Raw genomic sequence first — 112236 nt, forward strand, 5'->3', positions numbered from 1 at the left:
GAAGTCGCTGAGGTGGCGGACGCAGTGCTGGCCTACATCAATGAGCGAAAGCTGAACACCCTCTATTTCTATGGCCACAGTTTCGGCGGGATGTTGGCCACCGAAGTGGCAGCGCTCCTGCGTGAACGGAACGGCATCGGCGTCAAGCTGATCCTGTTGGATTCTTCGCCGTTCAGTAAATACGACATCCTCGACCAAAGCTGGTTCGACGGCGTGGTGTTCTTGTACGAGAGCGGCTTCCAGGTTCCATCGGTGCTCCGCGGTGGCTATGAGCTGGGCGAGCGCGTGGTGAACAAGCACGAACGCACTTGGGGGCAGATCTGGGACCAGACCCTGGAGCAGCTCTCGCCGATCGCGCCGTCGAGCGTCCTGATCCAGAGCGAATCGGACTACATCTACCATTTCGACGGCACGCGGTTTGTCGACAGGCTGGGGGATACCCGCATGGCGTTCATTGGAAACCCGAATGATGACACGGTGAACTACGCGACGGCCCGGGCAGCGTGGGCCAAGACCTTCCCCCTGAACATCGCGTCCACGGGCCGCAGGACCGACGGCGCCCGACCCGCCCATGCGAGCCCCCAGTGGAATCCCTTTATCTACAATCCGATCATCGAGGACCTGGAAAGCGATCTCTTTCCGCTGCCCCGGGCCGGCTCGCGGGTGGTGTTCTACTGACCGGCGCTCGCTAAAGACGCCGCTACCTGGGCCGCAGTCCATCCAGCTCGGAACCGCTGAGTCCAGCGTCGCGGAGGTAGTCCGCGGCGCTGCCGAACTCGTGCCCGAAACGGTCCAGGAAGTATTCCATCGCAGCTTCCGGGGATTGCAGCAGCATGAGCGAGGGACTGAATGCTTCCTCCGGAACCTCCGGGACTGCCAGCCGCCACGCCGCCGCCATGGTCTCCAACATCGTGGGGAGGGCAGCGGTGCTTGCGGCGTAGTCGGCCACAACGGCCGCGTGGTGAGCGCCCGTCGCGAGGAGTGCCAAAGCGGATACGACGCCGGTGCGGTCCTTGCCGAGCGAGCAATGGATGAGCGTCCTCTTGCCTTGGGCCGCGGGACGCAGCGATTCGGCCACCCAATCCGGGCGGGTGCGCACCCAGCCAAGGTAGAGCTCGCCAAGGTCTTCGGCCGTGTGGATCGATTGGAGCCCAGCAGAAGCGGTCCGTGGATCGAGGGGGTTCTCCACGAGCTCCACCGCGCCGTTGGCCAGTTGCCACGGCACGATGGCGCGCTCGTACTCGCTCCGGAGATCCACAACCGTCTGGATGCCATGAAGTTCCAGGAAGTCGGACGTCGCCGCGGTGTCCATGCCAAACGGCTGGCTGCCCCTCAGGATACGGCCACCGGCCAGGGACCGGAGGTTCAGCACAGCCATGGCACCAGCCCCTTTTCCTTAAATTTGGTTCTTGAGGTCCGCTACCGAGTTCAGGACCTGGTTAGGCCGGAACGGGAAGGCCGCGATGTCCTCGCGCTGGGTGATGCCGCTGAGCACCAGGACGGTGTGCAGCCCGGCTTCCATGCCCGCGATGATATCGGTGTCCATGCGGTCACCGATCATTGCCGTTGTCTCCGAGTGGGCGTCGATCTGGTTCATCGCGGAACGGAACATCATGGGGTTCGGCTTGCCCACAATGTATGGCTCGCGGCCGGTCGCCTTGGAGATGAGCGCGGCGATGGCGCCGGTGGCGGGCATCGGTCCGTCCTTCGAGGGGCCGGTGGCATCCGGGTTGGTGGCGATGAAACGCGCCCCGGCGAGGATCAGCCGGATGGCCATGGTGATCGCTTCGAACGAGTAGGTACGGGTTTCGCCGAGCACCACGAAGTCCGGGTTCTGGTCGGTGAGGATGAAGCCGGCCTCGTGCAGCGCCGTCGTGAGCCCTGCCTCTCCGATCGTGTAGGCGCGGTTCCCGGACTCCGAGCCCTGCACTTGGTCCTTGAGGAATTGTGCCGTGGCCAAGGCCGACGTCCAGATGTTCTCCTCCGGGATTTCCAAGCCGGAAGAGCTCAGCCGGGCCGCCAGGTCCCGCGGCGTGAAGATGGAGTTGTTCGTGAGGACGAGGAATCGCTTGGAGGTGTCCACCCAGCGCTGGATCAGTTCAGCCGCTCCGGGGACCGCCTGGTTTTCGTGGACGAGGACACCGTCCATATCCGTCAGCCAGCATTCGATTTCATGTCCGTTGCGGTAAAGGGTTGAGCTCTTGGGGGCCTCGGTTGCGTTCTCCATGCTTTTCCTCCGCGTAGTGGCTGTTTCTCGTCCCAAGTCTTTCATCTTTCGGTCTCCGAGACACCCGGGTGTCCTGCGTTACAGCACTGGGTTTCGGCGCCGCGGGCAGTGCTGCCCGGGCTAGGGTTGAGTAGTGACTGACCGGCCCCAGAACCCTGCCCCCACCGACTCCACTCCCGTCGCGTCTGCCGAGGGTGAGTCCGAAGCGAAACCCGAGGTCGGCGTCGGGCCCTGGGAAGGCGACTGGCCGGAAGGCGAGCATTGGGACCCGGACCTCCTGGCGGACGGCGACCGCCGGAACGTGGTGGACAAGTACCGGTATTGGAAGCACGAAGCGATTGTCGCGGACCTGGACGCCCACCGGCACGATTTCCACATTGCCATTGAGAACTGGCAGCACGACCTGAACATCGGCACCGTGGTGCGTACCGCCAATGCGTTCCTCGCCAAGGAGGTCCACATCATCGGACGACGCCGGTGGAACCGTCGCGGGGCCATGGTCACCGACCGCTACCAGCACGTACGCCACCACCCCACCGTGGAGGACTTCGTGGAGTGGGCGCAGGGGGAGGGGCTGGCTATCATCGGCATCGACATCTTCCCGGATTCAGTACCGCTGGAAACCTACGACCTTCCGCGCAACTGCGTGCTCGTGTTCGGGCAGGAAGGCCCCGGCCTGACCCCCGAGGTGCACGACGCCGCCGTCGCCACCCTTTCGATCGAGCAGTACGGCTCCACGCGGTCCATGAACGCGGCCTCGGCCGCGGCCATTGCGATGCACGCCTGGATCCGGCGGCACAACTTCGGCCAGCGGGTTTCCTAAAGGAGCACCTCTTAGGGGGGCACCGCAACAGTCCGCAAGTGTTACCCGTCTCCGTGACCGGAAACACGATGTCGGATTCTTCAGTCGCTAGGATGGTGCCTAGCCGTATAGGTCTACTCCAGGGTCAACAAAACCCACAGACGAAAATCAGCATAGGAGTCAGCATGCCCATCGCAACCCCAGAGATTTACTCCGAGATGATCGACCGCGCGAAGGCCGGTGGATACGCGTTCCCGGCAGTGAACGTCACCTCGTCGCAGACCCTGAACGCCGCCATCCGCGGCTTTGCCGAGGCCGAGTCGGACGGCATCATCCAGGTCTCCACCGGTGGTGCGGCTTACTGGTCCGGCGCCTCCGTCAAGGACATGGTTGCCGGCTCCCTGGGCTTCGCGGCTTTCGCCCGCGAGGTCGCCAAGAACTACAACGTGAACATCGCCCTGCACACGGACCACTGCCCGCAGGACAAGCTGGCTGATTTCGTACTGCCGCTGCTGGCTGCTTCCGAGGAAGCCGTCAAGGCCGGCAAGGACCCGATCTTCAACTCGCACATGTGGGATGGCTCGCACGAGACCCTGGAAGACAACCTGCGGATCGGCCGTGAACTCCTGGAGCGTGCGGCTGCGGCCAAGATCATCCTCGAGGTTGAAATCGGCACGGTCGGCGGCGAGGAAGACGGCGTCGAGAACGAGATCAACGAGAAGCTCTACACCACCACCGCAGACGCCCTCGCCACCATCGAGGCACTCGGAGCGGGCGAGAACGGCCGCTACCTGACCGCCCTGACCTTCGGCAACGTCCACGGCGTGTACAAGCCGGGCAACGTCAAGCTCCGCCCGGAACTGCTCAAGCAGATCCAGGCCGAGGTCGGTGCCAAGATCGGCAAGGAAAACCCGTTCGACCTCGTCTTCCACGGCGGCTCCGGTTCCACCGAGCAGGAAATCGCGGATGCTGTTTCCTACGGTGTCATCAAGATGAACATCGACACCGACACCCAGTACGCGTTCACCCGCCCGGTTGCCGGACACATGTTCTCGAACTACGACGGCGTCCTCAAGGTCGACGGCGAAATGGGCAACAAGAAGACCTATGACCCCCGCGTCTGGGGCGCCTCCGCCGAGGCCGGCATGGCCGCCCGCATCGTGGAAGCCGCGAAGCAGCTCGGTTCGGTCGGCAAGACCTTCTAATGTCCGACGAATTCCGCAAGAACCTGATGGGCCCGGAGCCCACGCTTCTTCCTGCCGAGACCGAGGTGTACCAGCACCTTGCGTTGGGGCAGGAGGCCCTGGACCTCGTAGCCAAGTACCCTACATCTTCGTTGCTGTGGGCAATCCTGGCCGAGGAAGCCTGGGCTGAAGGCAGGACCATCGATTCCTACGCATATTCCCGCGTGGGTTACCACCGCGGACTGGATTCGCTGCGCCGTAACGGTTGGCGCGGCGTCGGGCCCATCCCGTGGGAGCACGAGCCCAACAGGGGATTCCTGCGCGCTCTGTACTCCCTCGGCCGGGCATCTGCTGCCATCGGCGAAGCTGAGGAACCGGAGCGGATCCAGAAGTTCCTGAACGACTCCGATCCCGCCGCGAAAGCAGCGATCGAAGGCTAGGACAAACTGAGTTAAACGCCGACGGCGGCCGCCCCCCGGCGGGGGGGGGGGGCCCGGGGGGCGTTAACCCCCCCCCAAGCTGTGCGTTAAACGGCTGATGGGGGGTGCGCAACCCCGACCCAGGTGGGGAGGTTTGGAATGTCCTTTACCCGCCCCGGGCGCCCCCCCCCGGCCGGGGGGGCCCCCGCCGTCGCGCTTTCCCCACCCAACTAGCTCGCAGTTAACGTCGTTATGAGGCGTCAAAACGACAACAAATGCTAGGTAGTTGGGTCGGGCTTTACAGGTCCTAGGAGACCGGGGTGAGGCCTGTCCGGGCCATGGCCTCGGCGTAGGCGCCATGGATGATGTCGAGGTATTCCTGCTGGCGCGCGGGGGAGCCGGCGAAGGAGCGTCCGCCCAGCGAGCGGACCTTGAATGTCTTGAAACCACGGCGGTGGATGCTCTGCGGCGCGGCCTTCATGAGCTGGTCTGCCAAACGATGGGCTTCATTGCCGTGGGCCACCAGGGCGGAGGTGCGCGGCGCGATCGCGAGCAGGCGGAGGAGCGGCTTGAGGCCTTCGGTGATGTTGGCGGGAGTCAGCTTGCCCGGTTCGCCGTCGGGCTCGATCCACGGGTAAACGTTCCACGGCATCATGAGTTCCGGACGCAGGCCCAACTGCCACTGCATTCCCAGCATGCGGGCCGTGGCATCCGCGTCACCCGGGACGATGAAACCCGAGCCCTCCGTGGTGCGGGTGTTGGAGAAAAGGCTGATGATGCGGCATTCGTCAACGCTGTGGGCGGGGTCCACGTAGAGGACTTCGCTGCCCGGCTTCTGTTCTTTGAGGGAATCGCAAAGCCCGGTGACCTCGGCAATGTGGGGTTCGAAACGTCGGTTCCAGAGCTGCTCTTCGGGTAATTCAGTCGCCAGGTCTTGCATATGGGCTTGGGTCTCCTACGTGTAGCAAGGCGCACTTATCCGGCCGGGAGCGGTTGGCCACGACCGGTCAGATTGGGTGCAGTGTTGGGGGCTGGTTAACTCTACCGGAACGGCGATGACCTGTGGGGTGAATCGGGAGATCTGTGGTGGGTCTCTCGACGGCGGGAGCCGGCTTCCGGCATGATGCGGCACCGCATTAACTGAAACGGCACCGTCCCGATGGATTCGGGACGGTGCCGTTCCGGAAGCGCTTGCTACTGCTTGTTCTCGTTCTGGTCGTCGTTTTCCTTGGTCCGGGAAACGACGGTGCCGTTCGATTCGTTGAGGATGAGCTTCACGTCCCGCCCGTTGTCAAAGTTGAACATCGCGTTGATGGATCCGGCCTTGGCGTCTGCCGAGGAGTCGCCGATCTGGCCGGTGTGCCAGTTGTCCTCGATGAAGCGAAGGATGGATGACTGGTCCGTCTGGGTGTGGTCCACGAAGTTCTTCTTCGCGAAGGGCGAGATCACCACGAGCGGCTGGCGGGGGCCGGGGCCGCAACGGTCGGCATAGCCTCCGGCCATCGGGACACCTTTGTTGTAGGCGTTGAGGCACCATGCGACGTCGTCGGTGGTGTTGGAGGAGTTCTTCACGCCGGCCGCGACGTGGTCGTACCAGCCGTCAGAGTCATCGTAGGCCAGGACGATGGCAGTGTTTTCCCAGTTCTTCGAGTTCTGGATGGCGTTCACCTGCTGCGTGATGAACTTCTGCTCATCCAGGGGATCGGAGTAGCCGGCGTGGCCGTCCTGGTAGTTTCCCGCCTTCAGGAAGGAGACGGCAGGCATGTTGTCCGAGTTGACCACTTTGGCGAAGTCCGTGGTGTCGTACTGGTGGTTGGCCTGGCCGTTGTGTCCGATCTCGTCCACGCTGGCCGGAGCAAGGTGGTGCGGGTTGGACGTTGACTTGTAGTACTGGAACGGCTGGTGGTGCGGGTTGTAGTCCGTCACGGTGGCACCGGCAATGTTGGTGTGGGTGGTCATGCAGGCTGCAGGGGTGATGTCCGTGGCCGGCGTCGTCGGGGCGAAGCCGCCCTGGAACCAGCCCCAGCTGACGCCCTTGTCGTTGAGCAGGTCGCCGATGTTCTTGCCCTGCATGCCGGCAAGGTTGTTCTTGCTCGCGTGGCTCTTGTTGGAGCAGTCGTCATAGACCGGATCCGGGTCTTCCGTCATGGTGCCGACGCCGTTGGCGTCAGGGAACTTGACTGTGTAGTCGCTGCTCGCGGGTGTGACCGGCTGTCCGGCGGCGGTGAATTCGGTGACGCCGTGGGTCTGGCCGGACACGAGGTTGAGCGCGCCAGGGCTGGACGGGCCGAAAACGGTGCTGAAGTGGGAGTCGCTCATGGCGAAGTTCTGGGCATAGTTCCAGATCCCGGTCACAGTGTTGCCGTCGTAATAGTCCATGGTGAGGCCCGGACGGCCGAACTGGCCACCAGAACAGGTATCCATGCTGGTGTTCTCGACGAACTTGTTCATCAGGCCACCGTTGTAGGCCTTCTGCTCCGCAGTGTATTCGTGGTCCTGGTCGCAGGTGATTGCCTGGCCGGGCGTCAGACGTTGGGGCTGGACCGAGTTGGGATTGTTGGGTGCCAACAGCTTGTCGTTGGCGAGGGTGGCGATGTTCTTCGGCGTGTTCTTGGCCGCCGTGAACGCCGGAGCCGCTGCGCCGGTGCCTTGCTGGGTTTCGCCCGGGGTGTTGGCCGCTTGCGGATATGTCGCGAAGTAGTGGTCGAAGGAGACGTTCTCGCCGAAGATTACGACGACGTGCTTGATGGGAGTCGCGGTTCCCTTTTGGTCGCTATTGGCAGAGGCCGGCATCAGGCCGAACCCGATCATGCCGGCAGCGATCGTGGATGCTGCGAGTGCTGTCGCCCCGCTGGCCAGCAAAAAGCGCTTGTTTCGAGTTTTCAAGGGGTTCCCTTCGGATTCACGAGCAGTGCCCGCCCAACTGACTCGCATTTGTTGTCGTTTAGAGGGCTCATAACGACAACAAATGCGAGTCAGTTGGGAGTGTTGGGGGTAAGGATTCACAAAGAATGTAGCCGCTCGCCTGGGGCCCGAAGGCCGATTTGGGAGCTCAAAGCGGACTGTTTGGGAAGAGTTCATATTCTGCTAACAGGGAACTTCGAGTGCGCCATCACTGTGTTCATGTCGCCCTCCGGTCGTGTGACAACGGGTCCCAGAGCCACATCGGCTAAACTTGGCTGGTAAGAGCCCCGGAACTCTTGCTGATCCCGCCGGTGAACTTTTGCGAAAGTCTGCGGGCAGGGCCGAAAGATTCGGGGCGTTCTCATGTACGGCGCTGAGCCTTGGTGATCCCGCCAGGACCGGCCCGAAAGAATGGGGGAGGATCCCATGCCAGCTATCGTGATCGTCGGAGCCCAGTGGGGCGACGAAGGCAAAGGCAAAGCAACCGACCTGCTCGGTGGCCGCGTTGACTACGTGGTCAAGCCCAATGGCGGCAACAACGCCGGGCACACCGTTGTGGTGGGCGGTGAGAAGTATGAGCTCAAGCTCCTTCCTGCCGGCATTCTGAGCCCGAACGCGATTCCGATCATCGGCAACGGCTGTGTGGTGAACCTTGAGGCGCTGTTCCAGGAGATCGACGGCCTGGAAGCCCGCGGCGCCGACACGTCCCGTTTGCGCGTCTCGGCCAACGCCCACCTCGTAGCGCCGTACCACCAGGTGTTGGACAAGGTCACGGAGCGCTTCCTCGGCAGCCGCGCCATTGGCACCACCGGCCGGGGCATTGGCCCGGCCTACATGGACAAGGTGGCCCGCCTGGGTATCCGCGTCCAGGATGTCTTCGATGAGTCGATCCTCCGCCAGAAGGTGGAAGGCTCCCTGCGCCAAAAGAACGAGCTCCTGGTCAAGGTCTACAACCGCCGCAATGTGGTGGTGGACGAGATCGTGGAGTATTTCCTGTCCTACGCCGAGCGCCTGCGGCCGCTGGTCATTGACAGCACCTTGGTCCTCAACAACGCACTGGATGAGGGCAAGGTGGTCCTCATGGAAGGCGGCCAGGCCACGTTCCTGGACGTCGACCACGGCACCTACCCGTTCGTGACGTCATCCAACCCGACCGCCGGCGGCGCGTCTGTTGGCTCGGGTATCGGACCTACCCGCATCTCGCGCTCCATCGGCATCATCAAGGCCTACACCACCCGCGTCGGCGCAGGTCCGTTCCCCACGGAACTCTTCGACGAGATGGGCATGTACCTGCAGAAGACCGGCGGCGAGTTCGGCGTCAACACCGGCCGCCCGCGCCGCTGCGGTTGGTACGACGCCGTCCTGGCCCGCCACGCCTCCCGCGTCAACGGCTTCACGGATTACTTCGTCACTAAGCTGGACGTTCTCACGGGCATCGAGCAGATTCCGGTCTGCGTGGCCTACGACGTCGACGGCGTCCGCCACGACGAAATGCCCATGACCCAGACCGAGTTCCACCACGCGGTGCCGATTTTCGAGTACTTCGACGGCTGGACCGAGGACATCACCGGCGCTAAGACGCTGGAAGACCTGCCCGAGAACGCCCGCAGATATGTGCTGGCCCTCGAGAAGCTCTCCGGCACGCGCTTCTCCGCGATCGGCGTCGGCCCGGACCGGGACCAGACGATCGTGGTGCACGACCTCATCGAGGACTAGTCACCAAAGCCGAATCACGACGACGGCGGGTCGCCCTTTCAGGGGCGGCCCGCCGTCGTCGTTTCCGCGCCAAACGAGCCAAAAAACAGGCGTGAAAAAAACTTTTGGAATCCGCGTAACCCTTTGGGGTGCCCCGACGATTACCTCTTTGAAAGGCCGAGCTGAAATTTGTCCCCCATCATGTTTCAGCTCGGCCCTTTTTCATGTCTGAGGGGGTTTCGTGGATGTGCAGAATGTCTTGGAGAGGCAGGCCTCCGCAACCGAAGGCTGGCCCTTGGGCATAGCGGGAGCAGCGGTTAAGCTAGGTGGGGTTGCCCGGCCCTGCGGCGTTTGGGCGGCACCGAGGATCTCGCTTGGATCCGGACGATCGCTCCTCAACGAAAGCCACGCTTCAGTGACCGACGCCTTGACCGATGCAGCATTGCTGGCCCTTCGAGGCCGGGAAGTTGAACTGTTCAGCGCCGTCTATCAGGCCTTCGCGGGCCAGGTGCTCGGCTACCTGACAGCAAAAGGTGTTTCGGATCCCGAAGCTGTCACACAGGACGTTTTTCTTGCCGTCCTGCCGCGCGTTGACACGATCACGGGCGGCGTCAGCGGTCTGCGCACCTTCGTATTCTCGGTGGCCCACGCCCGGATGGTGGATGACCACCGCCGGCAAAGCAGGGCGCCTGAGCACCACGAGTTTGAACCTGAGCGTGACACGCGCCAGTCGAGTTCGGCGGAATCCGAAGCGATGGACCGTGTGGCGCCCGGCGAAGTCCTGGCGCTACTGGATCTCCTTCGAGAAGATCAGCGGGAAGTCCTGACGCTTCGTATCGTTGCCGGTCTGACCGTGGACCAGGCAGCCGAAATCATGGGGAAAAGCCAAGGCGCAGTCAAGCAATTGCAGCGCCGGGCGTTGAATGCACTCCGCGAGCACTCGGTAGTAAAGGAATACGTGGCCCCATGATGCGTTGGGATTGCAAGGATATTGACCGCGACGCGGTCATCCTCGAGCTCATGCTTGAGGCTGGCCTCACGGACACCCCCGAACTCACGGACTCGTTGAAAGCGCTGGGATCGTTTGCGTCCATGCCCGCGCCGGTCCCAGGGCCCGCACTCGCGGCGATGCTGGCTGGCCCGGCAGCGGGTGACAACCCTCCCCTCGACGAGCTCGGCAAACGGCGTCAGTTGCGCAAGCATCGCCCCGTCGTCATTGGTGCAGCCGTCCTGACCGCCATGGGCTTGGGTGTTGGTGGCGTTGCGGCCGCGAGTGGCGGATTCAGCAAGGGAACCCCGGAATTCATGCAGACGCTGATCTCCGGCTGGGCGCCTGGTTGGACTAGTGCTCCGCCGTCGCTGGTTCCTCCAGCCCCCGCCCAGGACTCCCCGAAGGTCACGACGCACCCGGCTCCCGTCGATGTGCCGCCGGCGGCACCCCTGGCGGCAGGCCCTTCGGCCGACCCAGGGGCGTCCGCTCCGGCCAGCGCCGGCGAGGCGGTGCACGAGCCAGCAGCGCCAGAAGCCGTTCCCGCTCCCGGACGCCAGCAGGCCGAGGGGCAGTCCGAAGCCCCGAAGGCAGCAGCACACACGGAGCCTAAGAACGACCCCCAGGGAATCCTCCCGCCGTCCAACATCCCCTCCACCGCGACTGCGAAGGATCTCCAAAACGGGGTGCAACAAGCCGTGCAGGGCACCCAGGACGACGTGTCCCTGAGGCCTGCCGGGGCTTCGCTGCGTTGGCTCCTGGGACTGCTATCCCGCTAGTAGGCTTGAGCTATGACACATGTCAACGATCCGGCAGTCATTGACCGGCTTATGCGAACAAAGGGCCGCTGGGCAATCGTGGGACTCAGCACGAATGAGTGGCGCTCGGCGTTCGAAGTAGCCCTCTACGTTCGCGACACCATGGGCATGGAGATCATCCCGATCAACCAAAAGGGCGAAGACGTCCACGGCGAAACCGGCTACAAATTCCTTGCCGACGTGCCGTTCGAGAAGCAGCCCATCGACGTCGTCGACTGCTTTGTGAACTCCTCGCGCGTCGGTGCGGTAGTGGACGAAGCGATCGCCGTGGGAGCGAAAGCCGTATGGCTCCAGCTCGGAGTAATTGACGAGGACGCAGCGGAACGGGCCAAAGCTGCTGGCCTGGACGTTGTGATGAACGCTTGTCCAGCACAGATGGGCTGGCGGAGCGGCATCTAGTGGCAGCCGACGGCGGCGCCAGCACCGCAGGTCCAGTTAGCATCGCTTTCTGTTAACCGGCCGCTGGTATGTTTCGGGTGCAATCACCCTTCGAGACCAGGAATCCCCATGTGTGACGACCACCCCTCCACCGCCAGCCGACGCACCGCGCTCGGGCTCCTCGGGGCTTCCCTCGTAGCCGGGCTGGGAGCATGCGCCGCCCCCGGAACCCCGTCGGCAGAAGGCCCGACGGCGGCCCCCGGCGCGGCGGGCCCGTCGCCGTCGTCGTCCGCAAGCACCGCAATGAGCCCCACGCCGAGCCCCGCAGGCCCCGGGCGGCTACGGAACCCCTTCGACCCGGACTTCACGTTGCCGCCGATCCAAGGCGGACTGGCGCCCGTGATTACCAAGATCCCCACCAAACATCCCGTGGTGTTCCTCACGATCGACGACGGACTGGTCAAATCGCCGGAGAGCGTCCGGCTCCTCAAGGAGAACGACTACCCGGCCACCCTGTTCCTGACGAGCAACACGGTCCGCGACAACCCTGCATTCTTCAAGGCGTTCATGGCGCAGGGGAGCCTGGTTGAAAACCATACGGTCAGCCACAACGTCAACATGACCACGCAATGGGGTTACCAACGGCAGCTTGATGACATCGCAGGCATGCAGGATTTCGCCGTCCAGCAATACGGCCGCAAGCCCACCCTGTTCAGGCCTCCCGGAGGTGCCTATTCGACGGCTATGCGGCAAGCCGTGGCCGCCGCCGGCCTGAAGGCGATCATCACGTGGGAGGCAAAGGCCAATGCCGGGCGCATGGACTACCAGTACGGAAATTCCCTCCGTCCCGGCGACATCGTCCTGATGCACTTCCGCCCCGAATTCGCCGCGGACTTCGAGGCGTTCCGCTCGGCACAAGTGGCTGCCGGCCTGGAAGTGGTGCTTCTCGAGGACTTCCTGGGCGTTGCGTGACCTGGGCGTTGCGTAAGGCGGTCGGTCCGCTAATCGTCCTACTCCGCTAGTCTCGCTACATGGACGCTGCCACACTCCGCCAAATCTGCCTTGGCTTCCCAGGGAGTTATGAAGACTTCCCGTTCGGCCCGGAAACGTCGGTTTTCAAGGTCCGATCAGCCGTGTCCGGCGGATCCAAGCAGGAAGGCAAGATGTTCGCCGCGTCTGCTTTGGATGACCAGAACTTGGCAGTAAGCCTCAAATGCGATCCCGCCCTGGCCGCGCAGCTTCGCTCGGCCCATCCTGAAATCACCGGGGCCTGGCACATGAACAAGACGCACTGGAACGGGGTGCGCTTGGACGGTGACCTCCCCGACGCCATGATCCGGGACATGGTGGAGGACTCGTACGACCTGGTGGTTTCTTCGTTGACCCGCAAGCAGCAGGCGCAACTGGGCTGGGCCCGGCTGGCCAAGGACTGACACGCGGACCCTGTCTGCTGCTTCGGCTAGATTGTGAGTGGACCGCGCCTTCCATCCCTCGAAGCAATCAGGAGGAGCCAGATGCTGGAACAAAAGACCCTCGATGAGCTGTGGAATTTTGAGGACCCCGCGTTGTCGGAAGCCCGCTTCCGCGAAGCCATGACTGGTCCGGCCTACGACGCCTTTGAACGGGCCGAGCTCGCCACCCAATTGGGCCGGGCCATCGGACTCCAGGGCCGCTTCGAGGAGGCGGATGCCCTCCTGGACGCCCTCGACGCCGAAGAGGAGCCAACCATTGCGGTGCGGATCCTCCTGGAGCGCGGCCGCCTGCTCAACTCGGCGGGCCACCCGGCCATGGCCGTTCCGCTCTTTGAACAGGCCGCCGAGATGGGAGACCTTCTGGGTGAAGATTTCCTCGCTGTGGACGCACTTCACATGCTGGCCATCGCGGACTCCGGGCACCAGGAATCATGGACGCGCAGCGCGCTTGAGTACGCCTCCGCCGTCGACGATTCCCGCACCAAACGGTGGATGGTTTCACTGCACAACAACCTCGGTTGGGCGATGTACGACGACGGGCGGCGCACCGAGGCGATGGTGGAGTTCCAGCTCGCTGAGCAGTGGGCCGAGCGGGTAGGAACCGAGCAACAGCAGCAATGGGCGCGCGAGGCCATCGCCCAGTGCGCAAAATCCTTGAATTTACGGGGCTAAACGGCCCAAATGACCCCTCTGGAACGGAAGGATTGTCAGATCACATTTTGACAAAAGTTGATTGAAACTGCCCCAAAATATTGCTTTTCAATCACTCGTGGTGAAGTATGTCACACGAAGGGCGCGTCGCAGCGGCGGTGCCCGGACCGATCGACTGCCGGCCGAGGCGCCGTCAGAGTTCGGTACTACGAGTCTCTGGAGGGTTTTAGGATGAACGTTCAGCAGCAGTCCTTTGCACGGCGCGGTTTCCTCCGCGGCGCGCTTGCCGCGGCCGTGCTTGTGCCGTTGGCCGGCTCGATGGCCTCCTGCGCAGCCGGTGGCGGCGGAGGATCCACCGGTCCTACGGGGACCGTTTCAGATACCAATCCGTTCGGCATGGCAGACAAGTCCACCGTTGACGCCGTGATTTTCAAGGGCGGCTACGGAATCGACTATGTTGACTTCGCGGGCAAGGCCTTCGAAAACGCACATTCAGGTTCCACCGCCAAGATTTCCCCCTCCACCGATATCGCGCAGGAGCTCCAGCCGCGATTCGTCGGTGGCAACCCCCCGGACCTGATCGACAACTCCGGAGCCAAGGCAATCGGCTTCAGCACCATCCTGGCCCAGCTCGAAGACCTCACCAGCGTGGTCGAGGCCAAGAACCTCGAAGGCAAGGTCATCAAGGACACCCTCTACGCTGGAGTGCTCGCCCCGGGTACTTTCAATGGCAAGCTGGCCGCCCTGAACTACGTGCTGACTGTTTACGCCATGTGGTACTCGGATTCATTCCTCAAGGACAACGGCTGGACCGTGCCGAAGACCTGGGATGAGATGTACGCACTCGGCGAACAGGCCAAGGCCAAAGGCAAGTACCTGTTCGTCTGGGGCAAGGAAGCAGCCACCTACTACCAGGAAATGGCTATCGCCTCCGCCATCAAGGAAGGAGGCAACGACGTTCGCCTTGGCCTCGAAAACCTCAAGGCGGACGCTTGGTCCCACCCGGCGATCCAGAGCGTCTTCACCGCCTTGGGCAAGATCGTCAAAGCGGGCCACTTCAAGCCAGGTGGCTCGGGTACGCAGTTCACCGCAGCGCAGGCGCAGTGGAGCAACGCCCAGGAAGCCGTGTTCTACCCGTCCGGATCGTGGATCGAAAACGAGATGAAGGACCAGACCAAGTCCGGATTCAAGATGACCGGCGTTCCTGTTCCTACCGTGACCTCGGGATCCAAACTTCCGTACGAGGCCATGCACAGCGCTTCCGGCGAGCCCTTCGTTGTTCCCTCCCAGGGCAAAAACGTTGCTGGCGGCAAGGAATTGCTGCGTGTCATGCTGTCCAAGGATGCTGCCACCAACTTCGCCAAGACCAAGCTGGCCCCCACCATCGTCAAGGACACCGTTCCCGCCGATGGCTTCGGTTCCACCGCCCTGGTTTCCCAGACCAAGCTGCTCAGCGATGCTGGATCGAACATCTTCACGTGGAACTTTGTTGACCTCTATGGGATGAACAAGGACCAGTTGGTTGTGTGGAACACGTTCCTCGATGGAAAGTCCGATGTCGCCACGCTGACGTCGGACCTGCAGAAGATTACCGACAAGGTCCGCAACGACAGCTCGGTCACGAAGATTGAAGTGAAGTGACTTTAGTGAAAGCGAAAACACTCCGGGTCGGCGACGGTGCGTCCGCCGTCGTCGTTCCGGATACCGCACCACCCGCCTACAAGAGGCGGCGCAAGCCCCTGACGTTCGACAAGATCAGCTTCTTTGTGGTCTTCCTTGGCGTACCCCTGGCCATCTACCTCCTGTTTGTGATCTGGCCATTCATCCAGGCCTTCGGCTACTCCCTGACCGACTGGTCGGGCTTCTCACCCAAGCAAAACTTCATCGGACTTCAGAACTACCAGAAGCTCTTCACGGACGACATCTTCATGAAGGCCATGGGGAACAACATCCTGTTGGTCATCTTCTTGCCCATCATTACCATCGTCCTCAGCCTGGTGCTGGCCACCTTGGTGACCGTGGGGGGCAGCAGCAAGGGCCAGATCAAGGGCCTGCGCAACTCCAGTTTCTACCGGGTTGTCTCCTTCTTCCCTTACACGATTCCCGCAATTGCCATCGGCATCATGTGGGGCCAGATCTACGATCCTTCCGGGGGCCTGCTGAACGGCATCCTCACGTCCCTGGGCATGGACCAGTTCAAGTCCTACGCATGGCTTGGGGATAAGAACACCGCCATGATCGCCACGATGTTCGTGATCGTGTGGGGCTTCATCGGCTTCTACATGGTGCTGTTCGTCGCGGGCATCAAGGGGATACCTGCCGAGCTGTTCGAGGCCGCCAGGATTGACGGGGCAGGGCGTTTCCGCACTGCAGTGTCCATCACTATCCCGCTGATCCGGGACAACATCCAGACCGCCTACATCTACATGGGAATCCTGGCGCTGGACGCCTTCGTCTACATGGCGGCCCTGAACTCCGGCGGTGGACCGGACAACTCCACCTTGGTGATGTCCCAGCAGCTCTTCTTCACCGCCTTCACCAAGGGCCAGTTCGGCCTGGCCAGCGCCATGGGCGTTGTGCTCGCCGTAGCCACCCTGATCTTCTCCGGCCTCGTGTTCCTGGTCAACAGGCTCACTGGTGGCGACAAGGATGTGTCCCTCTGATGACTACAAAAATTGCCAGCCAGGAAATGAAGTCCTTGCACTTCAACCCCCGCAAGCCAGCCATGACCAAGGGAGACAGAGTGGTGGGCGCCGTTTCGCATACGGCCCTCAGTATCTGGTCGCTCATCGTGATCCTGCCACTGCTGTGGACTTTCATGTCCTCCTTCAAGACATCGAGCGAGATCTTCGCCTCGCCGTTTGCCTTGCCCTCGCAGTGGCGTTTCGACAACTACGTCCGGGCGTGGACCGAGGCTGGAATCGGGAGCTACTTCCTCAACTCTGTGATCGTCGTCGGGTCCGCTTTGGTGATTGTCATGGTGCTCGGCGCCATGTGTGCCTATGTCCTGGGGCGTTATGTCTTCTTCGGCAGCAAAGCGATCTACTACCTCATGCTTGCCGGGCTCACCTTCCCGATCTTCCTAGCCATGGTGCCGTTGTTCTTCGTCATGCGGAACATCGGCTTGTTGAACACTTTGCCGGGCCTCATCCTGGTGTACGTCGGGTTCGCGCTTCCGTTCACGGTGTTCTTCCTTTTCTCCTTCTTCAAGTCGCTCCCTCACGAAATCACGGAGGCGGCCGCTTTGGACGGAGCAGGCGAGTGGCGGACGTTCTTCCAGGTCATGTTGCCGATGGCCAAGCCGGGACTCGCCTCCGTGGCCATCTTCAACTTCCTGGGCCTGTGGAACCAGTTCCTGATTCCGGTGGCCATCAACGCGGCCGGACCGCGCGTGCTGTCCCAGGGCCTCGCGGCCTTCGCTGGCCAGATGGGTTACGCGGTGGACTTCGGCGCCCTGTTCGCGGCCGTCACCGTCACGGTTGTTCCGGTGCTGATCGTCTACATCATCTTCCAGCGCCAGCTTCAGGGATCCGTGTCTCAAGGCACATCCAAGTAGCACAACCTAGCTAAATAAGCGCCCGACGGCGGTTCCCACCTTTGGTGCGGGCCGCCGTCGGGCGTTTCTGCCAGCTGCCGACAGGCGCAGCGCCCGCCTTCAGATCCGCTGGTAGCGGGAACGGAACAGGGAGTAGAGACCGTAGGCCATGAGTCCGAGGCTCACGAACACCAGGACCCATCCGCCAAAGGGCTGTTTGAGGAAGGCCTTGAGGGCCGAGTCGAGGCCGCCTTGTTGGGAAGGGTCGTGCGCCGCTGTGGCGATCAGGATGAGCAAGCCGACGGCGCCGAGCGCCACTCCTTTTGCGCAATAGCCCACGACGCCCAGCACCGTGAACGCATCTCCCAGGAGTCCGGACGGTTTTCCCCTCAGGTTCTTTTCGTACTTGCGAGTGATCCCCAGGAAAATGTACGTGCCGGCGGCTGCCAGCAGCGCCACCCCGATGATCACCAGGAGGACGGTGCCGGGAGTGCTGGACATGAGGTCCGCACTGGTAGAGCGGGATTTCTCGCTGCTGCTGCTCGGACGGCTGAGCGCAAAGCTGCCGAAGGTCGCCGCCGCCACAGCGAAGACGATCGCCTGTCCGGCAGCCTTGAGCCGATTCATCCAAGGCTTCGAGCTGCCGCCCCCGCTCCACCCCATCACGGCGTCGCTCGCCATGTAGAGCGCGAGGACACCGCAGGCCACCAGTCCTGCCCACAGAAGGACGACGCCGCCAGGCGTGGCAGCCAACTGGCCGACCGCACCGCTTTGGTCGGCTTGGCCGGATGCGCCCAGCGCGATCCCCAAGGCGATGGCCCCGATCAGGAGATGTATCAGCCCTAAGGCGACGAAGCCGGCCCGCGCCACTACCCGGACGGTCCGTGAATCCTTGGCGTCGTCTACCGCGTCTTCTACCGAGTCGGCGCCCCGGGAAACTGCGTTGCGGGCCTTGTTCGTATGATCGTCTGCGCCCATGGGAACTCCTTTGGTCTGCCCTCATCTTGCCACCGCGGGCTCCGGTGCGGGAGGTCGCGCGACTAGTGGATACGATGGGCGCATGTGGATCGCCTGGATCGAGTTCGACATCCTCCTCGGCGAGGTGCACAGCCTGAAGGAGAAACGCTCGCTCGTGCGTCTGCTGATCGCCGAGTTGAAACGGCGTTTCGAGGTCTCTGCCGCCGAGACCGGGCACTTGGACCAGCACCGCCGTGCGCTCATCGGCGCAGGCGCCGTGGCAGCAGACCGCGCGCATCTCGTGGAGGTGCTCGACGCCGTCGAACGCTTCGTTGCCGCGCGCCCCGAACTGGAGCTCCTGAGCGCCCGACGCCGGGACCTCCACAGCGAAGACTGAAAACACAACGCGGGGTCACTTACGGCCCATCCCGAGGGGATTCTTGGGCCGTAAGTGACCCCGCGTTGGGGGTTGCCAGGTGCTAGCCGAAGTACTTCGGCAGCGTGGCCTCGTGGGCTTCGTTGAGAGCGTCCACGGACAGTTCGTCCACGCCGTTGATCTCCAGCTTGCCGCCGGCAGCGTCGACGACGCCGATCCGGAGGTGGGCGAAGCCGCGGGCGGTGCACATGTCCTTGAAGCGTACTTCCTCGGAGCGCGGAACGGACACAATGGCCCGGCCCTGGGACTCGGAGAACAGCGCCGTGAACAGGTCCACGCCATCGCGCTCCAGGAGTTCCTCCAGCGCAATCCGGGCGCCGACGCCGTAGCGCAGTGCGGATTCCACCAGCGCAGCGGCAAGGCCGCCCTCGGAGAGGTCGTGCGCGGCGTCGATCATGCCGTCGCGCGAAGCGTTGATGAGGATTTCGCCTAGCTGGCGCTCGATGGACAGGTCAACCTTCGGCGGCAAGCCACCGAGGTGTCCGCGCAGGTTGGACCATTCCGAACCGTCCAGTTCCGCGGCCGTGGTGCCCAGCAGGTAGATGGCCTGGCCATCTTCCTTCCAGCCGGACGGGGTGTGGCGCGCGACGTCGTCGAGCTTGCCCAGCACGGCGACCACGGGGGAGGGGTGGATCGGCACGGTACCGGTCTGGTTGTACAGCGAGACGTTGCCGCCGGTGACCGGGACGCCCAGTTCCATGCACGCGTCCGACAGGCCACGAATGGACTCGGCCAGCTGCCACATGACGTCCGGATCCTCGGGGGAGCCGAAGTTGAGGCAGTCGCTGACGGCCATCGGGACCGCGCCGGAGGTGGCGACGTTGCGGTACGCCTCGGCCAGTGCCAGCTGCGCACCGTGGTACGGGTCGAGGTAGGTGTAGCGGCCGTTGGCATCGGTAGCGAGAGCCACGCCCAGGCCGGTTTCCTCGTCCACGCGGACCACGCCGGCGTCGTCCGGGAACGCCATGGCGGTGTTGCCGCCGACGTAGCGGTCGTACTGCTTGGTGATCCAGGCCTTGCTGCACATGTTCGGCGAAGCAATGAGCTCTGTGATGGCAGCGGCCAGTTCTCCCGAGGTGGAGGGACGGCCGGCGTCCTGCACCGAGCCCGTGAAGGTATCGGCCTGGACGGAATCCTGCCACGAGGGGCGGGCAAACGGGCGGTCGTAGACCGGACCGTCGTGGGCAACGGTGCGCGGGTCGACGTCGACAATGACTTCGCCTTCCCACGTGATGATCAGGCGGCCGGTGTCGGTCACTTCGCCCAGCCAGGAGTACTCCACGGCCCACTTGTCCATGACAGCTTCGAACGCGGCGATGTTCTCAGGGGTGACAACAGCCATCATGCGTTCCTGCGACTCGGACATCAGGATTTCGCCCGGGGTCAGGGTGGGGTCACGCAGCAGGACGGAGGTCAGCTCAACCTGCATGCCGCCGTCGCCGTTGGAAGCGAGTTCGGACGTGGCGCAGGAGATGCCCGCAGCGCCGAGGTCCTGGATACCCTCAACGAGCGAACCCTTGAACAGTTCCAGGCAGCACTCGATGAGCACCTTCTCGGCGAAGGGGTCGCCCACCTGGACGGCGGGGCGCTTGGAGGGCTTGGTGTCGTCGAAGGACTCGGAGGCCAGCACCGAGGCGCCGCCAATACCGTCGCCGCCGGTGCGCGCACCGAACAGGACCACTTTGTTGCCCTTGCCGGAGGCGTTGGCCAGGCGGATGTCTTCGTGGCGCATGACGCCGACGGCCAGAGCGTTGACCAGCGGGTTGCCCTGGTACACGGAATCGAACACCATTTCGCCGCCGATGTTCGGCAGGCCTAGCGAGTTGCCGTAGCCACCGATGCCAGCCACTGCACCGTGCATCACACGGGCGGTGTCCGGGTGGTCGATGGCGCCGAAACGCAGCGGATCCATCACGGCCACCGGGCGGGCGCCCATGGAGATGATGTCGCGGACAATGCCGCCGATGCCGGTCGCAGCACCCTGGTAGGGCTCCACGAACGACGGCGAGTTGTGGGACTCGATCTTGAACGTCACGGCCCAGCCGTCGCCAAGGTTGGTGACGCCGGCGTTTTCGCCGATGCCCACGAGCATGTCCTTCTTCATTTCCTCGGTCACCTTTTCGCCGAACTGGCGCAGGTGGTTCTTCGAAGACTTGTAGGAGCAGTGCTCGCTCCACATGACGGAGTACATGGCGAGCTCGGCGCCGGTGGGGCGGCGGCCCAGGACCTTGACGACCTCGTCGAACTCGTTCTGCTTGAGGCCGAGTTCGGCCCAGGGGAGCTCGGTGTCCGGGGTCTTCGCGGCGTTCTCGACGGTGTCGATGTTGAACTTCTTGCCAACGGTTTCAGCTGAGGTGGTCACTGTGCGCCTCCCACGATCTTGTTCAGGACGGAAGTGAAGAAGCCCAAGCCATCCGTGCCGGCGTTGGACTCCGGACCGAACCCGGGCTCCACCGCGTGCTCCGGGTGCGGCATGAGGCCCACTACGTTGCCGGCGGCGTTGCTGATGCCGGCAATGTCGCGGCGTGAACCGTTCGGGTTCCAGCCGACATAGCGGAACACGACGCGGCCCTCTGCCTCAAGGGCGTCCAGGGTCTTGTCGTCCGCGATGTACTGGCCATCCTGGTTCTTCAGCGGAACCGTGATCTCCTGACCGGCCTCGTAGTCCGAGGTCCACAAGGTGTTGTTGTTCTCCACCCGCAGGACCTGGTCGCGGCACAAGAACTTCAAGTGGTCGTTCTTGATCATGGAGCCCGGGAGCAGGTGCGACTCGGTCAGGATCTGGAAGCCGTTGCAAATACCCAACACGGGCAGCTTGGCGTCGCTGTTGGCGGCATCAATGATGCGGGACATCAGCGGAGCGAAGCGCGAAATGGCGCCGGCGCGCAGGTAGTCGCCGTAGGAGAAACCGCCCGGGATGACGACGGCGTCCACGTCGGCAAGGTGGGTGTCCGCATGCCAGAGCGCGACGGCGGTGCCGCCTGCGAGGCGGACCGCACGGGCGGCGTCGCGGTCGTCAAGGGTGCCGGGGAAGGTGACGACGCCGATTTTGGCCCCGCCCAAATGGGGTTCGACGGCCACGGGGGCTCCGCCGATCAAAGGAAGTTCAGTCATGTCAGGCCTCGACGACCTCGACGTTGACGACGTCTTCGATCACCGGGTTGGACAGCAGGGTCTCGGCGGCCTCACGGGCCTGGGCGAGGATGGCGTCGGTCACCTCGCCGTCGACGGTCAGTTCGAAGCGCTTGCCCTGGCGGACTGCGCTAAAGCTGGTGAAGCCGAGGCGGGGCAGTGCGCCCACGATGGCCTTCCCCTGAGGGTCCAGAATCTCGGGCTTGGGCATGACGTCGACGACGATCCGGGGCATCCGGTAACTCCTGTGCGTGAGCGTTGGTTAAACCTTGGTTAAAGGCTGCCGCGGAGTGGTGCCGTCTCACGCCGGAACTGCCTCTAAACAGCGTTCAGCAACAGTGTTTACCGGCAGGGTCTTACGGAATAAGGGGGGCGCTCCGCGAGCTTGCATGCCCATTCTACCGGCCAAATCGCTACATACCCTATTTGCGGGAGATCGGTGAAGAGGTGGCTACCAAGCAAAAGGTACGCGCCAATTCGCGGCGACCACCCGCCGTCGTCGGGGGTTTTCAATGCCCGACGGCGGCCCGGGGCACTGCACGACGGCGGCCCGGGGCACTGCACGACGGCGGCTCTGGCCGGGGGTGGTTTGCGTCACTAGGATTGCGGCATGGCCGAGAACGCTAAGTCGATGGTTTTGCCCGTGGTCCTTGCCGCTGTTTTTGCCGGCCTTGGGAGGATGGTTTTCCAAAGGATCATGGCAGACAGGGCGGCCCGGGAAAACCGCATTTCCGTCCCGCCTGACGCTTCGACAAGGGCCAAAATCAGCGATGCGTTGCGAGGGATCCATTCTTAGTGCGGACTGTCCGCTGACAGCAACTAGAGCGCAATAGGGTACGCGCAAATGCGCTAATCCTCCGGGTTAAAGGTGCGTATTCGGGAGTAGTTTGGAATTGCTGTCAAGGAAATTCCCCGTCCAACTGGAGGAGCAATGACCGAACACGTCGCCGAAGTGTCCGCATGCAGCGTTGGCAGCTGCGGATTCAACCATCATGGCTGCACCGCCTTCGGAATCACGATTGGCGGAACCGCGGATCACGCATCCTGTGCCACCTTCATTGACACGACGCTCATGGGAGGCCTCCCCAAGGTCCTGGCGCATGTCGGTGCCTGCCAGCGCTCGGAATGCACCCACAACAACAACCTCATGTGCGAGGCCCACGATGTCCGGATCGGCCCTGGTGCCGAGGCGGCTGATTGCTTGACGTACCAACACGCCTGAGGCTCCTCTCAGCCCGCCTTCGCCTAAATATCTGAATATCCGCACAGCGGGCACGTCCCCTCCCGACGGGGGCGTGCCCGCTGCTGCGCGCGGATGTATTCTGATGCCAAATGACATGACAAAAAACGTGAAATGTGTCCTATGTAATATTCAGCTATCGCTCTGTACTCTATGAATCGGCTGGGCTTTACCTGATTACAAGAACTGTCAATCGGTGTCCATCCTTAGTTGATTGATCTTGACATGACCGCCACGATCGCCCGGAAAGGTGCAATCACTCGTGAATTCACAAGGAAAGAGCTTCATTGGAAGCGGGGGGCTTCGAAAAGCTGCGGCGCTAGCCGTCGGACTACCGGTTCTGCTCTCCTCAGTGGCGTTGACACCCGCTCAAGCTGCGCCCGCTTCCGGCTCATCGGTCTTCGGATCAACGGTCGCGGGGGTTGCCCGGAATGTCGACCCCAATTCTTATCAGGATGGCCGCTACGTTGTGGTGCTGGCAGAGAAGCCAGCGGCCACTTACGACGGCGGAACGCCCGGCTACGTGCCTACCAAGCCGCAGGCGGGCAAGAAACTGGACGTCGGCAAGGCCGAAGTGAAGCAGTACCAGGCCCACCTGCAGCAGAAGCAGCAGGACGTGGCCAAGCAGCAGAGCGTGAGCATCAATCGCGACTACACCACGGCGATCAACGGCTTCAGCGCCACCCTTTCCGCGAACCAGGCCGTCAATCTCGCGAAGAATCCCGATGTCCTCCTCGTGGCCCCTGACACCCAGTCCGCTCCTGACTACTCCACCACCGATTTCCTCAACCTCAGTGGACCGAACGGGATCTGGAATACCCAGTTCGGTGGCCAGGACCAGGCCGGCAAGGGCACCGTGGTGGGCGTCATCGACACCGGCTACACGCCCACAAGCAAGTTCTTCGCAGGCGATCCCGTCCAGCCGCTGGTCGGGGACCCCCAGGTAGGCGTCCCGTATCGCACCAGTGACGGCAAGATCGCCATGCTGAAGGCCAACGGAGATACGTTCGTGGGCGAGTGCCAGAAAGGTACCGACACGGGGGCGGCCTTTGACGGCACCGCTTGCAATTCCAAGGTCCTCAGCGCCCACTACTTCGCAGATGCCTTCCTGCAAACGGTTCCGCCCGCCCAACGGGCACCCCAGGAACAGATCTCGCCCATCGACATCGTGAGCCACGGCACGCACACTGCCAGCACCGCCGCAGGCAACCCGGGTGTGGAAACGTTCGTCGATGGCCGCAGCTTCGGCAAGACGAGCGGCGTGGCACCGGCTGCCAAGCTCTCCATCTACAAGGTCTGCTGGGAAGACACCGACCCCAATTCGGGCGGTTGCTACAGTTCCGCGGCCATCGCCGCCATTGACCAGGCCATTGCCGACGGCGTGGACGTCCTGAATTACTCCATTTCGGGCGCTACGGACACCACCACCGACCCGGTCTCGCTCGCATTTCTCTCTGCTGCGTCGGCCGGCATCTTTGTGGCCGCGTCCGCCGGTAACTCGGGTCCGCAGGCCAGCACCGTCAACCATGGCGCACCCTGGATGACCACGGTTGCGGCTAGTTCCTTCTCCCAGGAACTCCAGGGAACCGTCGAATTCTCCGACGGCACCAAGTTCCGCGGAGCCAGCATCATGAACCACCAGGTGAGCGGGGCCGGCGTCGTGCTTTCCGCAAACGCTGCCTCGGGTACCGGTAACGCAGCGCTCTGCGCGCCAGGCTCACTCGACCCGGCGAAAATCGCCGGCAAAGTAGTGGTGTGTGACCGCGGGGTGGTTGACCGCGTCGCCAAGAGCGCCGAGGTGCTCCGCGGCGGCGGTGTGGGCATGATCCTCGTGAACCTCACCAACTCCTCCTTGGACACGGACAAGCACGCAGTGCCCACAGTCCACGTCAATCCTCCGGCCTCGCAAGCCATCAAGGACAAGGTAGCGGCCAACCCTGGAATTACGGTTTCCCTGGTTGACCACGACACCACCGGGCTTCCGCTCGAGGCCCAGCCGCAGATCGCCGGATTCTCCTCCCGGGGCCCGCTCCTGGCCACCGATTCGGATCTGCTCAAGCCGGACATTTCGGCTCCGGGCGTTGCCGTGCTGGCAGGGGTTTCGCCTATCGGCAGCAAAGGCGATGAGTACGGATTCATGTCCGGTACCTCCATGGCGTCCCCGCACATCGCAGGTTTCGGAGCGTTGATCCTGGCGAAGAATCCCGATTGGTCACCTGCAACGGTCAAGTCGGCCATGATGACGACGGCGAGTGACGTCAAGCTGGCCGATGGAAGCAAGAACCAGGACGTCTTCGCCACGGGTGCGGGAGAAATGAATCCTGCCAGCGTGCTGGAACCGGGCCTGGTCTACGATGCCGGAACCGAGGACTACCTGAAGTTCATCCAGGGTACCGGCGTCGATCTCGGGAAGCCGGGACTTGGCTCGACACTGCCACGCGACATGAACCTTCCGTCGTTCGCCCTGGGTAACCTCGCGGGCAAGATCGAGGTCACCCGGACCGTCACGGCCCTGACTCCGGGACAATACCGGGCCACAGCCGATGTCCCGGGCGTTGACGTCAAGGTCACCCCGTCCGTGCTGAACTTCAACGAAGTCGGCCAGAAGAAGACCTTCAAGGTGACCTTCGAAAACAGGAGCGCGGCACTCGGGGCGTTCGCTATGGGATCGCTGAAATGGGAAGGCGCCAACAAATCGGTGGTCTCTCCGATTGCGGTCCGTCCGCAGTCGGTACTGGCTTCCAAGAGCGTCGCCTTCACGTCCCAGCAGGCAAGCGGTTCGGCGGACATCAACATCGTCTCCGGTTCCGACTCTCCCACGGCGGTGACCATTGACGGCCTCTCCAAGGCAGACTCCTCGGCCGCGGAGCTTGTCCCAGGTCCGGTGGCTGTGGCGAACAATACCTCGAACTTCGTCAAGACAGCCACGGTTGCCCCCGGAACAGCCTTCGCGAAGTTCTCGGTGATTTCCTCCGATCCCACGGCGGATTTCGATCTGTATGCGATATCGCCGTCAGGTCAGTTGCTCACGGCAGCCACACCGAGTGCCAGTGAGTCCCTCTCGCTCGGCAACCCGGAGCCGGGGACTTACACCATCATCGCGAACCTGTATGCCAGCCCCAACAACCGGCCCACCAAGGCCAGCATTGACGTAGCGATCCTGGGCGCAAACCAAGGCAACGCCACGGTCACGCCCAACCCGATCAAGATCAAGAACGGCAAATCCGGGAAGCTCACCTTCGCGTGGAACAACCTGACGCCAGGCTCCTACATCGGTCGACTCACTTTTGCGGGCACCAGCTCGCCGACGTTCGTGTCGGTCCTGGTCGCGGCAAACGGCAGCGTGTCCGTGGTGCCGAACGATGACCAGGAAGGCGAGCACGGCAAGGGCAAACTGCAGAACGTGGGGGAGGACCAGCCAAACAACGCGCCGTAGCGCGGCAGTGATGGTCTGACAGATATGCGAGGCGGCGGCCGGCGGGACATCCCACCGGCCGCTTTCTTGTTCCCCCTCCCCGGACGCTCGCTCACATATATGTCCCTTTTGGCGGACGCTCGCTCACCTATGAGCCCAAACGGTGGAACCCTCGCTCAGATGATCTGAGCGAGGGGCGGGCATGGGGCGGTTGTTTGTGAGCGAGCGTTGGGCCGGGGGCGGTTGTTTGTGAGCGAGCGTCGGGTTAGATGTTTCCCGTGGAACCTGCCACGCCGCCGAGGAGGGCTGACATGGTTCGCCAACGGGCGATCTCGCAGCCGTCTGTCCGGCTGAAGCGGCTGCTGACCTCGCGCCCGCGGAACCGGCCCGTGACCATGGCCACCTGCGGGCCGCCGTATTGCTGGGTGCAAATCCGGTCCGGCCGGGGAACCGGGAAGAAAATCTCTTCGCCGAATTGCTCGACGGCGGCAAGCGCCGCGCGGGGGTCCGGAAGGGTCGAGCCTTCGGAGACTTCGCCGCCCGAGCCGAGCAGGACGAACTCATATTCCACGGCGCCTGGCGCCTCCGTCAGCGTGATGGTGAGTTCGACGTCGTACATTCCTGTGCTTGAAGTCATCTCTGTCCTTCGTGGGCCGGTGTTTGTCCTAGGAGTTCCAGAAGCGGCTGCAGCTCCTCGAGGACCCGCGCACGGAGCGCTTGGGCCTCGGCGGCGAATGCCCGCTGATACTCAACGTACTCGGCCTTGCCTTGCGGTGTCTCGATCCTGATGGCCGGGTATCCCCACTCCTCAAGATCGTAGGGCGAGGCCTGCATGTCCATGGCCCGGATCCGCCAGGACAGTTCGAAGCAGTCCATCACCAGGTCGCTCGGCAGGGCGGGGGTCAGTTTGTACGCCCATTTGTAGAGGTCCATGTTGGCGTGCAGGCAGCCGGGTTGCTCCATGGTGCGCTGGTTGTCCCGCGTCGGAGTGAGTTCGTTGAGCGGGGTGGCGTCGGGCGTGTAGAAGCGGAAGGCGTCGAAATGCGAGCAACGGATCCGGTTGTCTTCCACAACGGTGTCTGTGCCTTCGGAACCGAGACGCAGCTTGAGGTACTCATGGCGAAGATCGAACTTGTCCTGTCGGTAGACCATGGCCCACTCGTGCAGTCCGAAGCAACCAAACTGGGCGGGCCGGGCAACGGTTCCCGCGAGGATGATGCCGGCGAAGCGGATGGCCTCAGTGCGGTCGGCCACAAACCGGCTGCGATCGAAGGCGACCGCAACGGTACCGGCGGGCAACCCGGCGGCAGCCAGCGCGCCGTCGTCGAGCACTCGGTAATACTTCCACCCGGCCCGCTCTGCGGCTTTCGGACCGGAGAGGACGACGCCGTCGCCCGGGTGCCAGCGCAACAGCTGGCCGGGCTTCTGGGTGTAGTAGGTGAAGAGGAAGTCTTCCACGGGATGCTTCTGGCCTGCGGAGCGCCGGGCCAAGTACGGCTTGGCGTAGCGCTCGACCCGGGCGTGGTGGGCAGCCTCCATCGCAAGCCATTTCTCTTGCGGGAGGTTCTTGTACTTAAGCTCCGGCACCGCTTGAACCAAGGATGTCGGCGACGGCGGCCCATGCGGAAATCTCGCAGCCGTCAGTGAGTTTGTAGGAGGACTCGACTCCCACGCCATCGACGGCCCCAGTGACTATTGCCGTCTGGGGTCCGCCGTAACGCTGCTCGCAGACTTGGTCGCTGGGGCGCGGCGTGCGTGTGAGGAGGGCGGGGTTCTTTTTCAGGGCGGCGCACGCTGCGGCCGCGGTGGGGTGATGGCTTTCCGCGGAGGGGACGCCGCCGGTGCAGACGAGGGTGTAGCTTTCAGGGGTTGCCGTGGGGGAGAGCTTGACGATGATGGAAAGCTCGGCTTCTCCGAGGCCGGGGGAGCTGGGCGCGGGGGAGAACGAAGGAGCCGGTTTGCCGCTGGGAGATTCCGTCTCGTCCGGCAGGAGTCCGCTGGGGCTGGACGACGCGCTGCTGCCCGGGGACGAGCTGCTGGGCGTGCCGCCTCCAGTGCCCGGCGTGCAGGCGGCGAGCCCGGCGACGGCGAGGACAGCCAGAACGTACCGGACTATTCGCAAACGCATGGGGATCTCCTTGATTCCTGCCAGTTTATCGTCCGGCGGCCGCCCCCGGGAGTTGGGTGGCCGCGATGAGCCCGGTCATTGCCCGGTGCAGTTCCGCTACTTCGGCCCGCGTGAGGTGGAGTCGCTCCATGATGGTTCCCGGCACAGCCGTTGCCTGCTGCCTGAGGGCGGCGCCGGCTTCGGTCAGGGTGATGGCGAGGGCCCGTTCGTTTCCGTGTATGCGGTTGCGAGTAACGAATCCTGCTTCTTCGAGCCGGCGCAGGATGGGTGAAAGGGTGGCAGGCTCGTGCAGGAGAGCTTCGCTGATGTCCTTGAGCGTGCGCGGGCTGCGTTCCCAAAGGGCGAGCATTACGAGGTACTGGGGATGGGTCAGCCCCATCTTTTCAAGCACGGGCTTGTAGACGCCCACCACGCTCCGCGACGCCACGGTCAGGGCGAAGCACAATTGGCGCTCAAGTAGGAGGTCGTCTTCAGGAGGCGCGGTGGTTTTGGAGGCAACGGGTGTGCTTGCGGCAGCCATGGCTTGCTCCGTTCCGTGTCGGTGACCGGAATGTCCCGGTCGATAGTTAGTACACTAATTGTTAGTGTACTCTTAAACCACAACATCCTTTTGAGAGAGGGTAGACCCGGTGGCCAAAGAGACCATGACCCAGAGATTCATGCGTGCAACTGGCAAGCTTCGGATCATTTTCGGGCCGGCACACAGCAGTTCCCTGGATCATGAAATGACCGAGGAGAACAAGCGCCTCCTCGTGCGGCGCCAGGCCGAAGCACAGCAATGGGAAACGATCCGCAGGCCGGACGGCAGTACCTACGTGGTCCCCAAGAACCCGGATGACAAGTCCCTTCGCTAATCCCCACCGGCTCCCGGCCTTCGCAAGTCCCCACCGGCTCCCAGCCTTCGCAAGCCCAGGCAGGGGCCCTCGCCGGTGTGGGCCCGGCTCCCAGCCTTCGTCGATGGACGCCAACCCGGGCCTTTTACGGCTTCTGGGCGTAAAATTGGCCTCACTGGAACCACTCAGCTCCAACCGCACGGCTGGACCTCGCAGCGGGGAAGGAGGTGGGAATTGTGGGACATGCACTCGATAGCTTCATGAGGGTAACCGATCGACTGCGTTTCTGGTTCGGCCCGGCGACACGGGGCGACATTGATGCGCCCGTAGTCCACAAGCATGACGACTTCGAGACGGCGTCGGAAGAAGACCTGGGGCATTTCGTCGTCGAAACAGACGACCAGGGGCACCACTACGGAGTCCGCAAGGAAAGCGCCTGAAGCCGCTTGCGGCTCCAAAAGCCGCAGGAAAGCAAAAGAACCGGAGCTTGAGCTCCGGTTCTTTCACGTTCAAGTACTTCAGATCCCGACGGCGGGTGCCCGACGGCGGCGTCCGACAACGGGTGCCGACGGCGAGGTTCGGCTGGGGGTCCGCTAGCGGCCGGTGCCGCCATAGACGGTTGCTTCGGATTCGCCGTCGAGCTCGAACGCCTTGTGGATGGCGCGCACGGCGTCATCCAGGAGATCGGCGTGCGTGACCACGGAGATGCGGATCTCCGAGGTGGAAATCATGTTGATGTTGATGCCCGCGTCGGAGAGCGCCTTGAAGAAGGTGGCGGAGACGCCCGGGTGCGAACGCATGCCGGCGCCGATCAGCGAAAGCTTGCCGACGTTCTCGTTGTATTCGATGCTTTCGAAGCCGATTTCGGGCTGTGCGGCACGGAGGGCGGTGAGGGCATCGGCACCTTCAACGATGGGCAGGGTGAAGGAAATGTCCGTGCGGCCGGTTCCGTGGGTGGACACGTTCTGAACGATCATGTCGATGTTCGAGTGTGCCTTGGCGATGACCTGGAAAATCGCGGCGGCCTTGCCGGGGATGTCCGGGACGCCGACCACGGTGACCTTGGCTTCTGAACGGTCGTGTGCAACACCGGAGATGATTGGCTGCTCCAAGGCAACTCCCTCTTGAATCGTGATCTTGTCATCGGCGCTGGGCAGGACCCAGGTGCCTTCGTTCTGGCTGAATGAGGACCGGACGTGCAGTGGCACGCCGAATCGGCGAGCGTATTCCACGCAACGCAAGTGCAGGATCTTGGCGCCGGAAGCTGCCAGTTCCAACATTTCCTCACTGGAGATACGGTCGATCTTCGTGGCCGTGGAGACCACGCGCGGGTCCGCCGTGTAGATGCCGTCGACGTCCGTGTAGATTTCGCAGACGTCCGCTTCGAGCGCGGCGGCGAGTGCCACCGCAGTGGTGTCCGATCCGCCGCGGCCAAGGGTAGTGATCTCCCGGGTGCTCCGGGTCATGCCCTGGAAACCGGCGACGATAGCGATGTGTCCCTTGTCCAATGCCGTGCGGATGCGGTGGGGGTCGACGTCGATGATGCGCGCCTTGCCGTGAATGCCGTCCGTGATCATGCCGGCCTGCGAGCCGGTGAACGACTGGGCGGAGGCGCCGAACTTGTTGATGGCCATGGCGAGCAGGGCCATGGAGATGCGCTCGCCTGCGGAGAGGAGCATGTCCATCTCACGCGCGGGAGCAGAATCGGTGACTTGAGCGGCGAGATCCAGGAGTTCGTCCGTGGTGTCTCCCATGGCGGATACCACCACGACAACCTCATTGCCCGCCTCTTGTGCGTCAACCACGCGGCGGGCAACACGCTTGATGCCTTCTGCATCGGACACCGAGGAGCCACCGAACTTCTGCACGATCAGCTGCTTGGTCTTGGCAGTCTGCGCGCTCAGGTCTTCGGTTTTCACATCGGTAGTGGGCAAACTCATGCGCGCACCCTCACTGCATCAAATTGGGGATCATACGTTGCGTGGCCAGGTAACGGCACGGCTACGTGGCTTATGTGGCCAGTTTATCGCCGGGCGCGGCAGCCGGGGGAATTGTGACCAAATCTCGGCCATTGGGTGCACGCTTGGTGGTTTCGGCTAGGCGTACGATCAAGAAATACGCAGCCTGGGGGCATGTGGGCTCACGGGATTGAAGCGTACTTGTTCTGTTTGGGGGAAACAGGTGAGTAGAGCATGTCCATAGCTGAAAGTTCAAGCGTGCCGGGCAGTGGCGCCCTCGGCGTATCCGCGGAAGGCGTCTCACGCCGCTTCGGCACGGTCCACGCAGTCGAGCACATCGATTTCCACGCGCCGGCAGGGAAGGTCACCGCGCTCATTGGGCCCAACGGTGCGGGCAAAACGACGCTCCTCCTCATGCTTGCCTCGCTTCTGCGGCCGGACTCCGGAACCATCAGGATCAACGGCTTGGACCCCGTCCATGACAGCGCCGCCGCGCGGCTTCGGATCGGCTGGATGCCGGACACCCTGGGAGTGTGGGAGTCCTTGACCGCGCGCGAAATCCTGGTCCAGATGGCACGCTTCTACCGCCTGCCCAAGGACGGCATTGCCCATCGTGTTGCCGGCTTGCTCGAACTTGTCCGCCTGGACACCCTTGCCGACCAGCCGGCCCGGGTCCTCTCCAGGGGCCAGCAACAGAGGCTCAGCCTGGCCCGTTCCCTCATCCACGACCCTTCCGTGCTCCTGCTCGACGAGCCTGCATCCGGCCTCGACCCGGGATCCCGGGTGGAGCTCCGGAACCTGCTGAGACGCCTGGCCGGGGAGGGGAAAGCCGTGGTGGTTTCCTCGCACGTGCTCAGTGAACTCGATGAAATCGCGGACGGAGCGGTGTTCGTCAGTCAAGGCCGGACCGTGAAGCAGCAGACCCTCGAGGAGGCGGCCCTGCAGGGCCGGCGCTACGCGATCACAGCCCTCGACAACGAGGCCCTCACAGCAAAGCTCAGCGAACTAGGCCTGGAATACCGTGTGGAAGCCGGCCGCCGCCCGTCGGTCACCTTGCTGTTGACGCACGACGACGGCGCTGCCGCCCTCTTGGGCGAACTCGTCCGGTCCGGCATCGGCGTGGTTTCCTTCGCCCCCGCAGCCGGTGCCTTGGAAGAGACGTACATGAACCTGGATACGGAGAAACGATGAGCGACGTGACTGGAACCGTTCCTGTTTCAGCGGGACCTCCAGCGGGATCGCAGGGAGCTACGGGAGGCGGGAACGCCGTCGTCGGCTATCTTGGCGGGATACGCGACGTCGTGGTCCTTGAGATGAAACAACGGCTGCGCTCCCGCGGCTGGTACATCATGTTGGGCATCTGGTTCTTTGTGATCGCCGTAGTGACGTGGCTGACCTGGCTCGCCTGGAATGCCAGCATGGAAGCACGGCGGTCCACGATGCCGCCGTCGGCGCTCTCGCCGCAGGACGGGGCGGGGTCCATGATCTTCGAGGTCGTGCTGGCCTTTGTGCTCCTCTTTGCGCTGCTTGTTGCGCCCGCGCTGTCCGCCAATGCAATCAACGGGGACCGGGCCGGAGGCACACTCGCCATCCTGCAAATCACCTTGCTGACCCCGGGCCAGATTCTCTGGGGCAAGTTCTGCGCGGGATGGCTCGCGGCGCTCGCCTTCCTGGCGACAAGTGCCCCCTTCCTTGTCTTCGGAATGTTCCAAGGCGGGCTGACCCCGGGGCACGTCGTGGTTTCCTTGCTGATGTTGGCGGTGGAACTGGCCGTTGTTTGCGGGATCGGAGTGGGGATTTCGGCGCTTGCTGGGCGGCCCTTGTTCTCGATCGTGGTGACCTACTTGGCAGTCGCCGCGCTGGTGGTCGGATCGCTGATTTCCTTCGGACTGGGATCGCAATTGGCCCAAGGGACGGTGTTGGCCAACTCTCCCGTTGGCCGTGGCGTTTTGTATGCGCCGGTGCAGCCGAATCAGCAGGGGCAGCCGCTTGAACCGGCGCAGCCGGCATACACCTGCGAGGGCCCCTTGGTGGAGCACCAGGCCATCCGGACCGACCGCGTGGCGTGGATGCTCGCGTTGAATCCCTACGTGGTGGTGGCTGACGCCATTCCGTATCCGGACCGGAACGGGACAGGGTTCTACTCGGTCGGCATGATCGAGGGCATCAGCCAGGGAGCCAGGTCCGCGCTCGCTGGCCCGGAACGCACCTACCTTTGCGCCAACGGCGTGCCGCAGCCGCAATACCTCAAGCAGACGACGCCCTTGTGGCCGCTGGGACTAGGCCTGCAACTGGTCCTGACAGCTCTGCTCATGTGGCTTGGCTGGCGTTCGCTGCGGACGCCCGCGAGCCGGCTGGCCAGCGGGACGCGGATCGCGTAAGCCGGGTGGCTCGCCGGTAGGCTTTCAGCGCGCCGCCTACATGAGGGCGTTGCGGCGACCCTCGAAGGCCCGTCCCAGGGTAACTTCGTCCGCGTACTCCAGATCTCCACCCACGGGGAGGCCGGAAGCAAGCCTGGTGACGGTGATGCCGATCGACTTCAGCATGCGGGCCAGGTAGGTGGCCGTCGCTTCGCCTTCAAGGTTGGGGTCGGTTGCAATGATGATTTCCTGGATGGCGCCGTCGTTGAGCCGGGTCAGGAGCTCGCGGATACGGAGCTGGTCGGGCCCGATGCCAGCGATCGGATTGATGGCCCCACCCAGGACGTGGTAACGGCCGCGGAAGGACCGTGTGCGTTCCACAGCCAGGACATCCTTGGATTCTTCGACCACACAGATCACGGAGGGGTCGCGTCGCGGATCGCGGCAGATGTTGCACAGCTCCTGCTCGGTGACATTGCCGCAGACAGTGCAGAACTTCACCCGTTCCTTGACTGTGGTGATGGCCGCGACGAGCCGCTTCATGTCCTCGGGATCGGCCTCAAGGATGTGGAAGGCCAGGCGCTGCGCCGACTTCGGCCCGACGCCGGGCAGCCGGCCGAGCTCGTCGATCAGCTCTTGTACTGCGCCTTCGTACACAATGTCCTCGTTCGTTCGGTGTGGACGCCGTCGCTGTTCGGCACGCGTCGCGGTTTGGTGGCACCTTTTTGTGCGCCGGCGGGCTCTCGCAGGGTTCCATGGGGTTCCCCGGCCGACACCGTGCGGGCCCGCGCAGGGTGTGGTTACGTCGTCCGCTTGTTAGCGGCGCATGCTGTCCAGCGACCGTTCTTCCAGTAGCTTTCCGCCCAGAATACGCTCGACGGCGGCCCGTCCAAAGACTCCCGACTCCTCGATGGTTTCGTCGTCGGCACTCGGGATGTCTTCCACCACGGTGCCGGGAGCGACGGCGGCCCGTGCCGGTGCTTTCTCGCGCCCAGCCATGGCTTCGGGGCTGTTCGAAAGCCGCTGGTACAGGCTCTGTTTCCCGGTCCCCGGAGGCGCCGACTCTGAGGCAGAGGCTGAGGCAGGGGCAGACGGAGTGGCTTGCGCGAGTGCAACGGCCGGACGCGCGGTTTCGCCTCCGGGCGGCGTCGTTGTGGCCGGCGGCGTGCCGGCTGGCGGTGCGGCTGCTGGGGTTGCGCCCGCTGGCGGTGCGGGACTGGAGGCAGTGGGCTGGGGCGCCGACCACGTCGTTGACCAATCGGCGGCGGGCGCGGTGGCCGCTGCCTGCGCAGGTGCTGAAGCCTGCGGTTGGTTTGGAATCTGCGCGGCGGCAGGTTCATAGACGGGACTCGGCGTCGCCGGCCCGGATGAAGTGGCCTGACCGCCGGGGTCGGCGGACGTGCCCGAAGCCGCGGAACCAACGTTGGACTCCGTGCCGACAACCCACGAGCCCGGCGCGTGCTCGACAGCCCTGGACCACGGATCTTCCGAGGCTTTTTCCGAAGATGCTTTCTCCGGAGATGCTTGGGTGGGGCGCTTGCTCGCGGGGGCGGAGGCGGCCGAGACTGAGCTGTTCGGCGCGGAAGCACCGCGTGGCGAAGCGGCGGCCGATGGGCCGACTGCCGGGGCTGCCTGGGCTACGGCTGCGGGGCCGGCCGTGGGAATGGCAGTGAAGCCCGAAGGAGCCGACGGCTCCCAATCCATGGGCGGTTCTTCGTCCAGCGGGGGAGCGTCCTCGTCCCGCGGGGGACCCCAATCATCGTCCGAATACGAGTAGTCCGCGGCCGGGTCTGTCGGTGCCGTTGCGGACGACGCAGCTGCTGCGGCGGACGTCGCCGGGGCAGCTGCCGAGGCCGGGGCCTTTGGAACCTCCGAGGCCTGGGCCCCTTGGTACCCGAGTGTCCGTTCGGACGCCTCGCCAGGCACGGAGGGAGCCTGCCCTGACGCTGCCGGCACCACAGGTGTCGCGGACGCCTTGTCTGCTTCCGGGGCGGCAGGGCTTTGTGCTGCAGGGGCAAGTCCCCATGCGCTATCCACGGCGGACGACACAGTCGGGGAGGCGCCACCCCCTACAGGGGGCGCCGGGTCAGCCGGTGCTTTTGGGTTTGGTTCAGAGCTACCTGAGCTGTTGCCGCCAACGACCGAAGTGATCTGGCAGTCGATGCCGATTGTCTTGTGGATGGCCTGGCGAAGGTTCTCGGCATGGTCTGCGCGGCTGAAGGCGCTCGCAAGCCCATCAGTGCTGAATGCAAGAGTCAGAAGTTGGCCGTCGAACTGTGCAACCTGCGCGTTCGCTCCGACCAAGGCCCAACTGCTGCGCTTGATCTTGGTCAGCGTCTGGAGGATATCGGGCCAAGCTCTCCGGATGACCTCGACATCGGCCCCACCCGTAGCGGGCCGCGGGGCCTGTGCGGGGGCTGGCTGTTGTGCGGGCGCCGACGGTTCTGCAGGCGCTGACGCCGAAGCTGGGGCTGGGGCGGGCGTTTGGGTCGGCGCGGGCGCTTGAGCTGGTGCCACACCCGGCTGGGGTCGGTCATGTTCTGCCGCTGGATGAGCCGGAGCTTGGGCAGCTGGTTCGTGGGCGGGGCGGCTTGCCTGTTGCCTGGATTCGTCCACGGGCCAGTCGGTAGTGGATACCCGGGGCGGCGTCAGTTGTTCCCTGGGCGATCCCCCGGAAACAGGCGGATGGACAGGAGCCGGAGCCTCAGCAACCTCCGCTGGACCAGACGCAGTTGCTCTGGACACAGGTGAGTCGAGCACTGGTGAGGTGGGAACGGGGCTGGCTGCCGCCGTCGGGCGTTCCACTGGTTGATCCGCTGGGCGGGCAGTTGGCCCGGCGGCAGTGGCAGGAGCCGCAATAGCTCCCGGCGCCGTGTGGGCTTCCGCGGGAGGAAGCGCTCCGCCGTAGTTGAGGCGGCGTTCGACGCGGTCGATTCGGGCCGCGATGCCCCGTTCGGTCTGCTCGGAACTGGGCAGCAGGATCCGGGCGCAGAGCAGTTCGAGATGCAGCCGGGGCGATGTGGCGCCGGTCATTTCAGTGAGTGCGGTGTTGGTGACATCGGCGGCGCGGGAAAGCTCGGCGGCACCGAGGTTGTTGGCCTGGCTACGCATGCGGGCGATCTGGTCCGCCGGCATGCCGCGGAGGATGGCTTGCGCGCTTTCCGGCATGGCCTGGACGATGATGAGGTCGCGGAACCGCTCCAGTAGATCCTCGACGAAGCGGCGGGGATCGTGCCCGGTTTGGATGACACGGTCCACGGCACGGAAAACGGTGGCGGAATCGGACGCGGCGATTGCCTCGACGACGTCGTCGAGCAGTGAAGCGTGGGTGTATCCAAGCAGCGCGACGGCGAGTTCATAGTCCAGGCCGTTGGGTCCGGCGCCGGCCATGAGCTGGTCCAGTACGGAGAGGGAATCCCGCACCGAGCCGCCGCCGGCCCGGATGACGAGGGAGAGCACGCCGGGAGCTACGGGCACGTTCTCCTGTTGGCAGAGAAGCTCGAGGTACTGCATCAGGGGCTCGGGCGGCACCAGCCGGAAGGGGTAGTGGTGCGTGCGGGAACGGATGGTGCCGATGACCTTGTCCGGCTCCGTGGTGGCGAAGATGAATTTGATGTGTTCCGGCGGCTCTTCGACGATCTTCAGCAGCGCGTTGAAGCCTGCAGAGGTGACCATGTGGGCTTCGTCAATGATGAAGATCTTGTAGCGGTCCCGCACAGGGGCGAAGGTGGCGCGTTCGCGGAGATCCCGGGCGTCGTCCACACCACCGTGGCTGGCGGCGTCGATCTCGATGACATCGAGGGATCCGGAGCCGCCGCGGGCCAGTTCGACGCAGCTGTTGCATTTGCCGCAGGGAGTGTCCGTGGGGCCTTCGGCGCAATTGAGGCAGCGGGCGAGGATGCGGGCGGACGTGGTTTTTCCGCAGCCGCGGGGGCCGGAGAAGAGGTAGGCATGGTTGACCCGGTTTTTGCGCAGGGCCGTCATGAGCGGCTCGGTGACGTGTTCCTGCCCGATAACGTCCGCGAAAGAATCGGGGCGATATCTGCGGTAAAGAGCAGTAGTAACAGTCACAGGGGAAACCTACCTATAGGGACTGACATTTAAATAAGAGACCCCTCATGCACCCGCCAGAGCCCATCTACCCTTGCTACCTTCCGGTCCTGGGGGAGTTCAACAGGATGACGCCACATGAGGGGCCGTCGACAAGCTTACCCGAAGTTATCGAGCCCTCCGAATTCGCGGACATGTCCCCTGTAAGAGCCAGAAAATGGACATGTCCAGTGGGTTAGCGCCAGCCGTTCACGGGCCACGTCATGAACGCTGGCTCTTCGTACGGGTGGGCCGAGCGCAGGGCTTGCACTACGGCGTCGAGCATGTCCGCTTCAACTACGCACTCGACCCGGATTTCCGGCACTGCTTCGCCTTGCCCCACGGCTCCGATGAACGGCTGTGCTCCGGGCATTGGAGTGAAGCGTCCAGTGCCCGGAGTGGTGAAGGAGCAATGCGAATAGTCCCCGATTCTGCCGGCCCCGGCATCGCCGATCGCTGCCAGCACGTTCTCAATGTGGGATGCCGGGACGTAGACAACGAGGGCGTGCAGTTGGCTCATTGCACCATCCTCCCAGTGGCCGCCCAAAAACAGGTCAAAGGATGGTTTCTAATCTCCATTGCCAAACCGTTGAACGCGGCGGACTATGGGTATGTACACCGATTGGGGCAATCTCAAGATTGTGAGCTGCAGGGCCTGGTTTCAGGGGCTGGACCCAGCAGCTCAACGGAGTGCCGGAGGAATGGACGCATTGGGGGCGTCCATTTTTACGTTTAAGCGCACGGAGGGCCCACTCGACACCATGAATGTCCCGATTGGGCGATGCCGAAATTCTCGGGTACAGTGGAGTCTGCTTTTGATTCAGAAGCATGGAGAATTCGCCTAGCGGCCTATGGCGCACGCCTGGAACGCGTGTTGGGTTAACGCCCTCGGGGGTTCAAATCCCCCATTCTCCGCGTTTGGCCCCGGTCTTTGGACCGGGGCCTTTTTGCGTTCCCCGGGCCCCTAAAACCGGGCTCGCTGGCAGGCCTCGGATTCCTCTCAAGCTGCGTTGCTGAAACCGGCGATTGCTTCCAGGACCGGCTCCTGTTCCCTGTCGGATGAGAAACAAGCGCCGGATTGGCTGCGACGGCGCGAGCCAATCCCCACCCAAAGCCCTACATCCGTTCCGCAGCCACCCGTTCCAGCACCTCCCGGCACGCCAGGATTGCAGGGTGGATCCGGCCGGCGGTGCGGGTCGACGTGAAGACTGTCCGCTTGGGGAGCCCGGGGAGGTCCAGCAGTTGGACCGGCGTGGTCCGCCCTGTCCAGACGAGGTCCGGCATGAGGGCCACGGCATTGCCGGACTCGATAAGCCGGATTTGCGCTTGGAGATCGGCAGTTTCGTAGCGGACGTCGGGCTCGAAGCCGGCGGAGCGGCATGCTTGCTCCGCCCAGTGCCGGGACGCTGCGCCATGCGGTTCCATGACCCATGGCAGCGCAGCCGTGTCCGCGAGCGAGGAAATCGATTCGCCGCCAAGGCCAATCGGGGGAGTGGCGAGCCTGATGGCGTCGCTGGTCAGGGTGGCCCGGTCCAGGCCGGGATGATGCGGTGCCGCGTGCCCTGGGTACTGCTCGGCTACCACGATGTCGAAGTCGCGGGCCCACGTTTCGTAGAGCGCAGTCTCCGGCTCGCGTTGGATCATTTCGACGCGTACTTCGGGATACTCGCTCTTCATGATGGTGAGGAAGTCCGGCATGAGGGCCAGGGCGGCGGTTTGGAACACGGCCAGCCGGACCGTGCCGGTCACCGTGGAGAGAGACGCCGCGAGGTCCGTCTCTGCCCGCTCGAGGGTGGCCAGCACCGCTGCCGCGTGCTCCACGAGGATCTCGGCCTGCGGCGTCAGTTGCACTCGTCGGCCGGATTTTCTCAGCAGTTTCACGCCGGCTTCCTTCTCCAGCAAAGTCAATTGCTGGGACACAGAGGACGGGCTGTACTTCATCGCGTCCGCCACTTCTGCGAGGGTTCCGCGGATTTTCAATTCGTGCAGCAAGCGCAGCCTGCGGACGTCCAGCATTGGCCCTCCAGAAGGGTCGAGAAATCTAATGAATATTCTTCAGAAAAGATCGCTTTTCCTAATCTGATTGTAGATCCATACTGATGGAAACAAAGGACTCTCCGCACCAAAGGAACGAAGCGCATGAGCACACCAACCCGGGATTCGAGCATCGACGCCAGGACACAATCAACCCCGGAATCCGGACACCTCCAGGAGTTGGCCCACGAAGCCATCCAACTGGTTCGACACTGGCTCACCGAAGCCTCGAAGGTGCCCGTTGACCTTTCCGCACAGCGCCTCGCCGGCGTACTCAAGGACCCGAACGGCCTGGACTTCACCGTGGGATTCGTCGACGGCGTCATCCGCCCCGAGGACCTGTCCGTCGCCGGCCGCAACCTGGCCAAGCTGGCCCCCAAGGTCCCGGCCTTCCTGCCCTGGTACATGCGCGCTGCTGTGCGCACCGGCGGCGTGATGGCTCCGGTCCTGCCGCAGGTGGTCATCCCGATCGCCCGCAAAGTCCTCCGTGACATGGTGGGCCACCTGATCGTGGACGCCACGGATGCCAAGCTCGGCCCGGCCATCGCCAAGATCAAGCAGAACGGCGTCCACCTGAACGTGAACCTGCTGGGCGAGGCCGTCCTGGGCGAACGCGAAGCCAGCCGCAGGCTCGAGGGGACCCTCAAGCTCCTGGCCCGTGACGACGTCGACTACGTCTCCATCAAGGAGTCCTCCACGGTGGCCCCGCACTCGCTGTGGGCCTTCGACGAAGCCGTGGCCCACGTGGTGGAGAAGCTCACCCCGCTCTACGAGCTGGCCGTATCTTTCCCCAAGCCCAAGTTCATCAACCTGGACATGGAGGAATACAAGGACCTCAGCCTGACCATGGCCGTGTTCACCCGGATCCTGGACAAGCCCGAATTCAAGAACCTCGAGGCCGGCATCGTGCTGCAGGCCTATCTCCCGGACGCGCTCTCGGCCATGCAGGAACTGCAGGAATGGGCTGCGGCCCGCCGGGCAAACGGCGGCGCTCCCATCAAGGTGCGCGTCGTCAAGGGCGCCAACCTGCCTATGGAACAGGTCCAGGCGTCCATCCAGGGCTGGCCGCTCGCTACGTGGGGCACCAAGCAGGATTCGGACACCAACTACAAGCGCGTCCTGAACTACGCGCTCACCCCCGAACACATCGATGCGGTCCGGATCGGCGTCGCCGGCCACAACCTCTTCGACGTGGCCTTCGCGTGGCTGCTGGCCAAGGAGCGCGGCGTTACGGCGGGCATTGAGTTCGAGATGCTGCTCGGCATGGCGACGGGCCAGGCCACGGCCGTCCGCAAGGACGTCGGCAGCCTCCTGTTGTACACACCGGTAGTGCACCCAGGCGAGTTCGACGTCGCCATCGCTTACCTGATCCGCCGCCTCGAAGAAGGCGCCAGCCAGGACAACTTCATGTCCGCGGTGTTCGAGCTTGGGGGGAACTCCCCAGAAAGCAGAACCCTGTTCGAACGCGAGAAGCAGCGTTTCCTCGCCTCCCTCGCTGAGCTGGACGACACTATTCCGGCCCCCAACCGGACCCAGGACCGCAATAAGCCCGCGGTCTCGGCGGGCAAAGAGGGCTTTGCCAACACTCCGGACACCGATCCTGCCTTGCCCGCCAACCGTGCCTGGGGCCGCGCCATCCTGGACCGTATTCCCGGCTCCACCGCCGGAAACGCGATTGTTGAAGCCAGCAAGGTCAGCGATTCCCAGGAACTGGACCGCATTATTGCCACCGCCGTGGATCACGGCAAAGCCTGGGGAGTCATGCCGGCTGCCGAGCGCGCAGCCATCCTGCACCGCGCAGGCGACATCCTGGAATCCCGCCGCGCCGAGCTCCTCGAGGTCATGGCCTCCGAGACCGGCAAGACGATCGAACAGGGCGACCCCGAAGTCAGCGAAGCAATCGACTTCGCGCACTACTACGCCGAGCGGGCCAAGGACCTGGAAACGGTCGACGGCGCCACGTTCGTCCCAGCGAAGCTCACCGTCGTGACCCCGCCGTGGAACTTCCCTGTGGCGATTCCCGCCGGCTCCACGCTGGCGGCACTCGCGGCGGGATCCGCCGTCGTGATCAAACCCGCAAAGCAGGCGCGCCGCTCCGGTTCCGTCATGGTGGACGCGCTGTGGGAGGCCGGTGTGCCGCGCGAAGTGCTGGCGCTCGTGCAACTCGAAGAACGCGAGCTCGGCACCCAGCTGGTCTCGCACCCCAGCGTTGACCGCGTGATCCTCACCGGCGGCTACGAGACCGCTGAGCTCTTCCGCTCCTTCCGGCAGGACCTCCCGCTGCTCGCGGAGACCTCGGGCAAGAACGCCATCATCGTCACCCCGCACGCGGACCTCGATCTCGCCGCCAAGGACGTCGTGTACTCGGCATTCGGGCACGCGGGACAGAAGTGCTCCGCCGCTTCGCTGGTGATCCTGGTGGGTTCCGTTGCCACGTCCGAGCGCTTCCACAACCAGCTGATTGACGCCGCCCGCTCGCTCAAGGTGGGCTACCCGGAGCAGGCCACAACCCAGATGGGTCCGATCATCGAGCCGGCTAACGGAAAGCTCCTCAACGCGCTGACAACCCTCGGCGACGGCGAGACCTGGGCCGTGAAGCCCGAGAAGCTCGACGACACCGGCCGCTTGTGGTCCCCGGGCATCCGCTTCGGCGTCAAGCGTGGCTCCTACTTCCACCTGACCGAGTTCTTCGGCCCGGTCCTCGGCGTCATGACGGCGTCCACCTTGGAAGAAGCTATCGCCATCCAGAACGAGATCGAATACGGCCTCACCGCCGGGCTGCACTCGCTCGATTCCGATGAAATGGGCGTCTGGTTGGACACGATCCAGGCCGGCAACCTCTACGTGAACCGCGGCATCACGGGTGCAATCGTCCAGCGGCAGCCGTTCGGCGGTTGGAAGAAGTCCGCCGTGGGCGCGGGCACCAAGGCCGGCGGACCCAACTACCTGGTGGGACTGGGCAGCTGGCTCCCCGCGGAGCCGGCCGCCAAGCGCGGTGCCACGCTCAAGGGTGCAGCCGCTTCGATCCTGGCCGCAGCCAAGGCCGCAGGCTCGCTTGTCGAAGCCAGCGACGCGGAGGCCCTGCAGAAGGCGCTCTTCAGCGACGCCGCGGCGTGGGTCACGGAATTCGGCACCCGCAAGGACGTCTCCGGCCTGAGCGCCGAGCGCAACGTCTTCCGGTACCGGGCCATCCCCGTGACCATCCGCCTGTCCGAGGGCGGGAAGCTCGTGGACTTGCTTCGCGTCGTAGCAGCCGGTGCAGTGGCGGGTTCGGCACTCACGGTATCCTCCGCCGTCGAGCTTCCCGAATCTGTCATCGCAGCGTTCGCGGGGCTCGGCGTGAGCACCCGCATCCAGAACGACGCCGAATGGCTGGCTTCCGCGGCAGGCATCAACGGTGGCCGCATCCGCCTGATCGGCGGGGACAGCAGCGCCCTGAGCGCCGCCACCGGCGGCCGCCCCGACGTCGCGATCTACCACGGCACGGTGACCCCGGCCGGACGCATCGAGATGCTGCCGTTCCTGCACGAACAGGCCATCAGCATCACGGCACACCGCTTCGGCACTCCGAACCACCTGTCGGACGCGCTGATCTAGCGATTCGTCAAAGAAGCCCGGAGGGACGGCCACAAGCCGTTCAGCCGGGCTTCTTTGCGTTTACGCCTCGTACCCCAAGCGCCGCAACCGTTTCCGGGCGGCCTGCTCGCTGGGGCCGCTGCGGCCCAACGTCAGGCGCACGACGGCGAGGACCACCCGCGCGGCGAGAATCGACGGCAGCGGGATGGGGCCAAAACGGGCTTTTTCCAGCCCCAACAGTTCCCGATACCGGGGCTCCAGGCTAGCCACGGCCGCGGCGAACAAAATCCGGTAACCGGGTTGCAGCGACGCCTTCAACGGGGGATACCTGATGAAATCGATGGTTTCCCTGAGCCGCTCGTCAGCGCGGAGATGTCCGGACGCGTACCAGCGGTCCATTTCCGCCGTCACTTCCGCAAGGCTCAGGGGAGGGTCCTCGACTCCCATCAGGCGGCCCGCCTGCGCCCACTCGCGGATATAGGCGTCGGCGCCGCCGGGGACCGACCCACCCCAGATCCTGTGCGCCGCCACGAAGGAATCCGCGTACGCGACGTGGACCCAGCGGAGAAGCTCGGGATCGTTGGCTGAGTACTCGCGGGTCTGTCCTTGGGCGTCAACGTAGCTGCCCTTGACGGAGTCATGCACCCGCCGCACGAAGTGGGTTGCCGTGTGCGCGGCATCCATGGAGCCGTAGCTCACGGTGAAGATCCAACGGATGGTGTTTGCCAGCCGCCCGAGGGGATCCCTTTTGAAACCTGAATGGTCGTACACGCCCGCCAAAGCGCCGGGGTGCAGGGACTGCATGAGCAGCACCCGGATTCCCGCGACGATCGTGGACATGGAACCGTGGACAGCCCAGACGGCCGATCCGGGAAGGTGGTATCCGGGGTCGTTTCCCTCCTCAAGTTGCAGCACCCAGTCGGGAGTGGACTGCGGGTGACCCGTAAAAGTCATCCGCAGTTCTGCTTGCCACTTCTTTAGGAAGTTGACCATGGTCCATTGTTGCGCAGCATTCTGTTGGCGCAAGGTGCCGTCTTGTTTACGCAGACGTGCTGGGTGAACGCCGAGGTGCCGGCCCGCTGTGGAAACAGCGGGCCGGCACCTCTCGCGCGAATCCTCTTAGGCTGCGGGTTGCTCAACAAGTGCCCGACGGCGGCGCGCCGGGGACGCTGCCACCAGCAGGGCCGCGATCGCTACGGCAGCGCTCAGGACCAGGCCGGGCCGGTACTGATCGAGCATGGCTGCCGCGCTGACGGTGCTGTTTGTGCCTGCGCCGGTGTCATGCCCACTGACGAGGGCCGTCGTCACGGCAAGGACCAAAGCTGCGCCAACCTGCGTGCTGGTCTGGATGAGTCCGGCGGCCAGACCCTGCTCCGAATCCCGGATGCCGGCGGTGGCTTGGACGTTGATGGACGGGAAAGCCAAGGCGAAACCGATGCCCAGCAGGATGACCGAGGGAAGGATGTCCAGCACGTAGTTGGGTGAGGTTCCAACGCGGAGGAACAAGACGTAGCCCAGTCCCATGGCGGTCAGGCCGGTGAGGATGAGCCTCGGAGCGCCGAATTTCTCGATGAACCTGTCCGCGAAGGGCGCGCTCGTTGCCACCAGGAGCCCGGTAGGAAGCAAGGCAAGCGCCATGCCCAGGGGAGACCAGCCGAGCACCGACTGCAGGTACATGGTGAGGATGAACTGGAAGCTCAGGTAGGAGCCGAACAATCCAATGGCGCTCAGGTTGGCGCGGGCCACCCAGCCCTCACGAAGGATGCCGAAGCGGATGAGCGGGTGCTTGACGCGGTTTTCGATGACAGCAAAGGTTGCCAGCACGGCGGCAGAGATGGCGAATCCGGCGATTGTTGCCACAGATCCCCAGCCCTTCTCCGGAGCTGAAACCAAGGTGTACACGAGGCCAAGCATGCCGAGCGCGAGGGTGACCGCGCCCCAGACATCATGGCCGCTCCCTTCCGTGGATGGCTTGTCACGGGGGATGAACAGCATGCCAAGAAGTACGACGGCGACGGCGATCGGTACCGATACCAGGAAGGTCCAGCGCCAACTCAAGCTGGTCATGAGCCCGCCAACCACCAGCCCGAGCGAAAAGCCGCTCGCGCCGAAAGTGGTGAAGATGGACAGAGCCTTGTTGCGCTCGCGGCCTTCAGCGAAGTTGGTGGTGATGATGGAGAACCCGGTAGGGGCAGTGAACGCGGCGGCCAGGCCTTTGACGAATCGCGTGGCGATCAAGAGGGTTGGATCGTTCACGAGGCCGCCGAGGAGTGATGCCGCGGCGAACACGGTCAAGGCGATCAGGAAGATCCGACGCCGGCCCAGCAGGTCGGCAAGCCGCCCGCCTAGGAGCAACAGGCTCCCGTAGCCCAGGACATAGGCGGAAACGATCCACTGCAGGGAATCGGTTCCGAGGTGGAGTTCGTGGCCGATGGAGGGAAGGGCTACGCCCACCATGGAGACGTCCAGGCCGTCGAGGGCCAGAACTGTGCACACCACCATTAGCAGCAGCCACTGGGCCCGGGTCCAGCGGACGGCTGTATGGAGCTGCTCGGCAGATCTAGTGAGGGTGCTTGGTGAAGTCATGCACATCAATCTATATGACGCGTCATTCAATGACAAGGAATATGACTAGGAATCTTATGACGTGGACTTTATTTAGGGTTTCGACTAGAATCGGGCCATGGCAACAACGCAGGATCGCCAGCTGGTTGAGCAATGGCGCAGCATCCAGAACTCGTACTTCCGCACCGCGGCCGCGATCGACCGCGCCCTCGAAGCCAAGTTCGACATCGGCCTGAACGAATTCGAAATCCTCGATCTCGTTGCCGAAAGCGTTGACTCAGCCTGCCGAATGAAGGCACTCGGGGAGCGGACTCCCATGACCCAGAGCGCCGTCTCCAAGGTTGTTGACCGCTTGGAGAAAGCCGGACTGGTCTCCCGCGTAACCTGCACGGATGACCGGCGCTCGCTGTACCTCGAACTGACCGACGCCGGCCGCGCGCTGCATTCGGATGCCGCCGTCGAGCACCGGGCTTTGCTGAAGGAGAACCTCGGCGAGTAGCCCGCCATGGTCCGGCGAGTGTTTCGCGGACCGGCCAAGTATGAAGTCGAGTGTTCCCATTCGATTTCATAGCGGCCACAATGGGACAAGCGCGCCCGTACTGGGGATGAGCGCCTGTCTCAGGAGCCGCTGTGGGAAAGCATCATGAGTCTGGCCAGGTTGTCGATCTGGTGCTCACAAGGAAATTTGGCCGGGTCCTTTCGGCATGCTTCCTTGCTGTCGTGGTGATCCTCGCTTTTGGTTTCCAGGGCCCGGGTTTAGGCGGACGGGCAAGTGACGGATCCTTGGCCACAGGGCAAGTCGAACCCGGCATGCTGCCCACGGACGGTGCCACCTCCAGCGCGCAGGAGACAGTGCCTCAAAGCCCCTCATCGGCCCCGGTCCAAGCAGGTGGCAAAGCCACGGTGTCTTTTGAACGCTCCCCGGTCCAAACCCTCGACAAGAACGGCGTAGGCACCCTCAATGTCGCGTCGAGTTCCCTCGACCGGCCCCCTGCAGGGAAACTCTACGCGCCGCTCGAAATGCTGTTTCCGAGCTCTCCCTTCGGGTTGAGGATAGATCCCTTCACCGGATTGCCGGGGGAGTTCCACTGGGGACAGGACTTCGCCGCGGCTTGCGGCACGCTCGTCTACGCAGCCGACTCCGGCGTGGTACGGGCCGTGGGGTGGCACCCATGGGGTGGCGGCAATCGCGTGGAAATCGATCACGGCAACGGCCTCGTTACGACGTACAACCACCTGCAGGGCATCGCCGTCGTCAAGGGGCAATCGGTCCGGGTGGGCGAGGTCATTGCCAGGGTGGGAACCACGGGTTCCTCAACGGGTTGCCACTTGCACTTCGAGACGATCCTCAACGGCGTCTACACCAACCCCATGAACTGGACGTTCCTGCCAACCAAGCAGGTGGATCCCCTCGGCGATATCCCGATGGTGAGCTACCAGCCAGGTTCCGCCACTGCGACCTCGCCGGGGTCTGTCTGGTCGATCCCCGGGGCCGTGCCGACTGACCCGGGAGCCGTGCCCTCTGGACAGGCGGTGACCGGCGGGGTGCAGGAGACAAAGGTTGTGCCGCCGAGCCCGACTGGGACGCCGACCGGCACCCCGACGGCGAAGCCCAGCCCGACTGGCACCCCGACTAAGACGCCGACCGGTTCGCCGACGGCGACGCCCAGCCCGACAGGGACGCCGACGCCGAGCCCGACTGGCACCCCGACCGCGACGCCGACGCCCTCGACAACCGCTACTCCCACGCCAAGTAAGACAACGGGCGGCACCCCGAGCCCATCGCCGTCGCCGGCTCCCACCGGGACGCAAGCGCCTGTGGTGACGCAGGCGCCGACGGCGACAGTCCCGCCCACGGCGATAGTTCCGCCTGTGGTGACGCAGGCGCCCACCTTGACCACACCGCCCACGGTGGCCCCGACGTCGAGCCTCCCCGCTCCGGCGCCGACCGTGACGAACACCCAGTCAACTCCGCCTCCGCCCACGCCGTCGGCGCCTACCGAGCCCGCGACGCCAGCGCCCAGCAGCCCCACGCCGTCGGTCACTGCAACTACCAAAACGGCGTCCCCTAAGCCGTAGAAGTCATCGCTTTACTGGCGCGCACCCAACCGTCCTGCCGCGCGTAGACTCGAATGCGGCAGTTTGCCAAGGTTCCACGTCGTAAGGAAGCGATTCAATGTCCCCGCTCTACAGCATCCCCCTGACGTTCAACGACGGCTCCCAGGCCGACTTCGGGCGTTTCGAGGGCAAAGCCGTACTAGTAGTCAATGTGGCTTCGAAGTGTGGTTTCACGCGCCAGTACTCGGGACTTGAGGAGCTCTACGGCAAATACCGTGACCGTGGATTCGAGATTCTGGGTGTGCCGTGCAACCAGTTCGCTGGCCAGGAACAGGGTTCCGACGCCGAGATCGCGGACTTCTGCCAGCGCAATTTTGGAGTCTCGTTCCCGCTCGCGAGCAAGTCCAAGGTCCGCGGCAAGGAGCAGCACCCCCTGTATGCCGAGCTGACCCGGACCGCCGACGGCTCCAAACCGCAGAAGGTGAAGTGGAACTTCGAAAAGTTCCTCGTGAGCCGCGAAGGCGAGGTGCTCGCCCGCTTCCCGTCCGCCGTCGAGCCCGATTCCGAGAAGCTCATTGAGGCGCTCGAAGAGGCCCTCGCCTAGGCCCTCTGGACGGAATCCAGAGTGACTCCCGCCGTAAGCGCCTGACGGTTATCAACAACGATTTCACCGTCAACAATGGTCAGGATCACCGGCGACTGCGCAAATTCGTCCGGCGCGGTGGTCAGGGGGTTGTGCCGGACCACCGTCAGATCGGCGCGGGCCCCCCTTTCCACGATTCCACCTTCTTCACCGACAGACCTCCAGTATTGGCTCGTGTAGCCTTCGAGCGCGGCACGAGCGGAGAGCGCCTGCTGGGGTTGGACGGGCTCGACGTCGGGCCGGCCGGCCGGGCGGCGCGTCTGGGCTGAGGCGATGATCGCCCGCGGGTCGAATGGAGCGATGGGCCAGTCCGATCCGAGCGCTACGATGGCTCCTGCGTCGCGGAGATCGCGGGTCCGCCACGCGTGGTTGGCCCGTTCGCTGCCAAGCCTGCGGGACCAGTTGTCGGTGTGGTCGGCGCGGCTGTAGAGGGCGCAATGCGTCGGCTGCAGGCTGGTAGCGGCCCCCGCGCTGATGATATCCGCCAAAACCGAGTCCGGGATGGACTCAATGTGCTCGATCCGGTGGACCGGGCCGTTCTTGGGGAGGGCTCCGATGGTCCGCGCGACGAAGGAAACGGCCTGGTCGCCGATGGCGTGGGTGGTGGTGGGGATCCGGTGTTCGTGGAAGAACTTCATGGCTGCGGCGAGGGCTTCAGGATCGTGCCAGAGCGGATGGAGCGATTCTCCGTGGGTGTCGGGCTCAAAGAGCCACGCCGTGCCGTTGTCGATGGTTCCATCCATCATGAGCTTGATGCCGTGAACGTGCCAGCGCCTGCCGTGCCTGCCCTGCATCGCGAGCATGGCCTTCAAGTCCTCCTCGGTGGCGCCGGGCATAACCCAAGGGGAGATCCGCAGCCGGATGGCGAGCTCGCCCCTCCGCTCCAAGGCCTCCAGCACTTCCAAAGTGTCCGGGGCCCCGAAGTCCAGCATCTGGCCTGCTACCAGTCCGGATTCGGCCATGGAACGCAGGAGTTTCCCGAGGTCGTCGACGCGCTGCTCGAAGGAGAGTCGGGGGAGGACGCCGCGGACAAGCTCCTGGGCGGCAATTTCGTAGAGCATGCCGTTGGGCTTGCCGAGCTGGTCAACGCCGACATAGCCGGTGCTCGGCAGTTCTTCCGTTCCGGTGACCCCGGCGAGCTGGAGGGCGGCTTCGGAGACCAGCGAGGCGTGGCCGTCGAACAGGGTGATGAACACGAGTTCGTCGTCGAGGATGCCGTCGAAGAGGGAGTTGTTGAAGCCCCCATCCCCGAAGATGACAGGGTCGAGGCCCCAAGCGAACAGCCAATCGGAGCCGACGGCGTGCGGCGTGGAAGCGGCGTACCGCACAAGGGCGGCGCGGACGTCGTCGAGCTGGGTGATCCCGCCCAGGTCAAGGCCACGGGCGATGTCCGCGCCGTGGATGGGATGGATGTGGGCGTCAACCAGGCCGGGGCAGACCGTTGCGTCGCCGACGTCGAACACCTGTTTGGCTCGTGCGGTCCATTCGGCGGCTTGGTTGGTGTCGGCGTCGGCCCGGCCGATGTGCGCAATCCGGCCATTTGAGATGGCGACGAAACCGGCGGTCTCTGTGAGCGCCTCGCCGTGGAGGATGCTGGACGAGAGGATGACGAGATCGATGGGCTCGGGCGTGGTCAAGATGTAACTCCTTGTTGTGTTCGGGTTTCCGACGTCCGCCCGGTGAGGATCAGTCGTCGTCGATGGCCGCCTTCAATCCGGCCGAAAGGACATCGGCCAGGAACGCGAAGCGGTCTACCGGGTGCTCTGCCACGGCTTTCTTTGCCGCGAACAGATGGGGATACGTGCCTTCCTCCTCTTCGTTGATGCTCCATGCGGATTCCATCGTCATTGCGTCGAGGCTCGCGCCAATCGCTGCGCTGTCGAGGGTTTCCAACGCGGGAATGATGAGGTGCCGTGGCGCCCCCGCAATCTCGAACGCTTCGACAAACTGGTCGTATCGCTCCAAGGCTGCCGGGTGTGACACCGGCTGCGTGAGCAGGAGGGGAAGGAGTGCCGGTACTAGGCTGTAGGCCTTGCGGAGGGAGTCGAAGATCTCGCGGATGACGTCGTCGAGGCTGCCGGACGGCAACTCGGGCATCGGAGCTCTGTCTACGAGCGCGCCACGGGCCAGTTCGATGATCTCTTGACGACCCGTGACGTGCTTGTAGAAAGATGACTGCCTGACGCCCAGGCGTTCCGCGAGCCGCGGGATCGAAAGGCTCTCTTCCTCCTCGAACATCTCAAGCGCCGCGCGGCCGATCGCCTTCCGCGAGAGCCTCGGTGTCCGGGGCCGTCCTAGCTGGCTGGTTTTGCTCGGAGTCTGCATTCCTCAAGACTAGGCTCCGGGATCACTCGGCGTGGCCGATCCGCTGGTAGGCGGCCGGGTTGACCTTGCGCAGCACGAGGGCCAGCACGGTTCCGGCCGCAAACAAGAGCGGTGCAAAGATGAGCAGGGTGGTGTTGACGGGGTCCCCGGCCGGGAGGCCGGTGAGCAATTGGGCGTTGTTGGCCATCAGGTAGACCACCACGCACATGATGATGGTGGCGGCCACGGCGGAAGGCACGACGTACCAGCGAAGGCCGTGGTCCTTGAGGCGGGCGAAGAAGGCCACGACGCCGACGCCCGTGAGTGCCTGCAGGAGGAGGACGCCGATCACTCCCGGTGTGTTCGTCCAGATCAGGAATTGAGTGAAGGGGTCCAGCTGGAGTAGGGCCGCGCCGATCACGAGGGCGAGCGCGAGGAGGGTCTGGTCGAAGCCAGCCACCGAGGGTGTGCGGTATCGCGGGCTGATCCGAGCTGAGCGTTTCGGGAAGATGCCCTCGCGGCTCAGGGACAAGGTGTAGCGGTTGATGGTGTTGTGGAAGGAGAGCTGGGCGGCGAAGATGCTGGTGACGATCAGCACGCTCATGAGGTTCACGCACCAGCCGCCCGCGAAGTTGCCCGCTGCGATGTAGGCGGTGTCCCCGGCGTCGAGGTGGCCCGCAGCGAACGCTTGGACGGCGTCCGCTCCGAAGGCCTGGACGATGATCCAGACGGCGAAGGCGTAGAACGCCCCGATGAAGGCGATGGAAATGTAGGTGGCACGCGGGACGCTGCGGTCCGGGTCGCGGGCTTCTTCCCGGTACAGGGCTCCGGATTCAAATCCCATGAAGGCGGAGAAGCCCAGGCCGAGGACGGCGGCGAACTGCGGGGAGAAGATGGCCTGCGGGCTGAAAGATTCAAAGCTGATGCCGTGTGCGCCGCCTTGGGCCAAAACGAACGCAGCGACGAGGGCGACGATCGCGGTTTCGAGGGTGAGCAGGACGGCGAGGACCCTGGCGCCGACGTCGATCCCGCGCCAGCCGAGGTACCAGACGGCCCCGATCGACACGATCGCGTAGAGCCACCAGGGAAGTTCCACTCCGGTGAAGGACTTCACGGCGAGGTTGGCTTGGATCCCCAGTAGTCCGTAGAGGCCGATTTGCAGGCCGTTGTAGCTCATCCAGGCAGTGAGGCCGGAGCCGAGGCCCACCACGCGGCCGAGGGTTTTCGAGATGTAGCCGTAGAAGCCGCTGTAGGACCGGACGTGGCGGGTGAGCGCCATGAAACCGATGGCGAACAGGCCCAGGCCGATGGCCGCGGCGATGTAGATGGAGGGTGCGCCGACGCCGCCCACCGCGAGGGCGAGCGGGGCGATGCCGACGACGATGGTCAGCGGGGCGGCCGCCGACACCAACATGAACACAATGTCGCGAGTGCCGATTGCGTTCTTCTTCAATCCGCCGTCAACGCTGGCGGTCGCGGACGGCACGAGTGCCGCCTCTTCTTTAGTGAAAGCCATTCGCTTATTGTGAGGGGCGGCACATGTTCGCGTCAAGAGGGTCTGTCCTGGGGCGCGCTTCCGAACCCACGCAAACGGCCAACGCTCGCTCACGTTTATCGCCTTTTTGGCAAACGCTCGCTCACGTTTATCGCCTAACCGGGACGACGCCGACGGCGGCCGGCGGCACCCCGGTGCGGCAGCCCGACGTCGGGCCCCAACCCCGGACGCTCGCTCACCTTTGTCGCTATTTCGGCCAACGCTCGCTTTAGTGGGCGAGCGTTAGGCGGGATGGCCTTATAAGTGAGCGAGCGTCGGGGAAAAAGCGCCCACTTAAGTGAGCGGGCGTTGGGTGCTGTACTAGCGGGTGCTGGAGCCTCGAACGATGAACCGTCCGTCGGTCCCTGCTTGGCCGTCGTTCTTTGGGACCCCGCCCAACTGTTCCACCAATGCGGCGACGGCGGCCCTTGCGAGAACTTCGGGTTCGAGGTCGATGGCACTGATGGGTGGAACGCTGTTTCGGGTCTGTTCCGAGTCCGAGCCTGCGACGATCAGGATGTCCTCAGGGGAGATGACGCCGGCTTCCGCAAGCCGCGCCATCAGCCCGGCCGCATGGCGCCCCGTGAGGCAATAGACGGCGTCGGGCCTGTCTGTCATTGAGAGGAGATCTTCGCCGATTGCCCTTCCGCCAAGGGTGCCGCTCGTTTCCTTCTGGGTCACGACGATGGGCTCCTTGCCTCGCGCGGAACACCATTCGCGATAGCTGGCTTCCGTGGTGATGTTCCAGGAGTTGCGGTCGGAGCCGATGGCGATCGCCACCCGCCGTGCCCCGTTTTCCTCGAGGTGATCGAGCACCTGCTTGGTGATCTTGGCGGTGCTGGGCTCGATCCAGGCAACGTAGTCGGGGCGGACGAGGTCCTTGCCGACCGTAAGCAAGGGGATTCCTTCGGCCTGAAGCAGGTCGATGACGGGGTCGTTCTCCACCGGTTCCGTAATGATGAAGCCGTCGGCCGCCAATGAGACGCTGGGCGCATCCGGCAGGGTGGGGTCGCTGAGCAGCATGAGTCCGTAGCCGTGGTCCAGGGCGCTGAGCGAGGCGGCTCCAGCAAAGCGCAGAAAGTAGTCCACGCCTTCCGGGAGGAACGACTCAAGGGTGTCCAGCGGGCGAAGCACGAGCGCAAGGATTCCCAGCCGATTGCTTCGAAGGCCGCTGGCGACGGCGTTGGGCCGGTAGCGCAGTCTTCTCGCCGTTTCGATCACCCTCGCTCGGGTGGCTTCGGCCACGATTCCCTTTCCGCTGAGCGCGTGGGAGACGGTGGTCACTGAGACCCCCGCTTCGCGGGCTACCTCGCGGATGGTGGAGCGTGCGTTTCGCTGCGTCATAGCTGCAAGGTTATGCCTCCTGGAAGTCCTTCCGAAATCGTTTTGTTAATTTTTGCCAAGGTGTTGCCCAAAACGTTTTGGGTGATTAGCGTCACTACAGCAATCAGCAGCCGATTGGGGCGGCCCCCTACCAAACGAAGTACGGGAGATCCATTGAATAAGAAACTCATCTGCGCAGGAGCCGCTGGCCTAATGCTCCTTCTTGCGGGGTGCAATGGTGGCGCCGCCGCCAAGGCCCCGGATGCCCTCAGCCCGAAGGACCTGCTCGTCACCACCCCCGCGGCCACGACGAACCTGGACAAGATCGTCTGGAACAACAACTTCGGTGAGCCGCCGTCGATCGACCCCATCAAGAGCGCCGACTACCCCGCAAGCGGCGTGGTGTCCAACTTGTGCGAGAGCCTTTTCCAGATCCAGCCGGACTTTTCCATGAAGCCGAACCTGGCCAAGAGCGTCAAAAACGTCGACAACAGCACCTACGTCTACGAGCTGCAGGGCGGAGTGACGTTCTGGGACGGCAAGCCAATGACGGCGGACGACGTCGTCTTCAGCCTCAAACGCCACCTTGATCCCAAGGAGATCAGCTACTGGGCATCCGATGTCACGGCCAATATCGCTTCCGTGGACAGAACCGGTCCCAACGAAGTGACCGTCAAGCTCAAAACCCCTGATGCCACCTTCAACAACCAGCTTGCGACGCCGATCGGCGCCGTCGTGGAACAGGCCCAGCGGGAGAAGGCCGGCGTCGATTATGGCAACCCCGGCGCCGGCGTCATGTGCACCGGCCCCTACTCTGTAGGCGAATGGAAGCAAGGAGTCTCGATCACCCTGAACCGGTACGACGGATACTGGAACACGGCCAAGAAGGCCAAGACCAAGCAGATCGAAATCCAGTTCATTACCGACCCCAGCTCGATCGCCAACGCCCTCGCCACCGGTGCCATCGACGGAAGCTACGACGTTCCCTTGAGCGCCATCAGCCAGCTGTCAAAGTCCACCACAGGCCAGCTCTTCTACGGCAAGTCCCTGCAAAACATGGCGATTATCAGCACCGGGACGGGGTCGCTTGGCGACCCGGCAGTTCGCAAGGCACTCACGCTCGCCACGGATCGTGAAGCGATCGCCAAGACGGTATTTGAAGGAACGTCGACGGCGGCCCAATCGCTAGTGCCAAACGGCGGCTGGAACTACAGCGGGACGATCTTCGAAGATGCGCGCAAGAACCTTCCTTCGACGACGCCAAACCTCGATGAAGCCAAGAAAGTCTTGAAGGACGCAAAGGTCGATTTGAGCAAGCCCATCAAAATCGTCTACCCGATTGACCGGACGTTCTACGCCGACATCATCTCCGAGTTCGCCAACGCGGGCGCCAAACTCGGCCTGACGATCGAACCCAGCGGTGTGCCGGGTGCACAGTTCGGCGCGTTCTTCTCCGATCCGAAGGCGCGTGCGGGAGCCGACGCCTTCGTCACCACGAACTACATGAACGTGGCCGATCCCCTTATCCACCTGGGCGCCATCGCCGGCCCGAACGGAATGCAGAACTACTCCGGATTCTCCGATCCCCAGATCACCGATCTGCTGGCAAAGGCCAAAGCCACGTCCGACGACGACGCCCGCGCGAAACTCACGGTGCAGGCCGAAGCCCTGATCATGGACAAGGAACCGTGGCTGCCGGTGGTCGACAGCTCCACGCGGCTCTTTATGAGCAAGCGCGTCACAGGTGTTCCGGCCTCCTTCGTTTACCTCTACTACCCCTGGGCCGCTGACCTGGGCGGCACGGGCAAATAGGCGGCAGACTTGAGATTCCTCGTCCATAGGCTCTTGGCGCTCGGTGGAGTGCTCATCGCCTCAAGCATGATCGTGTTCGGTGGCCTGTACCTCGCCCCCGTCAGCCCGGAGGTATTGGCAGCAATACGCAGCCAATACTCCCTGGACGACCCCCTTCCGGTCCGCTACTGGAATTGGTTGTCCGGACTCTTCACAGGAGACATGGGCCGCTCATTGCTCACCCAGCAAGATGTGGGAACCCTCATCGCCAGCCGGATTCCCACGACTCTCTCGCTCGCGGCCTTCGCGGCGGTCCTGATCATCGTCGCCGGAATCGGGCTCGGCATCCTTGCCGGTACCCGCGGGGGAGTGGCTGAGCGGATCGTGATCTTCGCATCGAACCTAGGCATTGCCGTCCCGACGTTCTTCGCAGCCCTCGTCCTTATGTCGGTCTTCAGCGTGGGGCTGGGCTGGTTTCCGGTCTTCGGCGCCGGCGACGGCGTCGTTGACCGCGTATGGCACCTCACGCTGCCGGCCTTGGCGCTGTCGCTTCCATCCATCGCTGTCGTTGCGAGGATCACGCGGACCGCGATTGTCGAGGAGAGCGAATCGGAGCACGTGCTGATCGCCGTCGCGCGCGGCTTGCCGAAGCGGATCGTCCTCTGGCGCCATACCGTCCGCAACTCCCTTCTGCCGGTGACGACGGTGGTCGGCATGCAGATTGCCGGGCTCATCGCGGGCGCCTTCGTCGTCGAATACGCCTTCACCTTGGACGGGATCGGAGCCTTGCTGGTGAATTCGGTCCAACGCAAGGACTTCGCCGTCGTCCAGGCAATCGCACTCATCATGGTGGTGGCCTTCGGCGTCGTAAACCTCGCGGTCGACCTCCTCTACGCCGTCATCGACCCCCGCGTCCGCCTGAAGAAAGGACAGTGAACGTCATGGCAGCAAGCGAAACCGCGGTCCTGTCGACCGCGCCAGGCATACCAGCCCAAGGACGCCTCGCGTCGGTCCGGCGCCGGCTTGGCTGGATCGGCATGGTCTGCGCCGGGATCGTCGCCGTCGTGGTGCTGGCCGCCCTGGTTGGCCAGTTCTTCGTGCCCTACGACCCTACGGTCGGCTCCGTCACGCAGCGGCACCTTGGTTCGAGCGCTGAGCATTTCCTTGGCACGGACCAGGCCGGGCGCGACATTTTCTCCCGCTTGATCGCGGGCGCCCGGACAAGCCTCGTCGGCCCGCTGATCGTCGTCGTCGCCACGGCGGTTGCCGGATCGATGCTGGCCTTCACGGCAGTGTGGTTCGGCGGGAAAACGGATGCTTTCCTCGGCCGTGTCCTCGATGTGCTCTTCGCCTTCCCCAGCCTGTTGCTGGCTATCCTTGGGGTTGCCATCTTCGGGCCGGGACTCGTGACCGCGTCCATCGCCCTCGCTGTCGCGTACATCCCCTACAGCGCCCGCGTGATCCGCAGTGTGGCCCTTCGCGAACGGAACCTGCCCTATGTGAAGGCCGCCGAACTGCAGGGAATCAACGGCTTCACCATCACCCTCCGCCACATCTTGCCGAATGTGTGGACGCAGATCCTCACGGGGTCCACGATCAACTTCGGATACGCCATCGTGGACCTGGCTGCTCTGTCCTTCCTGGGCCTCGGCATCCAGCCACCAGCGGCCGACTGGGGCCTCATGATCTCCAACGGCCAAGAATCGCTTCAGCAGGGTTTCCCGGGGCAGAGCCTCTACGCGGGCCTGTGCATTGTGGCCACGGTCGCGGCGATGGCTTACATCGGCGAACGGCTGGGCGGCCGCGCAGCAGCAGGAAGGAGCAAGCAATGATTGACATCAGCAACCTGGAGCTGGGCATCATCGACCCCGACTCCGGGGCCAACAAGCCCGTACTTAAGGGAATATCGCTCAGTATCAAGCGCGGCGAGGCGATCGGTTTGGTGGGCGAATCGGGCAGTGGAAAGTCGATGACCCTACGCTGCATCCTTGGGATCGAGCCCCGCAACTCCGTGGTCACCGGGGACATTGCTCTCGACGGCGAGAACCTCAGGACCCTGCCCGGAGAGCGGATGCGTGGGCTTCGCGCCAGCAAGATCGCTTTGATTTCCCAGAATCCACATGCCGCACTCAACCCGGTGTTGCCGATTGAGACCTACCTGCTCGAAGGCATGGCGGATGCGCATGGCCGCAACGCCAAAGCTGCGCGGACCCGCGCCGGCGAGATGCTTGAGCAGGTGGGAATCCGCAGCGTTGACCGCGTGCTGAAGGCGTTTCCCCATCAATTGTCAGGAGGCATGCTCCAACGCGTGGTCATCGCCGGCGCCATCTCCGGCAGGCCGGGGCTGCTGCTGGCGGACGAACCGACGACGGCCCTCGATGTCACCACACAGGCTGAAGTCGCGGCGATCCTCGACGAGAAACGGCGGGACCTCGGAATGTCCATGATCTTCGTGACGCACGATCTCGATCTGGCGGCCGCGGTCACGGACCGCCTCGCAGTCATGCGGTACGGCGAAATCGTGGAGATCGGCACTCCGGAGCAGATCCGAGACAACCCCCGGCACGCGTACACCCAGATGCTGATGAGCATCCGGCCGACGCTGAATGGCGCCACACCGCAAGCGCACGACGACGGCGACAGCACCGGCGTCGGGACCCTTACCGGCGGCGGGACGCACGACGGCGGCAGCACCGGCGTCGGGCATTCTGCTGCGGGACTGCCCGCCGAAACAGAGATCGGGAGCACCCTCTGATGACGAACATCATCGAAATATCAGGCCTCAACAAGACCTTCCGGACCAGCCGCAAGCACGAGCCTGTACGCGCCTTGGACGATGTCTCCGTAGCCGTGCGCGAAGGCAGCTGCATGGCGGTGGTGGGCGAATCCGGTTCGGGCAAGACCACCTTGGCACGGGTTCTTGTCGGACTTGAGACGAAGGATTCGGGCCAGGTGGCCATTGCCGGCACTCCTGTCACGACGTCGCTCCAGCGAAAGGAACAGCGTGCCCGTGCCCGCGCAGTGCAAATGGTCTTCCAGGATCCCAACGGCTCCCTGAACCGGCGCTTGCCGGTGGGCAGCGCCGTTGACGAGGTTCTCCGTGCGCACTTCCCGCTCACCGCATCCCAGCGCAAGGAACGGGTTTCGGAGCTCTTCAAGAGCGTTGGCCTGGCTGATTCCCACGCGCAATCCCTGCCGTCGGCCTTGTCTGGCGGCCAGAAACAGCGCGTGGCGATCGCACGGGCTTTCGCCGCGGAGCCCAAAATCATCGTGTTGGATGAGGCTGTCTCCGCCCTCGACGTCTCGGTGCAGGCGCAAGTCCTCGAACTCCTGCATGAACTGCGGCGCGACAAGGGCTTGAGTTACCTCTTCATCACCCACGACCTTTCAGTGGTGCGCAACATCGCTGACGACGTAATTGTCATGCGGCAAGGACAGGTCCTTGAGCGGGGAACGGTGGACGACGTGCTCGACCGTCCGCAGTCCCCGTACACCCGGCTCCTTTTGGAGTGCGCGCCGAAGCCTGGCTGGAAGCCGCGGCGCGGAGTCATAGAACACCTCAATTCAGAGATCGCGAGTTAGTTATCCATGAACCAGAAAATCGAGACCCGACGTGCCATCATCGCCATCGATGCCTTGAGTCCCTTTGAGCGGGGAGTCCAACGCAGCGAAGCGCTGGGGGAGAGCCTCCTGGGCGGCATTGAGCTGTACCTGAAGCTCTTCCACACAGTCGGCGTCAAGCAGGAAACCGTGCGCTCCAACGCGGAACGGATCATGGATGAGGTGGCGGACTGGTCGCCCGGATTGCTCGACGAGATGAGGGGTGTCGCCTCCGGTGCTGGCGTGGACCTCTGGCAGATCGGCGCCCTCAACGCCCGGACCGAGATCCTGTCGCAGGCGCTCGGGACCAGGCCGGGCGAATGCTCCACGATCGGCAGGGTGGCTGATCATGTTTTCGGCGTGCAGACCTGGGACTGGCACGAAGAGCTCGACCCGCACTGGCATCTTCAAAGCGTGGCCGGAACCAAGCGGAATTTCGTAGGGCTGACCGAGCACGGCATGCTGAGCAAGATCGGAATGAACGACGCCGGGGTGTCGGTTTTCCTGAACATCTTGGGTCATGTGGATGACCGGCCGAGCGGAGTGCCGATCCACCTGCTCTCGGCGGAGATCCTGGCTAATGCGTCCTCGGTTGAAGAAGGTGTGGAGATTGTCCGCTCCGCTCGCGTCACTACCTCAAGCGCACTGACCCTCATGGATGAAACAAGGGCCGTCACTGTGGAAATCAGCCCCGCGTCGGTGGTGGTTGTTTCGCCGGAGAACGGAACCCTCGCACACACTAACCATTTCCTGGACGAAGCCCTGGGCAAAGGCGAAAAGCCCGGTCTCTACGACCCCGACTCGCAGGACCGGCTCGCGTTGGTGCATTCGCGACTAGGCAGGTACCCGGAATCGACCGGCGTCGACGACATCCTGCCCTTCCTCTACTCCGACCCCGAGCAGCCCGGGATTTGCTGCGTTCCCAAGCCGGATGCCACGTTCGGCAACCGCTGGGCCACCTTGGCGACTGTCACCATGGAAAACCGGAAGCGCGAAATGCGCGTCGCGAACGGTACGCCGATCGACGCCCGCGCCGAGGAGTGGTTCGTCATGATGCCGCCAGCCGGCTGAGCGAGCACCCCTAGACGCTCGCTCACGTATGTCGACTTTCCGGCGGACGCTCGCTCACGTTTATCGCCCTTTGGGCGGACGCTCGCTCACGTTTGGCTGACTAGCGGACGACGGCGCGCTGCGGCACTTCGGTGCGGCAGCCCGCCGTCGCGCGTTAACCCCTGGACGTTCGCTCACCTTTTAGTGAGCGAGCGTTCGGGAAAGCGCCTATATAGGTGAGCGAGGGTCGTCGAAAAGTGCCTTAAAGGTGAGCGAGCGTCGGGCGGGGAGCACGAGTAATTTTCCAACATTCCGACGGTAAGTTACCCTGCGTTAGCCTTTTGTCTGGTTGGATTGGGTTTATTGGGGCAGACACTGGAGGCGCCGTCTCCTACCGACCCGAAGGTAGTAATGGAGCTCATCGAGGCCGAGCATCCGCGGCCAGGACACGTACTTCTGCACCTTAGCGACTCCCATCTGTTGGGAGGGTCGGAACCCCTTTACGGCGCGGTCGACAGCGAAGCCCATCTCAGGCAACTCTTTTCGGAAGTCCACGCATCGAAGGTCCGTCCCGACGCCGTGATCTTCACCGGTGACCTCGCCGATCAGGGTGAGCCCGGTGCCTACGCCAAACTCCGGTCGATCGTCGAGCCTGCCTGTCGCGAGATGGGGGCGCGGGTGATCTGGGCGATGGGAAACCACGACGACCGGGCGAATTTCCGCGCGGGCCTCTTCGACCAGAGCGATAATGACGCCCCGGTGGATCACAGCTACTTCGTCAAAGGGCTGCGGATCATCACGCTGGATACCTCCGTGCCCGGATTCCATCACGGTGAACTAAGCCAGAGCCAGCTCGACTGGTTGGGATCGGAACTCGCAACACCGGCTCCGGACGGCACGATCCTTGCCCTCCACCACCCTCCGGTCCCGAGCGTCCTCGATCTATCCATCCTGGTGGAGCTGCGTGGCCAAGCGGCGCTGGCCGACGTCGTACGCAATTCGGATGTCCGCTCCATACTGGGCGGTCACCTGCACTACTCCACCACGGCCATGTTCGCTGGCGTCCCGGTATCGGTGGCTTCCGCGAGCTGCTACACGCAGGACCTCAACGTTCCGCAGGGCGGCACCCGCGGCCGGGACGGCGCCCAGGCATTCAACCTGGTGCACGTTTACGAGCAGACGATCGTGCATTCGGTGGTGCCGTTGGGCAAGTCGCCGACCGTCGGGGAGTACGTCAGCCCGGAAGCCACCAGGCGCCGGCTCGCCGAAGCGGGCATCCGCATCCCCCAGCGTCCTACGCATGAACGCGGTTCCAAAGCTGACGCGAAGCGCCCGGAGATGACCCGCCGCTAGCGGACTACTTCTCCCACGGCGCTTTGACCGGGAAGTACTTCTCCATGAAGTCCGTCACGAGTCCGGCGCGTTCATCGGCGGCCACCTCGGGGAAGCTGCCATCGTTGAGGCAGAAGAAGTCCACATTGCGCTTGGCGAGCAGCGTGGGCAGGTAGTGCAGCCCGGACCACAGGGTGGTGTCCACGTACCTGACCTTGGCGGCCGTCTGCGTCACCGCCCTACCCGTGAGCAGCGAGTAGTAGTGGTAGAACGAGTTGGTCACGGAGATGTTGTCCGCCGCACGGAACCTGCTGCCTGCCGTCTTGGCGAACTCGGCCGGGAACTCGCGCTCCATCTCTGCGACCACGCTGCGGCGGAGGGGTGCGGCGGTGTGCTCCAAGTGGCGCGTGGTGATGCGCCCGAACCGCTCCCAGAGGAGCTTCCTGTTGACGCGGGCCGCGTTCTCGAAGCCGCTGCGTTCGGCGTCGTTCTCTCCCAGCCCGATCCGGGTGGAGGCCTCGATGAACTTGGTGATTCCGCCCGGAGTGAAGAACATGTCCGGTGCTACAGGCCTGCCGAAGAACATGTCGTCGTTGGAATACAGGAAGTGCTCGGAGAGGCCCTCAATGTGGTGCAACTGTGATTCCACGGCCTGGGAGTTGTGGGTGGGCAGAACTGTGGGGTCCTTGAAGAACTCCTCGCTGCGCACGATCTTGACGCTCGGGTGCTCGGCCAGCCACTCTGGCACGGGGGAGTCCGTGGCAATGTAGATCCGGCGAATCCAGGGCGCATACATGTACACCGAGCGCAGGGCATATTTGAGCTCGTTGATCTGCCGGAAACGGGCCTCGTGGGCATCGCCCTCGCCCAGGACTGCGTCTTTCATCTGCTCGCGGCGGGCGGCGATGTACGCGGGGTCGTTGCCGTCCACCCATGAAAAGACGATGTCGACGTCGAAGTCGATGTCGCTCGCGTGGTCCGCGAACATGTTCTCGATAGTCGGCCATCTCAGCCCGTGGCGTTCCACCGTGCCCCGGACAGCGTCCTGGCGCAGCATGGTTCGACGGGTCAGGGAGTTCTCCACCGGCAACACGAGTTGTTCGCCGTCGAACTCCCACAATTCCAGTTGCACGCCCAAGGATGGACCGTACGTCAGCCCGCCCCCGGGTTCGACGCGTGGGCGGAAGAGCCGGAAGATCCGGGCCTTCCGGTTGCTGGAGAGCTCGCCGTCAGCCACCAGCAACGTGGATTTCTTCCGCGCATCAACGGTCATGGAGTAGAACGGTTCGTTCCGGAAAGCGGACACCAACGCCTGGCGCAGTTTCTTCCGGAGCTTCCAGTCGACGGCGATCACCGGCCGGTGGTCGTTGCCGCGGACCAGGATGAAGTCCAGCCCTGCCGCGTCCAGTGCGGCGCGGATCACGAGAAGGTCTTCGACCATCACCTGCTGCGGGGTGCGGTTCTGGTTCAGCAAGCTGTATCGGCCACGATGGCGGACGACGTCGGCGCGGTGCTTGAGGCGCGCCTCGACGTCGGGCGACGTCGGCTCTGGGACGACCGCGTCGTCGTCGGAGGCGGGACTACCGAAGTAAATCGCTTGCTGGTCCATGACTGTGATGGCTTTTCTCCGAAAGGTTGTGGAAAGTGTGGGCTTAGCGGACTCAGCCCACCAAGGCTTCACGCCAGCTGCGCAGGAATGCGCCGCCGGCGTCGTCGTGAATGACGTCCTCGCCCAGGCCGAGGTCTGTGGCTGTAAGAACATCGTAGGGCTTGTTGGGCACACCGTCGGCGGGACGGACGTCGACGTGCTTGACGCTGTGGTCATTGTGGTGGAGCCAATCGGCCATCGCGTAGTCCGTGCGCGAATCTCCTACTGTCCGCCAGGCCTGCGGGGTGATTCCTTGGGCGGCGAGGAGTTCCACCGCGCGGCTGGCGCCGAGATCCTTGCCGAGCCGGATGGATTCGATGTCCGTGGAGATGATGGTGGGATCAAGGCGGTAGTCGGCTGCGTCGTCGGACCCTGGTGCGTGGTGGTCCAGGAGCGCGGCAGAGAGCCCGTGCCGGCCCATCAGCGCCAGGGCATCGGCGTCGAAGAGCTTCTGCTCGGCCAGGTAGTCGTCACTTGAAACGTCCAGATGCTGCTCCACGGACACCATGGCGCGCTTTGTCTCATCGAAGAACATGTGCGTCGCATAGTCCTCTGCCACCATGCGGCGGACGTCGTCGCCGTAGGCCTTCGGAACAGCAAGGTCATGGTCTACATGGATGGGTCCCGGGCCGCCCGAGGTGTAGCTGAACCACACTGCGCCCTTCTCGCAGATCGCGTGGACCACCGTTCCCGCAGGCATTCCGGCGGCGATCATTGGCACCATGACCTGCTCGCGGATGAAAGCGTCCGAGCGGCCGGTGTTGAAAATGACAGGAATGCCTGCGGATGCCAAGCCCACAAGGTCGGCGATGATTTCCGGCTTCACATCGCGCGTCACAGGACTTGCGACAGGGCCGTCGACGTCGAGGAGGAGTGCGAGGGCGGGAGCAGCCGGGTGCGTCCCCGGCATTGAAGCAGTCATGATCCCATTCTGTCAGTCCGGCGTGATGGCGGCAGCGGTGTGACGGCCGACGGCGGCAGGCGGCACCGTTTCGCCGTATACCGTCCGTGAACGGTTACCTTTTGGCCACAACCTTGGTGGCCGACTTCTCACAAGTTCCCTTGGACGACTTACTTCTTTAGGCTTGCAAAGTGATATTCAAAGCTGTGGGCGAGGGACGCCCGTACCCTGACCATGGTTTTTCCACGCCCAAGGACTGGGCCTCGCTGCCACCCCGTCCTGTCCGGCTCGACGAACTCGTCACCACCAAGCGCACCCTTGACCTGGAAGCATTGTTGGCCGAGGATTCGACGTTCTTCGGCGACCTTTTCCCCCACGTCGTGCAGTACCAAGGCCTGCTGTATCTCGAAGACGGGCTCCACCGTGCAGTCCGGACTGCGCTCCACCAACGCACGGCGATCCACGCCCGGGTGCTCGTGATAGATGGTTAACGAAACAATCCCGGAAGAGCAGGTGGCAGTGCCCGAGAACGCGGATCCGAGTAAGCGCCGGAAACGTCCCCGTCGTCAGAAAGACCCGACGATTCTGCACGGGCATCGAGTCGTCACCGGTCCGGAACTGCGGGCAACCTTTGCTGAGATTCCCGGGCCTGAAAGCCATCCCGGGTGGTTCAGCCGCCGCCTCTTGCATGCGATCGTTCTCGCGCTGCTCGTCGGATTGGTCGGTGCCGGACTTGTAGGCGCCTGGGCAGTCATGAACGGCGTGATCCGTTTCCCCTCCGCCGTTGCAAGCCAGGCCCCGGCGGCCGTGTGTCCCGCCACTGTTTTCGACTACACGCCCAACAACAAAATCAACGTCAATGTCTACAACGCGGCTGGCAAGGCCGGCCTGGCCAAGAGCGTGGCGGACCAGTTGAAAGCCCGGGGATACAACGTTGGCACCGTTGATAACTCAACCACCAGCTACACCGGCCCGGCGGTGGTCGTTTCGGGATCCAGTGGGCAGGCGGCAGCGTTCAACATCCAGAAGAACATCGCCGGCACCGATTACGTCCAGGACCAACGCACGGATGGCTCCGTGGACCTCATCCTCGCCCCCGGTTTCTCGGCACTGGTCCCACCGGAACTCGTGGACAACACCCCGGGGAAGCTCAGTTGTCCCCGCCTGGAGCAGCGGATTGCGGACAATGCGAAGCTGCCGGTGATGCCGACGCCTTAGCGTTGGCCTTTCCGCAGACGGCGCCAGCCCCGCGACCGGGTCACGCCAAGCGCGCGGGCCGGCCGTCGTCGTCGAACCTTGCTCCCGCGCCCAACTGGATGAAACGCACAGTCTGGACCAGCCGCTCCTCAAGCTCGTCCAGCTCCGCCCCGTTGGCCGCATTGCCGCGGGCGGCGCTGGAGGAAAGAGTTCCATGGATGAGCCTGGCGAGCTGGCCGACGTCGGTGGGCGGGAGGTACCCGGCGGCGATTCCGTCGCGCAGGATGTCCTGGAGCAGCAGGTTGAGTTCGCCCACGTGATCTGCCAATTTCGCGAAGGAGCCGGGGGAGAGGACAGCCGCCATCGCGGGGCCCGGAGGGAGATGCCGGCGGCTCAAATCTTCCACTTGGGCGCGCACATAGAGGGCCAGACGATCCACCGGGTTCTGCAGTGCGGCGAGGGATTCGCGCAGGTCGCCCAGGAACCGCTCGGTCTCGTCCAGGGCGTACGCGATGAGGAGCTGTTCCATGTCGGCGTAGTAGTTGTACACCGCGGTCCGCCCGACGCCGGCGTGCCGTGCGACGTCGGTCATGGTCAAGCCGGGCAGGCCGTGGGTGAAGAGCAGTTCGCCGAAAGCTGTCAGGACCCGGCGTCGGGTTTCAGCGCGTTGCGCCGCATTGGTGGCGGCCGTAATCCTAGGCATACAGACACTTTACAGGGATCTGTCAGTAAAGTTGGGTGGGCGTGGCGCGAGCTGGCAGCAGGTGACCTCTCAACGCCCGGTTGGGGTCATCTGCTGCCAGCTGGCGCAGTCCTAGATCGCGCAGCCGTCCGGGCCGCAGGCTTCGGCGTCGGGGCTGCCGACGGCGACCAGAGGGTTCGCTTCCTGCCATGCCTGCGTGAGGGCCTGGGTGAAGACCTCGGAGGGCTGGGCTCCGGAGAGTCCGTACTTGCGGTCGATGACGAAGAAAGGCACTCCCGTGACGCCGAGCATCCGGGCTTCGGCGATGTCGCCGCGAACGTCTTCTGCGTACTTGTCGGTGCTGAACAACTCGGCGATTTCGGCTTCCGGCAGGCCCAAGTCGCTGCCGAGCTTGGCCAGGTATTCCTGGTTGCCGATGTCCTTGCCGTGTTCAAAGTGGCCGCTCAGGAGCAGTTCCTTGGCTTCGTCCTGCTTGCCGTGGGCTGCCGCCAGATGGATGAGGCGGTGTGCCGTGAAGCTGTTGGCCACCACGACGCCGTCGAAACGGTAGTTGAGGCCCTCGCCCTTTGCCTGCAACGCCACGTGCTCGAACATCTGGCTGACCTGCGCCGGGTTCATGCCCTTGCGCTTGCTCAGGTAATCGAGCTCTGTGCCGTCGTAGTGATCCGGGATACTCGGGTCCAACTGGTAGCTGCGCCACTGGATCTCGACGGAGTCGCGGTGCGGGAATTCGGCGAGGGCCGCTTCGAACCGGCGCTTTCCGATGTAGCACCACGGGCAAGCGACGTCTGACCAGATCTCAATCTTCATGATCGCGACAACCGGAAGTCGAGGCCTGACATTCCCGGAATGGCCTGTTGGACTCGTCACAGCATGCGCGTTCACGACGCGCAAAATGGTATGCGACGCAGGAACAGGCAGGCGCTACGCGAATTCAGGCTGCGTGGAACGGTTTGCGCGTCGCTGGGAATTTTGCGCGTCGCGGGCCCGTTTGCGCGTCGCAGACCGGCCGACTCAGGGTTCCCAGGGTCCCTGGACCGCCCGCTCCATCACGAAATCGTGCTCCACCGTCTCGCCCAGCCGGAACGACTTGGTTCCGACCTTCCTGAACCCACTCTTCTCGTAGAAGCGGATAGCCTTGGCATTCTGGCTGTTGACGCCAAGCCACACGCCGGCGGCACCCGAGCCCGCGGCGCGGTCCAAGGTTGCCTTCATGAGCTCCGCGGCAGCGCCCAGGCCGTGGTGTTCCGGATGCACATAGCACTTGCTCAGTTCAGTGGAAGGGTTGAGCGTCAGGGCCGAAGCGACGTCGGTATCGCTCGTGGGGCGGGCCACGAGCATGCTGTAGCCGCGGAGTTCCCCGGCGGCATCGATCGCCAGGATGGTGACGTCCGGATCGGCAAGGTATTCCGTGAACTTCTCGGCGCTGAGCGTCCTGCGCAGGTGCGCCGCGATGTCCTCGGGCGAGGAGTCCGGCGGGCAGGCGAGCGGAAAGGTGACGGCGGCAAGCTCCGCCAGCCGTCCGGCGTCGTCCGCTGTTGCTTCACGGATTGTCTGGCTCATAGGGTCCTCTCAGGCAAGCGGGCGCAAAAATGCCCCTCAAGACTGATCTTAAGGGGCATTCCGGCCAGGGATTACGACGGCGGGGGCCGCCCGAGCTTTCAGCCCGCGGGGCCGTCGGGCTGCTTAGGCGGAGGCTTCCGCAAGCAGTCGAAGGTCCTCGTCCGGCTCGGGATCCCGGCCCAAGGCGAGGCCGATGATGGTGACCACCGCGGTGACGAGCAAGTATGCCGCGATCAGGAGCCAGTTTCCGGTAGCGGCGTAGAGGGCCGTGAAGATCAAGGGTGCCACCGCTCCACCCACGACGCCGGCCACCGTGTAGGCCAGGGAACTGCCGGCATAACGAAGCCGGGCCGGGAATTGCTCGGTGATGAAAGCGGCCTGCGGTCCGTACATGAAGGCGTGCAGTCCGAGGCCGATCACGACGCCGACGGTCAGCACCAGGACGGAGCGGGACTGGATCATAAGGAAGAACAGCGGAATGTACACGGCTGTGGCCGCGGCGGTGATGCCATAGACCAGCCGGCGGTTGAACCGGTCCGTGACAGCTCCCGCAGCCGGGATCAGGAAGAGCTGGAAGGCCGAGCCCACCAGCACTGCTCCCAGGACGTTGCCGGTGGTCATGCCGAGTTCCTTGGTGGCGTAGACCGCGACAAAGACAGTGAACAAGGCGTACAGGACGTCGGGGCAGATCCGGCACAACGCGGCGGCAAGGAGGGGGCGGAACTGGGTGGTGAGGACTTCCTTGATGGGAGCCTTGGGCCGTTCGCCCGTGGCCTCGATAGCCTTGAATACCGGGGTTTCCTCGAGCTTGAGCCGGATGACGAGCCCGAAGGCAACCAAGATGGCGGAGCTGAGGAACGCCACGCGCCAACCCCAAGCGATGAAGGCATCGTTGCTCATGGCGGCGGCGAGGACGGCCAGTGCGCCATTGGCCAGCAGGTTGCCGGCGGGCGGACCGATTTGGGCTGCGGAAGACCAGAAACCGCGCTTGTTGGGATTGGCGTACTCGCTGGACAGCAAGACGGCACCGCCCCATTCGCCGCCGACGCCGATGCCCTGGGCCAGGCGAAGGAGGACCAGGATGATCGTGGCTCCAATGCCGATGGTGTGGTAGTCCGGCAAGGCGCCGATGAGGACCGTGGCCGCGCCAATAAGGACGAGGGTGATGACCAGGACGTTCTTGCGTCCGATCTTGTCCCCGAGCCGGCCAAAGACCACACCACCGATGGGCCGGGCGAGGTAACCCACTGCGAAGGCCGAGAAGGACAACAGGAGGCCCGTGGTTTCGTCGTTCGTGGGGAAGAAGATCTTCGGGAAGACGAGCGCGGAGGCCACGGAGTAGATCGCGAAGTCGTAATACTCCAGGGAGGTGCCTGTGACGCTGGCAATGAAGGCCTTGATGGCGCCTGCCGAGGGTTTGCTGCGCCGTGTTGAACGTGGCGAAGTGGTCGCGGACATGGTTCCTCCATGGAACGTTGGGCGGGCTTTGTGATCCCGATCTCAATCGGGGCCTACACCCAATGATGCATCACATGGAGGAATTGTTCAACAATTTTTTGGCAAGAGTTTCTGCCTAGGCTGCGAGATGTTGCCGGATCCCTTCGACAATGAGGTCATGATCCTCCTGGGATGAAAGGCCTGACGCGGTGACGGCCGCGACCACTCCGACGCCATGGACCCTCACGGGAAAGGAGCCCCCTGTCACGGCATAGTCGGCGCCGAGCCATCCACTGGCTACCGGATCGATACCGGCGGAGGACAACCGGGCTTCGACAAGCGCGCTGCTTGCTTCCATCCGCAAAACGAGTGCGGATTTCCGAGCGATCCACGATTCCTGGTCCGGTGTGATCCCGGGCAACGCAGCGCGGAAAAGAATGAGCCCGGGACGCCGGATGTCGATGCCGATCGCGTGACCGGCCGCATGTGCCATGCCTGTGAGCCGCGAGCCGAGCCTCCAGGCGTCTCCATGGTCGAAGGAGGCGAAAATCAGCTCCTCCTCCTGGCGTTTGAGCGTTTCCAATGCTTCAAGGGCGGCGATGTCGGCCATGGAGCTATCGTCCTTCCGGGCCGTAGGGTTCGAAATCAAACTCCTGGAAGTCGGACACTTCGTTCGCCCACCGGGTCTCGACGAATCCGACGTGGGCAGGATGGTCGTTGTAGGAGGTGAAGGCATCAACGCCGTCGAACTTCATTTCGAACTGAAAATTGAGCGGGCTCTTCTCTGAAATCTGGCGGGAAACGCGGAAGTCCTGCACCACCGGTATTGCGGTCAAGGTGGTGACTGCTGCGTCCAGGAATTCCCGTTCGCCGGAGGAACCGGGCTCGTGGATGAGGGAGAAGGTAACCGTGTGACGGATCATGGCATTCCAATCGAATTGCTGACGGGATAGGCAACATAAGCGAACCGCTCCGAGTCGGGTGACCAGCTGTTGACGTTGAGGGTTCCCTGGCCTCCGAAGAGGGGCCACGTGTGGAGCGGCGTTGTCCAGTCCCTCGTGGAAACGACGACGACGTCGACCGGCAAGTCCGCGGGGTGGCCTACCGTGCCGCCGGGGAAGCGGATGTAGCTGGCCAGGCGCCCGTCGGGCGAGAGGTGCGGGAACCAGTCGACGGTTTCGCTTTCAAGCAGGCGCTCCGGCGTGCTGCCGTTGCCGTTTTGCACCCTGGCCAGCTGGGCGTGGCCCGGCTGGTCGGTGAAGGCCTCGGTATTGAAGTACAGCCAGTCCCCGTCGGGCGAATACTCGGGACCATCGCAGTGGCCATCGACGTCGATCGCGGTGGTCTGGCCGCCCCCTGCCGGAATCGTGATGAGCCGGCCCGGCTGGGAAAAATCCCCGGCTTCTATTCCGACGTAGGCGAGCGTCTGTCCGTCCGGACTGACGCCGTGGAGAAAATGGAACCACCCGTCGTCGTCCGTGATCTTGGTGGCTTCTCCGCCGTCGAGGGCTGCGCGGTAAATGTGGCCGTCATTCGCCGAGAGGTAGATGGTGGCGCCATCGGGCGCGAGGACGTGGTCGTTATTGAGGTCCGGGACGCCGGTGATGGCTACCTTTTCAAGTCCTCCCGAAAGATCCAGCCGCCACAGGGCACCGTCCCCGTTGAGGATGAGGGCCTGGCCATCGAGCGTCCAGTTCGGTGCTTCCAGCAGCAGCTTGTCCGTCGTGAAGGCCAGTTCGGAGGTGCCGGCGGCAGAGGCGATCCATACCTCACAGCGCTGGCCGTTTTGCATGGTTCGTATCACAGTGCTTCCTCGGGAGAATTCGGGGCGCGAGTTGGCAGCAGATGCCCTCAAAATCGGATTTCGGGGTCATCTGCTGCCAACTCGCGCTAACCGGAGGGGTGCTTAGTCCTGGTTGAAGGCGGCGTCGAAGGACGTTTGCGAGGGCGGGTAGTCGTATTTTTTGAGGTTGGCGAGGGCTTCGGGGGCGCCGTGGAGGCGGTCCATGCCGGCGTCTTCCCATTCGACGGAGATCGGGCCGGTGTAGCCGATGGCGGTGAGGGCCCGGAAGCTTGATTCCCAGGGCACGTCGCCGCGTCCGGCGGAGACGAAGTCCCAGCCGCGGCGCGGGTCGCCCCAGGGCAGGTGGGAGCCCATGACGGTGTTCCGGCCGGTGGGGCGCAGCTTGGTGTCCTTGCAGTCCACGTGGTAGATCCGGTCCTTGAAGTCCCAGATGAAGGAGACGGGGTCGATGCCTTGCCACATGAAGTGCGAGGGGTCCCAGTTCAGCCCGAACGCTTCGCGGTGCCCGATCGCTTCCAGGGTCCGGACGGTGGTCCAGTAGTCGTAGGCGATCTCGGAGGGGTGGACTTCGTGGGCGAAGCGGACCCCGTTCTCGTCGAAGACGTCCAGGATGGGGTTCCAGCGGTCGGCGAAGTCCTGGTAGCCGGCGTCGATGACTTTCTCGGGGACGGGCGGGAACATCGCGACGTACTGCCAGATGGAGGAGCCGGTGAATCCGACGACGGTGTCCACCCCGAGAGCCTTGGCGAGCCGGGCGGTGTGTTTCATTTCCTCGGCGGCGCGTTGGCGGACGCCTTCGGGGTCCCCGTCGCCCCAGACCCTGGCCCCGACGATTCCCTGGTGGCGGAAGTCGATGGGGTCATCGCACACGGCCTGGCCCTTGAGGTGGTTGGAGATGGCCCAGACCTTGAGGTTGTATTTGTCCAGGATGGCGAGTTTGTTTTCGACGTAGCCGGGTTCGTCCCAGCGCCAGGCGTCCAGGTGGTCCCCGGACACGGCGATTTCCAGGCCGTCATAGCCCCAGCCGGAGGCCAGGCGGGCGACGTCCTCGAAGGGCAGGTCGGCCCACTGGCCGGTGAACAGGGTGTACGGGCGGGGCATGGGTTCTCCTAGGGAAAAGTTTCGGGGGCCGGGGGAAGCCGGACGGCGGTTGTCAGCGGGCGGTGTTGGGAGGCCAGGGCTATTAGTGGCCGGCGACCTGGATGATGGCGGATTTGGCGTCGGCGGATTCCTCGATGGCGGCCAGGACGTGCTGGACGGCGAGGCCGTCCTCGAACGAGGGCGAGGGCGGGGTCCCGGCGTCGAGCGCCAAGAGGAAGTCGCGGATCTGGTGGGTGAAGGTGTGCTCCCAGCCGATCACGTGGCCCTGGGGCCACCAGGCGTCCATGTAGGGGTGGTCGGGTTCGTTGACGAGGATCCGGCGGAAGCCCTGCTCCCGGACAGGGGCGGTAGCGTCCAGGAAGCCCAGTTCGTTGAGGGATTCCAGGTCGAACAGGAGCGAGCCCTTGTCGCCGTAGATTTCCATCGTGAGGGAGTTCTTCTTGCCGGTGGCCATGCGGGAGACTTCCACGGAGGCGAGGGCCCCGGAGGCGAGGGTCAGGGTGGCCCAGGCGGCGTCGTCGACCGTTACGTGTTCGGGGCCGTCCGCGCCGGGGCGGGTGTCCACGAAGGTGTGCAGCCGGCCGGAGACCTCGGTGACGGTGTCCCCGAGCAGGTACAGGACCTGGTCGATCGCGTGGGAGGCGATGTCACCCAACGCCCCGGATCCGGCGGTTTCCTTGTTGAGCCGCCAGGTCATGGGGGAGCCGGGGTCCGCGAGCCAGTCCTGGAGGTAGGCGGCGCGGACGTGCCGGACGGTGCCCAGCCGGCCTTCCGCGATGAGCTCGCGGGCCAGGGCGAGGGCCGGGACGCGGCGGTAGTTGAAGCCGATCATGGACTGGATGCCGCGGGCCCGTGCGGCACGCGCGGCTTCCGTCATGGCTTCGGCCTCGGCCAGGGTGTTCGCGAGCGGTTTTTCCACGAGCACGTGCTTGCCCGCCTCCAGCGCCGCGATGGCGATTTCGGCGTGCATCCAGCCCGGGGCGCAGATATCCACGATGTGGATGTCATCGCGTTCGATGACCTGACGCCAGTCCGTGGCGGACTCGGCCCACCCGTACCTGGCCGCGGCCCCGGCGACCTGTTCCGCATCCCGGCCCACGAGCACTTTCTGCTCGAAGGCCGGGACGTCGAAGAAGCTGGCCACGTTCCGCCACGCGTTCGAATGGGCTTTGCCCATGAACGCGTAGCCGATCGCGGCGACACCCAGGGGTGCCTTGCCCGGTTCGCCGGTGTGGGGGGTGGTGGGGGTAGGGGCGGGGCTGGTCATGGGTGATTCCTAGAGGGTGGCGGCCATGGGGTCCCAGTCCTCGGGGAGGGCCTGGGAGGTCACGGCGGAGCTGTCGACGCCTACAAAGGTGCCGGTTTCGGCGGACTCGGAAATGGAAACCAGGGTATCGACCACGTGGTAGGCCAGGGCCCCCTGGGCGCGGTGCGGGACACCGGCACGCAGGGACCGGGCCATGTCCAGCACGCCCATCCCGCGGCCCTGGGCCGGTCCCGTGGCCGGGATCGTTTCGGCTTCCTCGGCCCCGGCGCGCCAGAGCTTCAGGTCCCCGTCGAAGTAGTTCGGGTCCGGGACTTCCAGGGTGCCTTCGGTGCCGGTGATCTCCACGAAGCCCATCCGCAGGCGGGGGGATTCGAAGCTGAAGACACTGTGCGAGGACGCGCCGCCTTCGAACTGGAGCATCGCGGAGACGTGGGTGGGGACCTCGACGGGGAATTCCTCGCCGGCCCTGGGCCCGGAACCGACCACGCGGACGTCCTTGGCTTTGGACCCGACCGCGGCGACGCGACGGACCGACCCGAACGCCTGGACGAGGGCGGTGATGTAGTAGGGGCCCATGTCGAAGAGCGGGCCTGCGCCGTGGGCGAAGAGGAACGCCGGGTTCGGGTGCCAGGATTCCGGGCCGGGGGTCTGGAACATGGTCAGCGCGGTCAAAGGCGTGCCGATGTCGCCGCGTTCGATGACCCGCCGGGCCGTCTGCAGGCCCGCGCCCAGGAAGGTATCCGGCGCGCAGCCCAGACGGATGCCCGCGGCGTCGGCCGTCTTCAACAACGCCAGCCCGGACTCGCGGTCCAGGGAGAACGGCTTCTCGGTCCAGACGTGCTTGCCCGCGTTCACCGCGGCCGTGGCCACCTCGACATGGGCTGCCGGGATGGTCAGGTTCACGATGATCTCGACGTCGGGATGGTTCAGCGCCAGCTCCGGTGAACCGAACTCGGGGATGCCGTATTCCTTGGCCCGGGCCTCCGCCGCTTCCTCGAACAAATCCGCGATCACGTGGACCTTCAGGTCCGGGAACACCGTCAGATTGTCCAGGTACGCCTTGCTGATGTTGCCCGCCCCGATGACCGCGACACCCACCGGCCCCCGCCGGGTGGACGGGGTGGACTGGTGCGTTGCGGCGCTCATGCGTTCACGTCCTGTGCTGCGTTGTCCTGAAGGAAGGCGAGGCTCTGGGCGATGCCTTCAAAGATGTCTCCGGCGTAGTCGTCGAACTCCACGACGCCCACTTCCAGGGACTTGGCGGCAGCAACGACGTCGAGCACCGCGATGGTGCCCTGGCCGGCAGGCTGCTGGGCCTTGGTGTCGGTGGTGCCGGGGCCGTCCTTGATGTGGATGAACTTCACGCGGTCGCCGAGGCGGGCGAGGAGTTCCACGGGATCCTGGCCTCCAACAGCTGCCCAGTAGGTGTCGACTTCCAGGACCAGTTCCGGGTCAAGGAGGCCTTCGAAGTACTCCAGCGCCGTCTGGCCCTCGATGATGGACTCAAGTTCCCATTGGTGGTTGTGGTAGCCGACGCGGATGCCGTATTCGGCGCCCTTCTTCGCTGCGGCGTTGAGTTTTGCAGCGGTGGCCTGGATGTCCTCGGCGTTCTGCCAGTGCTCGGCAGGCAGGTACGGATCGATGACCGTGGAGATGCCCAGTTCCTTCGCAGCGGCGAAGATCTCATCCTGGTCCTGGCTCAACAGCGGCGCGTGCCCTGACGGGGCGCTCAGCCCGTTCTCCTTCAGCGCAGCGCCGAGCTCCTTCGCGGTGGCCACGAAATTGTAGGGTTCAACCTGCGTGAAACCGATCTCGGCAACCTTCTTGATGGTGCCCGGCAGGTCTTCCTGCATGGCATTGCGCAGGGTATACAGCTGGATGGAGTAAGACATGGTTTTCCTTTGCGTTGTCAGTTGCGTGAAAAAGGTTCGATTATCGGCCGGCGAGGGATCCGCCGATGCCGCCGACGCTGAAGTACTTGTTCAGCGTGGCGAAAACGATGATGGGCGGGAGCATCATGACGACGGCGAGTGCCATGACGCCGGACCAATCGGTGAGGTTTTGCTGGAAGAAGGACTGCACGCCCACGGGCAGGGTAAAGATTTCGTTGGAGCGCAGGAACACGATCGCTACGAGGTAGTCGTTCCAAGCCAGGAGGAAGGCGAAGATCGCCGTGGACAGGATGCCGGGCAGGGAATTGCGCAGCACCACCTTCGTGAACGATCCGAACACGGAGCAGCCGTCGATCCAGGAGGCTTCCTCGAGGCTGACCGGGATGGAATCGAAGTAGGCCGCCATCATCCAGGTGGCCACGGTCATGGTGGACCCAACGTAGATGATGATCAGGCCGAGCAGGTTGTCCACGAGTCCCATGCCTGCGAAGAGGATGAACAGCGGGACCACGGAGGTGATGATCGGCAGGGACTGCATGACGAACAGCAGCAGGGAGTAGCCGGAGACGGCTTTGGAGCGGCCGCGCGAGAGGACGTAGCCGGCGGGTGCGGCGACGGCGACAGAGACGATCACCGTGGAAAGCGTAGTGACGAGGCTGTTGGTCAGCCAAGTGCCGGCGAGGGTCTTGGAGAAGACGCCCGTGATGTTTTCCAGGGTCAGGCCGGTGGCGGTGCTGTTCGGGCCCGGTGTGAGGGCCAGGACCACCGTGACCATGATCGGGACGAGGACGATCGCGGTGACGGCAAGGATCAGGACGAACCGCCACCAGCGTCCGCGCAGTCCGGCTTCGGAGAGGGCGCGGCGGGTTTTCTCGGGTCCCGCGACGCCGAGCGCGGGTCCGGATTCGGGGTGGGCGTGGAGTACTGCGCTCATTATTCGACGCTCGACTTTCGGATCTGGCGGTACAGGAAGACCGACACGACGACGAGGGTGAGGGTCATGAGGAAGGCGATGGCGACGCCGGGACCGGTCTGGAAGTCCTGGAAGACGCTGCGGTAGGCCAGGACAACGAGTGAGGTGGTGGCGTCGACGGGGCCGCCGCCGGTGAGCAGGTAGATGGTGGGGAAGTCGTTGACGCAGAAGATCGTCATCAGGATCCAGCTGATGTAGGTGGAGCGGGCGATCATCGGCAAGGTGATCTGGGTGAACTGTTGCCACTTGCTGGCGCCGTCCATGCTGGCCGCTTCGTAGACGGTGGTGTCCACGGAGGCCAGGGCGGCGGAGATCATCATCATCATGAAGGGGAAGCTGACCCAGACCTTGAAAACCATGACCATGACGGCGGCGAGGTGCGGGTCGGCGAGGAACAGCGGCGTGCCCAGTCCGAGGTTGCGGAAGATGGAGGGGATGAGGCTGTCCGGGGTGGCGACGAGCCAATTCCAGGCGGTGGAGGACACCACGATCGGCACCACCCAGGGCAGGAGGAGCAGGACCTTGAAGGTGCCGCCCGCCGGGATCTTGGTGCGCAGGAGCAGGGCCAGGCCAAGGCCCACCAGCCAGGATCCGAAGACACCGACGATCGTGAACCACAGCGTGAACTGTGCGGCTTTCCAGAAGGCGGGCGAAGACAGTACGGTGGCGAAGTTGTCGACGCCGACAAAGTTCCCGGTGTCGATCAGGGAGCCGTCGTGCGTTGCCTGGACGCCGGCGTAGATCAGCGGGTAGCCGTTGATCAGGACGAGCAGGACGATGGACGGCAGCAGGAGCCAGAAAAAGGTCCGTTTGGTCTGGCCCGACAGTTTGCTCTTGCGGTTCAGGCCGCCGCTGCGGTGTTGTGACCCGCCACCCGGGCCGCCGGGGGCGAGGCCCCGGCGGGCCCGGGCCAGGCCCGATTGTGCGGTGGTTGATGACATGGCAGGCCGCTTTACTTCTTGAGGACTGACTGGAGACCGGTCTGGAAGGCCGTGAGTGCCGACTTGGCGTCGGTCTTGCCTGTGAGGATGGTCTGGGTGAACTGGTTGAGTGCCTGGCCGCCGTCAAGGACAGCGAGGTTGGCGTTGAGGGACGTTCCCTGCGCGGCGAAGGTCTTCGCGATGGGCTGGTATTCCTTGACGATCTTGACGTTGTTGGGATCGCTGGCAAACTCGGGAAGTTCGGTGATGGACTTGAAGACCGGGAGCGCGTTCATGAGCTTCTGCTGCCACAGGGATTTGAGCTGTCCCATGTAGTAGGTCAGGAATGCCTCGGAAGCATCCTGGGAAGGGGTGTTCTTGTACATCATGATGTTGTTCGGGAACACCAGTGTGGCCTTGTCGCCGTGCGGACCGGCCATCGGGCTGGCCACCAGGAGATCCCCGGAGGTGTCGCCTACGCGCTGCGGGACGCCGAGCACGTACATTCCGAAAGCGGCCTTCTTGTTCTTCCACTGCGCGTCGAGGTTGTCCGAGGTGTAGCTGACGGCCGCAGGGTCGATGATGCCGTTGGAGACCAGTTCGAGCAGGAACTCGGTGGCTTCCACGTTGCGGTCGTTCATGACGTCCAGCTGGCCGTCCTTGGTGAAGACGCCACCGCCGTTGTTGATCATCATCATGATCATCAAGTGGTTGCCGATGTTGTTGCCGGCTCCGGAGCCTGTCGCGAACCCGACGGCACCGATGCCCTTGAGCTTCTTGCCGGCCTCGAGCAGGCTGGGCCAGTCGGTCGGAACCGCTACACCGGCCTGGTCGAATAGGGACTTGCGGTACCACAGGGGGCGCATGTCCAGCTGCCACGGGACAGCAACGTAGCCCTTGTCCGACTTGAACGGCTCCAACACGCCGGGCAGGAAGTCGTCGAACTGGCCGTTCTTCTTGAGCGCATCGATGACTTTGTCCGCGTAGGCGATCTGGCCCTGCTGCTCGAACTGGAACGCCTGGAAGCCACCACCGGTGGACACCGCCGGACCGGTCTTGGACGCAATGGCCGAGGAGAACGTCTGGTAGAAGTTGTTCCACTGGATGATCTGGTAGCTGGCCTTGCTGTTGGCCCCCGAGAAGCCCTCGGTGATCTTCTTCGCGGCGTCGTTATAGGCCGGGGTGGCCCACGGCATGTCCCAGAACTTGATCGCGCCGCCAGCGGAGCTCGAGCTGGAGCCGCCACCGCAAGCTGCGAGCAGGGGGACAGCCGCTGCTGCCGCCGTGAGGCCGAGGAAACCCCTGCGGGAGAAATTGCGGCTGGCTTCGGACTGAACATTCATGATGATTCCTTTCGGGACCGCTGCGTGGTCTTCGCGTTTGATGCGGTCCGGCTCGTCGTCGAGAAGGCTAATGATTGCTTTGATGCTCTGTTTTGCTCGATTGTGCTGGTTGCGTGTTTAAGAAGAGGTGCAGGTTCAGGAGAGGTGCGCGATGGATTCCGTCAGCCGCGCAAAGCCAACCAGATCGGAGGGGAGGGTACCGGCGTCGAGGTGTTCCTTGAGCCGGCGCCAGGTGGTGCGGTGGGCGGATTCGTAAACCGTTGGCAGGAGGATTTCCCCTTGGGGCCCGGTGGCGCGGACTTCTGCCGGCCAGGCGGCAAGCGGTTCCGGGACCGCAATGCTGACAGCGCCGTCGTCGGTATAGAGGCGGAAGTCGACGCCGGCGGGCCGGGAGTTGCTCAGCACGCCTTGGAGCGAAACCGGAGCTCCGTTGGCGAGGCGGGCGGAAACCGTGTAGCCGTGCGTTCCGCGGTGCAGGACGCGAAGCGCGTCCAGTTGCCCGGTGACGCGCACGACGGCGGCGAGGTGCTCGGTGAGCAGCCGTTCCGGATCCGCGCCTGCCGCGGCCGTCGCGACCGTGTCTAGCATGGCGGCGCGGCCGGCTACCGTGCGGACGGCGTCTTCGGCTCCAGCGAGACCTGGGTTGGATGCCCAGCGCTGGTCCAGGACCACCGCGACGCCGCGTGCTTCGGCGGCGTTGAGCAGGGCGGCCGTGTTTTCCGGGACCGGGTTGACGACGACTATGCCCGACGCTCCGCCGTCGATCGCCTTGATCGCCTCGGCGGTCCAGCCCGCGGCGCCGTCGAGGGCGGAGATCCGTGCGGCCTCCCCGGCCGCTACCGGACCGTAGCTCGCCGGAAGCGAAGCAACCGCGAGTGCCACGGAGCCGCTCTCTTCCGCCTGCGGGGTGGCAGTGACCGTGTAACGGGTGCTCATGAGTGGGCTCCTGCATGGCTGTTCGCGTGCTCCGCCGCGGCGACATCCACTGTGGCGTCGGCAATGGCTATCGCGAAGGTGAGGTCATTGATGAGGCTTTCGGCTGACGGCGGTTGCTTGGTTCCGAGGGCCAGTTGGGCGAGTTCGCGCCATTCGCCCTCGTAGCCGTTGTGCTCGAACGGTCCGTAGGTGGTGCTTGTGCCGCCGCGGGTGATGGTTGCGACGGCGGAACCCGCCTGTACATAGGAAGGAGTGAAGTCCACGCGAAGGGCTGCGTCGTCCGAGATCGCTTCGAAGACCCATTCCGGCTTCCAGGTTTTGTTCATGGCTGCCCTGAGTTCGATGATCCGGTCACCTGCCCCCTGTTTTCCGGAACGAAGGGAGATCACGTAACCGAAGGGGCGCACGTGGCGTGCCTGCAGCACCTCGAGGTCTTCGAAATCCGGCGTGAAGCGGCGGACGAGGGGAAGGTCGTGGATGGCGAGTCCCATGATGCCGCCGCGGAGGGCGTTCTTGATGACCTCGATGTCGCTGTAGTCAGGGGTGCCGCCTGCGGGCCGGGTGATGATTTCGGTGGCGAAGTCTTCGAAACGGGCATTGGGCGGGAGAACGATGGAAGAACGGATGGTGTGGACGTTCTCAGGGAGATCGCCCCAATTGCCTTCCGCTGCGAGCCAGCCTGGATCGAAGGTGTGCATGGCGCCCACGATGATCGGCACGCCCGTTTCCTCGCTGACCGCCGAAATCCGGGCCGCCTCCTCACCGCTCATGGCGAAGGGCTTTTCGCAGAGGACGGCCTTCTTTCCCGCGCGGCACGCGGCGATGACTTGGTCCGCGTGGAACTGGTGGGGGCTGCAGATCGCGACGATGTCGACGTCGGGATCGCCCAGGAGCGCGTCCATGCTGGTGCTGTGGTTGGCGCCGACGCGTGCTGCGACCGATTCGGCGACCACTGCGTCGACGTCCATGATGTGGCGGACTTCCAGGATGTTCCGGAGCCGGGCCAGGGAAGGAAGGTGGATTGCTTGGGTGACCGGGCCGGCGCCAAGAATGCCGACGCCGAGGGGCTGTGGTGATCCTAACGATGTTGCCTGTGAGTGGCTGGACAAGATCAGTTACCTCTTCGTAAACGGAGTCTCTGAGTTTCAGCACGGCCTGGTGGGCTGCGTGACCCTTCTCACAAACAACCTACGACGACTTTTGTCGATGAGCAAGCAAAAGTTGAAAATCATTCGACAATCTTTTTGCTGCGTGACAGCCATAAGCAATCGTGCTATCACTGATGCATGACTTCAGCACCCGAAAAAGCCCCGGGCAAGGACGGTTCCGTACAGGACGCCGGGAGCCTTTCGCGTGCAGGAGATCTGTTTCAGCTTCTTCGCGACGGCCAGGCACGAACCCGCGCCGAACTCGCCATCACCACCGGACTGGCCCGTTCCACCGTCGCCTCGCGCATCGACGCCCTCATGAACTCCGGACTCGTGGGCCCCGCCGGTGAGGCGAGTTCCAGCGGCGGCAGGCCGCCGTCGCGCTTCGCCTTCAACCCCGCCGCCCGCGTTGTCTTGGCGGTCGACGTCGGAGCGACGCACGTGATCGTCGCGGTCACCGATCTCGGCGGAACAGTCTTGGCCGAGCACCGCCTCGCGCAGGAAGTCGCCGACGGTCCCGAGATCGTGCTTGGCAGGGTTGTGTCGGAAGGACGGGAGCTCCTCACCGAAGCCGGCCGCAGCCTTGACGACCTTGCCGGGATCGGCATCGGGCTGCCCGGCCCGGTGGAACACGACACCGGCAGGCCGATCAAGCCGCCGATCATGCCCGGCTGGGACGGATTCGACGTGGTTCGTTACATGCAGCGTTCGCTGCCGGTTCCCGTCCTGGTGGACAACGACGTCAACATCATGGCCTTGGGCGAACGCACAGCGTATTGGCCGGACCACGACAATTTGCTCTTCATCAAAATCGCCACGGGCATCGGCGCGGGCATCATCAGCAGCGGCGAGCTGCAGCGCGGCGCAAACGGCACCGCCGGGGACCTCGGCCACGTCCGGGTTCCCCGCGGCGACGACGTCCTCTGCCGCTGCGGGAACTACGGTTGCCTTGAGGCACTCGCCTCGGGACCCGCCGTCGCCCGCCAACTGCACGCCCAAGGGCTCGCGGCCAGCAACGGCGGCGACGTGCTGCGGCTCGTGGCCGAGGGAAACCTCCAAGCAATCCAGGCACTCCGGCAGGCCGGACGCGACGTCGGCGATGTCCTGGCGACGGTGGTCAATCTGCTTAACCCCTCCATGATCGTGATCGGCGGCAGCGTGGGGGAGGCGGGCGAGCACCTCGTGGCCGGCATCCGCGAAGTCGTCTACCGGCGCTCCCTTCCATTGGCCACCTCGCACCTGCGAATCGGCATCTCGATGGCGGGAGACCAGGCCGCGATCCTCGGTGCGAGCCAGATGGTCACCCAGCACGTTTTGTCTCCGGCAGTGATTGAGGCCACGCTCCAAGCAACCGGCTGACGGGCGACTTATGCCGTTCCGCTGCGGCACGCCGTGATAGCAATGAAGGTGATGCCTACTTTCCCCGCCCTTCAGTGCGCCCCATGACCGGCCAATTGCTCGCCAAGGTCCCTCGAGGCTGGCTGATCCTCGCGTGCATCGGCCTCATCGCCCTCAACATGCGAGGACCCTTCGTCGCGGTTGCGCCGGTGGTGGATTCCCTGAAACGGGATCTTGGATTCTCGCCCGTGGAACTCGGGCTGCTGACGGGCATTCCAGTGCTCTGCTTCTCGCTCGCCGCCCCGCTCGCCTCAATGGCCGGACGCAGGTTCGGCGCCGAATTCGCGGTGATGCTCACGCTTGCGGGTGTGCTGGCCGGCGTCGTGATCCGCTCCAGCGGCGGCGGCATTCCGGTCATGGTGGGTACCGTCCTTATCGGCCTCGCCATCACTATCGGCAACATCGCCGTGCCGCTCATCATCCGCCGCGACTTCGCCCCGCGACGCCAGGCAACCGCTATGGGTGTGTACACGGCGGCGCTGAACATCGGGTCCTTCCTGACCTCGGTGGCCACGGCCCCGCTCGCGGAACTCGTGGGCTGGCGCCTTGCCCTCGCGGCGAGTGCCCTCCTGGCGCTGGCGGCCATCCTGTTCTGGATCCCAGCCGTCGGTGCCCACAGCGCGTTCATTCCGGCTGCGGTGCCGGCCGCCGATGGTTCGCGGGCCGGCAAGGCCTCCGGCGTTGGCTGGCTGACCGTTGGACTGACGCTCGGTTTCGCCGGCCAGGCATTCTCGTACTACGGCGTGACCGCGTGGCTTCCGAGCTTCCTGGCCGACGAACTGGGCATGGGCACCGCACAAGCCGGCGCGGGATCGTCGCTCTTCCAGATTCTCGCGATTGTCGGTGGCCTCGGCGTCCCGCTGCTCGCCCGTTTCGCCAGTACGACGGCGGTGGCGGCCACCTTGGGTGCCTTGTGGCTCACAGTGCCGTTGGGCTTGTTGCTGGCCCCGGGCTGGTGGTGGCTGTGGTCATCCCTCGGCGGAGTCGCGCAGGGTGGCGGCATCACGGTCATCTTCATCGCCATCATCAAGTTCGCCCGCGACCAAGCCTCGGCAGGGAAGATGTCCGCCGTCGTGCAAGGGGTCGGTTACTGCTTCGCGGCCTTGGCTCCAACCGTCATCGGCTACGTGCACAGCGTCTCCGGCAGCTGGACCGTGCCGCTCCTGGTAATCGTTGGCTCGGTCGCCGCGTTCTGCGTCTGTACCACCCTCTCGGTGCGCTGGGTGGCCCGGCAACGCTAACCCCGCGCGAACGTCGTCGTCCCTTAACCCCGCGCGAACTGGCAGCAGATGACCGTTCCCAAGCGTTTTGGGGTCATCTGCTGCCAGTTCGCGCGTGTTGATGAAGGGGTTCCGTCGCTGGGCTGCCCTCCCCGACCATCGGGGTCACTTGTTGCGAAGAGTGCAGACAGCCCAGCGGCGGGAGCTTTTATCTACGGATTCAGGCGGCGACGAGTTCTTCCTTGGTCGCTTCCTCGCGGGCTTCGGTGAGGTAGCGGGCGTAGGCCGGGATGGTCAGGAAGGTGGGGAACTCCTCGGCCAGGGTGACTTCTTCGAAGATGCTGCGGGCGTCGTTGAAGCGGTCGTCGTCGAAGCGTTCGAGGCGTGCGAACTCTTCGTCCAGGAGGTCGTTGATCCACTCGCGGGTGATGACTTCACCGGTGTCGGTGATGGCGTGGGAGTAGATCCATTGCCACAGCTGTGAACGGGAGATCTCCGCCGTTGCCGCGTCTTCCATGAGGTTGTGGATGGCCACGGCACCGTTGCCGCGCAGCCAGGACTCGATGTAGCGGATGCCCACCTCGATGTTGTTCCGGATGCCGGTTTCGGTGATGGTGCCCGTGGTGGAGGCGACGTCGATCAGGGCACGGTCGTCGGGGGTGACGTCCTCGCGTGAACGGTCCAGTTGGTTCGGACGGTCCCCGAGTACGCCGTCGAACACTTCCCGGCACACCGGGACCAGGTCCGGGTGTGCGACCCAGGATCCGTCGAATCCGTCGCCGGCTTCGCGGGTTTTGTCCGCGCGGACCTTTTCGAACGCTGCCGTGTTGGCGGCCTCGTCCTTGCGGTTGGGAACGGCTGCGGCCATGCCGCCGATCGCCATGGCGCCGCGGCGGTGGCAGGCCCGGACCAGCTGCTCGGTGTAGGAGCGCATGAACGGCTGGGTCATGGAGACCTGGGCGCGGTCCGGCAGCACGAAGCGGGGGCCGCGGGTGCGGAAGTTCTTGATGACGGAGAAGATGTAGTCCCAGCGGCCGGCGTTTAGGCCCGAGGCGTGATCGCGCAGCTCGTACAGGATTTCCTCCATTTCGAACGCCGCGGTGATGGTCTCGATCAGCACCGTGGCGCGGATGGTGCCCTGCGGGATGCCGAGCAGGTCCTGGGCCTGGATGAAGATGTCGTTCCAGAGGCGGGCCTCGAGGTGGTTCTCGATCTTGGGCAGGTAGAAGTACGGGCCCTTGCCCTGTGCCAGCAGGCGGCGGGCGTTGTGGAAGAAGAACAGGCCGAAGTCGACCACGCCACCGGCAACGGGCTTCCCGTCGATGAGCATGTGTTTCTCCGGCAGGTGCCAGCCGCGGGGCCGGACCACGATGGTCGGCAGTTCCTCGGCGGCACGGAGCTTGTACTCCTTGCCCTCGGGCGACGTGAAGTCGATCCGGCGTTCCAGGGCATCCGTGAGGTTCAACTGGCCCTGGATGACGTTGCGCCAGGTGGGGGTGGAGGAGTCTTCCATGTCGGCCAGCCACACCTTGGCGCCGGAGTTCAGCGCGTTGATGGTCATCTTCCGGTCAACCGGCCCGGTGATCTCCACACGTCGGTCCTCCAGGCCCGGCGCCGGGGGAGCGACCCGCCAGTTCGGATCATTCCGGATTTCCGCCGTCTCCGGGAGGAACCGCGGGTCCTGGCCGCTCGCGATCTGGCCGCGGCGGGCGTGCCGGGCCTGCATCAGCTCCTGGCGACGCTCCGCCGTAGCCCGGTGCAGGGTTGCCACGAACTCAATGGCATCCGGAGTAAGGACCTCGTTCTGCCGGTGAATGGGCTGGGCGGTCAGCGTGATGCCGTTGATCGTGTAATTGTCGGTGAAGCTATTCATTTCAATCTCTCCTCAGAGAAGCAATGTTCGACGGCGGGCTGTTGGTTTGGCTGGGTTCGGGGCCGGGTTGCGTGCCGACCAAGGCAATCCTCCGCGTGCTATTCCCCATCCCCGCCCGAGGAGGCCTCGCAAAGCTCGGCCGGGGCGGGGACAGGGCCCCTTTTACGCACGCTTCCGGATCACCTTCTCCGGCTGCCGGTAAGGCGCCTTACGCTCAAGGCCGGAGGGCCGGTATTGCGGCAGCCTGCGTAAAGGGGCCCTGTCCCCGTCCTCGGCCGAGCTTTGCGAGGCCATAGGACGGGGATGGGGAATAGCACGCGGAGGATTGCCTTCGCCGGCCGCACCGCTGGGGCAGCGGCCCGCCGTCGGGATGGGCCCACTGCCGCCGGGTTCCCTCGCGAGCTTGCGAGCGGAGGGAGCGGCTGGGGATTAGTGGAACTGGCCTTCTTCGGTGGATCCCACCAGGGCCAGGGTGGATGCGTTCGGGTTGAGCGCAGTTGCGATGTCGTCGAAGTAGCCGGTGCCGACTTCGCGCTGGTGCTTGGTTGCGGTGTAGCCGCGGGACTCGGAGGCGAATTCCTTTTCCTGGAGTTCGACGTAGGCGCTCATGCCTTCGCGGGCGTAGCCGTGGGCAAGGTCGAACATCGAGTAGTTCAGGGCGTGGAAGCCGGCCAGGGTGATGAACTGGAACGTGAAGCCCATCGCGCCGAGTTCACGCTGGAACTTCGCGATGGTGGCGTCGTCCAGGTGCTTGCGCCAGTTGAACGACGGGGAGCAGTTGTAGGAGAGCATCTGGTCCGGGAACTCGGACTTGACGGACTCGGCGAACTTGCGGGCCAGCTCGAGGTCCGGGGTGCCCGTTTCCATCCAGATGAGGTCAGAATAGGGGGCGTAGGCCTTGGCGCGGGCGATGCAGGGCTCGATGCCGTTGCGGACCTTGTAGAAGCCCTCAGCGGTCCGTTCACCGGTGATGAATTCCTGGTCGCGCTCGTCCACGTCGGAGGTGATCAGGGTGGCTGCCTCGGCGTCGGTACGGGCGATGATCACCGACGGGGTGCCCGCGACGTCGGCCGCGAGGCGGGCGGCGTTAAGGGTCCGGACGTGCTGCTGGGTGGGGATGAGCACCTTGCCGCCGAGGTGGCCGCACTTCTTCTCGGACGCCAGCTGGTCTTCCCAGTGCACGCCCGCGGCGCCGGCCTGGATCATGGATTTCATGAGTTCGTAGGCGTTCAGCGGGCCGCCGAAACCGGCTTCGGCGTCGGCGACGATCGGGACCAGCCAGTCTTCGACGGTCTGGATGCCTTCGGAGAATTCGATCTGGTCGGCGCGGAGCAGGGCGTTGTTGATGCGGCGGACCACGGTGGGGACCGAGTTCGCCGGGTAGAGCGACTGGTCCGGGTAGGTGTGGCCGGAGTTGTTGGCGTCGGCGGCGACTTGCCAGCCGGAAAGGTAGATGGCCCGCAGCCCGGCCTTGACCTGCTGCACGGCCTGGTTGCCGGTCAGCGCGCCGAGGGCGTTGGTGTAACCGCCGGTCTTAGCCTCTTCCGTGAGTTGCTTCCACAGCTTCTCGGAGCCGCGCCTGGCCAGGGTGTGCTCTTCGGAGACGCGGCCGCGAAGGCGGACGACGTCGGTGGCCGAGTAATCGCGGGTGACGCCTTCCCAACGCGGGTTGGCAGCCCATTCGAGCTCCAGTGCGGCGGCCTGCTGCTGAGCGGAGGTGGGCTGCCCTGGTTCAAATGCTGCGGTCATTGTTCTGTCTCCTTTGACGCTACTGTGGCGTGTTGCTGTGTATGTCGCCCCGGCCGACCTTCGCTGCGCCATTGCAGTTCAGATCGACCGGGACTTCGTGGTTATTACTTTTCAGCACTTTCAAGAGGCTTTCTAGATAAAAACCATGGAAAGAAATGCACTTCTTCGCGTATCCTCAAGAAATGTCACCTGTGAGCTGGAACCGCGAAGTACCGCCGCCGTCGTCGTCCGCTTCCACCGCCGAACTGGACGTCATCAGCCTGGGCCGCCGCGTGCGGTATCTGCGCAAGCAGGCCGGACTGACCCTCGACGACGTGAGTGCCGCCGTCGGGACCGCCCCCAGCCAGTTGAGCCTCATCGAGAACGGCAAGCGCGAGCCCAAACTGGGGCTGCTGAAGCAGCTCGCGGCGGCACTGAATGTCGGCATCGACCAGCTGCTCGGCGCGGAACCGCCCAGCCGCCGCGCGGCCTTGGAAATCGAGCTCGAACGGTACCAGCGCGGGCCCCTGTACGAGTCGCTGAACCTGCCTAAAATCCGCGTCAGCTCGCGGCTTCCGCTCGATGTTCTCGAGTCGCAAGTGGGCCTCCTGCAGGAGCTTGAACGCAAGCTCAACGAGCAGGTCGCGACGCCGGAAGAGGCTCGCCGCGCGAACGGCGAACTGCGTGCCATGATGCGCGAGCGCGGCAACTATTTTCCGGAGTACGAGGCCGAGGCGCAGAAGGTCCTCAAAGGGGTTGGATACACTACCGGTCCCTTGAGCCAGCACGTCATTGCGGACATCGCGGACCACCTCGGATTCACGCTCCACCACGTGGGCGACCTGCCCCATTCCACCCGTTCAGTGACCGATCTAAAGAATCACCGAATTTATCTCACGCAGAGCCAGCGGCAGGACCATGATCCCCGTTCGGTGCTCCTGCAGGCCCTGGGCCACTACGTCCTGGGCCACGAGACGCCCAAGAACTACGGCGACTTCCTGGCGCAGCGGGTCGCGACGAACTACTTCGCCGCGGCTCTCCTCCTGCCCGAGAACGCAACCCTGGAGTTCCTCCAAAAGGCGAAAGCCGCCAAGGAGATCGCGGTCGAAGACATCCGGGACGCCTTCGCCGTCTCCTACGAAACCGCGGCACACCGCTTCACCAACCTCGCGACGAAGCACCTGGGCATCACCACGCACTTCCAGAAGACCCACCAGAGCGGCATCATCTACAAGGCCTACGAGAACGACGGCGTGGCCTTCCCCCAGGACCATACCGGCGCCATTGAGGGCCAACCGGCGTGCAAGGCATGGACCTCGCGTGCCGTGTTCGACGTTCCGGACAAGTTCAGCGCCTACAGCCAGTACACCGACACCGTCTCCGGCACCTATTGGTGCACGGCGCGCACCGAACGCTCGGCCGCAGGCGAGTTCTCGCTCAGCATCGGCGTGCCGTACCAGCACGTGAAGTGGTTCCGCGGGAGGGAGACGACGGCGCGGGCTACTTCGACGTGCCCGGACCCGAACTGCTGCAAGCGCCCGCCGGCGTCGTTGGCTAATTCCTGGGCAGGCAACGCCTGGCCGTCCGCCCGCGCCCACTCGCACCTCCTGGCTGCCATGCCGCCGGGTGCGTTCCCCGGCGTCGACGAGACCGAGGTGTACGCGTTCCTGGAGGCGCACTCGGGGTAGTTTTGTGGCGGCGTGACGCGGACTACTTGAGGACCGGATAGCTCAAGTGCGTGACCCCCACGCCCTCGACGACGGTCGGGTTACCCAAGGTGAGCGGCGCGTTCCCAACGCGATCGAACATCCGGATACCGGATCCGAGCAGCAGTGGAACCAAGTCGACGCGGATCTCGTCAAGCAGGCCGGCGTCGAGGCACTGCCGAATGGTGTCTGGCCCGTGCATGCCGACGATCTTGTCGCCAGCCGCGGCCTTTGCCTTGGCGACGGCGCTTTCCAGTCCGTCGGTGACGAAATGCACCGCGGAGTCGGAACGGGGCCACCCCTCGGGCATCTGGTGCGTCACCACGAATGCAGGTACGCCGAACGGGTGCTGCCCGCCCCAGGCCTCGGCGCGGTCCGAGGTGCGCCGCCCGGTGAGCATCGCCCCCACCTCGCCCATCAAAGCCCGTAGGTGTTCCGCGCTCGCTGCCGAGACGTGGAATGTGAAGCCCGGATTGTGGGTCGGGACGTCGACGTCACCTGCGAAGTACCAGTCGAAGACCTCCTCGACGCCGTCCTCAAGATCGGCCACGTAGCCATCGAGGGACATCGACATGAGTGCGACTACCTTGGTCATTTACCTTGCTCCTTCAGCTCAGACGGACATGGCCCAGGACAAAGCCGCATCGCGGCGAGGCTCGGATGGGTCTATCAGCCTGATTCTGTCGACGAGCCGGACACGGTCGATGAGGGACGTTTCGATGAGCGCCAGAACGAACGCATGATCCTTGGGCCGCGCTGCGATGAGCTTGGCCGCGCACAGATCGTAGGGATCCAGGCAAAGCCCGGTGCTGTTCCGGGTCGCCTCGTTGCGCACGCCAACGAGCCGGTACTCCCAGTCGGCCGGTAGCACCGCAGTCTCCCTCTCGACAGCCTGGACGTAGAACCCGAACTCCTTGTGGAAAGGCGACCACTCACCGAGCGCGGAATCGATGCTGTCCGCAAGCGTCCCGGCGTCGTCATCGGAAAACGGGGCAATGTCGACGGCATCGGACATGGTGATGGCCCCAGGTAGTTGGTCCTCCGTGAAGGATCCCAGAATTGACTGGCTACCGATCACGATCACCCGGTCGCCGTGGATGATATCCGTAGCGGCCCGGATGGCGTGCTCGAGCTCATCGCGGCGCATGGCTGTACCGTACCCCTGCTCAGGTCGATTGTCAGTACCCCCGCTGCCGCTCGCGCTCAGCCAGCAGCGTCGCCACCTTTTCGATGAGCTCGTACGGAATAGGCTTCCCCAGAGGGAATTTCAACGTCCCCTTGGCCGACCGGAAAAGGGCGATTTCGCGCTCGAAGTCCTCGCCGCCGTCGGGCACTGGATAGACGGAGACGTGGTGCTTCCACGCCGCGAAATACACCACGTAGTGCCCGTCGAGCGTGATGGTGGGGATACCGTAACTGATCCGGTCCGCGGCTCCGGGCACTGCTGCCAGGGCCCGCCGTCGGATCTCGTGAAGGATGGTTTGCACGTCGCCGGGCTGCGCCGCGATGTAGTCGTCCACCGTGTCAAAGTGCTCTGCCATGCGCTTCCTTCGCTCCGCTCCGTGCCCCGCCGTTCAGCGGGTCTTGGACCCAGCTTGCCCCAGCGCGCATCGCCCCTGCCAGAGGGCATCGAAGCGAGGTTCGGGCCGACTCCGACCCTCGCTCACATATGTCGGGTTTTGGCCGGACGCTCGCTCACATATATGGGGTTTTGGCCGGACGCTCGCTCACTTGATCTGATGGAACGTTATGGACGGTGGCGAGTTTGCCCGACCATTCGCGATTCCTCGATGCGAGAATGGGGGAGGCACCGCGGTTTTGCAGGCGGGTCCACCACCAGTGCTAATACAGCGGGGCGCCGTGCTAACTCCGGCCGCCTGCGCGAACCACTACGAACGGACAAGCGATGACGTCAGCATCAGAATCCCAGACCCTGAGTAAACCCGCGCCTCGTTTCGCGTCAATTGGCTCTCCATACTTTGGCATCATGCTGGCATGCATGGCTGTCGTCCTGATCCTGTCCAACATTGGCGCTGCCAAAGGCGTCGTCTTCGGTCCGATCATCACCGATGGCGGATTCTTCCTCTTTCCGCTTGCCTACATTCTTGGCGATGTGATGAGCGAGATTTATGGATTCAAGGTTGCCCGTAAAGCAATCATCACCTCGTTCGCACTGTCAGCATTCGCGTCGCTCTGCTACTGGATCATCATCGCGCTCCCCGGTTTCAATGACGATTACGGCAATGCCAAGCAGGCTGCCATCGAAGGCGCACTGGGACCGGTTCCCCAGATCGTCCTTGCTTCACTTCTCGCGTTCCTGGCCGGCCAAACGATCAACTCCTTGATCCTGGTCAAGATGAAGGCCCGTTCGGGTGAGAGAACCCTCTGGGCCCGGCTCATGGGTTCATCCGGGGTGGGCGAATTCGTGGACACGCTCATCTTCTGCAGCATCGCGGCCTCGGTCATTGGCATTACGGACTTCGGAAGCTTCGTCAATTACGTGCTGGTTGGCTTCGTGTACAAGGTCGGTGTCCAATACATCCTCGTGCCCGTGACGTCCTTGGTCATTGGCTGGATCAAGAAGCGCGAGCCTAGCTACTGGGCCTGAGCAGGTAATCCGGGAGGCGGGCCGCATATGTGAGCGCGCGTCGGGTCGGGAGGGCATTTATGTGAGCGAGCGTCGGGCCGGGATGCGGTATATGTGAGCGAGCGTCGTCCGTCGGCTCAGGGGAACCGCAGGGAAGTCCGGTAGTTTCAGAGGATGAAGCTGGGAAAAGCCGTGCTGACGGCCGAGAATCTTGTTGCAGGCTATGGCGAGCATGCAGTGTGCGGACCGCTCGACGTCGAGGTTTTCCCCGGGCAGGTGCTCGGGATGGTGGGCGAAAACGGTGCCGGCAAGTCCACACTGCTGCGCACGATGATTGGCGCGCAGGCCGCCATAGAGGGCGATGCGCACGTGCTTGGCTTGATGCCGGACGACCGCTCGGCCCTCTTTCGCAGCAAGGTCTCGGTGCTGCTGGATGAGGATGCCTACTTCGATTCACTCACCGTCCGCGAGCACCTTTCCTTGGTGGCCCGTGGGCATGGCCTCGCCAACCCCGATGCGGCTGTGGAGGAAGAGATTGGCTTTTTCGAGCTTCAAACCGTGGCCGATGCATTTCCCGATCAGCTTTCCTCGGGACAGCGCCGGAAGCTCCTCCTGGCCTCTGCATTCATCCGCCCCTTCGAGCTGCTGGTCCTCGACGAACCGGAGCAGCGGCTCGATACCCGCATGCGCGGCCTCCTTGCGCAGCGGATCGCGAAGACTGCCAAGAAGAGTGCCGCCGTCGTCATGGTCACGCACGATGCGGATGTCGCCCAAGCGGCGTGTACCCGGGCGGTAATAGTCGACGACGGCGGTGCGCGCGTGGTAAGTACGGACGAGGCTGTGGCGAGGATTCGCCGGTGAGCATGTCCACTGCTGCCGTAGCGCAGCCGGAGTTCGTGGACTTCGACCCCGAGAGTGCCACGCGAAAGGTCATCCGCCCGCGCGGCCAGTCCTTGCTTTCCAGGCTCAACGAACTGTACATCCAGTTCCTGACGTTCGGCGTCGGCCTGATCTACGCGACAGGCCTCCTCAACGGGCTCACTGCCGCAGCAGCGCATGGCTTCGGCGGCCACCTGATTTCGGCCAGTTACGGCGTCGTCCCTGTTGAGTACGGTCTGCTTGTTGGGTTCGGGCTCTTGGCTCTCGCGGCCTATTGGGTGGCGGGCAGGCTCGGGCCACTGGCCATCACGGCGAATCAGCGGCAGTGGTGGTACTCACTGGCTATCGACCGCGAGCCGCTTCTAGCCCGAGGATTGCGCCGCGCAGTCTGGGCTGCCGCCGTCGTCGGAGCCCTCACCACCATTCCGATAGCAGTCATCAGCGGCTCGACCGCAATGGTGTTTGCCGGGCGCGTCTTGGCAGGGGCGCTGACCGGTACGGCTATTCTCGCGTTGGCCGCGTTCGCCCAGACGCGTTCACGGGCATCGGCCGGGCAAGGCAGACCGATGAACTGGCTGCTGGCGATCGCCTCGGCGGCCCTCGGCGCGATGCTGTTCGGGACACTGCAGGGGAACTGGATCTTCGCGGTCGCCCCTGCTGTCGCTTTGGTTGCCGCGGCGCTCGGCATGCGCAACAAGCTGTCCAGCGTCCGCACGACTTCGCTGCTCAAGGCCGGGTCCGCGAGGGGACATGTCCAGGCTGCGCTGACGCTGATGGACACAGGGGAGCTCAGCGCCTCGCTGTCCAGCGGCGGAAAACGCAGCCGGGTCAAGCTCCCGGGGACGCCCAGCACCGCCGCGGGCGCGCTCTTCCATGCGGAGGCAACCGTGCTCGCCCGGCAGCCCGGGCGGCTGTGGCGCTGGGGCCTGGGTCTCGCCGTCGTTCCCTTGACTGGGCTGGTCCGGACGTTCGATTCGCCCGTCATCCTGCTTCCGGTGCTGCTTGCCGCTGCGATATTCTCCTCCACTGCGGCGGCCGGGCCGCTTTGGCAATTGCGCATGGCCCCGAGTCTCGACGCCCTCCTTCCGATTTCCAGGACAGCTTCGCGCTGGGTCCACGTCGCACTTCCGGTGGTGCTGATGGGGTTATGGACGACGGCGGCTGCCGGATTCTTCGTGCTGGCAGGCGGATTCCGGGTGGAACTCCTCGTCCTGGGTGCGGCGGCGGGAGGCGGTTTGGGCGCGGGGATGCTTCGACGCGCATTCCGCCAGCAGGAAGACCTGACCAAGCTGGTGTACCTCATGCAGCTTGGTCGGAGTGGACCCGCCATGCTCGGAACCAGGATCCGGGGCTACGTGCTGTGCCTCTTCGCCCTGGTGCCCTTGGCCTTGGGCATGCTCTTCAACGCCCCGGAAGTCCTGGTGACGCCCGCCGTCGTGCTCAACGTGGTGCTCCTGGTGATCGGCGTGACGACCGCGGACCGTCCCTGAGGCGCCCCTTGGCGCGAGCTCGGCGGGAGGCGGGGACCGCCGAGACCCTACGAGTAGTACCGTCCCAGCGTCTCGGCCTTGAACTCGAAGAAGTCCCCGGATTCGATGGCCAAGCGGGTATCGTCCACCATCTTCACCACGAAGCGCTCGTTGTGGATGGAGATGAGCGTGGCCGAGACCATCTCGTGGGCCTTGTACAGGTGGTGGATGTACGCCCGGGAATAGTTGGCGCAGGTATAGCAGTCGCAACCATCCTGCAGCGGCCCGAAATCCGCCTTGTAGCGTGCTCCGGACAGGTTGTACCGGCCGGACGGAGTGTAAAATGCCGAGTTGCGGGCCACCCGGGTGGGGGAGACGCAGTCGAAGGTGTCGGCGCCGTTTTCGATGGCCGTGAAGATGTCGTCCGGCTCGGAGATGCCAAGGAGGTGCCGGGGCTTGTTCTCGGGAAGTTCCTCGTTGCACCAACGCACAATGGTGCCGAGGTTCTCCTTCTCCAAGGCGCCGCCGATGCCGAAACCGTCAAACGGCATCCCGCCAAGGTCCCGGCAGGCCTTGCGGCGAAGATCCTCGTACTGCGCCCCCTGGATGACGCCGAACAGGGCTTGGTACGGCTTGCCCGCCCGGGAGGCTGTCAGCCGCTCATGCTCCACCACGCAACGCTCGGCCCAGCGACGCGTCCGCTCCAGGGATTCCTCTTGGTAGCCACGGGAGTTCTGCAGGGTGGTCAGCTCGTCGAAAGCGAACATGATGTCGGCGCCGATCTGGTGCTGCACCCGCATCGAGATTTCGGGCGAGAAGCGGTGCCGGTCCCCGTTCAAGTGCGACTTGAACCAGACGCCGTCCTCGTCCACATGGGCCAGCCGCTCCTTGCCCGGGGCCACGGCGTCGTCCGGACCGGACGTGTCCACGGAGGTCATGTCGATGACCTTCTTGAACCCCGAGCCGAGGCTCATGACCTGGAATCCGCCCGAGTCGGTGAACGTGGGCCCGTCCCAGTTCATGAACGCGCCGAGCCCTCCCGCCGCGTCCAGGATCTCCGGTCCCGGCTGCAGGTACAGGTGGTACGCGTTGGCCAGCAAAGCCTGCGCGCCGAGCGCCTTCATGGATTCGGGCAGCACGGCTTTAACAGTGGCTTTCGTCCCGACAGCGATGAATGCAGGCGTCTGGATCTGGCCGTGCGGCGTGGTGATAGTGCCGGTTCTGCCCAGGAACTCGCCCCGCTCGCCGACGCCGTGACGGCTGCCGCCGTCGGCGTTCAAAAAGCCCGACGACGGCCGGCGCGTTTCGCTGAGCCGCGCACCCACCTCGAAGGAAAACGCGGACTGCTGGGCAGTTGCGAGCGTGGACGGATCGGACTCGGGGCTAGACCCGGATTGAGGCACGGAGGAATCGGCTGGCACCGTTACAGTCTGCCAGCCCCGGAGCATGAATCGTCAGTGCGAATGCACCTCTGTGGGGTAGTTCTCAGCCTTCCAGCCGTCCCAGTGGGAGCGAATCGAGTCCAGGCTGGCCGCCCCTAGGTCGTAGGTAGAAGCGATGACGATAGTGCCGCCGTCGGGCCTTTTCTCCGGAATCACCGGCTGGTCAGCCACAATCAGCAGCCCATCACCATGCTCCGCATAACTGTGCACGGTGAGGCCCACCTGATGGTTGCTCCGGAACCAGACCTTGCCGGAGAGGGCCTCGCCCGTGGGCAGCGTCAGCGAGTATTCCTGCCCGGGAGCCGGGACCTCGGCCAGGCCGAGTTTCTGGATGCCTGAGCCGCGGCCGCCCGGCAGGGAAACGAAATGCGTGCGCCGGTGCCCGTGTGGATGATGTTCGAGGGCGAAGCGGAGTTGGTGCAGGAACGTCAGCCAGCCTTGGGTGATGTCCTCGTCCCACGCGGCCCATTCGGAATCGTGGTCCAAGGCTGCCCGCGTCACGCGTACCTCGGTGCCTTCGCTGACCGGGGTGAGCTCGAAGACGTCCCCGCCGTTCACGGTGAGGCTGGTGTGGTCGGGGCCCTCGACCACGTTGGTGGTGAAGTAGATCTGGTTGATTTCGTCGCCAAGCTCATCGGCCTCCCAGCCGTGCCACTGAGCCACGAGCGACGGTTCGCGCAGCGAAGTCCAAACTTGCTGCGCGTCGGCATTTACAACAACGCTCAGATTGTTCGTCATGGCCCGAATCTACCGCCGTTGGAGCGAACGCGACAGGTCTTGCGGAATCCTCGGAGAGCGCCTAAGCCCGCACTGCCTCGAGTTCGTTCGCGATCCGGTGATCGAGTTCCCCGAGGCCGATGGTGTTTGAACCGCCGTGCGCGCGCAGGAACAGCAGGGCTTCGAGCCGAAGCAGCCGCCATTCGCGCTCGGCGTCGCGGTTGCCGTTGTCGATGGAGCGGAAGATTTCCTTGTCGTACAGGTTCGGTTCGTTGAGCCCGCGCTGCCGGACTTTGGCGGCGATCCGGGCCTTGAACGGGTCTGTCTCCACAGTGTCCGGCGCCTGAAGGAGCTGATCGTAGACTTCGGCGCGTTTCGTTTGGCCGAGCTCACGGCAAATGAAGCTGGAAAGCGCGAGGGAACGTTCAACCGACATCCACCGGTCCCGGTTTCCGTCGTAGGGGAGCACGTTGAGGATATCGGCCACCGCGAGGGCGTGGTCGGGATCGCGCAGCTCGATGAAAAGATCGTGGGCCAGATCGCTCAGATCCCGAAGGCAGCTTCCCGACTTCGTGTTGATGCCCTTCACTAGGCGTTCGCTCAGCACCGCGACCCCATTCCTGCCAGGGTGCGTTTCGGCGGCGGCAGCCACGATGTTCTCGGGAGAGTCCGTCGCTTCCGGGATCAGCGCGAGCTGCGGGGGACCCGGCGCGCTCAGTCCGCTCACGGTGGGTGCCACCGCGGGCAAAGGAGGTACGACGACGGCGGGAGCCCCCTCCTCGGGCACGTCACCGCCGTCGGAGGTCACGACGTCGGGCGCGTCACCGGCGTCGGGGATACCGGCGTCGGGCGCGTCACTCGTGTCCGGCTCCGTCAGCGGGGCCGGACCTTCGGCGAGCGGCGTGTCGACGTCGTCCGGGATGGCGGCCGCTTCGCCCACCGGGACGCTGGATCCGATAGCGATCCGCACGCTCCCGCCGTCGAGCGTGGTCACGAGGATGAGCGCGGGCACGCCGAAATCGTCGCGTTCGAGCCCGATGTGCGTGATTTGCTCCGCGGGACCATCCCCAGGGAGGAAGAGGTAGTCCCCGATTTGCAGGGACCCAGCCTGCTTTTCACGGTACTGCTGGTCGGCCGGGCTGTGAGTCATCGGAAGTCCTTTGGTTCTCTTGGGGTCCGCCCAACAGTCTATAAAACCCCACCGGGCAAATCGGGGAGGTGGCTACTACCCGCCGCTTCTGTCAGCGCTGCTGCTACTGTCCGACGCCTGCGAAAGCCAGAGCCTGGCGCACCAGATTGCCGCGGCCACCGCTGAATTCCTGCTGCACGTCGTCGCTGAGGATCTCCTGAGGAGTCATCCACGTCAGCTCGAGGGCGTCCTGGCGAGGTTCGCACTCGCCTGTGACTGGGATGACGTAAACGAGGGACACGGCGTGTTGGCGGTCGTCCGTGAAGCCGGTCTGCGACGGCGCCGGGAAGTATTCGGCCACGGTGAACGGCACGGGACTGACGGGCAACTGCGGGAAGGCCAGCGGCCCGAGGTCCTTTTCCATGTGCCGCAAGAGCGCGGCCCGGATCGTTTCGCGGTACAGGACGCGGCCGGACACGAAGGAACGGACCATGGTGCCGTCGGCGTCGCCCTGCAGAAGGGTACCTACCTCGTTGACGAATCCGAGCGGATCGAGACGCACGGGAACCGCCTCCACGTAAACCATGGGGAGGCGGCCGCGGGCTTCGAAGAGGTCTTCATCGGAAAGCCAGCCGGAGTACGGGTCAGGGGTACGAACACTCATGGTTAAGTTCTACCCCATCCCATGCCGTTCCATGCCGTACGAATCAGACAGCCAGGATTGCGTCGAGCCCAAACCGGGAACGCTCGCTCACCTATATGGGCAAAATCGGCATCCCTCGCTCAGATGATCTGAGCGAGCGTTTCCGGAAAGGCCGATATAGGTGAGCGAGCGTCGGGGGAAGGGCCCGTATAGGTGAGCGAGGGTTGGGCATGTAGTCGGTGGGCTTTCGCCACAGCCTAGCTGGCACCAGAATGGGGCCATGGCTGTTGAACTTGAAGAACTGATCGTCAAAGACGCTGCCGAGTGGCGGTCCTGGCTCGAAAAGAACGCTGCTGATAGCCCTGGCGTGTGGCTCGTGCTGCACAAGAAGGGCGGCAACGTGACGGAACTCGATTACGCCGCTGCCCTGGATGAGGCGCTTTGTTTCGGCTGGATCGACGGCCAAGGCAGAAGGCGCGACGACGAGAGCGTCTTCCAACGCATGACCCGCCGCGGTCCCAAGAGCCCATGGTCCAAGCGGAACGTGGGGCACATTGCCCGTTTGGAAGCCGAGGGCAAGATGACTCCGGCCGGATGGGCCGCCGTCGACGGCGCCAAGGCGGACGGGCGTTGGGAAGCTGCCTATGTGGGCCAATCGGACGCGGAAGTCCCGGAGGACCTCGCTGCCGCCATCGCCGCCGTTCCCGAGGCCCAAGCGATGTTCGATGTGCTGACCGCGGTCAATCGCTATTCCCTGATCTACCGCACCAACTCGGTGAAGAAGGCGGAAACGCGGGCCAGGAAGATCGCTGGCTTTGTTGAGATGTTGGCGCGGCAGGAGACGCCGTATCCGCAGAAGAAAAAGCCCGCGGTAGCAGAGTAGGACCTATTCAGGCTTCTCGGCGGACAGAGCGACGATCCAGCCTGGAGTGTCCTCACCGAGCCGCTTGTCGAGCAAGACCCTGGCCTTGGCAGCGGCGATCTGCACCTTGCGGTCCTCGGCACTCACCGAGGCGGGACGCTGCGAGGGGACGACAGCGCGGGTTTCGGACGCCGTGGCGGCTGCCATGAGCGCGTCGTCGGTGCCCACTTTGAGGAGCGCGAGTTCCTCCCGCGACGCGAGTTCGCTGTGGCCCAGAATTTCGATGGCCTTTTGGCCCATTTCGGCCTCGGAGCGGCTACGGGACAGGGACGCGTCGAGGGCCCATTGAGCGCGGCGCCACCACTCGGACCTGTCATCCGCCTGCGCCTTCTGCCGCAGGGACAGGAGGCCCACGATCGCGGCAACGATCGCCGCTACAAGGACAGCGAGCGGGCTGAGCGCGCCAACGATCTGCCACCATTCCGGCGGCCCACCGACCACAGTGACGGGTATCGGACTCGGGATCGGGTTCACAGCTCCAGACTAGGCCCCGGCACTGACAATTACTGGACGCGCGCGGCGGCTTCCAGCACCATCCATGCCTGCAGTTGGGTGGAGAGTTCGACGGCGGTGCCCACCGGATACGTCTCGGCCGCCGGACGCTGCGGTTCCGTCGAGAAGACGAGCCAGCCGTCGTCGTCGTACTTTCCGGAAGTCCCTTTGGCAGCGTGTGTACGCACCATCCGCCCCGCCCACAGCGCGCCCGCGGTATCGAGAACGAGCTCCCTGGCGGTGGCGCGGGTGGCCGCCGACAGCCGCACGTCTCCGGCGGCGAGGGCGAGGTAGCGGACGAGGATCCCGGTGAAGAGTCCGCCGTCGCCGGTGCCCTCGCCACGAAGAACGAGCTTCCCCTGAGTGTCAGGCTTACAGACGGTCAGATGTTCGGCCACCGAACCAACCAAGGCTGCCGCGCGTGCCAGGTTCGCTTCTCCACCCAACTCCAACAAGGCGCCGAGCACCGGGCCTTGGTTGTAGGCGTAGACCTGTTCAGCGAGGACGAGCTTGCCTTCCTTGATCCAGGCGCCATCGAGGTATAGGCCGCGGGTGGATTCGAAGAGTGTGGCGTCGAGCCAGTCCAGGAGCCCTTGGGCCCGCTCCCGCTTCCCGGTCCGGGCGAAGTGCAAGGCCACCGGCGCAGTGGCCGGGGCGTTCTTGAAATCACGCTTCGTGCTCCAGAAGGTGCCGCCGCCCATGTCGTCCGTGGAGGCCGATTCGAACTGCGGAGAGAGGCTTTTCTGCAACCGGGCGTTGCGTCGTCGGCCAGGCCTCTGCGCCCGCCCGGCCAAGGAATCCAAGCGCAGGACGGCGAGGGCGAGCCACGCCATGTCGTCGTAGTAGCTGTTGACGTAGCGAAGGAAGTTGCGCAGCCGGATGCTGGCGACCACGCGTGAAGCGAGCTCGCCGGCGCTCGGGCGATCACCGCCGTCGAACCTTGATCCCGAGCCCAGCTCGCGCAACCCCGCGTCAACGAGGCAATCGACGTAGTGCGCCTGCCACCAGTAGTTCCACGGCTGAAACGGAGAATGGTTGGACGGCCGGACTGACGCCGCGAGGTGCGTTCCGGGGAGGAAGAGGAGGCGCCGTCCGAAATGCCGGGTGACCGAACGCGCGGCGTGGTCGGCTCGTGCGGCCCAGTCCGGAGTTCCGGAGGTGCCGGGCTGGGCATCGGGGGCGGACATGGTGACAGCCTAACGCGGGCCCGCTTGGCCGCAGGCCCTCCGGCAGTGCACAATCAAAGTGATTCAGTTAACATTCATTAACGGATTTTGGTTCTGCATCGAGGAGGATGGATGGACATCAAGGGCGCAGTTGCGTTGATAACCGGCGGGGCTTCGGGTTTGGGGGCCGCAACCGCAAGGCGATTGCTCGACGCCGGAGCGTCGGTAGTGCTGCTTGACCTCCACTCCTCTCCCGGCGAGTCCCTCGTTGCCGAGCTCAATGCCTCGGGAGCCGACGGAAGGGCCGTGTTCGTCCCCGCCGACGTCACGAACGAAGAACAAGTGCAGGCCGCCGTCGACGCCGCCGTTGCGCTGGGTCCCTTCCGGATCCTGGTCAACTGCGCCGGCGTAGCAACCCCGGGCAAAGTGCTCGGCAAAGACGGCGTGCTGCCGCTGGAGAACTTCAACAGGGTCATCCAGATCAACCTCGTGGGCACCTTCAACGTGATCCGCCTGTCTGCGGCCGCAATGGCCCGGAACGAGCCTGCGTCTACAGAGCTTGGTGGCGAGGAACGCGGCGTCATCATCAACACGGCCTCCGTGGCGGCTTTCGATGGGCAGATCGGGCAGCCTGCGTATGCCGCATCCAAGGGTGCTGTGGCCGCGATGACGTTGCCCTTGGCCCGTGAATTTGCGCGCTCGCTAGTACGTGTCATGGCCATCGCGCCGGGCATCTTCGAAACCCCCATGTTGGCCGGCTTGCCCGAGGACGCCCAGCTTTCCCTGGGCCAGCAGGTACCGCACCCCGCCCGACTTGGCCGTCCCGCCGAGTACGCCAACCTTGTGGCGCACATTGTGGAAAACGCCATGCTCAACGGCGAAACCATCCGCCTCGACGGCGCTATCCGGATGGCACCCAAGTGAGCCAGACGCACAAGCTGGCGGCCGCCTTCGAACATTCGGCCGGTTCTCTGCCCGACTTGCCTGGGGCGGACTTTTTCGACTTCGAATCTCTCCTCAGCGTCCAGGAACAGCGTAAGCTCAACGAACTCCGGGAATTCCTGGCCACGGAAATTGCCCCATATGCCAAGGACTGGTGGGACAAGGCCGAGTTCCCTGCGCACATCCTGCCCAAGCTTGCGGCCCTTCGCTTGAGCACCCCCACGCACCGCGGTTACAGCAACCTGTTCGCAGGGCTCGTGATCGCGGAAATGACCCGCGTGGACACCTCCATTGCGACGTTCTTCATGGTCCACCACGACCTTTTCATCGAGGCGCTCTACGAGTTCGGCTCCAAGGACCAGCAGGACCGCTACCTGGACGACGCCTCCAATCTGCGGACCACCGGAGCTTTTGCGCTCACGGAACCGGATCACGGTTCCGACGTGGCCGGTGGCCTGCAGACGGTGGCCCGCCGGGTCACCGGAGGAGTCGACGACGGCGGCGACTACTGGGTGCTGAACGGCGCCAAGCGTTGGATCGGCAACGGGACGTTTTGCGACCATGTACTGGTCTGGGCGCGGGACGAAGTCGACGGCGCTATTCGCGGCTTCATTGTGGACGGCACGCTGCCCGGGGTGACCCGCACCAAGATCGAGAACAAGATCGCCCTCCGCACCGTGCAAAACGCCGACATTGTCCTCAAGGACGTCCGGATCGCGGAGGCGGATCGTTTTTCCGGAATCAACAGCTTCGCCGACACCAACCACCTGCTGCGTGGATCGAGGCTCATGGTCGCTTGGCAGGCCGTAGGGCAGCAGTTGGCGGCGTTCGACGTCGCCCGGAAGTACGCGCTCGAACGGCAGCAGTTCGGCCGCCCGCTCGCAAAGTTCCAGCTCATCCAGCAGCAATTGGTGGACATGCTCGGAAATGCCGTGGCCAGCATGGGCATGATGGTGCGCATCGCACAGCTGCAGGAGGACATCTACACGGACAGCAAGGGAGTGCGGCACGGCGGAGCCCAAATGTCCCAGGTGGCCCTGGCCAAGGCTTACTGCAGCGCCCGGATGCGCGAAACGGTGGCCATGGGCCGGTCCATCCTGGGCGGGAACGGCATCGTGACCGATTACCGGATGGCCAAGATCTTTGCCGATGCCGAGGCGATCTACACCTACGAAGGATCGTTCGAGATCAACTCGCTCATCGTGGGCCGGGCCGTGACAGGGGTTTCCGCGATCGTTTGAGGGGCGCGCGGGACCTCGCTGAGACCGGGACCGCGGCGCCGGTCCGGGCCGGGCGCGCTGCCGAGCGAGCCATACCGGAGCTTGTTTCCCGTACCGGAGCTTGAAGCGCGGCGATGGGAAACAAGCCCCGGTCTGAGCCTGGGGCCTCAACCCCCGGACAATTGGTCCTCGAGATTGAAGATTTCCGTGAGCTGGACGAATCCTTGGTCGGGTGCCCGTGCGTCGTCTTCGAATAGCAGTGCCATTTCCGCCTGCCAGCGGGCATTCACATCAGTCAGCGCCATACGGGCCCGCGCCGCATCGAAATCGTCGCATTCCACGTAGCCCACCAGCAGCCCGTCGTCGGCCAGGAACAACGAATAGTTGTTCCAGCCGGCTGCCTTGAGTTCACGGAGCATCTCCGGCCACACAGCCGCATGGCGGCGCCGGTACTCGGGAATCCGGCTGGGTTTGACCGAGGAACGGAAACAGACGCGCATGTGGATTCTCCTATCTTCATGAATCGTTTCATTCGATGAGCGCAAGGTCGTTGCAAATCGCGCGGCTTACCGGGTGCCGGCCCGGAGCTGGCGGTATTCCTCGCGGGGAACCGGCGTCGCGTCCGGCGTGCCCAGCTGATTGAGGGGGATGCGGTACGTTTCCCGCGCCGACCAGGCGGCCACAGCGCCGATGATACAGATTCCGAAGCAGATGGACCCGATGATGAGCGGTACATTCGCGGACCCCGGTGGGGCGATCGCCGTGAAGATACTCGGAAGGAACGCGGTGATGACGAGGCCGATGTTCTGCGAGATGGCGAATCCCGTGACGCGGGTGCGGGCGGGGAAGAGCTCCTGGAAATAGCTGGCGAACGTTGCATTCCAGACCTGATAGAGCGTGCCCCACATGAGGATCGAGAGGATGATCGTGAGCAGTACATTGTTCTGGCTGACTGCGTACAGGTACGCGTAAGCCAGCACGCCGGAGCTCAACGAGCCGAAGATCATCAATGGCCGGCGGCCGAACCGGTCCGACAGATCTCCGAACAACGGGATGAGGGCCAGTGCGACGACGTTGGCCAGGACCGGGATCCAGAGGTAGACGGTGGTGCTCATGCCGACGCCGTATCCCGGCTGGGTAGCGTATGCCGCACCGAAGACTGCCACGGTGACTCCGACGACGTTGACCAGGGTCATGCAGACTGCGCGCAGCACGTCGAGACCGCTTTCCCGCAGCACGCGGACGATCGGCATCTTCGGGATCTCTTGGTGCGCCTTTTCTTCGGTGAAGATGGGGGTTTCTTCAACCCGGCGGCGGATTATGTACCCGGCGAACACCACGAGGGCGCTGAGGAGGAACGGAATGCGCCAGCCCCAGGATTTGAACGATTCACTGGAGAGCATGGCAGAGAGCGGAAGAAAGACCGCGGCGGCGATAATCTGTCCGGCCTGGGTGCCCTGGAGCGCGAAGCTTGCGTAGAACCCCCGACGGCCGAAAGGCGCATGCTCCACGATCATGGCGCTGGCGCCGCTCAGTTCGCCCGCCACGGCAAAGCCCTGGATGAGCCGGACGGCAACCAGCAAGACGGGTGCCAGAAGGCCGACCTGACCGTAAGTGGGCAACAGTGCGACGGCGAAGGTCGACGCGCCCATCATCAGCATGGCCAGGACCAAAACGTTCTTCCGGCCATGCTTGTCGCCCCACTGTCCGAGGACGAATGCACCAATCGGGCGGGCAACGTAGCCCACGGCGTACGTGCCAAGCGAAGCGATCAGCGCCACGGTCGGATTTCCGGCGGGGAAGAAAACGCCGGGAAAGACCAATGCAGCGGCCTGTGCATAGATGAACCAGTCGTAGTACTCGAGGGCGCTGCCGATCCAGCCGCTGGCTGCCGCTTTCCTCGTGGTGCTGGACTGTCGCGGTTCGATTGAACTTCGCTGCCTACTCGCGTCGATCTTCATATTGTCCTCCTTTGGACAAGTCGTTGGGGCCAGTGGAAGGGCCTTCCCGTCTTTGGGTGTGGTTTCCAGTAGGAGGGCGGCGCCATCGCAAGAATCGGACTGAACTTCCGCTTGGTATGCGCTTTCCCATCTGGTAAGCGCTTTCCATGAGACACCCGCGCGGCCCCGCTGTCAAGGTTAAGTTGTTGTGCAGGTCACAATGGCGGGGGACTCTCGGCCCGGCGCGATCGTGTCATCCGTGGAGCCGCCGCGAACCTGTTTCCTACGTAGGATCGCAGCGGCCGCCGCGAACCCCAGGAACTAGGTCGAACCCGTGCTCCTGCGGAGGGTGACGCTGCCCGCGACGGCCGCCGGACCGCCGTCGTCGGAAAGGGTCGCAATGGTTGCCAGCCGTCCGATTTCCTCCAGCGGCAGGCTCACGGTGGAGAGCGCCGGCCGGAAGTCCCGGAGCCATTGGATGTCGTCGAATCCTGCGAGGCTGGCGTCGTGGGGGATCCTGAGCCCCTGGTCCCTCAACGCGGCTGCAACCCCGATGGCCATGACATCGTTGGTCGCGAAAATGCACAAGCGCGGTTCCGGTACCGGCTGGCCGGAGGCCTTGATCCGCCAGGCAAGCTCAATACCGGCGTCGAAGCCGCCGTTCCGGTTGAACGGGACGTGCACAACATCCGCGGCTGGCTGCCCGGCGTCGGACAAGCCTCGTTGGAATCCCGTGACGCGCTCATCCGAAGTGGTCAGCCCCTCTGGACCGGCCACAATGACGAACGGCCCTTTGTGGGTGCGCGCCAGATCCCGCGCCAGATCCCGCGCAAGTTGTTCGTTCGGGACGGCGATCGTGCGGTAGTTGTCCGTTTCGGCCACGCCCAGAATCGCTTGCCCGACGACGCCCACGCGCCCGCCGTTGCGGCAGTAGCGGTCCAGTTCGGCGGCTAGCTCGGTGTTCGCGCGGGCGTCTTCGGAGCGTGTTGAACGCGATCCTGCGATGACGATCGACTCGGCCCGCCGTGCAGCGAAAGCGGCGACGGCTTCCTTCTCTTCAGCGGGTGTGCCGTTGGTGGTGGCGAGCAGCACCATGCGGCGCTCCTGCCGTGCTGCGGCCTGGACGCCTTGCGCTATGGCGGAAAAATAGGGGTCCGCGATGTCGTGCACGATCAGGCCAATGAGCCCCGTGCTGGATTTCGCCAGCGCCTGGGCCTGGGCGTTCGCGATGTAGCCCAGGGTGTCGGCCGCCTGCCGGACGCGCTCGGCGATTTCCGGGGCGGGCGTCCTCGCGGAACCATTGAGCACCCGGGAGGCGGTGGCGGGGGAGACGCCGGCCAGTTTGGCCACTTCGGACAGCGTGCTTGCAGTCACGGACAACTCCTCTTCAAAGCCTCGGTCTCGGGCACTTCCAGCGACATCCGATTATTGCAGTCCTAACTGGCCTTGGGAAAGCGATTGCCAGACCCGTGGTGGCGTGTCATCATGAATGCATTGGGAATGCGCTTTCCCACCTCATTACTTTCCACCTGAAGAAGGACTCATGGGCTACGAAACAAAGACGATCCGAATCGCCATGAACGGCATCACCGGGCGGATGGGTTACCGCCAGCACTTGCTGCGTTCCATCCTCCCCATCCGCGACGCCGGGGGCTTCACCTTGGCAGACGGGACCCGCGTCCAGGTCGAACCGATCCTGGTCGGCCGCAACGAGGCCAAGATCCGCGAACTCGCCGAACTCCACAAGGTTTCCGAGTGGTCCACCGACCTGGACGCCGTAATCAACGACCCCACGGTCGACGTCGTTTTCGATGCGTCGATGACGAGCCTCCGCGCGGCGACGCTGAAGAAGGCCATGCGCGCCGGAAAGCACATCTTCACCGAAAAGCCGACGGCGGAGACACTCGAGGAAGCCATCGAGCTGGCCCGCATCGGCAAGGAATCCGGCGTCACGGCGGGCGTGGTGCACGACAAGCTGTACCTGCCCGGCCTGGTCAAGCTGCGCCGCCTCGTGGACGAAGGCTTCTTCGGCCGCATCCTCTCGATCCGCGGAGAATTCGGCTATTGGGTGTTCGAAGGCGACGTCCAGGCAGCGCAGCGTCCGTCGTGGAACTACCGCAAGGAGGACGGCGGCGGCATGACAACGGACATGTTCTGCCACTGGAACTATGTCCTTGAAGGCATCATCGGCAAGGTCAAGAGCGTCAACGCCAAGACCGCCACCCACATCCCGACCCGTTGGGACGAACAGGGCAAGGAATACAAGGCCACTGCCGACGACGCCTCCTACGGCATCTTCGAGCTTGAGACCCCGGGCGGGGACGACGTCGTCGGGCAGATCAACTCCTCCTGGGCGGTCCGCGTCTACCGCGACGAACTCGTGGAGTTCCAGATCGACGGCACGCATGGATCCGCCGTCGCGGGCTTGAACAAGTGCGTCGCGCAGCAGCGCGCCCACACGCCCAAGCCCGTCTGGAACCCGGACCTGCCCGTCACGGAGTCCTTCCGCAGCCAGTGGCAGGAAGTTCCCGCGAACGCCGATCTGGACAACGGCTTCAAGTTGCAGTGGGAAGAATTCCTGCGCGACGTCGTCGCCGGCCGGGAACACCGCTTCGGGCTGCTTTCCGCCGCCCGCGGCGTGCAGCTCGCCGAACTCGGCCTGCAGTCCTCGGACGAGCGCCGCACCATCGACATCCCGGAGATCGTGCTCTGATGACCACTCTTCTTCTTCCAAACCACGACGGCGGGACCCGCCTCTACAAGGTGCAGCCGGCCACGTCGTGGGCCAGGCCGACAGCGCCTTTGACGTCCCGGCGCGCCTACGCCGCGGCGCACGTGATCCCCGAAGCGACGGCCGACAACACCCCTGGTGCCCCCGCGCGCTTGGACTGGGCCGCTACCATGGCGTACCGGCACGAGCTGTGGTCCTACGGCCTGGGTGTTGCCGACGCCATGGACACGGCACAGCGCGGCATGGGCCTGGACTGGGCCGCCACCCAGCAGCTCATCAAGCGAACCGGCGTCGAAGCGGCTTCCGTGGTGGCGTCCGGCAACGTGGCTACCGCCGGGAAGACCGTCAGGGACCTCGTCTCCTGCGGTGCCGGAACCGACCAGCTGGACCTGGACTCCGTCCCCGGAGGGCCCGCCGGAATCAATGCCGTGCTGGACGCGTACCGCGAGCAGATCGCCGTCGTGGGCGAAGCCGGACCGAAGGTCATCATCATGGCGTCCCGGGCGCTGGCAAAGGTGGCAGTAAGCCCTGAGGACTATCTGCGGGTCTACTCCACGCTTCTCAGCGAGGTGGACCAGCCCGTCATCCTGCACTGGCTCGGGACCATGTTCGACCCCGCCCTCGCCGGCTATTGGGGATCGGACGACGTCGCCGAAGCAACGGAAACCTTCCTTGGCCTGATCCGGGATCACGCGGACAAAGTGGACGGCGTGAAGGTCTCGCTGCTCGACGCTTCGCATGAAGTTGCCCTGCGCGCAGCCCTTCCGGAGGGTGTCCGCCTGTACACCGGCGACGATTTCAACTACCCGGAACTTATCGACGGCGACGGCGCCCACCACTCGGACGCGCTGTTGGGCATCTTCGCCGCGATCTATCCTGCCGCTTCGGTTGCGCTGCAGAAGTACGACGCCGGCGACGCCGCGCACGCGCGTGCCATCCTGGACTCCACCCGCGAACTGGGCAAGCACATCTTCAGCGCCCCCACGTTCTACTACAAGACCGGGATCGCGTTCATGTCCTGGCTCAACGGCAAGCAGCCCGGCTTCCAGATGGTCGGGGGGCTGCATTCCGGCCGCTCCGTGGTCCACCTTGCACGCACCTTCGAACTCGCCGACCAAGCCGGGCTCCTGAGCGATCCGGCGCTGGCCGCCTTCCGCATGTCCGACTACCTCCGCATCAATGGAGTGGGCGCATGAGCGACTTTTTGCGATTGTCCGACTTTTCCAGATTGTCACTGAACAGCGCCACCACCAAGAAATGGACGCTCACCGAGGCTGTGGACGGTTGCGTCCGTGCCGGGATCCCGGCGATCGGGCCGTGGCGGGACATCGTCGCCGACACTGGTCTGGACAAAGCGGCCAAGCTGATCAAGGACGCCGGACTTCGTGTCTCGTCCCTCTGCCGCGGCGGCTTCCTCACAGCGGCCGACGCCGAAGGGCAGGCAGCCGCTTTGGCGGATAACCGTGCAGCCGTCCTCGAAGCCGTCGCGCTGGATACGCAGGAGCTGTTCCTGGTGGTCGGCGGACTCGCCCCGGGAGAGAAGGACGTCGTCGCGGCCCGCCAGCGCGTGGCCGACCGCCTTGAGGACCTGGTGCCCTTCGCCGTCGAACACGGGGTCCGGCTCGTGCTCGAACCCCTGCACCCGATGTACGCAGCGGACCGGGCCCTCATCTCGACCCTCGGCCAGGCGCTCGACCTCGCCGCACCCTACGACACGAGGGCGGTCGGCGTCGCCGTCGACACCTTCCATGTGTGGTGGGATCCGGAGCTGAAGAAGCAGATCCAGCGGGCCGGCCGGGAAAACCGGATCGCTTCCTACCAGGTGTGCGATTTCAACGTCCCCATCGCCGCCGACGCGCTGCTCTCGCGCGGCATGATGGGCGACGGCGTGATCGACTTCGCGACGATCGGCGCCTGGGTGCGCGACGCCGGCTACACGGGCGACATCGAAGTGGAGATCTTCAACCAGGAAATCTGGGACGCCGACGGCGATTCGGTCCTGGAAACCATGAAGCAGCGCTACGCGGAACTCGTGCTGCCGTACGCCTAACGGCGCGGCGGCGGTCTGAAGGGCGGGGCACATTGCGTGCCCCGCCCTTTCAGTGTGCCTATCCCGTGGCGGAGACCCGCCCGGCCACCAGTTTTGCAACCTCGCCCGGAGACAGCCTGCCGTCGACGATCCACACCGTGAAGGTGCGGACCAGGGAGTCGCCTGCTGCAAGCTCCACTGACCGGTCCCAGGCGAGGGCCGAACCCACTGCGGGGTAATCCGCCATCCGGACGAACCAGGGATCCTGCGCCGCAGCCGGAGCTGCGAACACCAGGGTGGCAGGGCCATCAGGAAAGTCCGCTGCCCAGGCCAGCCACGGTGACGCCGAGCCGTGGACTTCGGGCTCCCCACGACTTTCCGCTGTGAAGACTTCTGCCCCGGCGCACGCAGGCAAGCGCCAGAAGAAACCGCCGTAGCCGCTTCCGAGGGCGCCGTTTGAGCCGGGGCCGCCCAGTGAGGAGTCGACGACGGCGGTCAGTTCGGTTCTTAGCTCCAGTTGCCATGTGCGGTGGTCGAGCTGCCGGGAGCGGGTGGTGCGGCGTTCGCGGAGAAGTTCGGCGCCGTCCGGTGCCTGCCAGCTCAATTCCTGCTCCAGCAAGCTGGGCGCGTGAGTTGCGGAGACTTCAACGATGCGCCCATGGTCTTGGCGTTCTTCGTAACGGCCGGCAGCTCGGACGTACGTTTTGCCGCCCCAGAAATTGGTCCCGTTCACATCCTGCAAGGCGAATCCCGCGCCAAGGTGCCAGGGATGGTCCGCCGGGAGGTGATCGGTGACGGTGACTCCGGCGAGTGTGCGGACCGGGTGCAGATAGGGCCGCGGGGAGAGCCTCGCGGCCAGACCGGTGCCGCTCTGCAGGGTTGCCAAGACGACGGCGCCACCCGGCCCGGTTTCATTAACGGCGCCGCCCGGCTCGCCGCCGTCGGGCACCTCGCCGCCGTCGGGCATGCTCAAAACCGTGTTTCCTGCGTCGACGGCCGGCCGCGCCCAAGGCAAGCCGAGTTCGCTGAAGGTGGCGTGCGCCGCCGTCGCGCGTTCCAGGGCGTCTTCGATTCCGTCGATCACGGCACGGGCGGCGTCACCGTCGCCCTCCCAAGTGACGTATCGCCCAGGGATCAGCGCCGGAGACTCTGCGGTGCGGATCGCCTCGAGGACCTGCATGAAGGCGCCGCTGTCCGCGAGGGGACTGATCAGCGGCGCCGCGGGGCCCGGCGTCGAGCGCTGCTGGTGACCATGTTCCAGCAGGTCTTCAGTGAGGTCTACCCGGCCGTATACCGTTTCGCGCTCCCCGGCGGCAGAGCTGACCGTGAGGCGGTCTTCGGTGTAGTGGAACACCGCCGTGCCTTCGCTGCCCTGCAGGGTGATGTACGGTTCCACGGACTCGGCGGCGCAGAGAGTGAGCGCACACGTGATGGGCAGGCCCGCGGCGGTGCGGATCCGGATCACCGAGGTGTCGTCGGATTCGATGTCGTTGGCTCTGTACAAGTCGGTTTCCACGGTGGCAAGATCGTCCACCGTCCGCGCCCCGGCGATCCTCAGGGCGGTGGCGATGGCGTGTGCCAAGGGGTTGGTTGCCACTCCGTCCACGACGTCGATGCCGTCCAGGCTGCGTCTGCCCGCCCAGCGCGAGCGTTTGTAATAGGCACGGTCACGCACCCAACGCCCGGTGGCCGAGATGCCCAGGAGCGTGCCGATCTCTCCCGCCGCAAGCAGTTCCTCAATGGCCGGGAGGGCCCGGGATCCGAGGCTTTGGAAGCCGACCTGGACGCTTCTGCCGGCCGCGGTGGCGGCTTCCTGCAGCTGATTGAAGTCGGCGAGGGAAGCCACTGGAGGCTTCTCAAGGTACAAATCGGCGTGGGGGAGCGTCGTGAGGGCGAGTTGCGCGTGCGTCTGGATAGGGGTGGCCACAATGACCAGGTCCAGCGCGGAGGTTCCCGCCAGGAGTTCGTCCAAGGTGCTGAATACCTCGGTTCCGGGCGGGAGGGCGCCGGGGGCAGGCGGATTCGGATCCGCGACGGCAACAAGGCGGACGACGCCGTTGGCCTGAAGCCTTTCGAGGTTCTGCAGGTGGTGCGCGCCGAAGCCGTGGACGCCAATAAGGGCCACCCTACTGGGCTCATGGCCGGGCTGTTTGTATTCTGCCGGGACGGGCGTGGACAGGGTGCCCATGGCTCTCCTCATCTGTCCCCGGAAGGCGGGGTAGCTGACGTCGGTGTCGGTTCAAAGGCGCTTGGTAAGCGCTTTCCAAGAAGAGTGTACCTTGGGCCGGGGGGAGATGTAACGCCCTGCGTTTAGACGACTGCGTTTAGACGATACGTCCCGTCGGCAGTTTCTCCCCGGCCTCGACCGCGACGTCGATCGAATTTCCCGCCACGGGCATGGGGCATGTGCCATATGGGGTGAAAGCGCTCGGGTAGTTGATGGCGCGGTTGAAGTCGAGGACCACGGAACCGTCGGGCCGGGGGCGCGAGACGGCCAGCTTGCGCCATTCGTCCGTGGTGTTGCCGTTCGTCTCGTCGTGGAAGGTCACGGTGAGGGCTCCGAGCTTCTCGGCCTCGGCGTGCAGGCGGATCTCGTGGGGAAGTCCGGGCGCCCGGAAAACCACCTCGCCTACCGATCGGTGCACCCCATCCACCAAAGGATTGGCTGTCCCGATCGGCACATCCACGGGCTCGGGGTACGCCTCGAAGCGGCCTTCAAGCACCCAGTCCGGGTTGTATTCAAAGGTGGGAACGGCGTCGAACTCCGTCAACACCGGCGAGGAGTTGTCCCTCGTGCGGATGGCGTACTTGTCCGCGCGCATGGCCAGTTCCACCACAACCTCCGTGCCATCCGCGCCGCCGAACTGCACCCACATGAGCGATTCCTCGTCCTGGAGGGTGGCCGAAATCGTGCCGTCCACGGGAGCTCCCGTCTCCACGAGCGTGAGTCCGTCCGCCGCGCTCGCGGTGAGTGTCGCCGTCGTGCCGTCCGTAGACCAAAGCCCGGGGACGAGCTCGACGGCGGCAGGTTCGGATTCGAGCCACTGGAAGGAGGTGAGGCTCAGCCAGCCGTGGTCCGCCGCGAGCGCTGTGTTGCGGCCGGTGCGGAAACGCTGCCAACGTTCCAGCTGGGCGTTGCTTGCGGGGGCTGTTGCGCTCATGGTTCCTCCAGCGGCTTGGGCGGTGTTCGTTGGCTTAACCATGCACCCGTCGCCACCATTCCCGGAACCCAACTAACTAGCAGTAGATGTCGTCTTGACGGCTCATAACGACAACAACTGCTAGTCAGTTGGGCGGCCCGAGGCGGCCAGGGCGCGCAGGCGGAACCTGCGACAACATTTGAGACGGATTGCCACCCGTGTAAGGGCTGCGGGTAGGATTCCTTTGGAAATATTAGTAATCCGGCTCACAGTATCCAGCGCAGTGTACGGGCCACACCCAACGCCAGAAGGTATTTTTCATGGTTGACACTGCACATCTCAGCACCGACCTTGCCGCGGAACTGCGGGCCGATGTCCGCCGCGTCTCCACGCTTCTCGGAGAGTCGTTGGTCCGCCAGCATGGCCCCGAACTGCTTCAGCTCGTCGAGCAGGTGCGCCTGCTCACCAAGGAATCCAAGGAAGCCGCCCGCGGCGGCGCCGACGCCACAGGCCCGTGGAGCGCGCACGACGTCGTCGCCCAGGTCCGTGAGTTGCTCGCCTCATTGCCCCTTGAGGAAGCCACCGAGCTAGTCCGCGCC

General features: G+C 64.4%; 105 protein-coding genes, 1 tRNA gene, 1 other RNA gene and 1 pseudogene (2 of these 108 running past the window's edge). 49 read left to right on the plus strand and 59 right to left on the minus strand.

Annotation, left to right across the window (positions count from 1 at the left end):
* Positions 1–678 carry the 3' portion of a thioesterase domain-containing protein gene (locus tag ACFVTG_RS15165; RefSeq protein ID WP_390281656.1) on the plus strand. The gene continues 375 nt to the left of window position 1, outside the view, so only the last 678 of its 1053 coding nucleotides appear in the window; the start codon falls outside the window, past its left edge; the stop codon is at positions 676–678.
* Positions 679–700: 22 nt separating this feature from the next.
* Here ACFVTG_RS15165 and ACFVTG_RS15170 read toward each other — a convergent pair whose 3' ends face one another.
* Together ACFVTG_RS15170 and ACFVTG_RS15175 are read right to left on the minus strand one after the other, a co-directional pair.
* On the minus strand, positions 701–1378 hold the full coding sequence (locus ACFVTG_RS15170; RefSeq protein ID WP_284754627.1) for a tyrosine-protein phosphatase: 678 nt from the start codon (positions 1376–1378) through the stop codon (positions 701–703).
* 18 nt (positions 1379–1396) lie between these two features.
* Positions 1397–2227, minus strand: a complete 831-nt coding sequence (locus tag ACFVTG_RS15175; protein ID WP_284754626.1) for an HAD-IIA family hydrolase — start codon at positions 2225–2227, stop codon at positions 1397–1399.
* A gap of 133 nt (positions 2228–2360) precedes the next feature.
* Between ACFVTG_RS15175 and ACFVTG_RS15180 the strand changes: the two genes are divergently transcribed.
* The 3 genes from ACFVTG_RS15180 (at position 2361) to ACFVTG_RS15190 (ending at position 4653) form a co-directional block, all read left to right on the plus strand.
* A complete protein-coding gene (locus ACFVTG_RS15180; RefSeq protein ID WP_390281658.1) occupies positions 2361–3050 on the plus strand; it encodes a TrmH family RNA methyltransferase in 690 nt (229 codons plus the stop codon).
* Between the two features lie 92 nt (positions 3051–3142).
* Positions 3143–4234 carry a class II fructose-bisphosphate aldolase gene (gene fbaA / locus ACFVTG_RS15185; RefSeq protein ID WP_284754623.1) on the plus strand — a complete coding sequence of 364 codons (1092 nt, stop codon included), beginning with the start codon at positions 3143–3145 and terminating at the stop codon, positions 4232–4234.
* Positions 4234–4653: a DUF3151 domain-containing protein gene (locus ACFVTG_RS15190; RefSeq protein ID WP_284754622.1), complete on the plus strand. Its 420-nt coding sequence runs from the start codon at positions 4234–4236 to the stop codon at positions 4651–4653. Before fbaA ends, ACFVTG_RS15190 begins: the two co-directional genes overlap by 1 nt.
* 286 nt (positions 4654–4939) lie before the next feature.
* Here the strand turns inward: ACFVTG_RS15190 and ACFVTG_RS15195 are convergent, their stop codons facing one another.
* Positions 4940–5572 carry a uracil-DNA glycosylase gene (locus tag ACFVTG_RS15195; RefSeq protein WP_284754621.1) on the minus strand — a complete coding sequence of 211 codons (633 nt, stop codon included), beginning with the start codon at positions 5570–5572 and terminating at the stop codon, positions 4940–4942.
* Between the two features lie 254 nt (positions 5573–5826).
* Entirely contained in the window at positions 5827–7518 is a 1692-nt protein-coding gene (locus ACFVTG_RS15200) for a phospholipase C (protein ID WP_390281662.1), read from the minus strand.
* A gap of 444 nt (positions 7519–7962) precedes the next feature.
* Here ACFVTG_RS15200 and ACFVTG_RS15205 point away from each other — a divergent pair, with 444 nt between their 5' ends.
* The 10 genes from ACFVTG_RS15205 to ACFVTG_RS15250 all read left to right on the plus strand — a co-directional run bounded on the left by ACFVTG_RS15205 (position 7963) and on the right by ACFVTG_RS15250 (position 17094).
* A complete protein-coding gene (locus ACFVTG_RS15205; RefSeq protein WP_059388506.1) occupies positions 7963–9252 on the plus strand; it encodes an adenylosuccinate synthase in 1290 nt (429 codons plus the stop codon).
* Between the two features lie 394 nt (positions 9253–9646).
* Positions 9647–10201: an RNA polymerase sigma factor gene (locus tag ACFVTG_RS15210; protein ID WP_390281665.1), complete on the plus strand. Its 555-nt coding sequence runs from the start codon at positions 9647–9649 to the stop codon at positions 10199–10201.
* Positions 10198–10998 (plus strand): hypothetical protein, encoded by an 801-nt coding sequence (locus ACFVTG_RS15215; protein WP_390281667.1) that lies wholly within the window; start codon positions 10198–10200, stop codon positions 10996–10998. The genes ACFVTG_RS15210 and ACFVTG_RS15215 overlap by 4 nt, the downstream gene beginning before the upstream one ends.
* Before the next feature lie 12 nt (positions 10999–11010).
* Positions 11011–11436, plus strand: coding sequence for a CoA-binding protein (locus ACFVTG_RS15220; RefSeq protein ID WP_236814520.1), 426 nt, complete (start codon positions 11011–11013; stop codon positions 11434–11436).
* Between the two features lie 108 nt (positions 11437–11544).
* A complete protein-coding gene (locus ACFVTG_RS15225) occupies positions 11545–12387 on the plus strand; it encodes a polysaccharide deacetylase family protein (protein ID WP_284754617.1) in 843 nt (280 codons plus the stop codon).
* Positions 12388–12446: 59 nt separating this feature from the next.
* Entirely contained in the window at positions 12447–12848 is a 402-nt protein-coding gene (locus ACFVTG_RS15230) for an MmcQ/YjbR family DNA-binding protein (RefSeq protein WP_284754616.1), read from the plus strand.
* Positions 12849–12929: 81 nt separating this feature from the next.
* Entirely contained in the window at positions 12930–13559 is a 630-nt protein-coding gene (locus ACFVTG_RS15235; RefSeq protein WP_390281670.1) for a hypothetical protein, read from the plus strand.
* 210 nt (positions 13560–13769) lie between these two features.
* Positions 13770–15179 (plus strand): N-acetylglucosamine/diacetylchitobiose ABC transporter substrate-binding protein, encoded by a 1410-nt coding sequence (gene ngcE / locus ACFVTG_RS15240; protein ID WP_284754614.1) that lies wholly within the window; start codon positions 13770–13772, stop codon positions 15177–15179.
* Positions 15176–16201 carry a carbohydrate ABC transporter permease gene (locus ACFVTG_RS15245; RefSeq protein ID WP_390281672.1) on the plus strand — a complete coding sequence of 342 codons (1026 nt, stop codon included), beginning with the start codon at positions 15176–15178 and terminating at the stop codon, positions 16199–16201. The genes ngcE and ACFVTG_RS15245 overlap by 4 nt, the downstream gene beginning before the upstream one ends.
* Entirely contained in the window at positions 16201–17094 is an 894-nt protein-coding gene (locus ACFVTG_RS15250) for a carbohydrate ABC transporter permease (protein ID WP_390281674.1), read from the plus strand. The genes ACFVTG_RS15245 and ACFVTG_RS15250 overlap by 1 nt, the downstream gene beginning before the upstream one ends.
* Positions 17095–17193: 99 nt before the next feature.
* Here the strand turns inward: ACFVTG_RS15250 and ACFVTG_RS15255 are convergent, their stop codons facing one another.
* A complete protein-coding gene (locus tag ACFVTG_RS15255; protein WP_390281676.1) occupies positions 17194–18051 on the minus strand; it encodes a DUF1206 domain-containing protein in 858 nt (285 codons plus the stop codon).
* An 82-nt stretch (positions 18052–18133) separates the two neighbouring features.
* On the opposite strand from ACFVTG_RS15255, the gene ACFVTG_RS15260 reads away from it, so the two are divergent.
* Entirely contained in the window at positions 18134–18427 is a 294-nt protein-coding gene (locus ACFVTG_RS15260; protein ID WP_390281678.1) for a DUF503 domain-containing protein, read from the plus strand.
* Between the two features lie 82 nt (positions 18428–18509).
* Here ACFVTG_RS15260 and purL read toward each other — a convergent pair whose 3' ends face one another.
* From purL to purS, 3 genes are read right to left on the minus strand one after another with little or no spacing between them, the layout of a single operon-like run.
* Complete coding sequence (purL, locus tag ACFVTG_RS15265; protein WP_390281680.1) at positions 18510–20828, minus strand: phosphoribosylformylglycinamidine synthase subunit PurL; 2319 nt, start codon at positions 20826–20828, stop codon at positions 18510–18512.
* Positions 20825–21580 carry a phosphoribosylformylglycinamidine synthase subunit PurQ gene (purQ, locus tag ACFVTG_RS15270; protein WP_284754603.1) on the minus strand — a complete coding sequence of 252 codons (756 nt, stop codon included), beginning with the start codon at positions 21578–21580 and terminating at the stop codon, positions 20825–20827. Before purQ ends, purL begins: the two co-directional genes overlap by 4 nt.
* A 1-nt stretch (position 21581) precedes the next feature.
* A complete protein-coding gene (gene purS, locus ACFVTG_RS15275; protein WP_028265707.1) occupies positions 21582–21833 on the minus strand; it encodes a phosphoribosylformylglycinamidine synthase subunit PurS in 252 nt (83 codons plus the stop codon).
* A 375-nt stretch (positions 21834–22208) separates the two neighbouring features.
* Between purS and ACFVTG_RS15280 the strand changes: the two genes are divergently transcribed.
* The 3 genes from ACFVTG_RS15280 (at position 22209) to ACFVTG_RS15290 (ending at position 26274) form a co-directional block, all read left to right on the plus strand.
* Entirely contained in the window at positions 22209–22394 is a 186-nt protein-coding gene (locus ACFVTG_RS15280; protein ID WP_059388516.1) for a hypothetical protein, read from the plus strand.
* Positions 22395–22529: 135 nt separating this feature from the next.
* The gene (locus ACFVTG_RS15285; RefSeq protein WP_059388517.1) at positions 22530–22820 is read left to right on the plus strand and encodes a DUF1540 domain-containing protein; all 291 of its coding nucleotides are present in this window, start codon (positions 22530–22532) and stop codon (positions 22818–22820) included.
* Between the two features lie 370 nt (positions 22821–23190).
* A complete protein-coding gene (locus ACFVTG_RS15290) occupies positions 23191–26274 on the plus strand; it encodes a S8 family serine peptidase (RefSeq protein WP_390281683.1) in 3084 nt (1027 codons plus the stop codon).
* A 244-nt stretch (positions 26275–26518) separates the two neighbouring features.
* Here the strand turns inward: ACFVTG_RS15290 and ACFVTG_RS15295 are convergent, their stop codons facing one another.
* From ACFVTG_RS15295 to ACFVTG_RS15310, 4 genes are read right to left on the minus strand one after another with little or no spacing between them, the layout of a single operon-like run.
* Positions 26519–26890 carry a serine protease inhibitor gene (locus ACFVTG_RS15295; RefSeq protein WP_390281685.1) on the minus strand — a complete coding sequence of 124 codons (372 nt, stop codon included), beginning with the start codon at positions 26888–26890 and terminating at the stop codon, positions 26519–26521.
* Positions 26887–27792 (minus strand): 3-methyladenine DNA glycosylase, encoded by a 906-nt coding sequence (locus ACFVTG_RS15300; RefSeq protein ID WP_390281818.1) that lies wholly within the window; start codon positions 27790–27792, stop codon positions 26887–26889. Before ACFVTG_RS15300 ends, ACFVTG_RS15295 begins: the two co-directional genes overlap by 4 nt.
* A gap of 34 nt (positions 27793–27826) precedes the next feature.
* On the minus strand, positions 27827–28381 hold the full coding sequence (locus ACFVTG_RS15305; protein ID WP_390281687.1) for an SSI family serine proteinase inhibitor: 555 nt from the start codon (positions 28379–28381) through the stop codon (positions 27827–27829).
* Between the two features lie 25 nt (positions 28382–28406).
* Complete coding sequence (locus ACFVTG_RS15310) at positions 28407–28901, minus strand: MarR family transcriptional regulator (RefSeq protein WP_284754591.1); 495 nt, start codon at positions 28899–28901, stop codon at positions 28407–28409.
* A gap of 124 nt (positions 28902–29025) precedes the next feature.
* On the opposite strand from ACFVTG_RS15310, the gene ACFVTG_RS15315 reads away from it, so the two are divergent.
* Together ACFVTG_RS15315 and ACFVTG_RS15320 are read left to right on the plus strand one after the other, a co-directional pair.
* Complete coding sequence (locus ACFVTG_RS15315; protein WP_284754589.1) at positions 29026–29235, plus strand: hypothetical protein; 210 nt, start codon at positions 29026–29028, stop codon at positions 29233–29235.
* A 239-nt stretch (positions 29236–29474) separates the two neighbouring features.
* Positions 29475–29654, plus strand: coding sequence for a hypothetical protein (locus tag ACFVTG_RS15320; RefSeq protein WP_284754587.1), 180 nt, complete (start codon positions 29475–29477; stop codon positions 29652–29654).
* A gap of 153 nt (positions 29655–29807) precedes the next feature.
* Here ACFVTG_RS15320 and ACFVTG_RS15325 read toward each other — a convergent pair whose 3' ends face one another.
* Entirely contained in the window at positions 29808–31154 is a 1347-nt protein-coding gene (locus ACFVTG_RS15325) for an aspartate kinase (RefSeq protein WP_390281690.1), read from the minus strand.
* Between the two features lie 252 nt (positions 31155–31406).
* Between ACFVTG_RS15325 and ACFVTG_RS15330 the strand changes: the two genes are divergently transcribed.
* Together ACFVTG_RS15330 and ACFVTG_RS15335 are read left to right on the plus strand one after the other, a co-directional pair.
* A complete protein-coding gene (locus tag ACFVTG_RS15330; RefSeq protein WP_284754582.1) occupies positions 31407–32363 on the plus strand; it encodes an ABC transporter ATP-binding protein in 957 nt (318 codons plus the stop codon).
* Positions 32360–33553 carry an ABC transporter permease gene (locus ACFVTG_RS15335; RefSeq protein ID WP_390281692.1) on the plus strand — a complete coding sequence of 398 codons (1194 nt, stop codon included), beginning with the start codon at positions 32360–32362 and terminating at the stop codon, positions 33551–33553. Before ACFVTG_RS15330 ends, ACFVTG_RS15335 begins: the two co-directional genes overlap by 4 nt.
* Positions 33554–33589: 36 nt before the next feature.
* Here the strand turns inward: ACFVTG_RS15335 and recR are convergent, their stop codons facing one another.
* The 4 genes from recR to ACFVTG_RS15355 all read right to left on the minus strand — a co-directional run bounded on the left by recR (position 33590) and on the right by ACFVTG_RS15355 (position 38141).
* Positions 33590–34189 carry a recombination mediator RecR gene (gene recR, locus ACFVTG_RS15340; RefSeq protein WP_284754578.1) on the minus strand — a complete coding sequence of 200 codons (600 nt, stop codon included), beginning with the start codon at positions 34187–34189 and terminating at the stop codon, positions 33590–33592.
* A 159-nt stretch (positions 34190–34348) separates the two neighbouring features.
* The gene (locus ACFVTG_RS15345; RefSeq protein WP_390281696.1) at positions 34349–37603 is read right to left on the minus strand and encodes a DNA polymerase III subunit gamma and tau; all 3255 of its coding nucleotides are present in this window, start codon (positions 37601–37603) and stop codon (positions 34349–34351) included.
* 33 nt (positions 37604–37636) lie between these two features.
* Positions 37637–37733: signal recognition particle sRNA small type (gene ffs, locus ACFVTG_RS15350), an RNA gene on the minus strand.
* Positions 37734–37817: 84 nt separating this feature from the next.
* Complete coding sequence (locus ACFVTG_RS15355; protein WP_284754575.1) at positions 37818–38141, minus strand: hypothetical protein; 324 nt, start codon at positions 38139–38141, stop codon at positions 37818–37820.
* 310 nt (positions 38142–38451) lie between these two features.
* Between ACFVTG_RS15355 and ACFVTG_RS15360 the strand changes: the two genes are divergently transcribed.
* A tRNA-Ser gene (locus ACFVTG_RS15360) sits at positions 38452–38536 on the plus strand.
* Positions 38537–38737: 201 nt separating this feature from the next.
* On the opposite strand, the gene ACFVTG_RS15365 is transcribed toward ACFVTG_RS15360, so the two are convergent.
* Positions 38738–39637, minus strand: coding sequence for a LysR substrate-binding domain-containing protein (locus ACFVTG_RS15365; RefSeq protein ID WP_284754573.1), 900 nt, complete (start codon positions 39635–39637; stop codon positions 38738–38740).
* A 123-nt stretch (positions 39638–39760) separates the two neighbouring features.
* Between ACFVTG_RS15365 and ACFVTG_RS15370 the strand changes: the two genes are divergently transcribed.
* Positions 39761–43252, plus strand: coding sequence for a proline dehydrogenase family protein (locus ACFVTG_RS15370; RefSeq protein WP_390281701.1), 3492 nt, complete (start codon positions 39761–39763; stop codon positions 43250–43252).
* 60 nt (positions 43253–43312) lie between these two features.
* Here the strand turns inward: ACFVTG_RS15370 and ACFVTG_RS15375 are convergent, their stop codons facing one another.
* A complete protein-coding gene (locus ACFVTG_RS15375; protein ID WP_284754569.1) occupies positions 43313–44224 on the minus strand; it encodes an oxygenase MpaB family protein in 912 nt (303 codons plus the stop codon).
* A 126-nt stretch (positions 44225–44350) separates the two neighbouring features.
* A complete protein-coding gene (locus ACFVTG_RS15380; protein ID WP_284754568.1) occupies positions 44351–45817 on the minus strand; it encodes an MFS transporter in 1467 nt (488 codons plus the stop codon).
* Positions 45818–45914: 97 nt separating this feature from the next.
* Here ACFVTG_RS15380 and ACFVTG_RS15385 point away from each other — a divergent pair, with 97 nt between their 5' ends.
* Entirely contained in the window at positions 45915–46295 is a 381-nt protein-coding gene (locus ACFVTG_RS15385; RefSeq protein WP_234752616.1) for a MarR family winged helix-turn-helix transcriptional regulator, read from the plus strand.
* Positions 46296–46816: 521 nt separating this feature from the next.
* A pseudogene (locus ACFVTG_RS15390) lies at positions 46817–47155 on the plus strand (M23 family metallopeptidase); the annotation flags it as partial.
* A gap of 74 nt (positions 47156–47229) precedes the next feature.
* On the opposite strand, the gene ACFVTG_RS15395 reads toward ACFVTG_RS15390, so the two are convergent.
* Positions 47230–47841 carry a hypothetical protein gene (locus ACFVTG_RS15395; protein WP_390281826.1) on the minus strand — a complete coding sequence of 204 codons (612 nt, stop codon included), beginning with the start codon at positions 47839–47841 and terminating at the stop codon, positions 47230–47232.
* A gap of 131 nt (positions 47842–47972) precedes the next feature.
* Between ACFVTG_RS15395 and ACFVTG_RS15400 the strand changes: the two genes are divergently transcribed.
* On the plus strand, positions 47973–48458 hold the full coding sequence (locus ACFVTG_RS15400; protein WP_234752614.1) for a glutathione peroxidase: 486 nt from the start codon (positions 47973–47975) through the stop codon (positions 48456–48458).
* On the opposite strand, the gene ACFVTG_RS15405 is transcribed toward ACFVTG_RS15400, so the two are convergent.
* From ACFVTG_RS15405 to ACFVTG_RS15420, 4 genes are all read right to left on the minus strand, one after another.
* The gene (locus ACFVTG_RS15405) at positions 48455–50134 is read right to left on the minus strand and encodes an amidohydrolase (protein WP_390281704.1); all 1680 of its coding nucleotides are present in this window, start codon (positions 50132–50134) and stop codon (positions 48455–48457) included. The genes ACFVTG_RS15400 and ACFVTG_RS15405 overlap by 4 nt on opposite strands.
* A gap of 49 nt (positions 50135–50183) precedes the next feature.
* Positions 50184–50822 carry a hypothetical protein gene (locus tag ACFVTG_RS15410; protein WP_284754561.1) on the minus strand — a complete coding sequence of 213 codons (639 nt, stop codon included), beginning with the start codon at positions 50820–50822 and terminating at the stop codon, positions 50184–50186.
* 22 nt (positions 50823–50844) lie between these two features.
* A complete protein-coding gene (locus tag ACFVTG_RS15415; protein WP_390281707.1) occupies positions 50845–52317 on the minus strand; it encodes an APC family permease in 1473 nt (490 codons plus the stop codon).
* A gap of 339 nt (positions 52318–52656) precedes the next feature.
* Positions 52657–53679 carry a LacI family DNA-binding transcriptional regulator gene (locus tag ACFVTG_RS15420; protein WP_390281709.1) on the minus strand — a complete coding sequence of 341 codons (1023 nt, stop codon included), beginning with the start codon at positions 53677–53679 and terminating at the stop codon, positions 52657–52659.
* A gap of 153 nt (positions 53680–53832) precedes the next feature.
* On the opposite strand from ACFVTG_RS15420, the gene ACFVTG_RS15425 reads away from it, so the two are divergent.
* The 7 genes from ACFVTG_RS15425 (at position 53833) to ACFVTG_RS15455 (ending at position 61452) form a co-directional block, all read left to right on the plus strand.
* Positions 53833–55470, plus strand: a complete 1638-nt coding sequence (locus ACFVTG_RS15425; protein WP_390281711.1) for an ABC transporter substrate-binding protein — start codon at positions 53833–53835, stop codon at positions 55468–55470.
* A gap of 9 nt (positions 55471–55479) precedes the next feature.
* Positions 55480–56385 (plus strand): ABC transporter permease, encoded by a 906-nt coding sequence (locus ACFVTG_RS15430; protein WP_390281713.1) that lies wholly within the window; start codon positions 55480–55482, stop codon positions 56383–56385.
* A gap of 5 nt (positions 56386–56390) precedes the next feature.
* Entirely contained in the window at positions 56391–57281 is an 891-nt protein-coding gene (locus tag ACFVTG_RS15435; protein ID WP_390281715.1) for an ABC transporter permease, read from the plus strand.
* Positions 57278–58204, plus strand: a complete 927-nt coding sequence (locus ACFVTG_RS15440; protein WP_390281717.1) for an ABC transporter ATP-binding protein — start codon at positions 57278–57280, stop codon at positions 58202–58204. Before ACFVTG_RS15435 ends, ACFVTG_RS15440 begins: the two co-directional genes overlap by 4 nt.
* Entirely contained in the window at positions 58204–59031 is an 828-nt protein-coding gene (locus tag ACFVTG_RS15445; protein WP_390281719.1) for an ABC transporter ATP-binding protein, read from the plus strand. Before ACFVTG_RS15440 ends, ACFVTG_RS15445 begins: the two co-directional genes overlap by 1 nt.
* 6 nt (positions 59032–59037) lie before the next feature.
* The gene (locus ACFVTG_RS15450; protein WP_390281721.1) at positions 59038–60120 is read left to right on the plus strand and encodes a C45 family autoproteolytic acyltransferase/hydolase; all 1083 of its coding nucleotides are present in this window, start codon (positions 59038–59040) and stop codon (positions 60118–60120) included.
* A 390-nt stretch (positions 60121–60510) separates the two neighbouring features.
* Complete coding sequence (locus ACFVTG_RS15455; protein ID WP_284754548.1) at positions 60511–61452, plus strand: phosphodiesterase; 942 nt, start codon at positions 60511–60513, stop codon at positions 61450–61452.
* A gap of 4 nt (positions 61453–61456) precedes the next feature.
* Here ACFVTG_RS15455 and ACFVTG_RS15460 read toward each other — a convergent pair whose 3' ends face one another.
* Positions 61457–63040, minus strand: a complete 1584-nt coding sequence (locus ACFVTG_RS15460) for a stealth family protein (protein WP_284754547.1) — start codon at positions 63038–63040, stop codon at positions 61457–61459.
* 52 nt (positions 63041–63092) lie between these two features.
* Positions 63093–64001, minus strand: a complete 909-nt coding sequence (locus tag ACFVTG_RS15465) for a hypothetical protein (RefSeq protein WP_390281724.1) — start codon at positions 63999–64001, stop codon at positions 63093–63095.
* A 170-nt stretch (positions 64002–64171) separates the two neighbouring features.
* Here ACFVTG_RS15465 and ACFVTG_RS15470 point away from each other — a divergent pair, with 170 nt between their 5' ends.
* Together ACFVTG_RS15470 and ACFVTG_RS15475 are read left to right on the plus strand one after the other, a co-directional pair.
* Complete coding sequence (locus ACFVTG_RS15470) at positions 64172–64471, plus strand: type II toxin-antitoxin system VapB family antitoxin (RefSeq protein ID WP_059388531.1); 300 nt, start codon at positions 64172–64174, stop codon at positions 64469–64471.
* Positions 64464–65198: a LytR C-terminal domain-containing protein gene (locus ACFVTG_RS15475; RefSeq protein ID WP_390281726.1), complete on the plus strand. Its 735-nt coding sequence runs from the start codon at positions 64464–64466 to the stop codon at positions 65196–65198. Before ACFVTG_RS15470 ends, ACFVTG_RS15475 begins: the two co-directional genes overlap by 8 nt.
* A gap of 40 nt (positions 65199–65238) precedes the next feature.
* Here ACFVTG_RS15475 and ACFVTG_RS15480 read toward each other — a convergent pair whose 3' ends face one another.
* The 16 genes from ACFVTG_RS15480 to ACFVTG_RS15555 form a co-directional block, all read right to left on the minus strand.
* The gene (locus ACFVTG_RS15480; protein ID WP_390281729.1) at positions 65239–65880 is read right to left on the minus strand and encodes a TetR/AcrR family transcriptional regulator; all 642 of its coding nucleotides are present in this window, start codon (positions 65878–65880) and stop codon (positions 65239–65241) included.
* 111 nt (positions 65881–65991) lie between these two features.
* Complete coding sequence (locus tag ACFVTG_RS15485; protein ID WP_390281731.1) at positions 65992–66690, minus strand: DsbA family protein; 699 nt, start codon at positions 66688–66690, stop codon at positions 65992–65994.
* 204 nt (positions 66691–66894) lie between these two features.
* Positions 66895–67443 carry a GNAT family N-acetyltransferase gene (locus ACFVTG_RS15490; RefSeq protein ID WP_390281733.1) on the minus strand — a complete coding sequence of 183 codons (549 nt, stop codon included), beginning with the start codon at positions 67441–67443 and terminating at the stop codon, positions 66895–66897.
* A gap of 123 nt (positions 67444–67566) precedes the next feature.
* Entirely contained in the window at positions 67567–68901 is a 1335-nt protein-coding gene (locus ACFVTG_RS15495) for an MFS transporter (RefSeq protein ID WP_284754539.1), read from the minus strand.
* Positions 68902–69016: 115 nt separating this feature from the next.
* Complete coding sequence (locus tag ACFVTG_RS15500) at positions 69017–69490, minus strand: heme-degrading domain-containing protein (protein WP_390281735.1); 474 nt, start codon at positions 69488–69490, stop codon at positions 69017–69019.
* A 4-nt stretch (positions 69491–69494) separates the two neighbouring features.
* A complete protein-coding gene (locus ACFVTG_RS15505) occupies positions 69495–69803 on the minus strand; it encodes a Dabb family protein (protein ID WP_390281737.1) in 309 nt (102 codons plus the stop codon).
* Positions 69800–70684 carry a TolB family protein gene (locus ACFVTG_RS15510; protein WP_390281739.1) on the minus strand — a complete coding sequence of 295 codons (885 nt, stop codon included), beginning with the start codon at positions 70682–70684 and terminating at the stop codon, positions 69800–69802. The genes ACFVTG_RS15505 and ACFVTG_RS15510 overlap by 4 nt, the downstream gene beginning before the upstream one ends.
* A gap of 102 nt (positions 70685–70786) precedes the next feature.
* Positions 70787–71785 (minus strand): sugar phosphate isomerase/epimerase family protein, encoded by a 999-nt coding sequence (locus tag ACFVTG_RS15515; RefSeq protein WP_390281741.1) that lies wholly within the window; start codon positions 71783–71785, stop codon positions 70787–70789.
* Positions 71786–71867: 82 nt separating this feature from the next.
* Positions 71868–73052: a Gfo/Idh/MocA family protein gene (locus ACFVTG_RS15520; protein ID WP_390281744.1), complete on the minus strand. Its 1185-nt coding sequence runs from the start codon at positions 73050–73052 to the stop codon at positions 71868–71870.
* Positions 73053–73061: 9 nt separating this feature from the next.
* Positions 73062–74198, minus strand: coding sequence for a Gfo/Idh/MocA family protein (locus tag ACFVTG_RS15525; RefSeq protein ID WP_390281746.1), 1137 nt, complete (start codon positions 74196–74198; stop codon positions 73062–73064).
* Positions 74195–74944 carry a sugar phosphate isomerase/epimerase family protein gene (locus ACFVTG_RS15530; RefSeq protein ID WP_390281749.1) on the minus strand — a complete coding sequence of 250 codons (750 nt, stop codon included), beginning with the start codon at positions 74942–74944 and terminating at the stop codon, positions 74195–74197. Before ACFVTG_RS15530 ends, ACFVTG_RS15525 begins: the two co-directional genes overlap by 4 nt.
* 40 nt (positions 74945–74984) lie before the next feature.
* Positions 74985–75878 carry a carbohydrate ABC transporter permease gene (locus ACFVTG_RS15535; protein ID WP_390281750.1) on the minus strand — a complete coding sequence of 298 codons (894 nt, stop codon included), beginning with the start codon at positions 75876–75878 and terminating at the stop codon, positions 74985–74987.
* On the minus strand, positions 75878–76858 hold the full coding sequence (locus ACFVTG_RS15540; protein WP_390281752.1) for a carbohydrate ABC transporter permease: 981 nt from the start codon (positions 76856–76858) through the stop codon (positions 75878–75880). Before ACFVTG_RS15540 ends, ACFVTG_RS15535 begins: the two co-directional genes overlap by 1 nt.
* Before the next feature lie 11 nt (positions 76859–76869).
* Positions 76870–78180, minus strand: a complete 1311-nt coding sequence (locus ACFVTG_RS15545) for an extracellular solute-binding protein (RefSeq protein ID WP_284753086.1) — start codon at positions 78178–78180, stop codon at positions 76870–76872.
* A gap of 135 nt (positions 78181–78315) precedes the next feature.
* Positions 78316–79116 (minus strand): hypothetical protein, encoded by an 801-nt coding sequence (locus ACFVTG_RS15550; RefSeq protein ID WP_390281755.1) that lies wholly within the window; start codon positions 79114–79116, stop codon positions 78316–78318.
* Positions 79113–80225, minus strand: coding sequence for a Gfo/Idh/MocA family protein (locus ACFVTG_RS15555; protein ID WP_390281758.1), 1113 nt, complete (start codon positions 80223–80225; stop codon positions 79113–79115). The genes ACFVTG_RS15550 and ACFVTG_RS15555 overlap by 4 nt, the downstream gene beginning before the upstream one ends.
* A 177-nt stretch (positions 80226–80402) precedes the next feature.
* Between ACFVTG_RS15555 and ACFVTG_RS15560 the strand changes: the two genes are divergently transcribed.
* Both ACFVTG_RS15560 and ACFVTG_RS15565 read left to right on the plus strand, forming a co-directional pair.
* On the plus strand, positions 80403–81623 hold the full coding sequence (locus ACFVTG_RS15560) for an ROK family protein (RefSeq protein ID WP_390281760.1): 1221 nt from the start codon (positions 80403–80405) through the stop codon (positions 81621–81623).
* Between the two features lie 83 nt (positions 81624–81706).
* Complete coding sequence (locus tag ACFVTG_RS15565) at positions 81707–82903, plus strand: CynX/NimT family MFS transporter (RefSeq protein WP_390281763.1); 1197 nt, start codon at positions 81707–81709, stop codon at positions 82901–82903.
* Between the two features lie 199 nt (positions 82904–83102).
* On the opposite strand, the gene aceB is transcribed toward ACFVTG_RS15565, so the two are convergent.
* Both aceB and aceA read right to left on the minus strand, forming a co-directional pair.
* On the minus strand, positions 83103–84755 hold the full coding sequence (gene aceB / locus ACFVTG_RS15570; RefSeq protein ID WP_390281765.1) for a malate synthase A: 1653 nt from the start codon (positions 84753–84755) through the stop codon (positions 83103–83105).
* 429 nt (positions 84756–85184) lie between these two features.
* Positions 85185–86504 (minus strand): isocitrate lyase, encoded by a 1320-nt coding sequence (gene aceA, locus ACFVTG_RS15575; protein ID WP_390281768.1) that lies wholly within the window; start codon positions 86502–86504, stop codon positions 85185–85187.
* A gap of 155 nt (positions 86505–86659) precedes the next feature.
* On the opposite strand from aceA, the gene ACFVTG_RS15580 reads away from it, so the two are divergent.
* Positions 86660–88171: an XRE family transcriptional regulator gene (locus tag ACFVTG_RS15580; protein WP_284753093.1), complete on the plus strand. Its 1512-nt coding sequence runs from the start codon at positions 86660–86662 to the stop codon at positions 88169–88171.
* 22 nt (positions 88172–88193) lie between these two features.
* On the opposite strand, the gene ACFVTG_RS15585 is transcribed toward ACFVTG_RS15580, so the two are convergent.
* From ACFVTG_RS15585 to ACFVTG_RS15595, 3 genes are read right to left on the minus strand one after another with little or no spacing between them, the layout of a single operon-like run.
* Positions 88194–88784: a dihydrofolate reductase family protein gene (locus ACFVTG_RS15585; RefSeq protein ID WP_390281771.1), complete on the minus strand. Its 591-nt coding sequence runs from the start codon at positions 88782–88784 to the stop codon at positions 88194–88196.
* An 18-nt stretch (positions 88785–88802) separates the two neighbouring features.
* On the minus strand, positions 88803–89336 hold the full coding sequence (locus tag ACFVTG_RS15590) for a DUF6036 family nucleotidyltransferase (RefSeq protein ID WP_284753095.1): 534 nt from the start codon (positions 89334–89336) through the stop codon (positions 88803–88805).
* Between the two features lie 31 nt (positions 89337–89367).
* Entirely contained in the window at positions 89368–89730 is a 363-nt protein-coding gene (locus ACFVTG_RS15595; protein ID WP_390281774.1) for an iron chaperone, read from the minus strand.
* A gap of 365 nt (positions 89731–90095) precedes the next feature.
* Between ACFVTG_RS15595 and ACFVTG_RS15600 the strand changes: the two genes are divergently transcribed.
* The 3 genes from ACFVTG_RS15600 to ACFVTG_RS15610 all read left to right on the plus strand — a co-directional run bounded on the left by ACFVTG_RS15600 (position 90096) and on the right by ACFVTG_RS15610 (position 93145).
* Positions 90096–90797, plus strand: a complete 702-nt coding sequence (locus ACFVTG_RS15600) for a queuosine precursor transporter (protein ID WP_078106703.1) — start codon at positions 90096–90098, stop codon at positions 90795–90797.
* Between the two features lie 153 nt (positions 90798–90950).
* Positions 90951–91637, plus strand: a complete 687-nt coding sequence (locus ACFVTG_RS15605) for an ATP-binding cassette domain-containing protein (RefSeq protein WP_390281778.1) — start codon at positions 90951–90953, stop codon at positions 91635–91637.
* A gap of 2 nt (positions 91638–91639) precedes the next feature.
* Complete coding sequence (locus ACFVTG_RS15610) at positions 91640–93145, plus strand: DUF6297 family protein (protein WP_390281820.1); 1506 nt, start codon at positions 91640–91642, stop codon at positions 93143–93145.
* A gap of 47 nt (positions 93146–93192) precedes the next feature.
* On the opposite strand, the gene tgt is transcribed toward ACFVTG_RS15610, so the two are convergent.
* From tgt to ACFVTG_RS15630, 4 genes are all read right to left on the minus strand, one after another.
* Positions 93193–94527 carry a tRNA guanosine(34) transglycosylase Tgt gene (gene tgt, locus ACFVTG_RS15615; protein ID WP_390281822.1) on the minus strand — a complete coding sequence of 445 codons (1335 nt, stop codon included), beginning with the start codon at positions 94525–94527 and terminating at the stop codon, positions 93193–93195.
* 51 nt (positions 94528–94578) lie between these two features.
* Positions 94579–95304, minus strand: coding sequence for an SRPBCC domain-containing protein (locus ACFVTG_RS15620; protein WP_390281781.1), 726 nt, complete (start codon positions 95302–95304; stop codon positions 94579–94581).
* A gap of 61 nt (positions 95305–95365) precedes the next feature.
* Positions 95366–96433 carry a DUF6707 family protein gene (locus ACFVTG_RS15625; RefSeq protein WP_390281783.1) on the minus strand — a complete coding sequence of 356 codons (1068 nt, stop codon included), beginning with the start codon at positions 96431–96433 and terminating at the stop codon, positions 95366–95368.
* A 103-nt stretch (positions 96434–96536) separates the two neighbouring features.
* Complete coding sequence (locus ACFVTG_RS15630) at positions 96537–97076, minus strand: NUDIX hydrolase family protein (RefSeq protein ID WP_059388553.1); 540 nt, start codon at positions 97074–97076, stop codon at positions 96537–96539.
* A 259-nt stretch (positions 97077–97335) separates the two neighbouring features.
* Between ACFVTG_RS15630 and ACFVTG_RS15635 the strand changes: the two genes are divergently transcribed.
* Positions 97336–97938: a YdeI family protein gene (locus ACFVTG_RS15635; RefSeq protein WP_390281786.1), complete on the plus strand. Its 603-nt coding sequence runs from the start codon at positions 97336–97338 to the stop codon at positions 97936–97938.
* A 3-nt stretch (positions 97939–97941) separates the two neighbouring features.
* On the opposite strand, the gene ACFVTG_RS15640 is transcribed toward ACFVTG_RS15635, so the two are convergent.
* Together ACFVTG_RS15640 and ACFVTG_RS15645 are read right to left on the minus strand one after the other, a co-directional pair.
* Complete coding sequence (locus ACFVTG_RS15640) at positions 97942–98451, minus strand: hypothetical protein (protein ID WP_390281788.1); 510 nt, start codon at positions 98449–98451, stop codon at positions 97942–97944.
* Positions 98452–98480: 29 nt separating this feature from the next.
* On the minus strand, positions 98481–99656 hold the full coding sequence (locus tag ACFVTG_RS15645) for a glycoside hydrolase family 76 protein (protein WP_390281790.1): 1176 nt from the start codon (positions 99654–99656) through the stop codon (positions 98481–98483).
* A gap of 111 nt (positions 99657–99767) precedes the next feature.
* Here ACFVTG_RS15645 and ACFVTG_RS15650 point away from each other — a divergent pair, with 111 nt between their 5' ends.
* Positions 99768–100559, plus strand: a complete 792-nt coding sequence (locus tag ACFVTG_RS15650) for an SDR family NAD(P)-dependent oxidoreductase (protein ID WP_390281793.1) — start codon at positions 99768–99770, stop codon at positions 100557–100559.
* A complete protein-coding gene (locus tag ACFVTG_RS15655; RefSeq protein ID WP_390281795.1) occupies positions 100556–101818 on the plus strand; it encodes an acyl-CoA dehydrogenase family protein in 1263 nt (420 codons plus the stop codon). Before ACFVTG_RS15650 ends, ACFVTG_RS15655 begins: the two co-directional genes overlap by 4 nt.
* A gap of 146 nt (positions 101819–101964) precedes the next feature.
* Here the strand turns inward: ACFVTG_RS15655 and ACFVTG_RS15660 are convergent, their stop codons facing one another.
* From ACFVTG_RS15660 to ACFVTG_RS15670, 3 genes are all read right to left on the minus strand, one after another.
* Positions 101965–102297, minus strand: coding sequence for an L-rhamnose mutarotase (locus ACFVTG_RS15660; RefSeq protein ID WP_284753107.1), 333 nt, complete (start codon positions 102295–102297; stop codon positions 101965–101967).
* A gap of 66 nt (positions 102298–102363) precedes the next feature.
* Entirely contained in the window at positions 102364–103758 is a 1395-nt protein-coding gene (locus ACFVTG_RS15665) for an MFS transporter (RefSeq protein WP_390281797.1), read from the minus strand.
* A 300-nt stretch (positions 103759–104058) separates the two neighbouring features.
* On the minus strand, positions 104059–105111 hold the full coding sequence (locus ACFVTG_RS15670) for a LacI family DNA-binding transcriptional regulator (RefSeq protein WP_390281799.1): 1053 nt from the start codon (positions 105109–105111) through the stop codon (positions 104059–104061).
* Between the two features lie 169 nt (positions 105112–105280).
* Here ACFVTG_RS15670 and ACFVTG_RS15675 point away from each other — a divergent pair, with 169 nt between their 5' ends.
* Genes ACFVTG_RS15675 through ACFVTG_RS15685 form a run of 3 tightly spaced genes read left to right on the plus strand, consistent with a single transcriptional unit; the run spans position 105281 to position 108518 of the window.
* A complete protein-coding gene (locus ACFVTG_RS15675; protein WP_390281801.1) occupies positions 105281–106450 on the plus strand; it encodes a Gfo/Idh/MocA family protein in 1170 nt (389 codons plus the stop codon).
* Entirely contained in the window at positions 106450–107664 is a 1215-nt protein-coding gene (locus ACFVTG_RS15680; RefSeq protein ID WP_390281803.1) for a dihydrodipicolinate synthase family protein, read from the plus strand. Before ACFVTG_RS15675 ends, ACFVTG_RS15680 begins: the two co-directional genes overlap by 1 nt.
* Positions 107665–107678: 14 nt before the next feature.
* Positions 107679–108518 carry a sugar phosphate isomerase/epimerase family protein gene (locus ACFVTG_RS15685; RefSeq protein ID WP_390281824.1) on the plus strand — a complete coding sequence of 280 codons (840 nt, stop codon included), beginning with the start codon at positions 107679–107681 and terminating at the stop codon, positions 108516–108518.
* 58 nt (positions 108519–108576) lie between these two features.
* Here ACFVTG_RS15685 and ACFVTG_RS15690 read toward each other — a convergent pair whose 3' ends face one another.
* The gene (locus tag ACFVTG_RS15690; protein ID WP_390281805.1) at positions 108577–110685 is read right to left on the minus strand and encodes a DUF6807 family protein; all 2109 of its coding nucleotides are present in this window, start codon (positions 110683–110685) and stop codon (positions 108577–108579) included.
* A gap of 136 nt (positions 110686–110821) precedes the next feature.
* Positions 110822–111658, minus strand: coding sequence for a DUF1684 domain-containing protein (locus ACFVTG_RS15695; RefSeq protein WP_390281807.1), 837 nt, complete (start codon positions 111656–111658; stop codon positions 110822–110824).
* A 299-nt stretch (positions 111659–111957) separates the two neighbouring features.
* Between ACFVTG_RS15695 and ppc the strand changes: the two genes are divergently transcribed.
* On the plus strand, positions 111958–112236 hold the 5' end (the start) of the coding sequence (ppc, locus tag ACFVTG_RS15700) for a phosphoenolpyruvate carboxylase (protein WP_390281809.1). Its footprint extends 2520 nt past the window's final position; 279 of the gene's 2799 nt are visible here — the first part of the coding sequence; its start codon is at positions 111958–111960; the stop codon falls past the right edge of the window.

The sequence above is a fragment of the Arthrobacter sp. NPDC058127 genome, from assembly GCF_042884555.1.
Classification (GTDB): domain Bacteria; phylum Actinomycetota; class Actinomycetes; order Actinomycetales; family Micrococcaceae; genus Arthrobacter.

Bases quoted from the DNA above. Each gene is read 5' to 3' on its own strand.
- ACFVTG_RS15170 (WP_284754627.1), bottom strand. From the start codon at position 1,378: ATGGCTGTGCTGAACCTCCGGTCCCTGGCCGGTGGCCGTATCCTGAGG.
- ACFVTG_RS15175 (WP_284754626.1), bottom strand. From the start codon at position 2,227: ATGGAGAACGCAACCGAGGCCCCCAAGAGCTCAACCCTTTACCGCAAC.
- fbaA (WP_284754623.1), top strand. From the start codon at position 3,143: ATGGTGCCTAGCCGTATAGGTCTACTCCAGGGTCAACAAAACCCACAG.
- ACFVTG_RS15190 (WP_284754622.1), top strand. From the start codon at position 4,234: ATGTCCGACGAATTCCGCAAGAACCTGATGGGCCCGGAGCCCACGCTT.
- ACFVTG_RS15195 (WP_284754621.1), bottom strand. From the start codon at position 5,572: ATGCAAGACCTGGCGACTGAATTACCCGAAGAGCAGCTCTGGAACCGA.
- ACFVTG_RS15205 (WP_059388506.1), top strand. From the start codon at position 7,963: ATGCCAGCTATCGTGATCGTCGGAGCCCAGTGGGGCGACGAAGGCAAA.
- ACFVTG_RS15215 (WP_390281667.1), top strand. From the start codon at position 10,198: ATGATGCGTTGGGATTGCAAGGATATTGACCGCGACGCGGTCATCCTC.
- ACFVTG_RS15220 (WP_236814520.1), top strand. From the start codon at position 11,011: ATGACACATGTCAACGATCCGGCAGTCATTGACCGGCTTATGCGAACA.
- ACFVTG_RS15225 (WP_284754617.1), top strand. From the start codon at position 11,545: ATGTGTGACGACCACCCCTCCACCGCCAGCCGACGCACCGCGCTCGGG.
- ACFVTG_RS15230 (WP_284754616.1), top strand. From the start codon at position 12,447: ATGGACGCTGCCACACTCCGCCAAATCTGCCTTGGCTTCCCAGGGAGT.
- ACFVTG_RS15235 (WP_390281670.1), top strand. From the start codon at position 12,930: ATGCTGGAACAAAAGACCCTCGATGAGCTGTGGAATTTTGAGGACCCC.
- ngcE (WP_284754614.1), top strand. From the start codon at position 13,770: ATGAACGTTCAGCAGCAGTCCTTTGCACGGCGCGGTTTCCTCCGCGGC.
- ACFVTG_RS15250 (WP_390281674.1), top strand. From the start codon at position 16,201: ATGACTACAAAAATTGCCAGCCAGGAAATGAAGTCCTTGCACTTCAAC.
- ACFVTG_RS15255 (WP_390281676.1), bottom strand. From the start codon at position 18,051: ATGGGCGCAGACGATCATACGAACAAGGCCCGCAACGCAGTTTCCCGG.
- ACFVTG_RS15260 (WP_390281678.1), top strand. From the start codon at position 18,134: ATGTGGATCGCCTGGATCGAGTTCGACATCCTCCTCGGCGAGGTGCAC.
- purQ (WP_284754603.1), bottom strand. From the start codon at position 21,580: ATGACTGAACTTCCTTTGATCGGCGGAGCCCCCGTGGCCGTCGAACCC.
- purS (WP_028265707.1), bottom strand. From the start codon at position 21,833: ATGCCCCGGATCGTCGTCGACGTCATGCCCAAGCCCGAGATTCTGGAC.
- ACFVTG_RS15280 (WP_059388516.1), top strand. From the start codon at position 22,209: ATGGCCGAGAACGCTAAGTCGATGGTTTTGCCCGTGGTCCTTGCCGCT.
- ACFVTG_RS15285 (WP_059388517.1), top strand. From the start codon at position 22,530: ATGACCGAACACGTCGCCGAAGTGTCCGCATGCAGCGTTGGCAGCTGC.
- ACFVTG_RS15295 (WP_390281685.1), bottom strand. From the start codon at position 26,890: ATGACTTCAAGCACAGGAATGTACGACGTCGAACTCACCATCACGCTG.
- ACFVTG_RS15300 (WP_390281818.1), bottom strand. From the start codon at position 27,792: ATGGAGGCTGCCCACCACGCCCGGGTCGAGCGCTACGCCAAGCCGTAC.
- ACFVTG_RS15305 (WP_390281687.1), bottom strand. From the start codon at position 28,381: ATGCGTTTGCGAATAGTCCGGTACGTTCTGGCTGTCCTCGCCGTCGCC.
- ACFVTG_RS15310 (WP_284754591.1), bottom strand. From the start codon at position 28,901: ATGGCTGCCGCAAGCACACCCGTTGCCTCCAAAACCACCGCGCCTCCT.
- ACFVTG_RS15315 (WP_284754589.1), top strand. From the start codon at position 29,026: ATGACCCAGAGATTCATGCGTGCAACTGGCAAGCTTCGGATCATTTTC.
- ACFVTG_RS15320 (WP_284754587.1), top strand. From the start codon at position 29,475: ATGAGGGTAACCGATCGACTGCGTTTCTGGTTCGGCCCGGCGACACGG.
- ACFVTG_RS15325 (WP_390281690.1), bottom strand. From the start codon at position 31,154: ATGAGTTTGCCCACTACCGATGTGAAAACCGAAGACCTGAGCGCGCAG.
- ACFVTG_RS15330 (WP_284754582.1), top strand. From the start codon at position 31,407: ATGTCCATAGCTGAAAGTTCAAGCGTGCCGGGCAGTGGCGCCCTCGGC.
- ACFVTG_RS15335 (WP_390281692.1), top strand. From the start codon at position 32,360: ATGAGCGACGTGACTGGAACCGTTCCTGTTTCAGCGGGACCTCCAGCG.
- ACFVTG_RS15355 (WP_284754575.1), bottom strand. From the start codon at position 38,141: ATGAGCCAACTGCACGCCCTCGTTGTCTACGTCCCGGCATCCCACATT.
- ACFVTG_RS15365 (WP_284754573.1), bottom strand. From the start codon at position 39,637: ATGCTGGACGTCCGCAGGCTGCGCTTGCTGCACGAATTGAAAATCCGC.
- ACFVTG_RS15370 (WP_390281701.1), top strand. From the start codon at position 39,761: ATGAGCACACCAACCCGGGATTCGAGCATCGACGCCAGGACACAATCA.
- ACFVTG_RS15375 (WP_284754569.1), bottom strand. From the start codon at position 44,224: ATGGTCAACTTCCTAAAGAAGTGGCAAGCAGAACTGCGGATGACTTTT.
- ACFVTG_RS15380 (WP_284754568.1), bottom strand. From the start codon at position 45,817: ATGACTTCACCAAGCACCCTCACTAGATCTGCCGAGCAGCTCCATACA.
- ACFVTG_RS15385 (WP_234752616.1), top strand. From the start codon at position 45,915: ATGGCAACAACGCAGGATCGCCAGCTGGTTGAGCAATGGCGCAGCATC.
- ACFVTG_RS15400 (WP_234752614.1), top strand. From the start codon at position 47,973: ATGTCCCCGCTCTACAGCATCCCCCTGACGTTCAACGACGGCTCCCAG.
- ACFVTG_RS15410 (WP_284754561.1), bottom strand. From the start codon at position 50,822: ATGCAGACTCCGAGCAAAACCAGCCAGCTAGGACGGCCCCGGACACCG.
- ACFVTG_RS15415 (WP_390281707.1), bottom strand. From the start codon at position 52,317: ATGGCTTTCACTAAAGAAGAGGCGGCACTCGTGCCGTCCGCGACCGCC.
- ACFVTG_RS15420 (WP_390281709.1), bottom strand. From the start codon at position 53,679: ATGACGCAGCGAAACGCACGCTCCACCATCCGCGAGGTAGCCCGCGAA.
- ACFVTG_RS15435 (WP_390281715.1), top strand. From the start codon at position 56,391: ATGGCAGCAAGCGAAACCGCGGTCCTGTCGACCGCGCCAGGCATACCA.
- ACFVTG_RS15440 (WP_390281717.1), top strand. From the start codon at position 57,278: ATGATTGACATCAGCAACCTGGAGCTGGGCATCATCGACCCCGACTCC.
- ACFVTG_RS15445 (WP_390281719.1), top strand. From the start codon at position 58,204: ATGACGAACATCATCGAAATATCAGGCCTCAACAAGACCTTCCGGACC.
- ACFVTG_RS15450 (WP_390281721.1), top strand. From the start codon at position 59,038: ATGAACCAGAAAATCGAGACCCGACGTGCCATCATCGCCATCGATGCC.
- ACFVTG_RS15455 (WP_284754548.1), top strand. From the start codon at position 60,511: ATGGAGCTCATCGAGGCCGAGCATCCGCGGCCAGGACACGTACTTCTG.
- ACFVTG_RS15460 (WP_284754547.1), bottom strand. From the start codon at position 63,040: ATGGACCAGCAAGCGATTTACTTCGGTAGTCCCGCCTCCGACGACGAC.
- ACFVTG_RS15465 (WP_390281724.1), bottom strand. From the start codon at position 64,001: ATGACTGCTTCAATGCCGGGGACGCACCCGGCTGCTCCCGCCCTCGCA.
- ACFVTG_RS15475 (WP_390281726.1), top strand. From the start codon at position 64,464: ATGGTTAACGAAACAATCCCGGAAGAGCAGGTGGCAGTGCCCGAGAAC.
- ACFVTG_RS15480 (WP_390281729.1), bottom strand. From the start codon at position 65,880: ATGCCTAGGATTACGGCCGCCACCAATGCGGCGCAACGCGCTGAAACC.
- ACFVTG_RS15485 (WP_390281731.1), bottom strand. From the start codon at position 66,690: ATGAAGATTGAGATCTGGTCAGACGTCGCTTGCCCGTGGTGCTACATC.
- ACFVTG_RS15490 (WP_390281733.1), bottom strand. From the start codon at position 67,443: ATGAGCCAGACAATCCGTGAAGCAACAGCGGACGACGCCGGACGGCTG.
- ACFVTG_RS15495 (WP_284754539.1), bottom strand. From the start codon at position 68,901: ATGTCCGCGACCACTTCGCCACGTTCAACACGGCGCAGCAAACCCTCG.
- ACFVTG_RS15500 (WP_390281735.1), bottom strand. From the start codon at position 69,490: ATGGCCGACATCGCCGCCCTTGAAGCATTGGAAACGCTCAAACGCCAG.
- ACFVTG_RS15505 (WP_390281737.1), bottom strand. From the start codon at position 69,803: ATGATCCGTCACACGGTTACCTTCTCCCTCATCCACGAGCCCGGTTCC.
- ACFVTG_RS15515 (WP_390281741.1), bottom strand. From the start codon at position 71,785: ATGCCCCGCCCGTACACCCTGTTCACCGGCCAGTGGGCCGACCTGCCC.
- ACFVTG_RS15520 (WP_390281744.1), bottom strand. From the start codon at position 73,052: ATGACCAGCCCCGCCCCTACCCCCACCACCCCCCACACCGGCGAACCG.
- ACFVTG_RS15525 (WP_390281746.1), bottom strand. From the start codon at position 74,198: ATGAGCGCCGCAACGCACCAGTCCACCCCGTCCACCCGGCGGGGGCCG.
- ACFVTG_RS15530 (WP_390281749.1), bottom strand. From the start codon at position 74,944: ATGTCTTACTCCATCCAGCTGTATACCCTGCGCAATGCCATGCAGGAA.
- ACFVTG_RS15535 (WP_390281750.1), bottom strand. From the start codon at position 75,878: ATGAGCGCAGTACTCCACGCCCACCCCGAATCCGGACCCGCGCTCGGC.
- ACFVTG_RS15540 (WP_390281752.1), bottom strand. From the start codon at position 76,858: ATGTCATCAACCACCGCACAATCGGGCCTGGCCCGGGCCCGCCGGGGC.
- ACFVTG_RS15545 (WP_284753086.1), bottom strand. From the start codon at position 78,180: ATGAATGTTCAGTCCGAAGCCAGCCGCAATTTCTCCCGCAGGGGTTTC.
- ACFVTG_RS15550 (WP_390281755.1), bottom strand. From the start codon at position 79,116: ATGAGCACCCGTTACACGGTCACTGCCACCCCGCAGGCGGAAGAGAGC.
- ACFVTG_RS15560 (WP_390281760.1), top strand. From the start codon at position 80,403: ATGACTTCAGCACCCGAAAAAGCCCCGGGCAAGGACGGTTCCGTACAG.
- ACFVTG_RS15565 (WP_390281763.1), top strand. From the start codon at position 81,707: ATGACCGGCCAATTGCTCGCCAAGGTCCCTCGAGGCTGGCTGATCCTC.
- aceB (WP_390281765.1), bottom strand. From the start codon at position 84,755: ATGAATAGCTTCACCGACAATTACACGATCAACGGCATCACGCTGACC.
- aceA (WP_390281768.1), bottom strand. From the start codon at position 86,504: ATGACCGCAGCATTTGAACCAGGGCAGCCCACCTCCGCTCAGCAGCAG.
- ACFVTG_RS15580 (WP_284753093.1), top strand. From the start codon at position 86,660: ATGCACTTCTTCGCGTATCCTCAAGAAATGTCACCTGTGAGCTGGAAC.
- ACFVTG_RS15585 (WP_390281771.1), bottom strand. From the start codon at position 88,784: ATGACCAAGGTAGTCGCACTCATGTCGATGTCCCTCGATGGCTACGTG.
- ACFVTG_RS15590 (WP_284753095.1), bottom strand. From the start codon at position 89,336: ATGCGCCGCGATGAGCTCGAGCACGCCATCCGGGCCGCTACGGATATC.
- ACFVTG_RS15595 (WP_390281774.1), bottom strand. From the start codon at position 89,730: ATGGCAGAGCACTTTGACACGGTGGACGACTACATCGCGGCGCAGCCC.
- ACFVTG_RS15600 (WP_078106703.1), top strand. From the start codon at position 90,096: ATGACGTCAGCATCAGAATCCCAGACCCTGAGTAAACCCGCGCCTCGT.
- ACFVTG_RS15605 (WP_390281778.1), top strand. From the start codon at position 90,951: ATGAAGCTGGGAAAAGCCGTGCTGACGGCCGAGAATCTTGTTGCAGGC.
- ACFVTG_RS15610 (WP_390281820.1), top strand. From the start codon at position 91,640: ATGTCCACTGCTGCCGTAGCGCAGCCGGAGTTCGTGGACTTCGACCCC.
- ACFVTG_RS15620 (WP_390281781.1), bottom strand. From the start codon at position 95,304: ATGACGAACAATCTGAGCGTTGTTGTAAATGCCGACGCGCAGCAAGTT.
- ACFVTG_RS15625 (WP_390281783.1), bottom strand. From the start codon at position 96,433: ATGACTCACAGCCCGGCCGACCAGCAGTACCGTGAAAAGCAGGCTGGG.
- ACFVTG_RS15630 (WP_059388553.1), bottom strand. From the start codon at position 97,076: ATGAGTGTTCGTACCCCTGACCCGTACTCCGGCTGGCTTTCCGATGAA.
- ACFVTG_RS15635 (WP_390281786.1), top strand. From the start codon at position 97,336: ATGGCTGTTGAACTTGAAGAACTGATCGTCAAAGACGCTGCCGAGTGG.
- ACFVTG_RS15645 (WP_390281790.1), bottom strand. From the start codon at position 99,656: ATGTCCGCCCCCGATGCCCAGCCCGGCACCTCCGGAACTCCGGACTGG.
- ACFVTG_RS15650 (WP_390281793.1), top strand. From the start codon at position 99,768: ATGGACATCAAGGGCGCAGTTGCGTTGATAACCGGCGGGGCTTCGGGT.
- ACFVTG_RS15660 (WP_284753107.1), bottom strand. From the start codon at position 102,297: ATGCGCGTCTGTTTCCGTTCCTCGGTCAAACCCAGCCGGATTCCCGAG.
- ACFVTG_RS15665 (WP_390281797.1), bottom strand. From the start codon at position 103,758: ATGAAGATCGACGCGAGTAGGCAGCGAAGTTCAATCGAACCGCGACAG.
- ACFVTG_RS15675 (WP_390281801.1), top strand. From the start codon at position 105,281: ATGGGCTACGAAACAAAGACGATCCGAATCGCCATGAACGGCATCACC.
- ACFVTG_RS15680 (WP_390281803.1), top strand. From the start codon at position 106,450: ATGACCACTCTTCTTCTTCCAAACCACGACGGCGGGACCCGCCTCTAC.
- ACFVTG_RS15690 (WP_390281805.1), bottom strand. From the start codon at position 110,685: ATGGGCACCCTGTCCACGCCCGTCCCGGCAGAATACAAACAGCCCGGC.
- ACFVTG_RS15695 (WP_390281807.1), bottom strand. From the start codon at position 111,658: ATGAGCGCAACAGCCCCCGCAAGCAACGCCCAGCTGGAACGTTGGCAG.